Here is a 115,343-nt window from a genome sequence, read left to right as displayed (position 1 = left end):
AAATGCGGTGTTTTTTGATCAAACCCAAGTATTTCATTGGCACCCTGGTATGCTCATCGATGGCACAGACTTACAAGTTTCGTTTCTTGCTGATCTGGTAACATTCGCTAATCCTAGAAGCCAGTATACATATATAAATTACTTGCACACACAAAATCGACTCTATCCCTTTTACTTTTTTCGAAAACTCGATATACCTAGGAAAGAGTATGATGCATATGGGCGATGGGTAGCTGAGCAATTACCGAATTGTTTTTTTCATTCTGAAGTGGTTGATGTAATCGATCATCACACACATTATGTTGTTAAAGTGAAGCATTGGGATGAGGAGCAAGTGAAGTGCTATCAAGCGAAACATGTTGTGTTAGGTACTGGAAGTAAACCACTTGAACTTGACGGCATGGAAAACTTGCCTTCAGAAGATGTATTTCATACGAATCATTATTTAAACCATAAAACAGAAACCCAAAAAGCAAAATCAATTACGATTATCGGTTCAGGTCAAAGCGCTGCAGAAGTTTTTTATGATTTGCTTCATGAACAAAAATTTCATCACTATCATCTCTCGTGGCTCACTCGCTCTACTGGTTTGTTTCAATTAGACGAATCTAAAATAGGACAGGAAGTATTCACCCCTGACTATGTTGATTATTTTCACGCCCTATCTTATAAAGAAAGATTGAAAGTATTAGAAGAACTTAGTCAGCTCCGTAAGGGTATTGACCAAACTACCTTACATAAAATTTATGAGCTACTCTATCACCAATCGGTCGGAGGAGAAAATCCAAACGTTACAATTCAGCCGTCTACGGAAGTAAAAGGTATCAAACCAAAAGAGAAAAACTATCAATTGCAGTGTCACCAATGGCAAGAGGATAAACAATTTCCACATACAAGTGATAAAATTATACTTGCTACAGGTTACAAACCCGATATACCAGACTGGTTCTTCAAACAATACAAAGATAAAATCATTTGGGAAGATGACTTAAATTACCAAGTAACAAGGGATTATCAACTCGTATTTAATGAAGATGAGCACCCTGCTCGCTTCTTTGTCTTAACAAATTTAGAGCATTCACATGGTACCGGCGCGACTAATTTAGGTTTAGCTGTCGATCGAAATATTAGCATTATTAATACGATAGCAGGCTGGGAAGTTTATCCGCTTATACGTAGAAATACATTTATCCAATTTAAAACCGACCAATAAAAATTGTACTGCTTTGGGAAAAACATGTGAAAGAAGAGATCAAATCACTTTTGATTTGGTCTCTTCTGATTAAACTTGGATATTGTTCAATGTTGTGTCAATTATGCAGACTGTTTTTTTGTACGGTTATATTTCCACATCATATAGCGGTAGCGAATCGTACAACCAATGCAGTAACCCATTAAAGCAATCCCTGCGGCTAATACAACCATAACACTAAAGATATAGCCTAAAACATTTAAATTAAGAGCAAAAAATAATAGCGATAACCCTAAACAAATTGTTGCGATCCATTGATTAAACAGTTGTTGATCCTTATCTTCTTTTTGATAACTGTTTATTGGTTTTTTTAAAAACCTTTTACCTAATAGAATGATTGGATTTTTCTTAGTTGATAACGTATATACACCTATTATAAATGGTATAAATAGAATTGGCTTTGCAAAGAGTAATGCGATTACTACGGTAATAACAATGAAAGATTGGTTTAATTGGACTAATGGTTTTGGAATAGTCATCTCTTCATCCCCTTTAAACTTATTATACACACTTGTTTAATCGGAATAAAGCATTATGATTTAAAAACCACACGTCTTATAATAAGACGTGTGGTTTTGAGTTAATTAGCCTTTTTCATTTGCTTACTACGTAATTGTCCACATGCTGCATCAATATCGGAACCTTGTTCAACACGTACACCACAATTGATTCCAGCATTTAATAGTGTTTCATAAAAGGAGACAATCGCATCCTTTTCACTACGGTCATATTGGTTATCCTCAACAGGGTTATACGGAATCAAATTCACATAGGATAGATGACGTTTATTTTTCAAGAGTTTTGCTAATTGGACAGCTTCTTCTTGATGATCATTTACATCTTTCAGTAAAATATATTCAAACGTAATCCGTCGATTCGTTTTCTCCAAATAATAATCAACTGCATCCATTAACTTAGCAAGTGGGAATGCTTTGTTAATTTTCATAATACGTGTACGCAATTCATCATTAGGAGCGTGTAAGGAAACAGCTAAGTTGACTTGGAAATTCTCATTCGCAAAGTCACGAATCTTATGTGCTAAACCACTTGTAGATAAAGTAATGTGTCTCGCACCAATTGATAGACCCTGTTGGTCATTCACAACACGTAAGAAATCCATTGTGTTAGCGTAATTATCAAACGGTTCGCCAATTCCCATAATAACAATATGGCTAACACGATCACCATTATTTAATTCATCTAAATGATGTTGCACTTTCATAATTTGTTCAACTATCTCCCCACCTGAGAGATCACGGTTTTTCGTTAGTAAACCACTTGCGCAAAATGTACAGCCAATATTACAGCCTACTTGTGTTGTTACACAAACAGATAAACCATAGGAAAAGCGCATTAATACCGTTTCAATTAAATTACCATCTCCCAGTTTAAATAAAAATTTGATTGTTCCATCTTTTGATTCAAGTTTTAAATCTTCTGTCAAAGATTCTATATAAAAATTAGCTTTTAATAAAGCAATACATTCTTCATTTAGATTTGTCATAGCTTCAAACGTTGTTACACGCTTTTTATACAACCAATCCCAAACTTGTGTTGCACGAAACTTTTTTTGACCATGGTCCATTAACCAGTCTGTAAGCTTATCTTGTGTCAATCCATAAATGGAATATTTGTCGCTCATAGTTACCCCTCTTTTAATCCTTATTAATAAAAAACTCCTTTATCTATACTACATACAATCATCCCATCTATCAAGTATTATAGCCAATTTAAGATTAATTTCTTTGTATTTTGAAAATTCCCTTTTAATTTTTTTTGGCAAAACGTTGCTTTTTGGAAAATCACTTGTTATAATGAACTTAGCTATTTTGTTCGACAAAACACTTCAAGTAACTAGCAACGTGAAAGTTTTCGTTTTGATGCATGAGCAAGAATAGTAATACATTGTGTGGACGATCCACACTAGGAGGAAAAGTAATATGGCACAAGGAACAGTAAAATGGTTTAACGCAGACAAAGGTTTTGGATTTATTGAAGTAGAAGGACAAGACGATGTATTCGTTCACTTCTCTGCAATTCAAGGCGAAGGCTTTAAGACACTTGAAGAGGGTCAAACTGTAACATTCGACATCGAAGAAGGCAACCGTGGACCACAAGCTGCTAACGTTGAAAAAAACTAATAACAGCTATTAAATAAAAAACGAACCAGATTAATCTGGTTCGTTTTTTTGTGTCTTACTTTAGTCATCGAGAGCCTCCATCGAAATTACAAGTACTTCACCTGTATATGCATCAATTTCGATATCAATCTCTTGGGTGGCGCTGTGCATTTCGATCTCATATACTGTGTAACCATCATCTTCATCTAGTTCTAAATCGACAATTGTACCTTCCGCTTCACTAGTTGCAATTTCTCGAGCTTCTGTTGTAGAAATAATCACATTCGATGTTTGGTTATTTTCTGTTTCTTCATCATCAGCTTCAGCATCATTACTTCTAGTTTCTGTTTGATCTTCGGATGATGATTGGTTGACTTTATCTCCTTCGTTACCAGTTGTTGCATTTGAAACAGTTTTTTCCTTTAACTCTAATACTTCTCCAGTATCAGCATCCAACTCTAAATCATAATATTTTCCTGTTCCTTTAATTTCAATTTCATACTTCTTACTGATTCCATCATCATCTAACTCAATGGAGACTACTTCTCCAGGATACTGTGTAGTTGCTTTATTTTCAGCTTGTTCCATTGATAGCTTCGCATCCGCACTTGTGACATTAACTTGGTAAACAACTAACCCGATTATCACAATTAAGCCAATACTTAAAATGGATAACCACTGTTTTTTTGTTCCCTTAACTTTTTTCATAATTACTTCCTCCTCTTAACTGAATATCTTAAGTATACAAAATTAAGATTAGAGAATCTTTAAAGAAAGATTAGAATTTGATGAGAAAGTTCTATTTAAATGGCAACGTAAAAATAATAGTTGTCCCTTTATCTTGCTCACTTTCTGCATAAATTTCACCATCATGTGCTTGAATAATCATTTTTGCTATAGATAACCCTAGTCCTGTTCCGCCAGTTTCACTGTTTCGCGCTTTATCCAAGCGGTAAAAGCGATCAAATATTTTAATTAGTGATTCTTGTGGAATTGCTTGGCCTTTATTTTTCACAGAAATAACAATTTTATTTTTCTCCTTTTTAAGGATGACAGCTATCGGTCCATTACTATACTTTTGAGCATTATCAAGCAGTATATATAGTACTTGATTGATTTTTTCTTTATCACAGTATACAAGTACGTTCTGTTCATCCATCGTTAGCTTTATCTCCCGATTAAATGAAACACGAAACGTCTTTATTGTTTCTTTACAAAGAGAAATGATATTAGTTGGTTGTAGCGTAAGCTTAATAGCTTGATCTATTGAGGCTAATGACAGCATTTGATTCGTTAATGCTGTCATTCTTTTTATCTCAAATTGTATTGCTTCTATTGCTTCTTCAACTAATTCAGGTCTCTTTTTCCTTTGTCTTTCTAATAGCTGTGTATAGCTCGAAATTACTGCTAGTGGTGTTTTTAATTCATGTGAAGCATTTGATATAAATTGTTCTTGTTGTTCAAAATTTGCTTGTAGTCGATTAATCATTGCATTATATGCTTCCTCTAATTGATACAATTCATCTTTTGATTTCTTTTGATGCGTTATTTTTTCCCACGTACCATCCTGTTGATTCTTTTTCATTGATTCAATCAAAACGCGAATTGGTTTAACGACCAATTTACTAACCCATAAACCACCTAGCCATGCTGGTAAGATCATCAGTAGTGAAGCCACAAGTAAAACAATCCGTAATGTTTGCATTGTTTGCTCAACATATTCAATCGTTTCAATTACTTCTATCGTTACGACTTCACCCGTTTGCCAAATAAATGGTATAGATATAACTGCGTATGTATAATCATTATCGATTTCAATTATTTTTTTCTCTTCATTAGACTTAAAAGATGTTGCTATGTCTGTTAAATTTGTATCTTTCGTTACTGTTTGGATGACATCACCTTCCTGACTTATCACACGGATCATTCCACTTGCTGGAACGTATGCCTTTAATAATTCGGAAGCCTCTACTTGTTCATTCCCCTCTGCTAGAGCTTCTAAGATAACTGCAGCTTCACTATCAATTCGGTCTAGTTCTGCACTTACAACTGTATGTTGGAATAATAAATAAACTGCTGCATGAATGAATAACATGAAAATTAACAGGAGTACCGTCGCAACGAAGGTTATTTTTTTCTGCAAGGTCATGACTGTGGTTCCTTCAACATATATCCGATTCCACGAACAGTATGAATAAAGGATTGATTAAATGCTTTATCAATTTTTATACGTAAATATCTTATGTAAACATCGACAACATTTGTTTCTCCAATATACGCATAACCCCACACATGGTTTAGCAATTGTTCTCTACTTAGTGCTTGGTTATGATTTGTTGCTAAATAATCAAGCAAGTCAAATTCTCTTTTTGTCAATTCTATAGCGTTTGAGTCATAAAATACCTCTCGAGTAGTACGATCTATTACAAGCTTGTCAATTATAAGTTTATTGTCACGGTTTACTTCTATTTTTTTTCGCAACTGCACCCGCATTCTAGCTAACAATTCTTCAATCTGAAATGGTTTTGTAATGTAATCATTTGCCCCTAGATCAAGACCACTAACTTTATCATGGACCGCATCTCTTGCTGTTAACAATATAACTGGTGTGGTTGGATCCTTTTTTCGTAAGTGTCTTACAACCTCTAGACCGCTTAATTCTGGAAGCATAATATCTAATAAGATCAAATCAAACGTTTCGTTCTGTAATTTATCCAATGCAGCTCTTCCATCATATACAATCGTTGGTTGATAGTTTTCATATTCTAATTCTAATTGCAAAACACGTGCTAGCTTTTTTTCATCTTCTACAACCAAAATCTTAGTCAACGTCATCACCAGCTTTTCTGCTTTTTATTTATTTTAGCATACTTATTCTTTCATTTTTTATGTTGCCAATGCGCTCCCTCATCCATATGAGCAAATGGGATATCCGTATCGACCACTCCCTTGATACGATTAGTAGCTAATGCCTCTCCTTTTATCCACTGACCAAAATCAATTTCTGTTGGAGCTTGATCAGCACCAAGTGCGATCCAACCTATTAAATTGTCTGGAAAATATGCAGTTGTATGTATCGTTCCTGCCCAATTACGATACTCATCTGAGAAAATGCCACGCGCACGACCATTTAATAACTGAAATGCTTGCTTTCCACTTAATCCCGAACCAGCTTCTTTTGCCAATATCGTTTCTCTACGTTTTGAGTCAACCAAGTAATGACGATTTTCCTCTTCCATTGTCTTAAAATGATTGGTACATATTGTTGATTCTCTAACAACTACATTACGAGGTGTTGCTTCTACAACATATGTTTTTCGGGTTTTGTCATAGAGAATATAGCTGAATGAATGACGATGTGGCATTTCTTTTAATAATGCGACTGCTTCTAAGGCGGTCGCACACGTTTCTAAAATAAAGCGTCCAATCATACCACAAATAAATCCTTCACCAGGCTTTTTCCGATGCATGAAATTATAACCCATTACTAAACCTTTTTCATTAATACCATCAGAACGACCAGTGATTCGTTGGCTTGCCCCCATCGTCGCATAACCCTCATCTGACGGCTGAAACAAAACAAAACGCCCATCATAAGTTTTCGGGTGATAGTCATAATTACGTACAAGGTAATGGTCGCCTGTCATAATAGAACAACCAGAACGGTCATAATCAAGACGATAACCGCCAAATTCATGCAAAACTTTTTGCATTGGCCAATCTAAGCCATCAGCTATCCCATCTAGTTCTTGCCAAATAGCAGGTGCAAACGATTTAATCGCATCTTCTGCTTCTTTTTCATCAATCGTAAAACGCGGTTTCCTAGTTTTCCACTGTTTTAAACGATTTTTAATATATAAAGAATCTTTTAATTCTTTCGCTTGTTCTAGACCAAATTCATAATGAGAACCTCGAAATTCAATTAAATCGCTATAAATTTGTTTCAAATAGTATCCCATCTTTCTCCAGTTTAATTATCTAAGGAAGCAATTACTTCGTTTATTATATCCAAAAAAGCATCTAACCAAAAAGTTAGACACTCCCATATAAACACTATTTGGACATGCTGATAAAACGTTTATATGTATTGAGTTATGTTAGTGGGAGCCATTTAAGAACGCGTTGAATATGATAATCCCAATAATTCCACTCATGCGAACCACTATCAAAAGTTGAAACGACGTCTAAATCCGTTTGATCGCAAACTTCTTTAAATAGTACATTTTCTTTATATAGAAAATCCTCCGTGCCACAAGCATGATAAATTTTAGGTTTCTCACCACCTGAGGCATCAACCTTTTTGATTAAATCTAAAACATCATGCATCGTTCCCTTTAAATCTTGGTCTCCATAAGCGTTATAAAATGTTGCATCCAGCTGATTAGGCTCTTGTTGATTGACTACTGTATGACTAGCAATATCTAACACACCAGATAGTGTTGCGACAGCAGCAAATTGATCTGGTTTATTTAAAGCCCATTTCATTGCTCCATAACCACCCATGGACAAACCAGCAATAAAATTATCTTCCCGTTTATCAGATAGCGAGAAAAAGGAGCGTGCTATCCGAGGCAATTCTTCAGATATAAATGTCCAATATTTTTTTCCATACTTCATGTCCGTATAAAAACTATGATCAACATTTGGCATCACTACCGCTATTCCTAATTCCACTACATATCGTTCAATAGAAGTACGACGTGTCCAAATTGTATGATCATCACTGAAACCATGTAATAAATAGAGTGTTGAATGCTTTTGTTCCTGTCTTTTATTGTTCTGCATGCCTATTTGATTAGCCGTTTGCTCTGGTAGAATTACTGTCATTGATGTATTTAACATAAGTGTTTCCGAGAAAAAATCGCATGTGATACGCGCCATTGACATCAGTCCTTTGCCTCAAATTTTAAGCTAATTCTAGTATAGAACATTTTGGTAGAGTTGGCACATAATCACCATGTTTATTTCCCAACAACTTCACTAGTCATTTTATTCTTACTATTTAATAATAACCGCAAGGCTTTTTTGCTTTTACGAGAGGTTAACATATATAGAAAATCACCTGCAGCAATCGTTGTGTCACCTGTTGGTGTAACCAATTGCTCCTCTCTAATAATTGCATTAACCAGTGTATCTGTTGGAAACGGAATATCATTTAATGTTTTACCAACAATAGCAGCGTCTTCTTCTATTTCATATTCAATCATTTCAGCATTGGCTTTTCCTAACGATATTAACTCTAGTGTATGAATCGGCGTTGTTTTCTTTGGTCCAAATAGTCCTAACTTTTGAGCCAACGGAGCGATTGTCGTACCTTGAATGAGACAACTCGTTAATACGATAAAAAATACAACATTGAAAATTTGCTGGCTACCTTCAACACCTGCAAGTAACGGAAAAGTTGCTAAAACAATTGGTACTGCACCTTTTAAACCTGCCCAGGATAAGAAGATCAGTTCTTTTCTTGTGAAATGCATATAAATGGTTGAGATTGCTACTGCGATAGGACGTGCAACAAGCATTAAGATAATCGATATCGTTATACCTTGGAGTATAATCTCCCATTCGAATAATTCAGACGGAAAGACAAGTAAGCCTAAAATTACAAACATTACAATCTGCATCATCCATGCGAATCCTTCAGAAAAACGGAATACGGAAAAGCGATACGCAATTTCAGCGTTGCCCATAACAATCGCTAACACATATACAGCGAGTAAGCCGCTTCCATTTACAGCAGATGTTATACCATATGCTAATAGCGCAAAAGAAATTGCAAAGATCGGATATAAGCCACTTGAATCAAGGTTAATTTTATTTATCGCAATAACTGCTACTTTTCCAAATAAAATGCCAAGTAATAGACCAAGTCCAATTTGCAAAAAGAATGTCATAATCAACCAGAATATATTTGTATTCGGATTCGTAATTAGTTCAATTATCGCAACAGTTAAGAAAACAGCCATTGGATCATTGGAACCCGATTCTGCTTCAAGCGTTGTGCCGATTCTTTTCTTTATCGGCTGTTCTTTTAAAACCGCAAAAACCGCTGCTGCATCAGTTGATCCGACGATTGCACCAAATAACATAGCAAGAAGCCAATCAATATCTAATATGTACTTTGCTGCCACAGCGATAATTGCTGAAGTAAGCAATACACCAAAAGTTGCTAGTGATAATGCTGGTTTCATTACTGGCTTTAAGTCACTCCAATTTGTTTGTAAACCACCCTCAAATAAGATAATAATTAAGGCGAATATACCAATTACTTGCGCAGTTTGCGCGTCATCAAAGTAGATGATTCCTAATATATCACTACCTATTATCATCCCAATCATAATAAATAAAACTAAAGCTGGCACCCCAAATCGGGAAGATAATTTAGTTGTAAATACACCTAGGATAAATAAGGTTGCAAATAACAAAATAAGCGAGTCTGTTTGAAAAATCCCATTAACCATGCGTGTTTTCTCCTCTCTATAAATTAATATTCAGTTTTATTATAGCGCTATTTACTGTTGAAATTCCGATATAATGCCTTGTTTCAGTTGTTGTTTGATGTTGTAGACGTTTTTGAATTAGGGAGATTGCAATGCCATTAATATAAGCATGATAACCAAACGTTTTTCGAAGTGTGTGCATACCAATTGGTTCATCTATTCCAGCTTCTTTTGCGGCAAAATGGATGATACGGTATGCTTGTTGACGTGTTATTGGAGCTGACGACTTACGTGATTTGAACAGAAAATCATCTCGATTAAGGTCTGATTCTTCTATTACTTGATTGATTATCGTTCGGAGTGATTCGGTGCAATAAATAGGTGGATCAAAATAACTTGATGTTTGTAAGTAAGAATAAAATTCGCCATATTGATTTCGCAACTGATCGACACGAATATGAATCAAATCATGGATTCGCATACCTGTATTAATACCTAGTAAAAACAGGCAATAGTCACGAGTTGAACGTTTATGTAGTATTCGTTTCATTTCTTCTAACTGATCTATTTGTTTTATAGGTTCTACAGTCCTCATGTTATCACACCCCCTTATGTTACATAATATGATTATAACTTATATTTATGTAACATTAAAATCATACGCATTGATCAAATAAAAAAGTATGGAGAAATGCACTCCATACTTTAAATATAGGTATTTTTATCCTTTTGGTTCTTCTTCAAGTTCATTCTCCAACTCATCTTGTCCTTTATCAGGTTCAGGTTCTGGTTCTGGTTCTGGTTCCTGTTCCTGTTCTTGATCATTATCTTGTTCTTTTTTGTCTACAGTTTCTTTTTCCACTTTTTCCACAACTTCTTTTTCTTCTTCGTTTTTAGCGACTTTTTTCTTTTCATTTTCATCTTCATCATCTATCGTGCTAGTAGTTTCTTTAGGTATCACTGAACTTTTCGATTTTTTTACAGAACTACTGCTATTACCACTACTATAATTACTCTGATCTTGTGATGAAACTGTTGATTCCGCTGCAATTTCTGTAGAATCATCATCGATCGTATCATCTAATTCTAATTCTTCAGATTCCTCTTCCTCTATCTCTTCAATCTCGATTGTATCTTTAAGAACAATTCCTCTATTTATATCTTGTACCAATTTTATTGTCTTTTCACTTTCACTTAATTGCTTGTCTTCTTCAGCGTCATTTTTAGCTTCTTGCTGCCCTGGCTGACCACTTAATACTAATGGCACCATTAAACCAATCATTAAAATTAATAATAGTCCAATAAAAATAATCCGAAACTTATTCATAACCAACCCCCTAAACTGTCTCCGCTCATCACAACTATAATTACTTTAGCATATTTTGTCGCTTGAAAGGGAGCTAACGGTGAAATTTGTCAAAAAATTTATTTTTAGTTACAGCTTTATGTTCATTCTATAAAACAAGTCAATTGTTTAACACTGCCAACTCACTAAGACTATGAATAACAATGACATCCGGATGTGATGTTTTATCTTTTCGATTTATCCATATTCCTTTCATCCCTGCATGCTTGCTACCAATAGCATCCGTTTTCAATCTGTCGCCTATGTAATAACTTTCATGAATCGGTACATCTGCTTTATCACACGCTTTTAAAAAAATAGTAGCATTAGGTTTAGCTACTCCAATTTCACTTGAGGTAACAACACAGTCAAAGTATTTGCTTATATTTATACTTTCTAATTTTTCAATTTGCTGTTTATAATCACCATTGCTTATTACTCCAAGTCGGTTTCCCTGCTTCTTTAAAATTTCTAAACAAGGTATGACATCATCAAACGCTCTCCAATTCGATTTATAAAACTTTAAATACGTATTGAATTTATTATCCGCTTGATCGTTGTTTAAGTGACTGCCAAACAACGCTTTCATTCTCATTCTACGTTGTTCCTGAAAGGACAGTTCTTTTGATAAAAATTTTGTGTAGTATTTATCAGATAGCTCGTACCATCTTTTCACAAATTCAGTTGTGCTAAGTTTTAATTCTTCCTTATTCTCTTTTAAGAACTCAATTGAACCTTTTTCCTCTGCTCTTTCATGGTCCAGTAAGGTGGCATCAATATCAAAAAATAACATCTTTCCATCTCCCAAATTTAAGCAATCAAAAAGTATGCTATAGAAATCGATCACATTTTTAATTCATTTTAACATAAAATAACAACTACTTTTTTTATCCAAATTAGAACAGAAAATAATATTATACGTATTATTCCAAAAATCCAAATCATATAGACTTCCCTACTTTTTAGAAAGACTAAAAAGTGATCTAGCTTTTCTACTAGATCACTTTTCTTTTGCCTATTCTATTGATTGACTACCCCAAATTGTTACACCTTCATCCGACATTGCGGAAAATGCCATCTCTTGCTCAGATGAATTTGAATCCCATTGCGATAGGAACACGCCTTTGTAACTCGTGCCATCGATATCAATTGTTATCTGATTTCCTTCTAATTCCCATTCACCTGTAATAGCTCCACTAATCTTACCATTTGATTCTAACTCTATGGGTTCTGCTAATTTAGCAAACTCCGATATATCTTTTCCATGATTAATAAATTCATAACTGCCCGTTACTTGATCGTCGCTATATGACTCTATTTCTTCGCCACCGTAGCGGTGAGGGGCAATAACCGGCCAACCGTCTTCATTAAAGAACATTTGGTGTACGCGTAGTTCATGTTCTTCGCCGCGATTTGGAAAACGCGTATGGAAGTAAAGAAAGTACGCATCTGTTTCTTCTTCATAATAAGTAGAGTTATGGCCAGGTGATACATAACCATCTCCATCAGAAAATGTAAAATTCCCCATTATCTTAGCGCCATATGGTGCAACTGCTTCATCATCAAAAAAACTACCATCTGCTCCTTTTGCTTCAATCATATCTTTTCCTTCTGCATCCAAAAATGGACCATCTGGATTTTCAGATCGAGCTACACGCATATTATATCCACCAATCGCATCTAAACCACCATACGATAAAAATAAGTAGTAATAACCGGTATAAGCATTATATTGCATAAATGGTGCTTCGATTCTACTATGATTTCCACCTAATAATTTTTTACCGTAACCTTGATCAGGTAAAGGTTCTCCAGTAGTTGTATCCAATTCCATAATAAAGATCCCGCCTGAATACGAACCATAAACCATCCATAGCTTTCCATCCTTATCATAAAAAACATCTGGATCAACAACATTTGGATCTTGTGTTCCGTCATAATTATCGCCGTCTTCACTTGGCTCATCAGTCATACCAGATTTTAGAATAACGCCTTGATCCTCATATGGCCCCTCTATATCATCAGATGTGGCAATACCCATTGCCGATAAGGGTGAATCACCTCTACAAGCATTGTAGTACATATAATATTTACCATCTTCTAATTGAATGACATCTGCGGCCCAAAATGTGTCCGTTTCTGCCCAAGTCAATGCTTCTTCCATTTCCTCAGCAGCGTTAGGAATTAGTACATTATCTTCATGAACACCATTAGAAACTTGCTCCCAGTCTATTAAATCATCTGATTTAGCAGACATTAAGTGTGATCCAAATACATAGAAAGTTTCATCATCTTTAACAACTGATGGGTCATGTACCGTCACATTTTGAAAATCTGGTTCCTCCAGATCTTTTACTTCATTCGTATTGGAATCGCTTTCATTACAACCCGTTAATAAAAGACTACCTGCTATAGCTATTCCTATTATTTCTACTTTCCATTTCTTTCGTTTCACAAATTTTCCTCCCCATAGTTGCACATCTAAATTCTTTTTTAATCATACCTTATTTAGTAATAGATTTCTAGAAATAGATACGTACTATTTGTTAAAAAGGAGGTGATATTAGGACACATATCCTTATAAGATAAAAAGCGCTAGTAGTTAAACTAGCGCTTTTTATACTAAATACCTAAAGCGGCCAATACCGCAACCAATAAAATAATTGGTGTGAAAATAAAGAACCAAAAGAACAATAATACCAAAGCAGCTATAATAGCCATTCTATTCCCTCCTATCTATCATTTATATAACTTGTGGAGGCCTCACAATGTTAATCTATGTTCGATAGAGAAAAATGAATGGACAATTATACATCAATTACTACTTTTTTTTAAAATGGTTGTTTTACTAGGGTTATTTTCCTATATTTTAAAAGTGATTATAGGTATTCACTCTATTTAACCTTTTTACGTGACAATAACACGGTCGAATTATTTCTGTTTGCGTATCTATACACTATAAAAAATAAAGGTAGGTGTAAAATTTGAGAGATAACATACTATATTTCGAACGCACTGCTTCAGGGCGTTTTCGAGAAATAAAAGCCAACAGAACAAAAGAAACAATGACAAATCAACCATCAGAAGGTTTAACTTTTTTAGATCAAATTCGGATAGATTGGAAGCAAAAAAACCTTCAAACAGAAACGATTGATAAATTAGAAAGTCTTCTAACTATCTGTAGACAACCAGAAAATAGAGCACGGTTCAATCAACTTTTCCAGAAAATAAAGGCATTTTTCATGCATGATACAACGAAAGGAGTGGTGAAAAAAATGACTGATACTAACCTAAGTAATTTAATGAAAAAACTATTGGAAAGTGGTGATACACCTGAATTAATGAACAATGTGTTAAAAGATCCTGCTTTATCTAAACAAGCGATGTCTATGATGAAAGATATGCTTCAGGATGAAGATAAATTAAAATCAATGACTGATATGATGTCTTCCTTTTTAGATAAGGAGGTGAAGTCGGATGAAGAATAAAAGAGAAATGGTCGTACAAATACAAAATAAAGTTAAAGCACGTCAAACGTATCTAAGTGAATTTAGAGAAAAAAAAGATCGTTGGGTTAAAAATATACTTGATGTAAAAGAATAGTAAAGAATTGTAGAAGTAGGGCTGCATTCGTTGCATGTGACCTACTTCTTGTGTATTCTTATAATAGAGAGATCGTGGTGTTTACTGACATCCTACATAAAAAAGGGAGTAATTACATGAAACTTATTGCTACAGATTTAGATGGAACTTTATTAAATGAAAACGGAGAAATAAGTAACGAAAACGTAGCAGCATTAAAGAAAGCGATCCAAGCAGGAATAAAAGTTGTTGTTGCAACTGGACGTTCTTATTCAGCTGCAAACAAGCCATTACAAGCAGCGGGGATAACTTGTCCTATTATTTGTTTGAATGGCGCAAATGTTTTTTCAGAAAAAGGAGAAAGATTACGTAATATCCCACTTTCTAAATTGATCAGTAAAAAAATTGTACAACACTGTCAGGAAAAAGAAGCCTATTTTGAATTATATACAAATCAAGGTATTTATTCTCCTGACCGCGCAAAATTTATGGAAGTTCTTCTTAACATCATGCTTTCATCTCATCCTGAAGTTTCACGTGAAGAAGTTGAAGAGCGCGCAGCATTACGCTTCCAAGAGGAAGAATTTAAAACAACGGATGACTTCAACGGGCTTATTGCAGATAAAAACATTGAAGTTTATAAAGCACTTGCCTTTTCTCTAGAAGTAGATACACTTAAAAAAGTAAAAAAACAATTCTCAGACAAAGATAACGTCATTATTACATCATCTGGTTTTGACAATGCAGAATTTAATCATCCAGAAGCACAAAAGGGAATTGCATTGTCGTTATTTGCAGCTGAAAATGGTATAGCTTTAAAAGATACCATGGCAATTGGCGATAATTATAACGATTTGTCTATGTTAAAGATTGTTGGACATAGTGTCGCAATGGGAAATGCTGAAAAAGCTGTTAAAGAAGCATGTGGTTTCACAACATTAAGTAACAATGAACACGGTGTAGCAAAAGCAATTGAAGCACTTTTAAATAAATAAAACAAAATCCACTGTTCCTGATTAGGAATAGTGGATTTTGTTGTTTTCCTTCTGTATTACCTATAAATTTATGATTATCCAGATCAAAAAGAAGCTAAGTAACATCGTAATATTTGATACCGTTCCAACAAACTTTTTATCGTAACCAAATTCAACAGCATAAGGTAATAAAGACATGGAAGTTGGTAATATTAAAGCAATCAAGAGTGTATAACGAAACATCAAATCAACTGGCAACCAGAGAAAGAGCGGAATTCCAATAAGTAATCCAACCCCAAATCGAGCGAAAATAAACTTCCCAACTAAGCGCAAATATTCTTTATGAAAAGTAAAATTTAAATAAATACCTAATAATAAAAGGGATAACGGCATATTCGCACCAGAAATAATAGAAGCTGTATCAATTAATACATTCGGTAATGGCACGTGTACAATATTTAACAGAAACACAATCATATATGTCATTAACGGAATCGATTTTACTAATTTAAGCGTAATTTCTTTTGATGTAATCTTGGTTTCCTCACTAGCATAGAAGCTACCCATCAAATAACTTAACCCAAACACGATAAATGCATTACCTACATCAAACATACCAAAATATTTGATCCCTTCTGCGCCCCAAATACCTTCTACCAGTGGATAAGCAAATAAGCCTACATTATAACCAGGTATCATCATCAGCAACATACCTCTTGTGCTTTTTTGCTCGTTTCTAAAAACAAATAAACCGATGTATACAAACAAGAAACCTGCAAGAATAGCTGCTATCACTAATAAAAATAAAGAAGGTTCAATCACAATATCGTGAAATGTTACAATAATTAAACTTGGTAACGTAAGATTAAATATCACACGTCCCAATCCTTCTCCATCACTTTCCTTTATTATTTTTGTTTCTTTTAATAAATAACCTAAACCAATAATTAGAATGGAATAGATAAATTGCTGATTAAATCCATCCATATCAAAAGCTCCCTCAACTAAAAGTACTCTATCTATTTTTTATAAAATAACTGTAATCAGTCTTTCACCTACCATTATGTTATCTTCTTCAATAGGTAAAACATCTGTATATTCTCCTGTATTTGTTACAAGAATTGGTGTAATGATATCATAACCACATGCCGTAATATTCTCAATTTCTATTGTTGCAATATGTTGCCCTTGCTCAACTAAGTCTCCTTGTTTCACGAACACTTCCATATATTCACCGCCCAATTGAACCGTATGAATCCCTACATGAATTAAAACTTCTACACCCTCTTCCGATGTAAAACCTATCGCATGACTTGTTGGAAAGACACTTGAAACCACACCAGTTACTGGTGCATATAATTTCTTATCAATCGGTACAACCGCTATACCTTTGCCAACCACACCTGAGGCAAAGACTTCATCTGGCACCTCTTCTAACGGCAGAAGTGCACCATTAAATGGACTAGCAATCGTTATGTTTTTTATAGCTCTTTCTGTTTGGTGATTCGTTGCAACTTGCTCGTTCGTTTCATCTTGATACCCGAAAAAATAAGTCAATACAGTAGCACTAATGAAGCTTATCGCTACCGCTAATAAAAACAATGTGAAACCCTGTCCAAAGAATACAGGCAAGGAGGCAAGACCTGGTACAGCAAGTGATGACGAACTTGCACCAGATATACCTGCAATTGCGCCACCAAGTGCTCCAGCAAAACAGCCAATGATAAACGGTTTTTTATATCGTAACGTAATGCCATATATAGCTGGCTCCGTAACCCCAAAGAGGCCCGCTATAGCAGCAGGACCCGCTATTGATTTGACCTGTTTTTTCCTCGATTTAAGAAATACACCAAGTGCCGCCCCTGCTTGGGCGAAAATAGCAGGGGTTAACATCGCAGTAAGTGTGTCCGAACCAAATTGACTTAAATTATTTACTGCAATAGGAACTATACCCCAATGAAGACCGAACATGACAAGTATTTGCCATGAAGAGCCCATTACTATACCCGCTACTACTGTACTATTGCTATAAATCCAGCTATACCCTTCAGCAAGCCAACCACTAACAAAGTTACCAAACGGACCAAACGCTAATAAAGTTAAAGGAACCATTGTCGCAATTAGCACGAGTGGTGTAAAAAATGTCTTTATCGCACTAGGAAAAATTTTGTTCAGTATAGGTTCTATTTTAGACATCACAAAAACAGTCAGAATTATCGGGATGACAGAAGTTGCATAGTTTGTTAAATAAATTGGTAAGCTCAAGAAAGTTAACGCCACACCCGATTCATATGTAGTAATTAAATCTGGATATACTAATGCTCCCGCAACAACAAAAGCGACGTAAGGATCCGCACCAAATTTCCTTGCTGCTGTTATACCCAAAATAAGCGGTAAAAAATAAAATAAACTATCACTAGCCGCATATAACACTTGATAGGTACCGCTATCTTCTTTTAACCCGTTAAATGCGAGTAATAAAATTAAGATACCCTTTAAAATACCGACACCAGCCATTGCACCCAATAACGGAGTGAAAATACCTGAAATAATATCAATCAGATAATTTAGAATAGATGTTTTTTCATACGTTTCAGTTCGAATTCTATCCCCTAACGTACTATTTTTTTCTATTTTTCGATAGACTTCATTGACATCATTCCCAATTACGATTTGTAGTTGTCCTGCACTTTCCATTACCTGAATAACACCTAATAATTTTTGGAGTGCCTGCTGATCAGCTTTTGATTTATCGATTAATTTAAATCGTAACCTAGTGGTACAGTGATGTAGAAGCGAAACATTTTCTTCACCACCGACATAAAGCATAATTTTCTCAGCTAACTGACTATAATTCATAAGAAAAACACCACTTTCTTTCCCTTGATTAAAAAAACCTAAGCTATCAGTTCAATACAAACCAACTACGGATGAGCAGTTTCTGTACGAAATGTAGTCTTAGGTTTCATTAACGAACAAACTATATATCTGATTGACGCTTTTGCGCTTCCCTACTGGTTACACGATGAATGTGAATACTTAGGTAGACTTTTTCATCATCGGTTATATCCCAATTGTATGATTTAGCAACAAATGCTGCAATTTTTTCACTGCAATCATATGCTTTTTTATATTTCGTTTTTATTTGTTCAAATAAAAAGGCATCTATACTTTCATGTTCCTTACCTTCATTTCGTATAAATCGCAAGGCAAAGAATTTTAAATGTGTTAAAAATCGTTCATAGTTAAGCGACGTCTCATCTATTTCAATATTATAATGATATTTCACAATTGTTAAGATACTGTTTACCATTTTAGTTACTTTTACAGTTGCTTCCACATTCTCACCAGAGAGTTGACTATTCACTAAGTGTAGGGCAATAGATCCTGCTTCGTCGTCTGGCAGTTTGATGCCTAATTCTTCGTTAATAATAGTTAGCGCTTCTTTTGCAACTTCATATTCATTTTTATAGAATTTCTTTATTTCCCATAATAAGGCATTCGATAAATTAATCCCTTGTTTATATCGGCTAATTGCAAAACTCAAATGATCTGTTAGGGCAACATAAATATAATCATCTAATTTATAAGATAACCGACTTGTTGCAAAATTTATTATTTTAGCAGCGATTTCAAAATACTGTTCCGGGATTTCACTTAAAAGCTCTGCTAATTTATCGGTAAAGCCTTCACCTTCTAAAACAAATGTTTTCTCAACCTTTTCTAATTCAATTTCTTCACCGATTTTTTTTTGAAAAGCTAGGCCTCTTCCCATCATAACTAATTCTTTTTGCTGTTCATTTTCCGTTACAACAACATTGTTATTTAAGACTTTTTTTATTTGCATCTACATTCGCCCTTTAAATAAGTTTTAAACTACTGTATCCGAACTATGAAAATAAGTTTATTCCATACGTATCAAACTTAAACCTTCCATTACTATAGCATTTTCTTCTTATATGGTAAACTACAGTATTTACATTCTCTATTGTAGAAATTTATGATAAACTTTTCATTAGATCGTTTTTTTAAAAAGGAGCCTACCATGACAAATTATAAAATATTATTTTTAGACATTGACGGAACAATTTTAAAAGCAGATCATACGATTGATCATTCGACAAAAAATGCAATAAAGCAAGTAAAAGAACAAGGAATAGAAATATTCTTAGCGACAGGACGGCCACTACACGAAGTTACTGACATAGCTGATGAACTAGATGTCCATTCTTTCATTGGCTACAACGGGGCCTATGCTATATATCAAGACAAAGAAATATTGAATAAACCAATGAAACGGGATACAGTCAAACATTTCCTTCATGTTTGCCAAGCAAATCCTCATGAAATGGTTTTATATACACATAACAAAAGCCTGATGACATCATTAGATTCGGGAGTCATCAAAGACTTCACTAGCTACTTTGATTTAAAAGACACTTCTCTATTTACATCGGCAGAAATGGACAACGTTTTAGGGATTACACTGATGAATCTAGAAGAAGATGATCCTAAATTATATGAAACAGATGAGCCGATCTTTTTCTCTCAGGTTAATGTGGAAGGTCTCATGCATAGTTACGATATCATTCGAGAAAGTGTAAATAAAGGTCGTGCCATCAAACATGTTATCGAACTTCTTGGTTTTGAAAAAGATAGCACAATTGCATTTGGTGACGGGATGAATGATAAACAAATGCTTGAATTCGTAGGAGAAGGTTTTGCAATGGGAAATGCGCATCCTGATTTGTTCGCTTTTGCAAAACATCGTACAACTAGTGTCGATGACAATGGTATTTTCAACGGACTAAAACAATTAGGGTTGGTTAAGTAAAAGGCTTTGTTAAAGCTTAATGCTGCTATTTGATATATTAAAATGGAACTTCTATAGATGAGGGAGTTCCATAATATCGGTTTATTATACTAACGCGGCATTTGCTTTAAACAGAATGTCTCACAAGTTATCATAATTACTTTTCATATTTTTTCCACTTAAAATAGTTATAAAAAAACTGCATTAAAAAAATTACTAATAAAAAAATGGAGACAATTATAATTTCATTAAAATTCTCATCTATATATAAGCATATTGTAGTTAGTGACATAACTATCATCGGAAGCATCCATAGGGTTCGAATCATTTTTCTTCTATAACTCAATTTATAATATGAAATGACAAAACCAGTATCTTTCTTTTCTTTCTTCTTAAAAATTAGCGGTAAAATTAGAGACATAATGAGAACTATCAAATAATCCCTTGATAAGTTCATATGGCATTGATCAAACCCCCAACAACAAATTTAACAGCGCCAAATAAAAAAGAACATAAAAAAACCAAAACACAGGGGGTATTTTGGCTTTTTTATTGCTAGTTTTACATAGCAGACACTTTAAAATAAACGGAGAGCAATGAATTTGAATATTGCAAGTATTGTTGGGATACTTACAATTTCTATGTATTAAATGTAACACAGGATTCTAGATGTTTCGCTTCTTTTGTAAGGTTTTCTTACGCAGTATTTTCACAAAAATGTTTTTGTTAAAGTTAGATGTTATTAGTTGATCAAATAGACTAGACAGTCACATCAAAAGTTAGAAGGATTTATCGAAAAAGATTGGGAATTTGTTAAAATGGGTAACAAGAAAAAATATTAATCAAATGAAGGAGCAACCTATTCAAATGACTATAAAAATAACGAAGTGTAACCTCGAACATTCAAGCGAACTTCAAGAAATCAGTGTTGAAACATTTAACGAGACATTTAAGGATAACAATTCCCACGAACAGATAAATGCCTATTTAGAAAAGGCATTTAATTTGAAGCAATTGGAAGAGGAATTAACCAATCGCTCTTCACAATTCTTTTTTGTTTATTTTAATCATGAAGTTGCTGGATACCTTAAGATCAATACCGCCGATGCCCAGTCTGAAGCAATGGGAGATGACTCACTTGAAATAGAGAGGATTTATATAAAAAAGAAATTTCAAAAACATGGGCTTGGGAAGCTCCTGCTGAATAAGGCGATAGATATTACAATGAAACAAAAGAAAAAGAAAATCTGGCTAGGCGTCTGGGAAGAAAATGAAAATGCCATTGCATTTTATCATAGAAAAGGGTTTATCCAAACTAACGCCCACTCCTTTTATATGGGCGATGAAGAACAAGTCGACTTAATCATGACAAAAACACTCCACTAACTTGATTTAATGATTAAAAAGCCCAATTCATATTAATTTGGTCATTTGCCCTCAACACTTTTTGATTATGACATAGTCTATAAGTAGTCAAGACAGTAAGGTGGTGATAGAACATGGGTTATCATGGAGGATATGGTGCTGGTTGTGCTACTCCTGCAACAGGTGCTGGTAGCGGATTTGCGCTTATAGTTGTATTGTTTATTCTTTTAATTATTGTAGGTGCGTCTTTTTATTAAACAAATGTAAAAATATCTAACCGGCAAAGTAAGCAAAGTACTTGCTTTGCCTACTTACATATATACTAATTACTAATTACTACTTCCTAAGACCTAAAGGCATCCGCTTTTAGACTGATTTTTAAAAGCCTACTTCCCTTACTTATCAGAGTCTGTTACAATTTTAATGTAGGTGAGAGTTGTTACAATTGATGACTTCCCCAAGTTTCTATATTGCACAATTTTCTCACCTACTCTTTGGAACTCCTACGTTATCTATTAACGTATTTTATATATTATCTTTCTACTTAAAACACTACATATAACGACCGCTGTACTGGCTGCCTTTTGCTTCATGCCAAATAAAAAAGCAGTACTTCCATATTTTCAGGAAGTACTGCTTTTTAGTATACCTAAACTTATTTACTCACGTACGCAGATAACATCCACAATGTTTGATCTACACTTGTTTTGTAACCAATTAGCATATCTTCTGTGATATCGTCCCCTGCTTCTCCAGCAAGTTCAATACCCTTTGCTAAATCGTTTTGGATAATCTTATAATCACTGATTACTGAATTAACCATAGCTTCAGCAGGAACATGTTCACTATACGGCTTTTCCTCAATAGTTGCATTCGCTAAAAATTCACTTAACGTAGAATATGGTTTCCCCCCAATTGTTAGGAGACGCTCCGCAAATTCATCAAACTTCATATTCACTTCATTATATAGTTCCTCGAATTTTTCATGTAGGACAAAAAAGTTATGGCCCTTAACGTACCAATGATGTTGATGAAGTTTCGTGAAAAATACACCATGTGTTGCTACTAATTGGTTCAATTGATCTTGTAATGTTTGATTTTTTGTAGTCATTTAAATTCCTCCGTTTATTGTAATTGTTATCACTTTATAATAATTATAATCTAATGAGTGATTTATGTCTAGTCTTATAACAAATTCTTCGATAATAGATACTATAAACTATTTGGCATTGAAATATGCGATCTCTTTTCTTGGTTTGCATTAAGCCTGTTAATTATATCAAATAGTGTAGAACAAGAAAAATATTTGGTTCTTTTTTTACTTTTTATGTAGTATCACTACATTATTCTATCGCGTCTAGGGTTTGCACCATTTGTTGATAACTTAAGGCCCCGAGTGATTTATGTTGAATAATTCCATTAGAATCAATCATATACGTTATTGGAATCGGTCTAACTTCATATTTTGTCGCCACTTCAAGCTGTTCATCCAAAAGAATAGGAAAAGTTAATTTATTCGCTGTAACGAAATCCGTCACATCCTCTATTTTCGCCTCTGATTGTGTCAAGTTAACCGCTAGAACCTGAACATTCTTCTCCGAATATAATTTTTCCATATCAGGCATTTCAACTCGGCAAGGAGGACACCATGTTGCCCAAAAATTCAAGACTACTCGTTGTCCGCGATATGCTGTTAGTTCTATATTCCCCCCAGTTGAGGTTTTTAAACGAAAGTTTGGTGCCGCATCTCCAATTTCTAGTCCTTCACTTGTTTGTTGAACCTGGTCTTCCTGTTTTTCTGTTAGTTGTATGATTTCAACCTCTGCTTCATTATTGTCTATAAAATCATAAACTGCCCAACCAAACATACCCACTAAGATAAGGCTCATCATTCTCATTTTCAATATAAACACCTCCCAGTCTAAATTAGACAACCATCCGTTCTTATATTTGGTATCTTATTATCTGGTCAATTAGTTACACTTTAGTTTTTTCTGATTGTCTATTTTAAATTATGTTTGTCCACAATTTTTCATTCCTATTAAGCATGCACAAAACATTTCGCATACAAAAAAGCCAGACAATTTGAATGTCTGACTTTTTCACAAAAGTTTTATTTGTTTAAAATACATAGTTGATAGAAACTGCGACGTAACTTCCTTACCCGCTATGTCAGCAAATGGGCTCCCTTTCTGTGCAGCTAACTTGGTAAAGAAAAACACTTTACCAAGTGGATCTTCGGCTTGTGCTGTTCCCACTAGAGTGTCACCCATTTGCTTCCTTCGCTGGATAGCGTATCTTTGTGACAAATATCATTATTATTATATAACGAAGTAATTTATCTCTATTATTATCACGGTATAAGAAACTAGCGTGTCAAGTGAAATTGACGACACTCCTGCAGGAACAGCACCGGCTGAAGATCCACTCGGAAAGCGTCCTTTGCTTATCCGAGTTAGCTGAAGCCGTGCCTGCGGAAAGGGAGTCAATTTCACTTGATAAGCGGGGCGGAAAATTCAGTTACATCGTAGTTGATGAAAATTCCGATGTAAGGGATTTTATGATGCAGTTTATAATTCAATAATCTTTTAAAAGACAGTCTTTATTTTTCACAGACAACAATTCCTAGTGGATGTTTATCTAACGTTGCATGATCTCTTGGTTCAATTAATGCACCTTTTTGAACATAATGGGTTACCGTTGAATAATTTGCAAATAATTGTTCAAACTCTTCAGGTGTCAATTGATGAACATGAAACGGTGAACCACAGGGTTTATCTCTTCCCTCACCAAATGGGGTCGATAGGATTAATTTACCACCAGGCTTAAGTAACTTATACACATTAGATAAAAAATTTTCTTCTGCTTCTATATGTTCAAGTGTTTCAAAACTAACAATCGTATCAAATTCACCATAACGCTCAATTAAACTTGAATCGGTCACATCTGCCTGAAAAAAAGATGATTTCGGGTGATAATAATGATGTTTTGCATACTCCAAAGCATCTGTACTAATATCAAGACCAATTACTTCGGTTATTTCATTTTTAAGTTTTTTCGCAATAATATGGGTTCCAAAACCCGTTCCACAAGCAAAGTCTAAAACGCGTCCTTTAATAAAAAAGAGTGCAAAGTGATACCGTGCGACGTGTTCAATTAATAAATCATTTGTTATTTTCATCTTTTCAAGAATAACACGCTCTCCTGTATCTTCTAGCATTCTAGTCACCGCTTTAATAAAATTTGTTTAGCAACATCAAAATGCATGTCTATTATAGTATAATAGACCAATTAGAGAAAGCAACCAAGTTAATGGAATTTAATTAAAGAAAAAGATGCTGCATATATTCTATGCAACATCTTTTTTAAGACTCTTTCGTTTACTTATGCTGTTTTTTTAATATTAAAATCCTTATAACAGTATTGAACTATATGAAATATCTCAGAAAAAGTCTAGTATCGTTTGTCCAAAAATAAAATTAATTATATACTCTTGTCAATCGCACGAATTAACTTATCTTCAATTTCTTTTGCTAATGAAACTAATGCTTCCTCTTCGACTAAATCAATTAATGCCGTTGGTTTTGGCATACCAATTTTTGTCTTACCAGCGTCTTCATATAATACGATTTTACATGGTAAGAAGTAACCAACCAGTTGATTTTTCGTTAAAAGAGTAGCGGCTTCTTTTGGATTACATACCTCTAAAACAAGATAGGGTTGTTCAAAATCAATTCCTTTATTGTTTAACGTTTCTTTAATATCAAATTGCCAAAGGATACCGAACTTCTCTTCTTTTAAATTTACCTCTAAGGCTTGTACCGTTTCTTGAATTGATTTATTTGATTCTACCGTATAATGAAACAATCTAATCTAGCCCCTTTCTCTTGCGTAACGTTACTCGCCTTTTTTAATCCAAAATTTAAGAACGTCGCCTTCATCTGTATCTTTTACTAACTCATGTCCACCTGATTTAGCCCATGCAGTTAAATCACTTTTTGAACCTTGATCTGTTGCATGTACTTCTAAAATCTCTCCAGTTTGCAAATCTGCCATTGCCTTCTTCGTTTTTACTATTGGCATTGGACAAGCCAATCCTTTTGCGTCTAATACTTTTGTACTTTCCATTTCTAATTCCTCCTAATTTTTTACACTATTTTAGTTTTTACTTTACTTCTCCAGGCCATGCAAGCATGCCGCCAGTCATATTCGTTACATCGTATCCCTTTTCAGCTAAAAATTGTGCTGCATTACCACTTCTCGCACCTGAACGACATATCATGTAGTAATGCTTATTTTTATCTAATTCCTCGATACGCTCTTCTACTTCACCTAGCGCGATATGTTTTGCTTGTGGGATTTTTCCTTCTTCCACTTCAAAATCCTCACGAACGTCAATCAAGTTTAGTTCCTCATTGTCTGCTATTTTATTTGCTAGTTCTTCTGCAGTAATTTCTTTCATTATTAACATCCTCCATTATTTAAATTATATGAATAAGTTGACATTACCATCTTCAGCATCACCAATATATGCACTAACCCCACCATATTCTAAGTCCACTAATAACTCTTCTTTCTGTAAGCCTAATAAATCCATCGTCATCGTGCAAGCAATTAGCTTGACGTCTTGCTCTTTCGCCATATCAATTAGGTCTGGTAATGGCATCGAATTATGCTTTTTCATTACTTTCTTGATCATTTTCGGTCCCATTCCCATGTAGTTCATTTTTGATATACCCATTTTATCGGCACCTTTAGGCATCATTTTACCAAACATTTTTTCTAGTATACCTTTTTTAACAGGAACGTGATTCTCTTTCCTTAGTGCATTTAGACCCCAAAACGTGTGGAAAATTGTTACTTCATGATCGTAAGCCGCTGCACCATTTGCAATAATGTAAGCTGCCATTGTTTTATCATAATCTCCACTAAATAAGACAATCGTTGTTTTTTTTGTTGCTCCCATATAGTTATCCTCCTATTTTTATTTATTATCAATACATATACATGTACAGGTATTTAATTTATTTTTTAAAAAATAGCTTAATTAGCTAAAATATCGAGCCAAATTTTTATTGCGGTTCCTGCAATTAATACTGCTAAAATAATTTGTAACAGTTTTGCATTTATTTTTTTACCAGCGTGAGCACCAAGTGGTGATGCTATTAAACTGGCGACAATCATAATAGCCGCTGGCATATATTCCACTTGCCCTGTTGTGACTTTCCCTATTGTCGAACCAATGGATGAGATAAATGTAATTGCTAATGATGAAGCAATTGTCATCCGTGTTGGTATTTTTAGAACACCAAGCATAATTGGTACAAGTAAAAATGCGCCTGCTGCACCAACAATACCAGCTCCAATCCCGACAATCAGTGCCAGAATTGCTGCTAACGGTTTGTTAAATGTAACTTGATCAAAAGGAATGTCATCTGTTCCCTTTTTCGGTATCAACATCATGACTGCAGCAATTAAAGCTAGAATACCGTAAACAAAATTTATTGCTTCGCCCGGCATTAGTTTGGAGCCATATCCACCAAGCAAGCTACCTATTAAGATACTTACGCCCATATAGATAATTAAATCCTTATTAAGAAAGCCACCTTTGCGATATGCCCATACGCCACCAATCGTTGCAAAAAGAACTTGTACTGCACTTATACCAGATACTTCATGAGCAGAAAAAGCTGCTACTCCAAACAGTGAAGGTATATACAGTAACATTGGATATTTTATAATTGATCCACCAATTCCTAGCATGCCAGAAAGATAAGATCCAATAAACCCAATAAGAAAAATGACAAGCACAAATTCTATATTAATATCACTAAAATCCATTTTCACATCCCCCTAGTCCCGTTTATCGAATAGCACAGCGATTAGGACCAATTTCCATTTCACGTTGTTTTTCACTATCTGGTGTGACTTTCCCCATATTAGTTTCTCGAATTTCATGATATGCATTTGGCTGTGGTGGTAGATTTTCAGTTACCATTTTTCTAAACGTATCTTCATTGTCAATGTTTAGTCCGTGATTTGAAGCAAAAAGATTACCCAGTCTAGCAGCTATTGTACCATCATCGTTTAATTCATCAATAATCATAAAGTGTGCCGGCAATACAATTAAGTCATCAGACAAAGATGTATAGCGCTCATAGAGACTTACACGCAAGTCCTGAACCCAATCTTCAGCTTTACCCGCTAAGTCAGGACGGCCTATTGAATCGATAAAGAGGATATCCCCTGTTAACAAATAATGCGAATCAATAATAAACGAAGTAGAACCAATCGTATGGCCTGGCGTATAGAGTGCCTGAATATCAATTTTTGTTGCACCAATAGTAATAGCTGCACCATCTACTAAACCTTGATAATCAAACATTACGTCTGTTGCATCTTTTGGAGGTAACCAATACGTTGCACCTGTTTGTTCAGCGATCGTGCGTCCTCCTGAAATATGATCTGCGTGTAAGTGTGTATCTAGTACATGCTTAATTTCAACATCTTTTTCGATTGCAAAGTTTGTGAATACATCTGTCATCCGCACGGGATCAATTACTGCTGCTTCTCCACTTGATAGGACCATATAGGATAAACAACCTTTTCCAATCCGAACGAATTGATACAATTCTCCACCGTCTTTTAAATCTGAAACTTTAATGGGTTCAAGATGTTCGCTCCAGGCTTTCATACCGCCTTTAAGGTACGAAACATGTATTCCAGCCTCCGCAAGCATCTCTGCAACCATTACAGACGAACCTTCTTTTGCACAAACAACTAGAATATCTTTATCTTTTGGAAGCTGGTCTATCATACCCTCTACCCCATCAATTAAATCAAAATATGGGATATTTAAATACGTGAAATTTTCTCCTTCGATCTTCCAATCCTCAAATGCATCCTCTGTTCGTACATCTAAGATGAATAATTCTTCTTTGTTTATCACTTTATGGGTTATTTCTTTTGCTGTTGTTTCAGTTAATTTCATTTATAAAACCTCCTATTGCCAAGCATTCATGCCACCTTTGACATTTGTCACTTGGTTATATCCTAATTTTTTTAATTGTTTACATGCTTGCTGACTTCTCATGCCACTTTGACATATAACAACTAATTCTTTATCTTTACTAAGTTCAGTCACAGCTTTTTGTTTCAATTCATGTAGCGGGATGTTTTTAAATCCCTTAATCTTATTACCATTAAATTCGTTAACCGTACGAACATCTATGAATTGTTTCTTTTTGTCCTTTAATTCACTTTTCAAATCTTTAGTCGTAATCATTCGAATCCCTTTCGTAGGAAACATTCGTTTTATTACTAGATAAGCAAGTAAGATAACGACACTAACAAAGACAATTTCCACATTTTTCACTCCTTTCAAAATTAGCTTCTTATACCTACAAGGGTATAAAATCAGTGAAATAAAAAAGTTCGTCAACATGACAACGACTTACTTTTCATATCATATACCCTGCAAGGTATAATTTCAAGTGTTAAATTCATTTTTTTCTTTCCAACATGAGAAAGATGCTGGAAACATGCCTTTTATAGCTTTTTTTATTTTATCTGTGATCAATTCTATTGCTTTTATCTTTATTTTCCCTTTATTCCGAACATTAACACATTTAAACAATAAACAAAGACCTGCTATAGAATTGATCTTCCTTTTAGCAGGTCTTTCATTTATTTATTTTTTTGTTTCAGGGCATCCTTTAAATCGTCTCTCGTATTATGTTTCCAAATCGGTACATCCATATGATAAGCGGAACGGGCCATCATAAAACCAGAAATTGGTGCTGTTAGAAACACAAAGATAATTGTTAATAAGATCTTTCCACTTACAATATTATCTTCAAATACAAAGAATAAGAATAAACCTATCATAATACCAACAACACCTAGTGTTGAGGCTTTAGTTGCTGCATTAATACGCGTGTATACATCAGGTAACCGAACAATCGCAATCGCACCTAACAACATAAACAACGCACCAAGTAGCACAAAAAAACTAATGATTATCTCTGTCAATGACAACGCCCCCTTCCATATACTTCGATAAGGCAATTGTTCCTACAAAAGATAAGATACCCAAAACTAATATAACATCCACGTATACCAACGTGTGCTGAATAATCATTAACATACCAACAAATCCTATCATTGTTATACCTAATAAATCTAAAGCAACAATACGATCAAAAATGGACGGTCCAATAATCATTCGAATAAAACACAATACGATGGCAACAGATAACATCATTAATACGATCCAAGCAACCGTTTCTAGCATTAATCTGTCACCTCCAATATCCCTTTTTCAAATGTATCTTTTATACCAGCAATTACAGCTTCTTTACTGTCAATATTTAATGTATGGATATAAAGCGTCTTCTGATCATCCGAGAAAGCCATCACAAGTGTCCCAGGTGTCAACGTGATCAGACTTGCTAATAGCGTTACTTCTAATCCTGATTTTAGTTCTGTTGGATAAGCAATGATCCCAGGATTTGTTTTTAATTTTGGCGTTATAATAATTCTTGCAACATCTATATTTGCTATTACCATTTCTTTTAGAAAAAGAAGTGCTAATTTAGCAAAAGCAATAATTTTAGAGAAATATATATCAAATTGAAGAAAGCGTCGGAATAAGTATAATAATAATACCCCTATCACATACCCAATAAGAAAGGATGAAAAAGTAAATTGACTTGTTAATAACATCCATATTAACGCTATGCTAAGGTTTAATAAGATTTGTAAAGCCATTGCACTACCCCTTTAATTAGTGATCTATTTTGAACCTAGGACCGCTTGTATATAATTGGCTGGATCTAGGATTTGATCAGCAACTCCTAGTGAATATTGAAATACTGGTTCCGCGAAAAATCCTAAGCAAATCGTCAAAGCTACTAATGGAATAATAGGACGTAATAACGAGAACATTTCTTTCCTATTTATTTTATCAGCTGGAATTGTTGCTTCTCCCCAAAATGCATACATGAAGATTTTCATCATGGAGAACAAGGTTAAAATTCCAACAACTAATGCTACTGTCACAATAATATAGCTTTGTTCTTGTATTGCTGACAATATCAATGCAAATTTACTAAAGAATCCACTAAGTGGCGGAATACCAGCAAGTGACATTGCAGAGATAAAGAAAAGCCAGCCTACCCATGGATGTGTTTTTAATAAACCACCCATTTTCTTTAGATCGGTCGTTCCAGTAATTTTTTCGGTCGCACCGGCAAATAAAAACAGTGCAGATTTCACAATAATATGGTGTGCAATATAATAAATAGCGCCTGCTAATGCTAACTGCGTATAGATACCTAATCCCATTACCATGTAACCTACTTGACTAATAATATGGTAAGACAAGATTCGTTTGAAATCGAATTGTGATACGGCACCAAGCACACCGAAAAACATTGTAGCGCCAGCAAGTGCCAAAATAATAGTATGTGTAAACCCTGTATTATGGATAAATATTAATGTGAATATTCGAATGATCGCGTAAATACCGACCTTCGTTAGTAAACCACCAAATAACGCTGAGATTGCTGCTGGAGGTCCGTAATAAGATTTAGGTAACCAAAAGTAAAGTGGAAACAAGGCACCTTTTGCCCCAAAAACAAACAAAAAGATTATCGCAATAACATTTAGAATGCCTTCTTGACCCATTACTTGAACGCGTTCAGCTAAGTCAGCCATATTTAATGTTCCAGTTGTTGCATATAACAATGCAAGTCCCACAAGGAAGAACGCAGAAGCAACCATATTCATTACAACATATTTAAAAGATTCACGTAATTGATAACCAGTTCCACCGTGAACAATTAATACATACGAAGCAATTAGCATTACTTCAAAGAAAACAAATAAGTTGAATAAATCACCTGTTAGAAAAGCACCATTTACACCTGTAAGTAAGAAAAAGTAAAATGGATAGAAATAAAATTTCTCGCGATCGCTATGGATTGTTTTAAATGCAAAGAATAAACAAACGGCACCAACAATACTTGATAAGAGTACCATCATCGTTGCTAACATATCTGCTACTAGCACAATACCAAATGGTGCATCCCAATCCCCAACATTTAACGTGATGATTTGGGTCGCATCGACATATACCATATAACCTAAGTATACCGCTACACCTAATTGTGCTATAACTGCAATTCCAGCGATCACACGTTGTAATTTATGTTTTTTTGCAAAAAAGATTAATAGCGTACCAATAAACATTGGCAGCAATATTGGCAGCATTAAAAAATTACTCATCTGATCTTCCCCTTAATTTATCTAAATCATCGGTTTGATGTACTTTATAGGTACGATACGTCATTACTAGTAATAATGCTGTCATACCAAAGCTAATAACAATTGCTGTTAGAATTAATGCTTGTGGTAATGGATCCGTGTAACTTGAAGCATCTTCACCTAATAGTGGAGCTGATTCGCCACCTAGGCCACCCATCGTTAAAATTAGAAGATGTGCACCATGTGAAATCAATACCGTTCCTAGAACAACACGGAATAAACTTTTTGTTAAAATTAAATAAGTTGCTACTGAAAAAAGTACGCCAATTAAAACTACAATTAAAATTTCCATTAGGCCTCATCCTCCGCAATCGTTGTAATTATTAATAGTGCTACACCAATCACGACGAGATATACACCAATATCAAACACTAATGCGGTCGTTAACTCTGTTTCACCAAGAATAGGTAGTTTTACGTAATCAAAGAATTGTGTTAGGAAGGGATAACCAAACAACGTACTACTTACCCCAGTCCCCATTGCAATAAGTAATCCTGTACCGATAAAGTACGGATAATAAAATGGTAAAACTTTTTTGATTGTTTTTAAATCAAAACTAATGTACAACAGAACAATTGCGGATGCAGCCATCAATGCACCAATAAAACCACCGCCAGGATTACTGTGTCCTGCAAATAATAAGTAAAATGAAAAGGAGAGTACAATGAAAACTGCAATTTGCGTAATCGTATGCAAGGATAAATTATTTTTCATCTTAAACATCTTCCTTTCCACTCATACGTAATTTAATTAACGTAACAACACCTAATGCCGCAATACCCAATACTAGAATTTCAAGCATCGTATCAAGCCCACGAAAATCAACTAAAATTACGTTAACAATATTATCTCCGCCACCAAGATCATGTGCATTATCTATATAATATTGGGAGATAGATTCAAATGGTTTTTTGTTCCCAAATGATAAGGCACTTAAAGCCATTACTGTAACCAATGCACCAACACCAACTGAGATAATAACATTCACCCATTTAAACGATGGCTTAAAGTTCTCTTTTCTTAACTCAGGTAAATGATAGAAACAAAGCAAGAACAATGCAGTCGTTACTGTCTCGACCAACAATTGTGTTAACGCTAAGTCAGGAGCACGGAATAAAACATAAAATAGAGATACTAAAAACCCAACAAAACCAACAGATATAATTGCGACCACCCGGTTATTTATGAATGGCACAGCAATGACAGCCGCTGCGACAACAGCAACAACGAACCATACATAAAGCGGGATCGGCGCAACATTTGTCGTATCAATTGCAAAAGCATCAAAGCGATACATCGTATAAAAGGTTAAACCAAGTAAGAATACATACATGTATACAAAATAATCACGTAGCAAACCTGTTATTTGGATATTCGTTATTTTTGCTGCAACAACTACTAATTTCTCTAATAAAAAGTCATAAACATAGTTGACTGGATCTTTTTGATGCAATCGTAAATACTGATACACCTTTTGCCATTTTGACAGTGTCAGATACATAAGCGTACCAATAATAATAATACCAATTGTCATATGCAATGGTGAATAATCAATACCATGCCAAGCTGAGATATGGATATCAAAATTTTCCACTCCAGTTAACGAAGCTGGATAAATTGCTTGAACTGCTGGTTCAATAATACTGTCTGACAAAATGTTTGGAAAGAAACCAAACAAGACAACAAGACTAGCCAAGATAATTGGTGGGATTAACATACCAATTGGTGCTTCGTGTGGCTTTTTATCTAATTTTTCAGGCTGATATTTGCCTGTGAATGGTTTAAATACAAGAATCATACAGTAGATAAAAGTGAATACACTTGCTACCCATGCAACTACTGGGAACAATATGCCAAATGTTTGCATATTAAAATCAGCAATTTCGGTAGCGTTTAACATAGTATCTAAAAACATCTCTTTACTTAAGAAACCGTTAAACGGATAAATACCAGCCATCGAAAAGGCACCAATGATCGAAATGGTAAAGGTAATCGGCATGAAGGTCATCAAACCACCCAATTTTCGAATATCCCTTGTGCCTGTTTCGTGATCAATAATACCCGCAACCATAAACAAACTACCTTTAAAGGTTGAATGGTTAATTAAGTGGAAAATCGCAGCAACAGTTGCAGCGGTATAGCCAGCTTCATAACCATAGTAAGCTGCAGCAGATCCTACGCCTAACATACTCATAAGCATACCTAACTGACTGATTGTTGAGTAAGCAAGAATCGACTTTAAATCTGTTTGTCGAACTGCGTTAAATGAACCCCACAGTAAGGTGAATAAACCGACACCTGAAACGATCCAGAACCATTCTGGAGCACCAGAGAAGACGGGACTTAATCGAGCTACTAAATAAATCCCCATTTTAACCATTGTTGCAGAGTGCAAATAAGCACTAACTGGTGTTGGTGCTTCCATCGCGTCAGGTAACCAAATATGAAATGGAAACTGTGCCGACTTGGTAAATGCACCCATAAGGATAAGTAACATAGCAGGGATAAACAAATTACTAGCTGCTACAACATCTGCTTGTGTAATAATTTCGGTTATTGTAAATGTACCTGTCATAACGTACAGCAAGGCGAAACCAGCGAGCATTGCAAAACCACCGGTTACGGTTATTAGCATCGACTTCTGTGCACCATAACGTGATTTCTCGCGGTGGTGCCAATAGCCAATTAATAAGGATGATGACAAGCTTGTTAATTCCCAAAATACATACATAACCATTAGATTTCCTGATAATACAACTCCGAGCATTGCACCCATAAACATTAGTAAATAGAAATAAAAGTTATGAAGTGCCTCCCCTTTTTTGGTTAAATAGAATATCGAGTATAAAACAACAAGTGCCCCTATTCCCGTAATCAGTAAACCAAATAATAAGGAAAGACCATCTAAATGGATATCAAAATTAATACCAAGTGAAGGGACCCAAGCTAATTTCCTAACAACAACTTCACCTGCTGAAAGTGTTGGAATAAAGCTTATCAAATAAGCAAACAAAATAGTTGGTAATATTAATACAAACCAACCCGTGTGAACTTTTGGTATTTTGTTGTATAACAACGGAACAATTAATGCCAATAAAAATGGTACTATAATTGCAATATGTAATGCAGACAAGAGCCTAGACCTCCTCAAATTAAAAAACTAATATTTTTCATAAAGTAGTAATCGATTATTTTATGACTCCTCTTTATATCAGACAATATAAAAAAGTATACATGATTTATTTTTTACTCGCAATTAACGAAACTGCTTAAGCATTGTATTTTTGACGTTATTATTAAATATGAAGAAACACAGCATAAAAAAATATTATTTTTTTTATTTTTCCACAATGTAAGCGCCATACATTACATAAATAAATCCGATCAGCAAGCTGATCGGATTTTAAAAACCTACAATTTAAAACGAGCAGTAACTTTATTTAAACTATCCGCTAGTTTTGCTAATTTACCTGAACTAGTTGCAACTTCTTCCATCGATGTACTTGTTTGTTCGATCGATGCTGCTGTTTCTTGAATTCCTGCAGCAGATTCTTCCGAAACGGAAGCAATCTCTTCAATTGCATTGTTCATTGTATCACTATTTTGGTTGATTAATTCTAAATTATTCGAGATATCACGAATACTTGTAGCCATATCATCTAATTCTACTTTCATTTTTTCAAATGTTTCTCCAGTTGACATAACTTGATTCATACCTTTCTCAACTTCTTTATGCCCACCTTCAAGCGAAGTAGTTACCAGTTTGGTTTCTTTTTGAATATTACCGACAATGCCTGTAATGTCCGTTACTGAAACACCCACTTGCTCTGCTAGCTTACGAACTTCATCCGCTACAACTGCAAACCCTTTACCATGTTCACCTGCACGCGCTGCTTCAATCGCTGCATTCAACGCCAATAAATTTGTTTGCTCTGCAATATCTTTTATAACACTTACTAGTTTTGAAATTTCTTTTGATTGTGCATCTAAACCTTTAACTTGGCTAACTGCATCTGTTACGACTTGGAATATTTGTCCCATTTGCATAATAGAGCTGTCCATCGATTGACTACCCTCTTTAGTTAAATCAATCACTTCCTGAGAAGATTGGTAAACTCGCTCTCCTTTTGAATTAGCCTCTGTTATTTTTTGTGAAAAATCTGCCATTGAACTCGCAAGATCAGTTGTTGTATCAGCTTGTGACTCAGCACCAGATGACAATTCTTCCATTGTCGTCGCAACTTGATCACTTGCTTCTCTCACCTCATTAGAAGATTGTGTCAACTCTTCACTTTGACTTGCAACAGATCCAGATACTTCTTGAATTTCCGCAACAATTTCTGTTAAATTCACCTGCATGCTGTTCATAGACTCAATTAACTGTCCAACTTCATCTCGTGATTTAACTTCTAGTGGTTCTATCGATAGATTACCATTAGAGATTTCATTCATTTGCTCACTTACAAGCTTAATCGGTTTCGTAATAATACTCGCTATAAGTAACGCAATCACCACTGCGATTACTAAAATCACTAAACCAACAACAAATCCTACTGTACTGTTTACTTCATTTTGAGCCAAAAGTTCATTACCAGCTTCTGTAATAATATTTTCTCTTGTTTCTACTAAGGAAGTGAAACCCTTTCTTATTTCTTGTGCGAATGGTTCTGCTGTATTTTGTAAGTACGTCTCTGCTTCAGCAACGTTTCCTTGATCATATGCATCAAAAATATTCTTTTCAACTGATTTCTGCCATTCCTGACTGTCCGTAATGAGTTGTTTTAGTTCCTCTGAATCGGAATAACTTAATACCTCTTCTTCTAATGCTATGCTAGTTTCTGTATATCCATTAAATAATTCTTTATATCTCTCATCACCAAACAATATATATGCACGCGCCAATCCTATACGCTCTACAATACTATATTTTAATTCTTCATCTGCAATTAATAGAGGCAATTGATAATCAGTAATATCCTCTGTATCTGTCTGAATAATAGTCGAAGAAACAATATTATACGTACTATAACCAAGAATCAATATTATAATTACTGAAAAACCAAGTAAAATTTTTGTCCGAATGGACTTGAACTGCGTTAATCTCTTCATGTTGACAATCCCCCATATTTTTATAATTATATCTTTTTTATTATCGGTTTTAATTCGGAAAGATGTATAGCTTTCCGAATATTTTCCGTTTTATTTCGACAAATTATTGACAAATAACTATTTACTTGCATTATTATAGAAAACGATGATAAACTACACCAATCTATTTTGGAGCGAAATATTTTATAAGGAAGGAATGGATCATGTCTATATTTCAGATGATTAAAACTACCGATAAACTAGACCAATTTATAACTCAAAATGAAATTGCCTTTCTCTATATTTCAAGACCAAATTGCAGTGTTTGTCATAGTTTATTACCTCAAGTAGAAAGAATTATGAGAGGATATCCAGAAATCACACTTGGACATATAGAAGTCGATCAATTACCTGAAGTAGCTGGTAGATTTTCAATTTTCACTGTACCTGTTCTACTATTATTTGTAGAAGGAAAGGAATATTTACGAGAAGCAAGAATCGTCCATCTTGAAGTGTTTGAAGAACGTTTAAATAAAATCTATCAAGGGGTAATCAACAAGAGTTAATATATTAAACGCATATATTTCCCTATTTTTATATTAACTAGATATCTATACCTATCCTTTCCATTTCTATTACGTATAGTAAAGTATATTCAATAGAAGGGAGGAATTATCTTGAATAGTATTATGAATACGGAACTTGATCAATGTGTATGTGACATTGTACAACAAATTGTTGATGCGCAAGATGAAGTAGCAAATAATAATAACCACTGTGTCACGAGTTGTGAAAAATCGATCCAACAATTACTTTCACCACAAACGGTAAATGGTACTAATACAACGATACCTTTCATTCTTTATTGTCAGGATTGTAAACCTTTTATTGGTAATGGCGTCTTTCAAGATGAGTTAGGGATGTCTGGAAACACCTACTTTGGTTGTGTAGAAACTCCTATTTTCCGCGCGAAGAAATTCATTGAAGGTAGTGATTGCTGTGTCAAACTAGAACTATTACTTCCAGTAACAGCTGGAGGATCTACTCCAGGTCCAGGCGGTCGCGATGTATGTGATTATTTCCCTGGCAATAGTATTAGGAATTTCCAATCAACTGGAATCTGTATAACTGTAGATTTAGATTGTTTCTGTAGTATCACTTGTCTTGCTCCAATTACACCTCTCCCCGTTTCTTCATTTACAATGAACGAAGAAGACTAAGTTTATCTTTAATAGGGTGCTCTACTTGAGCACCCTATTTTTTGTTTTGTATATTTTTTAAGGTATTTCAATTAAATCTTTCGTTGTAATCATGCCTAACAACTTTTCTTCGGGCTTACCATTTTTTGTGATTAACAATGCGTCAAGTCGCTTCGTTTGTTTAATTTGCTTTAGGAAAAAATGTTCAGCTTGATACATACTCATTGATTGATTAATAAATTTATAATTGTGTGCTCTATCATCATCTCTGATAATATCACTTACAGCTGTATGAAATAATTGATCAGCATTTTTTGTTACATGTTTAGACAACCAATGTGTAATCCCCTTATCCGTTAAGAGCCCTATTAATTCTTTGTTCAGATAAACTGGAAACTGTGAATAGTCGGTTTCATGAATAACGCGAAGAACATCACTTAAAGTATCGTTTGCTTGAATTTGACGCATTCTCTTAGAAAATCGTGGTATTACTAATTCTGGTGCAGTCAATTTCTTTTCAATGTTCTCCATTCTTACCACCACATCGTCATGCGGCTCAGCAATCGCATATTTCGTATTCGTCCGTTCATGAATAATAGCATTACGTAATTCTGCATATTCTATTAAATCATCTTGATAACGATCCACAATCGCATTCGATCGTTTTAACAATTGGACTGAGCGATAAAATGAAAGATGTCTTTTTTCATTAATTTCTTTATCAAAAAATGCTTCGATTTTATTAAAAGCAATGATAAACCGTTCTGAATTTTTCATTAGCATGTACTCCTCCCGCTTGAACTCTATTTGCTTATACTTTACACGTCATATTCATAGAAAACAAATAATGAATAGGTAAAATTATACTTTTAAGTTGTACATCGTTATGAATAATTGTATGATAATATTTATTGGCCTTATCAAGAGACTAAAACAGAAATAAAAATTCTATAGATTTTCAGGTGATAAAATGGAAATGGACGCATTAAAACAAGTTGAACAATTAGCATTAAAAAAACAAGAAACGTTTAAGAACAGTCGTCTTATCTATCTCACTCGCGCTATTCTCGCGAGCATGTTTATCGGATTTGGTGTTATTGTTGCCTTTAAAACAGGAAATTATTTTTATTTAGAAGGCTCACCTTTTGCATATCCAATGGCCGCAATTACCTTTGGTGCTGCGATTATCTTGATCGTCTATGGTGGTGGAGATCTTTTCACAGGTAACACCTTTTATTTTACAATAGCAGCATTGAATAAAAAAATGCGTTGGATAAATGTTTTTCGTATGTGGGGAATGACCTATTTAGGTAATATTATTGGTGCAATTGGCTTTGCCATCTTTATCTATTTAACTGGCCTTTTTGCAGATGGCAATGTAAGTACATTTTTAATGAGTGCAGCAGCCAAGAAAATGGACATTTCTTTTTGGGAACTGTTTTTCCGGGCAATATTGTGTAATTGGCTTATTTGTCTTGCCTTTTTCATTCCAATGAAGATGAAAGGTGATGGCGCAAAATTATTTGTGATGATGCTATTCGTATTTGGATTTTTCATTTCTGGGTATGAACATAGCATAGCAAATATGGTAACATTTTCTATCGCTTTAATATTAGAGCATCCAGATACCATTTCAATTAGCGGCGCAATTTATAACTTAATACCTGTCACAATTGGGAATATTATTGGCGGACACTTGTTAATGGGTTGGGTATATAATTATATTAACAAGCCCTATATGGACGTGAAATAGCAGTAAAAAATCTCGTTAAGTTCATTATCAAAATTGTATGCAACTGATAAATAGTAAAGAGATCACACAAATTGTGTGACCTCTTTTTTTAGCTCCTTTTTATCATATTGCTTAGATTTAATTTAATTAACTCAACTTTCTCACTTAAAAAAAAGCGCTAATCGTTTGATGTTATGAGTTTGGATTGTGTTCATTATAAAGCATGACACTATTTAAAAAAGTTGTTGATTACTGAATAACCATAGACTCTGTCGTAACTGTCTTGTTGATTTCCACTTCAGGCAGTCGCTTTCCGCGGGCAAGTCTTCAGCTAACTCCGAAAAGCAAAATGCACTTTCCGAAGTGGATCTTCAGATCTTGCTTTTCCCGCAGGAGTCGACTGTCTTACGCTACAATCAAATAGCATAATGCGGGAATCTGTTGTCAAAAGCACAATAAAACTTTATCAATAGCAGATAATATTTTAAATTTAATCTCTATCCAGCGTAGGAAGTAAATGGGTGAGACTCCTGTGGGAACAGCACAAGTCGAAGATCCACTTGGTGAAGCGTTTTTCTTTACCAAGTTAGCTGAGACTGTGCCCACGGAAAGCGAATCCATTTACTGACGTAGCGGGTAAGAGTCCACTCTTACGACTGAGTTTCTCTCAAGTGCGTCAGATAAAATGCAGATTTTGAAAGACCGTAAAGTTATGCCAAAGAAAAGTATAGTATATTTCCGGAACTGTATGTTAAATCATATTTTACTTTTTTAACGATACTTTCCAAAATTAAAAACATAAACAATCACTACTATGCATTGCATGTTAGTAAGAAGCATGCTAGGCTATTATGTATAACAAGATACTAATAAAGGTAGATGATTTGTTTGGCAATTCGAAGTCAGTTATATAAAGGGATTTTAGAAGGATGTATTTTAGCAATTATTTCACGACAAACAGTCTATGGTTACGAACTATCGATTAAATTGGCAGAACAAGGATTAGAGGTGAGTGAAGGATCAATCTATCCAATTTTATTACGTTTACAAAAAGAGAAATTAATTACCGGTGAAATGCGCAAATCAGTTAGTGGTCCGAATCGGAAATATTATACCTTAACAGAATCCGGTAAAGATGCACTTCAACTATTTAAACAAAATTGGGAGATGATTAAATCACCAGTTGATCAACTATTAAAGAAAGACGGTGAATAATGATGAAAGCAACAGAATTAATTGAAGAAAACAATCAAAAACGCAAACAATTAAATGAAGAGAATTTGTTTTATTATGAGGAAATGCTCGTATATCTTCGTCTCTCCTATCAAAAATCGGAACAAGCAACTGAAGAAATATTAACCGAGCTATTAGATCACTTACTAACAGCACAGGATCAGGGGCGGACAGCTGAGGATGTCTTCGGTGGTAATCCGAAACAATATGCAGATGAGATCGTTGGCGAATTACCAAAAATGCTTACGAAAGAACGGTTTACTTTTATTAACATTGGAATTTTATCGTTCTTATCTGCTGGTATTTTTGCCACTAGTACTATTAATCTTGTTTTATTTTATTTTTTTGAAATTGGTGAGTTATACAGAGTTACCCATCTTCCATCCATTCTTATAGAAGGTATTCTTTCCATCTTGTTTGCTTTTCTTTTTGTCTGGGTAATTGTTCATTATCTTCGTTGGACTACTTTTAAAAAGATTCATAAGGTAAAAGAATTTTTTATTCTTTGGCTACTTAGCATAATTACATTAGGTATGGTAGTTGTTATTTATTTATTTTTTCCTGATTTCGGTATTGCAATCGACATACCTTATTGGGTTCTTCTTTTCGCAAGTCTAGGTTTATTTCTAATTAATTGGCGTTTACTAAAAAAATAAAAGTTACCAATTAATGAAACGATTTACCTTTTTCTATCGTATGTATAGTAGACTACTTTTCTAGAGAGGAAGATATTTTTGAGACAATCACCAAAGGAACGGATTGCAGCAGATGCAATCAAGGCTTGGCAATTAAATGCCACACTAATGGCACTCATTCCACTTATCGTTACGATTGCCCTATTTATTTTGGCAAACATTTTTACGTTTTCTTATTGGTATGCGATTGGCTTATTAGCACTAACATTAGTAGAGAGTATTGTTACTATTTTAATTATTCCAAAGATTCGTTGGAACCGATGGCGTTATCAAATCTATGATCAAGAGATTTATATTCAAAACGGCATTCTGATTGTCACGCGTACACTTGTACCGATGATTCGTGTCCAACATGTCGATACCAAGCAAGGGCCGATTCTAAAAAGATATGGCTTAGCAAGCTTAACAATTTCAACAGCAGCTACAACACATGAAATACCAGCACTACTGGAAGATGAAGCATATGCCTTACGTGATCAAATAGCTGAGTTAGCGAGGGTGGAGCAAGATGATGTCTGAAGCAAAAAGACTGCATCCAGCGGCAATAATTTTTCGTGCAATAAACGCGATAAGACAATCTATCTTTGGCTTACTTCCGATTATTTTATTAGCATCTAATGATGGACTCTTTAAATATGTCATTCTAGGTGTTGTCGTTCTAACCGTTGTTTTCATCATTTTTAGTGTTATAGGTTGGATGAAATTCACGTATCAACTTGACGAAGATCAATTACGGATTGAACAAGGTATTTTTATACGTAAAAAACGGACGATTTCTAAAAATAGAATTCAATCGATAGACTTATCTCAAAATGTTATCCATCGTATTTTCGGATTAACAAAGGTACAAATTGAAACAGCCGGTAGTGATCAAGATGTTGATGCAGCACTTACTGCGGTAACATTTACGGAGGGGCAATGGTTACATGATCAATTAAAAGCAAAGCGACCTACCGTAACTAACAGTGACGAGCACCTCGTTGCAGACGAAAGTAAGCCTGAGATCGATTATCCATCTCGCACGATTTCGTTTCAAAAATTATTTATTGCAGGATCAACATCTGGTAGTTTTGGGATCATTCTAGCTTTACTAGCCTTCCTTTCATCTCAGGTTGAAACGCTTATTCCAGATAAAATCTATCAAGATACAACCACTTGGCTCGTATCACAAGCGATTGAAACAATTGTGATACTATCGATCCTTTTCTTTATTGGTATTTGGCTTGTTGGTATTGTAGGTACGATAATTAAATACGGCAATTTCACAATTACGAGATATGAAGAGGAGTTATATATTACACGTGGTTTGTTAGAAAAGAAACAGACAACAATTCCGTTGAAACGAATCCAAGCTGTAGGTATTACACAATCCATTATTCGCCAACCGTTAGGGTTAGCAACAATTTTTGTTGAGATTGCTGGTGGGGAAACAGATAAACAAGAAGGCACAAACACGATTCTGTTTCCTTTATTACGCAAAAATAAGATACACGACTTTTTAAATGAAATAATTCCAGAGTATAGTGACCTACCGGAGAACTATACGGCCTTACCAAAACGGGCGTTACCTTATTATCTTATTCGTTCGATTTGGATTCCCTTACTTGCAACAATTGCTGTAGGTATCTTCTTTATCGATTGGATATGGATTCCTATTATCGTACTAGCATTATCTATTTTGTTAGGTGTCCTGACTCACCGGACAAATAGTTTCAATCTGACAGAATCAATGTTAACGTTGCAGATGCGTCAGCTCTCAAAAGAAATTATTATGCTGAAACAAAAGCGTATTCAAGCTTTTGAAAAGAAACAACATATCCTTCATCGTAAACAAAATCTTGCCTCGTTGAAAGGTTCTATTCTTAATAATTTTTTCGGAAGGGACTATAGACTATCTGAGCTTGAAGAAGAAGATGTCGATCGAATCGCAGATTGGTATTCTTATACAGAAAAACAGGGTTCCGACTAACTTGTCGTTGCCCTGTTTTTTATTTGGTTTGGCCATTTTGTGTTAAAAAGATTGCTACACACTGTGCGTCCCACTGGGTACCTGCCCCACTTCTAATAATGTCATATGCGCGCTCTTTTGGCATCGCATTTCGGTACGGCCTTGTTTGATGTCATCGCATCAAATGCGTCAGCAACTGCAATAATTCGACCAAATAAAGGTATATGTTCCCCTTCTAATTGATCGGGATACCCTTTACCATCAAACCGTTCATAGTGTGATCGAACACCAGGCAGCATTTTCTCCATTGCGTCTTTCTCTTTTAGAGAGAGTACCATATGATTAAACCCATCTATTAGTTTTGAAAAATCATTTGAATAATTATCTTCTGCACCCACAGCAAAATTTCCTGCTTGTACTTTTTTCATCGAGACTTGCAATTCTGTAATTGGATCTTGAATTGATTTAGCAAATAACCATGCACTCAAAGAGGCGAACAATATACTCATGACAATAATTGCTCCAGCCCAGTTCCAATAATCAGCAGCTATATCAGGTGCCACCTCTTCTAAACGAATTTGAGCAGATACCGTAAATAATAATATTGGCGAAACACCAATCACTAAAGCGCTAGCTATTAACGTTTTTCTAATCGTAACAAATATATAACCATGAGTGGATAATTCAATTTGGTGAATCGTCCTTGCTTTTTTTCTTATTTCAGCTAAAACTGGTTTAATTGCTTCAATCGTCAAATAATATTCAACAAGTCCATGCATAAGGGCAACTAAGGCAGAACCAATATACGCATATACGACATATTGATAGGAAACATGTAAGATTCCCATTTGAATAAATAGAATAGAGATAGCTCCAGCTGGTATCGAAAATCCAAGGAAATGTGGTAACAAAATTCTGCGCACAGTTAAAAATGGAAAGCGGTGTGTTTGTTTATAGGCTGCAGTAATTTCATCCATTGAAAGTTCCTGATCGGACGTCGCAAACTTGATCATATGTAGGTCTTTGTGGAGAACATATAATTCTGCTCCCATCATGACAACAAGCGAAACGAGAATAGTCGCGATCATAACAGATAGCTCAATTTCTGGAATCTCTAATGTTGTAAAAATAAACGTTCCCCCGACTAGTAGGACAGCAATGAAGGAACCAATTAAATAATTTATAATAATACGCCGAACAAACTGGTGATAAACGTGCATTGATACACCTACTTCTCATGTTTGTAAATAGAGAAAGTTCCGCATATCTTAGCGGAACCCTCTTTATGTTGTTTGTGATCATTTGATTGCGTTTGTGATCAATCTATTGGATTTGTGAGCATTTAATCGTGTTTGTGATCAACTAGATCAAATACCTATCAAATTAATAAACATTCATTCTCATAAATAAATGTATATTGTATATCTATAAATAAATAGTATGAGCTGGATAATGGATAGCTAAATGTTCGGATTAATTCTCTTGTCTCAATATCTGAGTAAATGTCAGACAATATGCCTTTTTTCCATATTTTCATTTGCATCATATTTTCTAGGAAATAGGGACGGAATGCCCAGTTTGAACCTTTTCGATCAGTCTCAATTTGCCAACTTGTTGTTTGTTTTCTAAAGTTAGCGGACACTTGTTGACCATTACTATCACAAACATACATCCGAAAGCTTTCTTGATTAAAATTACTTGTTACCACCTCGATAAATCCATCAACATTTTCCGGGTCTTTCCACTGTGGTAGTAACTGTTTAAGTTTTTCTTCCCAAGATAAAATATAACCTAAACGCTCTTCAATCAACGATTTCTCCCGTTGGATATATTCCGATACTTTTTCACTAATATTCACGTTTACTGTCTCGGTCGAACCAAGTTCAAAAGCAGGTTTGGCAAGATAGAAACCCTGATAATAACGGCCGCCATTCTTCCAAGCAAAGTATTCTAAGAAATCATCTTCAATGTTCTCAAACAATAAGGCAGCACCGATTCGATGTGCTAACATTGCAAGTGAATACATGATGTCTTGAAATCCTTCCTCCTTATAGCTGCCAATTATCCGTGTATCAATTTTTAACATATGTGGTTCTAGTTGACGAATCCGATCTATATTAGCACTTTTGGCACCAACATGATCAATCGCAATTTGAATCCCATATGTTTTATAATAAAGTAATAAATGATTTATATTCTCAAAATCTTCGTCTATGTCTTCTTCTGTCACTTCAATCACAATTCGATTCATAGCAAAGCCTTCTTTTTCAAACAATAGCAATGCTTGTAATAAATCTTCGCCGTCATTGACAAGTAATTGTTTGGCATTACGATTTATACATAAAAAAGACGTTTGATCAGTTGCCAACATTTCTCTGATTGCAATATGTAAGAGATGTTGATCAACTTCAACTTTAAATTCAGCTGGCACTTCTAGGTCATGAAAAAAATCACCTAAACTTATCCATTCCTCACCATTATAAAAACGACCTAATACTTCATAACCCGCAATCGTATGGGTTATGGCGCTAAAAATAGGCTGATACGCTGGTTTTACACGATCTAAATCTCCGACAATATCTAACGGATCCATGTACTTTCCCTCCTTCACAACACTACTATTGTATCATAAAAAGCAGTGATAATTTGCTGAAAAAACTGTCATTTTAATAATTATCAGAAAATTTAAATAATAAACAAACAAGTAAAAGGAGCAATGACTGCTACCATCATCGCTCCTTTCATAGTTACTTACTCAACTTTCTCACCAAGACTGTTTTAAGTTTGGCTTATATCTGTTATATTACATGACAATGTTTATGACTAAATTTCCATAAACTGCGACATTACGTAACAGCTTAATTCGCTCTGGAAATACACTTCGCTTTCCGCAGGCACGTCTTCAGCTAACTTCGTAAAGCAAAAAGCGCTTTACGAAGTGGATCTTCAGATCGCGCTGTTCCTGCAGGAGTCGTAGTGTATTTCCGTCGCTTACTATTTCAACCATAACAGGCCTTTTGAATATTTTCATATAGTTCACTGATTGCCAAAATCACAATATAACTTTTGATAAAATAGATAAGGCATTTCCTTGTTGTATTAGTAATGCTAACCAGCGGAGGAAAAATGCGAGACTCCTATGGGAAAGGAACAGTCTGAAGACCCCGCAGTGAGCGCTTTTTGCTCGCGAGGAGGCTGAAGCGTTCCCCATGGAAAGCGAGTGTTTTTACGCAGCGGCATATTAACACGGAACTTATAAAGAATAGAACGAAATCTCGATGAAGTGACGTCGCATTTCCTCTTAAGTTCGTAAGTTGAAACGTAATGATGCTTACGTAAGGAGTACGAAGTCAACTTCAACTTTGGAATAGACTTCCTTGTTAGACCTAGACTTAAATGCCTATTTCACTCTGTTAAAATTAAGTTACTTATCTATATTGGTATATATTTTTTTAAAATAGCGGTAAAACACATAATTTAATAGGATACCAATAACCAATAGAACCTCTATAACAATTAAAAGTAAATTATCTTGGAACCTTGAAACTAATAAATAACCAAATCCGATACATACGAGTAACTGAAATCCACCCATCACTAAAAAAACCTTATATTTGAAAAAATCTTTCAATTTTAAAAGCCCCCAACTAAAATAGTATCTTCCTTCTGCTATTTTAGCATAATTATTTCTACTGGCTACACTTTTATAACGAGGTTCGTGTTACTCTCTCTTTTTTTTGAAAACAGCTAACTCATACGCATCAATAGTTACACAAGAATCTAGTAAACAGCTTATCTCTGTCACTGTTTCCCTTTTGTTGCTTAGTGATTTTTCCCATCTTCCAAGCGCTGGCATCTCTACTTTGATCGTTTCATTCGTTGGATTTATAAAAACAACCAAATCTTCATCCGCTCCTGCTAATAGAAAGCCTAATGCCGGATTTTGAGCACGAATAATATGCAAGCGATGTTCAATTTCTTTTGCATTTCCAAGTCGTAGTAAACGGTGTGCTTTTCTGAATTGGATTAATTGCCTGACCCACTGCACATTTTGGTCTTCTATCTCGCGCTGTGACCAATCCAATTGATTAATCTGATCACCTGATAGATAACTATTTTCATCGCCCTTCTTTGTCCGAAAAAATTCCTGTCCTGCATGGATAAATGGGATACCTTGGGATAGTAATGTTAATCCTGTTGCTAATTGATGCATCTGTTTTTTATTTTCATTTGAAGTTGTCGGATTTGAAAGGTCTAATCGATCCCACAAGGTGTGATTATCGTGACACTCGACATAATTTACAGATTGTAACGGGTCAGAAAACAGTGAATTTCCAAATCGTTGATCAGAGGAACCTGCAACGAGTTGTGGCATTTTTTCATTATACATACCATTGCCATTGACGTACCCTGTGTCTAATTGATCAAATAATTTTCCTTTGACAACATCTCGAAAGGAATCATTAAAAAAGCTAATACCCATTAAATGATCACTTTGATTCGTGGAGGATTTTTGTTTAGGTAAAAGCGGTGTGTCTAATTCCCATCCTTCACCTAGCAACAGAATCGGACGATCTTCTTGGTTACATCGCTCACGAATTGCCTGCATCGTTTCCACATCGATTATCCCCATTAAATCAAAGCGGAAACCATCGACAAGATATTCGCTTAACCAATAGTCGACACAGTCCAGAATAAATTTACGAACCATTACTCTTTCTGTCGCAAGGTCGTTGCCTGTACCTGTTGCATCGCTAACTTTACCATCCGGTTGATATCGAAAAAAGTAGCCAGGTAGTACTTTTTCAAAATCAGAATTTTCATGATCATAAACATGGTTAAATACGACATCTAAAATGACGGACAATCCTTCTTTATGAAAGGCATGAATCATTTCTTTACATTCCTTGACACGCAAAACTGGGTCGCATGCATCTGTCGCAAAACTTCCTTCTGGCACAAAATAATGCAGTGGATCGTACCCCCAATTATAGCCTTCACTAGGATTCAATTCGTCTACTCGTGCAAAATCCTGAAGCGGTAGGAGTTGAACGTGGGTACAACCTAATTCCCTTATATAAGACAAACCTGTCGAATAACCAGCAGGATTCGTCGTGTTTAATTCAGTTAGTCCAAGAAATTTGCCGCGATTGCGTTCAGTGACACCACTTTCTTCCGCACTTGTCGCATCCCGGACATGAAGTTCATAAATAATCGCATCCGCTTTTGACACAGGCGCATACGTTTCATTTCTAAAATCTACCGGGTCTGTCCGGCGACTATCTAAAACGACACTCTCTATACCATTTGGTGTCAGCCCTTTTGCATAGGGATCGTTGATTTTGTTTTTTTCTCCATTAACTGTAATTAAAAAATAATAACGTGCTAAATGATAGTCTCCACGTACGGCAACTGTCCAAACGCCATTTGGCTTTTTTTGCATGAGATATTCTTTCTGATTTAAGCTAAGTACCATATTTGTCGCTGTTGGTGCCCAAATCGAGAAGGACGTTTTTCTACGTGAATAGTTCACGCCAAGTAAGGCCTCACGTGCATCGTATTTTTCCTCAAAAATGTCCGTACGAACAATTCCTCTTGGATAGATCGGCAATTCCATGTCTATCCAATATAGAGTCATTTCCTCATCACTATTTGCACTTTGCTCGAGTATAATGATCACTTCTTTTTCGTTCCAATCCATTGATTCGATAGCATAGATCTGCTGCTTATCTTTTATAACTGGCTTTATTGTTGTATGTTGTAGTACCTCTGTGAATACAACACGTATTTTATTTGGTTCGTCCAACCATGCGCAGTTTTTTTTCATTTGTTTGTCCTCATTTCTACATACTAGATAATCTTAAATTAGGTTATAAAGTATCGATCAAACACGTATATCTAACTATAAGAGAACTGTTCCACTGCAAATGATTATGCCAGCATAAACTAAAATATTTCTCTTTTTACAGTTTGTTTAAAATTTAAATACATCTTTTCCCAGGGGGGTTCCATGTCAACTTTCATATCTGATCCAGATGTGTTTTTATTTCATCAAGGCACTAACTATTATAGTCATCAGTTACTCGGTTGCCACCAAGAAATACAAAATAATAAAAAAGGGCTACGTTTCATTGTCTGGGCACCCCATGCGGTTTCACTTGCGGTTGTTGGTGATTTTAATAACTGGACTGGTAACGATTATCCGTTAGAGCGCTTGAATCAATCTGGACTTTGGGTTGGGTTCTTCACAACGATCATGCCTAATGTTTGCTACAAATACCAGATCACAACATCAGATGGTGCCGTTTTATTAAAAGCAGATCCGTATGCACAACAAGCCGAAGTTCGACCACGGACCGCTTCAATAACGCCTACTCCTGATCTGTATAGGTGGCAAGATGCACAGTGGGAACGGAAAAAACAAACGTATCACTCTTATCGTGAACCGATTCTCATTTATGAAATGCATCTCGGCTCTTGGCGAACAAAGGAAGATGGTAGTCTTTATTCATATAAAGAACTAGCCGAACAATTAATTCCGTATGTAAAAGAACTTGGTTATACACATATTGAATTACTACCACTTGCAGAGCACCCATTTGACTTATCATGGGGCTATCAAATTACTGGCTACTATGCCGTGACAAGTCGTTTCGGTAGTCCGAATGATTTCAAATATTTCGTTGATCAATGCCATCAACATGATATTGGTGTGATCATGGACTGGGTACCTGGTCATTTTTGTAAAGATGCCCATGGTCTACGGCAATTTGATGGGGAAGCTTTATACGAATACGCAGATCCAAGAAAGGCTGAAAAAAAGTCATGGGGTACCCTTACCTTTGATTTTGGTCGACCAGAAGTACAAAGCTTTCTTATCTCAAATGCAATCTTTTGGTTAGATAATTATCACATCGACGGGCTCAGAATTGACGCAGTCGCCAGTATGGTGTTCCTCAATTTCGACCGGCAAGATGAGACAGAACAACTGACAAATAGTTTTGGTGGTAATGAGAATTTAGAGGCACTTGCTTTTCTGAAAAAATTAAATGAAGTTGTCTTTAAATTCTTCCCAAATGTATTAATGATGGCGGAAGATAGCTCAGATCTTCCTGGCATCAGTAAACCAACCTATCTCGGTGGCCTTGGTTTTAATTTCAAATGGGATATGGGCTGGATGAACGATATGTTGCAGTATATGGAATATGATCCTGTTTATCGGAAATGGCACCATAATCTACTAACCTTTTCATTTATGTATATGTACAGTGAAAACTTTGTCCTACCGCTTTCTCATGACGAAGTTGTACATGGAAAGCGTTCCTTGTTAAACAAAATGCCTGGTGATCAGTGGCAACAATTTGCTAATCTACGGCTACTTTTTGGCTTTATGATGGTACACCCTGGCAAAAAGTTAATCTTTATGGGGGGCGAATTTGGTCAGTATATCGAATGGCGAGACCAACATGAACTCGACTGGTTGCTATTAGAATACCCGCTTCATACCCAATTACTTGACTATGTTAAAGCACTTAATCATTTCTATCGTAATACACCATCTCTTTTCACACTAGACCACGATCCAAATGGGTTTGAATGGATTGATGCAGATAACGTCGATCAAAGTATTATCGCTTTCAAGCGTAAAAGTAACGAGGCTTCCGAAGCTGTTTATATCGTATGCAATTTCACACCAAACGTGCATTACGATTACAAAATCGGTGTAACAGAACCAGGTAAATACTACGAAATATTTAATTCTGATTCTTCAATTTACGGTGGATCAAATCAATGCAATACAGACTTACATGACAGTTTCCCAACAGAATGGCATGGTAAATCAGACCATATTAAAGTGAAAGTACCACCTTTAGCCATCTGTGTTTTTAAACACGATAAGGTCTTATCTTTGGAGGTGGATTGACCATGAAAAAAGAATGCGTGACGATGCTATTAGCAGGTGGGGTCGGAAAACGATTAGGATTATTAACGAAGAATCTAGCTAAACCTGCCGTCCCTTTTGGTGGAAGATATCGGATTATTGACTTTGCATTAAGTAATTGCTTAAACTCTCATATGCATACAGTTGGTGTACTCACCCAATATTCTCCACTGGAGCTCCATAAACATATTGGTGTTGGAAAACCGTGGGACCTAGACCGGATGCATGATGGATTAACGACCCTTTCCCCTTTTATTGAGAACAACGGCGGGAACTGGTATCTTGGCACAGCCGATGCGATCACCAAGAACATTAACTATATTGAAGGCTACGATCCAGAGTATTTACTCGTCATTTCTGGTGACCATATTTACCATATGGACTATGATAAATTGTTGCAACATCATAAAGAGAACGAGGCAGACGTAACCATTTCCGTTCTTGAAGTACCATGGAATGAAACATATCGGTTTGGCATACTCAATACAACCGATGATCTCCGAATCTATCAATTTGACGAAAAACCAGTTGATGCAACTAGTAACCTAGCATCAATGGGTATCTATATTTTCAACTGGAAAGTCTTAAAACAGTATCTTCTGCAGGATGCACAACTAGCCGATTCTGAACACGATTTTGGCAAGAATATCTTACCGACAATGCTCGCTGATAATCGCTATCTCTGCGCCTACCAGTTTGAAGGGTACTGGAAGGATGTTGGCACGATTCAAAGTTATTGGGAAGCACATATGGATTTGTTTGATAAGGATTTAGCACAGTTATTAAGTAATAAAGACTGGTCGATCTATTCACACGATTCGCAATTCCCACCACAACTGATTGACGAGAACGCACTAGTCCGTCGTTCCCTCGTAAATAATGGGTGCATGGTTTCTGGAACCGTTGAAGAATCTGTTTTGTTTGAAAATGTTGTGATTGATGCGGGTGCAGTTATTCGGCAGGCAATCCTTCTTCCAGGTGTCCGGATTGGAGAAAATGTGCAACTAGAACGTGTGATTGTCCAAGAGAATGTCTCGATCCCTCCTGGCACGAAAATTATCGCAAGTCCAGATGAAGAGCCAATTGTTTTATCAAATGAAAAAGTAAAAGCCATGTGAGGAGGTGCATATAATGGACACAATGATGGGTTTAATTAATTTAGAGCATGAACAAGATTTCTTAGATGAATTAACCTATTTTCGTAGCGGTGCTTCTGTACCATTCGCTGGGCGCTATCGCTTAATTGATTTCACTTTATCTAATATGGTTCGCTCGAACATTCAAGAAGTAGCCATTTTTGCTCGAAGTAAATATCGCTCCCTTATGGATCATCTTGGGTCTGGTGCAGATTGGGACTTAGATCGACGACATGGTGGGCTATTTATTCTCCCACCAGATTGGAATGATCCGACTGATATTTCTAAAGGCGATTTAAAACATTTCCACAACAATATTGATTATTTTAAACGTGGCAAGTCAGATTATGTCTTAATAAGTGGCAGCCAATTCATTTCAAATACGGTTTACGATGATCTGTTCCAGTTTCACCTTGAAAGAAAAGCAGATGTGACACTTTTAACAACATCATACGAAAAGTCACTGCCAGAACATAGCGCTTGTATGAAGGTAGATCAAGATAATAAGCAATGGGTGACGGGTCTTTCAAATGATATCAAGAACCCTTGTATTTTTACCGGGGTTTATGTGCTACACAAAGATCTTTTACTCCAACTCATTGATGATTGTATTGCCCATTACAAAGGCCATTTCTTTTTGGATGGCATCAAGGCGAATCTTGAACGGTTACACATACAGGCCTATCAGTATGATGGATACAGTGCGATTGTTAACTCTGTCTCGAGTTATTATCGTAATAATATGGCCTTACTCGAAAAAGAAGCTTATAAAGATTTGTTTTTCACAGGGGAACATGTATTGACCAAGGTTGGTAATCAGGCACCAACCACCTATCATGATCAGGCAGACGTCACAAACTCCTTAATTGCAAGCGGTTGTGAGATTACTGGAGAAGTGACGAATAGTATCTTATTTCGGGGTGTCAAAGTTAATGAGGGAGCGATTATTAAAGATTCGATCATTATGCAGCGTTGCATCATTGAAGGTGGTGCCCATCTAGAAAATGTCATCCTAGATAAGGATGTAACGATAACAAGGAATCAAGAACTTCACGGTGCAAAAGAGCAACCTTTCGTAATTGCAAAACGACGAAAAGTATAACGAAAGAAAGGAGCACGAACAATTGGTTGATAACATCTTATTTATCGCATCGGAGTGTACACCTTTTGTAAAAACTGGTGGATTAGCGGATGTGGTTGGCTCCTTACCACAGGCGCTCAATCAAAATGAAAATATAAAAGTATCTGTCATCCTACCACTTTATCAAGAAGTTATCGAACAGTGGCAGGACGAATTAGAACAGGTTGGTTCTATTTTCGTACCTGTTGGCTGGCGTGACCAGGAGGCAAGTCTCTATAAATTAACCCAACAGAACATCGTCTATTATTTTATTGGAAACGACTACTACTTTACCCGTAAAGGTGTCTATGGGTATTATGACGATGGCGAGCGCTTTGTTTTTTTCTGTCAGGCCGTAATCGATGCAATTCCCAAACTGGATTTCCAACCGAACATTCTACATGCACATGACTGGCAAGCGGGTTTAGCACTAGCATTCGCAAAAATTCACCAACCAATTAAGCCATTAAAAACAGTATTCACGATCCACAACATCAAGTACCAAGGCATTATGCAAATCGATGCTTACCAGGATTTATTCAACTTACCATCTAGTCACATTAGTGGCATAGAATGGAATGGTCTAATAAATTGCATGAAAGCTGGTCTATTTCATGCCGATAAAATTACTACCGTAAGTCCGAGCTACGCCGACGAAATTAAAACACCTTACTACGGGGAAGGTCTGTATCCTCTATTGAATGAACGCCAAAACGATTTAGTGGGCATTATTAATGGGATTGACTTAGATGAATATGACCCAATGACAGATCCGCATCTCCCCTACAATTATGCGTATTCACGATTAAAGAAAAAAAAGAATAAAAAATATATCCAGGAAAAACTGGGCCTTCCGATCGATGATCAGGTCCCAATGTACGTCATGGTCACCAGACTAGTCGAACAAAAAGGGCTTCATTTACTCGAGGCAATTATTGATACATTTTTACAAGAGGATGTGCAATTTGTCTTATTAGGCACTGGCGATTACGCGTTTGAAAACTATTTCTACCATGCAGCAGAAAGAAATAAAGATAAATTAGTAACCTATCTAGGTTTTGATGAAGGATTAGCACGACAACTTTATGCCGCAAGTGATTTCTTTGTGATGCCTTCCTTGTTCGAACCATGCGGCTTGTCGCAACTGATCGCCCTTCAATATAAATCTGTACCAATTGTCAGAGAAACAGGCGGCTTAAAAGACACTGTAACACCCTACAATGAAATAACACAAACTGGAAATGGATTTAGCTTTTCGAATTATAATGCCCACGAATTGTTAGACATAATGCGTTATTCCTTACAGATCTATCATGATCCGGATCAATGGGCTTCCTTGCTAAAAAACACGAACAAAAGTCAGTTTGGCTGGGCAGATTCCAGTCATGCATATGCCGAACTATATCAAACGCTGATTGATGATTTGTAACTTTAGGAGGTGTTTAACCATTGGGGAAACCTACCGTCGATCAATTTATCTTATTGATCAAAAATAAACTGAAACAGCTTTACGAGAAAAAAATCAATGAGGCATCACCAGCTGAAATATATGAGACGATTTGTGCGATTGTTAACGAAGAAGTAAAGAAAGATTGGCTTCATACCGAAGCTGCTTATTCACATAGAAAACCGAAACAAGTCTATTATTTATCAATGGAATTTCTAATTGGACGCTTGCTAAAAAGCAATTTATTAAATACAGGTATGTTACATATTTGTAACGACGCCTTAACTGCTCTTGATTTGTCACCTGAAACCATTTATAAAGAAGAACAAGACCCTGGATTAGGAAATGGTGGATTAGGACGCTTAGCTGCTTGCTTTTTGGATTCCTTAGCAACCCTCCACTATCCAGGTCACGGATTTGGTATTCGCTATCGATATGGCATGTTTGAGCAACGATTTATCAATGGCTACCAAACTGAACTTCCAGATTATTGGTTAAAAGATCCCTATCCATGGGAAACACGAAAAGCCGATGAAGCGTTTGAAATACAGTTTGGTGGGACGGTCCATATGCTTGAACAAGCTGATGGAACGCTTGAATTCAAGTATGAAAACACCGATAAAGTGTTAGCTGTTCCTTATGATGTCCCAGTAGTTGGTTATCAAAATAAGGTCGTCAACACACTACGTTTATGGAATGCCGAGCTACCCGCTTCAGCGAACCAATCGCTTATCGATAAGGATCAGTCTAGCTATTACAAAGAATTAAAACATAATCATGCAATTGAGCAATTATCCGGGATGTTATATCCAGATGATTCGAACGACTATGGCAAAAGACTGCGAATTAAGCAACAATATTTTTTAGTAGCCTCAAGTCTACGAAAAATCATAACCGACTATAAAACACACAACCGACTACCACTCATCCACCTACCAAAGAAAGTAGTCATACAAATAAATGATACCCACCCTAGTCTAGCGATACCAGAATTAATGCGGATATTGATGGATGAAGAAGGATTAAGTTGGGAAAAGGCTTGGGATATTACCACACACGTTTTTGCCTATACGAACCACACGATCATGCATGAAGCATTAGAAAAATGGCCAATCCAGATGATGGAAAGCTTGCTCCCTCGCCTTTACATGATTATTGACGAAATCAATGAACGCTTCTGCCAAGGCATTTGGTTTGACCATCCAGCATTACGCGACGAGATACCTGGTATGGCTGTGATCGCAAATGATCAGATCCATATGGCACATCTCGCCATAATCGGCAGCTTTAGTGTGAATGGTGTTGCCAAATTGCATACCGATATATTAAAAACAAAAGAAATGAAAAACTTTTATAGCCTTTTTCCAGAACGTTTTAATAACAAAACAAATGGTATTACGCATCGTCGCTGGTTACTAATGTCAAATCCACGATTAACTGATCTGATTACCGAAACAATTGGACATCGCTGGTTACGCCGGCCTCGTGAATTGACCCAACTACTTCGTTATATAAAAGACAAAGCCTTACTCGAAAAACTAGAACAAGTAAAGAAGAAGAATAAACAAGATTTAGCATCCTATATCCACCAAACAACTGGCATCTTAGTGGATGATCAATCGATTTTTGATGTCCAAATTAAACGACTACATGAATACAAACGGCAGTTACTCAACATTTTTCATGTCATGTATTTGTATAATGAACTAAAAGCAAATCCTAGCCTAGACATCACACCACGCACATTTATTTTCGGTGCCAAAGCAGCACCAAGTTATTATTTTGCAAAAGAGGTAATTAAACTAATCAACACTGTTGCCTCCGTTGTTAACAATGACCCTGTAATAAAAGATAGGATTAAAGTCGTTTTCCTTGAAAATTACAACACTAGTTTAGCAGAAAAAATCATTCCCGCAGCTGACTTAAGTGAACAAATTTCAACTGCTGGAAAAGAAGCATCAGGAACTGGCAACATGAAAATGATGATGAATGGTGCCCTCACAATCGGGACATTAGATGGAGCAAACATTGAGATTAAGAACCACGTCGGTAATTCAAATATTTTTATTTTCGGCTTACAGGCTGAGGAAGTTTTCAACTATTATCAAGACGGCACGTACAATCCCAATGAAATTTATCAAAATGACGAACGCATTACGCAAATAATGGATCAGCTAAGAAGTGGCGCATTCGGCCGTGACGTCGAATTCACTGATATCTATTACCACCTCCTCTCCACTAATGATCCATACTTTATTTTAAAGGATTTTGACAGTTATGTAGAAACCCAGCAAATGGTTGACCGCAATTATCGCGATCCAGATAAATGGTTCTCAAAAACACTGATCAACATCGCGCATTCCGGCAAATTTTCAAGCGACCGGACAATCCAAGAATATGCGACAGGTATTTGGAAACTTCAAAAACAATAGGAAGCAAGGGGCGCTGTGAATTTACGATGGCGCCTCTTTTTATTGTGTTGTGCGGATGATTTTTGTGATTAAATTGTGTTTGTGATTAAATTTCGGGTGTTTGTGATCATTTGATCGGCGATGTGATCAACTGTTTGCGCTTGTGATCATTTCGTGACGTTTGTGATCAAACAATCGCCATTTGTGATCAAATCATTAAATTTTTAAATCTTTCCTTTTGACACTGCATTGAAAATAAGGTATATTACCAAATGGGCGAACAATTATTGTTAACCTTATATTTAATATTCGTATTTAGAGGTGTTTATAATGGAAAATGTATTCGATTACGAAGATATTCAATTAGTTCCAGCAAAATGTGTGGTAAATAGCAGATCTGAATGTGATACATCTGTTACATTAGGTGGCTATAGCTTTAAATTACCAGTAGTTCCTGCAAACATGCAAACAATTATTGATGAAAAGATTGCTTTATATTTAGCCGAAAATGGTTATTTCTATATTATGCATCGTTTTGAAACAGACAAGCGCATCGCTTTTATAAAAGATATGCAAGCACGTAAATTAATCGCTTCGATTAGTGTCGGCGTAAAAGAAGAAGAGTATCACTTTGTCGAGCAATTAGCGAAAGCGGAACTTGTCCCTGAATTTATTACAATTGATATTGCACACGGTCATTCTAATGCAGTAATTGAAATGATTCAGCACATTAAGAAACACTTACCAACAACTTTTCTTATTGCCGGCAATGTCGGAACTCCTGAAGCGGTAAGAGAATTAGAGCACGCAGGTGCTGATGCAACAAAAGTTGGTATCGGACCAGGAAAAGTTTGTATTACAAAAATTAAAACAGGCTTCGGTACTGGTGGTTGGCAGTTAGCCGCACTACGTTGGTGTTCGAAAGCCGCAAGTAAACCAATTATTGCAGACGGTGGAATCAGAACCCATGGTGACATAGCAAAATCCGTTCGATTCGGCGCATCTATGGTCATGATTGGCTCTTTATTCGCTGGCCATGAAGAATCACCAGGAGAAACAATCGAACAAGATGGCAAACTGTTTAAAGAATACTTTGGCTCCGCTTCAGAATTTCAAAAAGGCGAAAAGAAAAATGTTGAAGGCAAAAAAATGCACGTCGAATATAAAGGGCCTCTCCAAGACACATTAGATGAAATGGAGCAAGACCTACAATCATCTATCTCCTACTCAGGTGGTAGTAAACTAGAAGCTATTCGCAATGTCGACTACGTTGTTGTGAAGAACTCCATCTTTAATGGAGATAAAGTATATTAAATCGAAACGGGAAAGAACTAGTTTGTTAGTTCTTCCCGTTTTTTAGCTATCAATAAACCTTCTTATCGCTGGATTACCTCTCAGATGCAACGTTTAGAATCGTGCTTTTCTTTACTGCGACAGGAAAATTTTTATCAAAAGAGTGCCATAAAAATCAAATTAAGTTATACTTTTTTAATCGATTATTGTAGAGAAATGATATATAATAAAGGGGAAATGAGGAGGTGAAAAAGAAATGGAAGAACGGTTTGATCCTATGGAGAACATGCTTGGTCAGCTAATTGGCATGGTTGGAGCGATGAGTAAAGAACAAAAGGAAATGAAAGCGGATATTACTGCTATCAAAACAGAACAAACTTCTATGAAAACAGATATTACCGCTATTAAAGAAGAACAAACTTCTAGGAAAGCGTAAAACGAAAATAGACACCTAGAAATTTTAAAAAGGTTTTCAACGATGGAAGCTGATCACAATTTAATCTGGGGAAAAGCTGTCAACAACGAGTGCGATATTGCCAAAATGAAAACCCACGTTTTCCCTCACAACAAATTTTAGTTTTAACTCCCAAAACAAAACGTACCAGATTAGGTACGCCTAATCTGGTAAATATCATGCTACTTATTTATTTCATATTCTAGACAAAAGCTTATTTAGGCCTTTCAATAGTAAAAATCTCTCCGATTTTCGCGTAATCATTTCCTGCTAAACGACTAACAGCCGCCAAACCGTGCGGGTCAATTCTACCATCTTGATAAATCGCTTCATCTATGTGAAATTGGACTACTCTTCCAATCACTAAATCACATGTGGATTCTTTATCGCCCAATTCAATTACTTGTTCAAGCACACATTCCATCCGGATTTTTGCTTCCTTTACACCTGGCACTGAAATCTTCATACTTTCGACCTTAGTTAAATTCGCTAGCTCAATCTCACTTTGATCAGGCGGCAGACTTGCAGCTGTTTGATTGATTTGATCGACATTTTCCTGATCAACGATATGTACAACAAACTCACCTAACTCGTTGATATTTCGTGCAGTATCCTTCCGCAACCCTTTTGCTCGTTGAAGCGATATAGATATTAATGGTGGATTAGCTGTCACCACATTAAAATAGCTAAATGGCGCGCCATTTAACGTACCATCCTCTGCTTTCGTCGTTACAAAAGCAATTGGTCGTGGAATAACACTCCCAATTAAAAACTTGTAATTATCTCTTTCACTATTTTCTGATGGATCAATGGAAAGCATAAAAACACCCCTTTTTAAACTTAATTTAACTCGTGACTTGTTTCGTAATATATGTTGATAATACTTGCTTCTACATATTTCTCTATGATCTCACTATACCGTCATTTTCGCCAACTATATGGCTTAATCTCTCATTTTTCTAGATGATTTTATTATCGCCACAACGATGCTAATGATTCATTAAAATTTCAGCCACTTATGTGATGCCAATAGAAATTATAGTGAGACTGTTGAACAAAGCCTATAGATTTATAAAAAGGCGACTCAGAAATAACATACGCTTTTTTTGCACCCTTTTCATAACATTTTTTTAAAGATTCCAATACCACCGCTTTACCAATCTCCATACCACGGTATTGCGGTATGGTACAAACTGGTTCAAAATAAGCATAATCAGTAGTAGGATTATACCAGCATCCACAATAGGCAATATATTCGCCTTTTTCATTTTCAGCAATTGTGTGTAAATCGGGATTTAAATGAGGTGCCGACAGCATTCTTTTTTGTTGATTAATTGTTTTTTCATCATAAGGTACACTTCCATCGTTTTCAAATCCCTCCCATAATACTTTGTGATGCTTATATAAATCCTCCTTTATATGAAGACTTTTCATTCTGATACCTTTTGACAAAAAATAACTAAAGGTAATGTTCGCCATATTTATCTCAAGTATGTTTTCAGAATTGTTATCCTCTCTGAACCCATTATGTAGTAAAAAATTTATCCTTTGCGTATCAGATTCACAAACTGCAATACCAAGACCATCTTCATTACTAAAATTAGCAATAGCATATTCTAATATTTCTTTTTCAAGTTCCTCATATCCTATCTTAACTGCATAAAATGCCTCACCAAAATAATGATCATAAGTCGTTATACCCACCAACACATTATTACTACTACAAAACCATAAACCTATCTTATCCGTTAAACTATTATTAAACTCAGGATGAAATACCATCCATTCCCACCGCGCCCAATTCCAATTAATATGTCTACGTTCATCCTTTGATACTTCAATCAAAAAATCACAAACTGTCTCATAATAGGAGCTATTAAATGTTTTAAATAATGTTTTCATTAAATATCCTTCCTTAAGCAGCATTTTTTTCATCATAGTTACTATTGTTTCGGTAATTTTAATTACATTATTTCACAATTTATATTTTTATTTTAACATAAAAAGCTCATCTATTTACTTATTTAAAATATAATCTCAACTCAATTTTAGATCACAAAAAAAGACTAAGTTCTGAATGTCTCAGCGCTTAGTCTCATCTTCTATTTCATATTTCCCTTTGCCATTTTGACCATTTCTTTAACCATATTCCCACCGATGGAACCGCCAACTTTGCCAGCATCCTTTGCTTTCATTTCACCATTATAACCTCTCGTTAATTCAATCCCTTGTTCTTTGGCAATTTCGTATTTTGCATCTTGTTCCTTGTTGACATTAGATAGTTTTGCTTTTAACTCGTCTAAACCTACTCGTGCTTCTGGGACAAGTATCTTATTTCTTCTGGACACGTGCCTTCATCTCCTCTAATCTTTATGAACATAGTATCCCTAAAGATCAGCTAATTATAAATGCGAGTTTTATAAAGTCTAATTCGCCATAAAATCAAAGCGCTTTTTTTACTCATTATACAAATCAAATGACTCTTCAAAACCGTCCCATTTAACTGTTACTTGTATCACTTCATCTTCTTGATTTTTTGCTACACCCCTCGAACTGCCTGTATTAGTTGCTACCTTTTTAGGACTGCCTATTTCATTACTATTCATAGTTCCCCCTCCACCACCACTGGAAGCTTCATATGAATAATTCAGCTGTTTGATGGATGCATATATACTTTTATCTCCAATAAAACTTAAGACTCTCACGATCTTCTTTAATCAAATGATTAGCTGTATAAACACCGATACCAACAAAAGCAATAAGTAAGATACACACTTTTAATAGCTTCATTTCTACCTCCCGAGAATATCCTTATCTCATTCTAATCTAGACGCGATGGTGAAAATGTCATATGTCCTTTTTCTTGTTGGTAATAGGCTAACCTATCTTTTAGCGTACCGGTATGAAACTCAAATTTATGACCATCTGGGTCAGTAAAATAGAGTGACTTTTTATCTCTCTTATCCCTCGGTCGTCCAGGTAAAATGTTTACATTATACGCTTTTAGTTTTTCATACATTTAATCATATTCCTCTTCTTCAATTGTGAAAGCTATATGTGTATAGGAGTCATTTATTTCATTACGTGGAATATCCTCTTCGACATTGAGAGCAAGCCAAATACCCGCCAATTCAAAATAAGCTGTGCTCCTACCCTTCACTAACAATTTAGCATCAAATATTTTTTCATAGAACTGAATAGATTTATCTAAATCGGAAACTGAAAACAAAAAATGATTAAGACCTTTAATGGCCAACTAAATCACCACTTTCAGGAAAGTATTATCTTCATTATAATGAATAAATATGAAATATGAAATATGATTAAAGATTAATACAAAACAGCTCATATTAATTTGAAATTATATTCTTATTGATTCAATTTTAACTTAATGCTACTTACCTATGTATATACTAACGTACTATTTACAGAAACGCTCCAAATCTGAGCATCTTATAAAGGATTATTTCTTAACGGCGCATATATTTTCCTGAAGGACCATATTTTTTCTGGAAGGGTGCATATAAATTCGTAACAGCTCATATATCTAGCGGAAGGGCGCATATATTTCCGTAACGGCTCATATTTACTCAAATCCCTCCTATATGAGCCGTTATTTAACTCCATTCCGACTCTTTTATACCTAACAATCTATCGTTACGTCAATAACAGAGGCACTTATTAAACCACCTACTAATCCAAACAAAAAAAGCTTCTCCATTAACTGATGAAGCCTCTATCATTTTAATTATCGGTCAATTGCATCGTTGTAATACATGTATCATCATTTTTATATGTAGCTATCTCTGATTCTACATTCTTACCATCTTGTTCAATCGTAACGTGATACGTTTTATCGCGTGGAAGCCAAAAATCGATAAATCCATTAGCTTGGGACGTCATGACTTCATCTAGATAAACATTACCATCTGTATCTTCGATGTAAATATTAAAATCTTGATCCGCCAATTCGCCACGGCAACCTGTTAAACTATGCGTTGCACAAGGGTGTGTTTCGTCAATATATGGAGCAATAGAAACAAAGAAATCATCTTCTGGTAACGCATAAGTTGAATCTCCATCACTGTCCGTTACAACAAGTTGCTCTGAAGTAATTGAGGCAGCTTCAGCCTTTTTGGCACCAATACTGTATTCATTTACTAACTTTCTTATATTCAGTGTTTCCTTTTCTTCGGAATTATTAAAAATCACTATAAATAAAACTGCTACAAACGCGATCGCAACAAGTCCAATCATAGTAAAAGTATTTTTCTTCATCTTAATCACCTCCTAATTCTTTATTCCGCATTTTAAGTTCATTTATTCACAATAGTTATTTTAACACAAGAAAACAACTCGTGTGCGACTATCCTGTTAATTTTATTCGAGATATTTATGTTCCGTACTTAACAATATACGCAGCTTAATAGACAAATCAAACAGGAAGACAATCAAATTCGACTGTCTTCCCTTTTCCATTTATTCAAAGAGCGCCATTTGTTCATTCTCGCCGAGTCGATCTATCGTTGTTGGATCATGATCTTGGAAGTAAGCATGATGGAGCCACTTTTCCTTGGTCATTACTTTCTTACTTGAATCGGTTGATTGTCTTAACCGATAGCTATAGATAACTGGGAAGTAATCTTGAAGGAATTTCCCTTCTGCATGAGAAACTTACATTCTACTAGATTTCGCTAAAAAAAGCAGTTACTTAGTTATTCCCGTGCACTGTAATCATACTCATTTGGCTTTGATTGAGAAAACGGATCGGCAGGATACTTGTTCCTAATCCACTATCAATATAAAGATATTTTCCATCTCCTCGCTCAAATATCCCTTTATCAAATGCTGGAAAGAAACCTTGATCTGGTGCGACTACACCACCAATGAATGGTAAGCGTACTTGTCCACCGTGCGTGTGTCCACTCAGTGTCAAATCTACTGGACTTTCGATGAAACTGTTTGATGTGTCGGGTGTGTGTGACAGTAACACCGTGTAGTTGTCTGGGTTAAGTCCATCTAATGCTGCTGCAAGGTTGTCATGTTCTGTTGAGCTATCACCAATGCCAACAAGATTGATCGTCGCATTATCTAGGGTAATTGTCGTGTGCGCATTATCTAACATACTGACATTTAGCTCTTCCAATCCCGCAAAAAATACTTCTGTATCTGGATTATCCCATTCATGATTTCCCGATATAAAATAAACGTTTTCATTTAATATCATAAGTTCCTCAACTAATGCAAACATGTCCGTAAAATCACTCGTTTTTCGATCGATAAGGTCACCCGTAATGACAATGATATCTGCATTTAAATCCTCGACTTTTTTTATTAACTTTTTGTTTTGATCACCAAAAACTTTATTATGTAGATCACTTAATTGTAGAATAGTAATAGATGAACGATTTGGCATCTTTTCCGTTTCAAACGCAACCTGATTTACTTTAAAAAGGTTAGTATCGTAATATGCTTTAATTCCCACCAGTAAAACAAATAATAGACTCATATAAATAATAATCTGTTTCTTTTTCATCGAACAACCCCACCTCAATAGCAATATTTTACCATGTTGTCACCTTATTGTCTCTAATTTAAAGAAAAACTAAAAAGTAGCTACCGCCAGAGAAGCAGAGTAGCTACACCATTTTACTTATAAAACGGAATGGATAAATGCTTTAATCCATTACTGTATATTGGATGATCAAATTCTTAATTCGTATGTTGTGGTATCCCGACTTCTACATCTTCAATTAACCACGTTACACTATAGTTATCGGTTTGATAGGTTATCCGATATGGACCATTTCCAGATGCAGTGAAATATAGCGGTCCATGTATTGTATTACCTGGCTCAACTTTTCTTTCATGTACAAGATCGTCCAATCCATATATATCTAGTTCTTGTCTTGAAAAATCCTCAACGATAAACGCTCTAGCAGAAGCATATTTACTTAAAGTTGAAACATTCTCAAAGGAAAGTCCCATTCGCACGACATATTTTGGCGAATAGATTTCATCCTCTAATCTTCTGGCAACGGTCGTCCCACCAGTAAAAGTGATATTAGCTCCACCAATCTCCACCTCTTCACGCATGGCGAATGTCCCTAAATCCTCACGACTTGCTACAATTTCTTCTTTTTTTTCCTTTTCACGTTGTTCAAACGACTTATTAAATGCAACAATCTCTTCTCCTTCAGAATCAACAAAACGAATCGTTGGTTCGGTTTGATTTTGGTAATAGGTAGAAGCCTTATATGCTTGGCGAAGGTTTTGATCCAAGAAATCTGTTTGAGCTTCACTAATATCCTCTTCTGAACCAATTTCTTGTAAAACTTTGGCTTCGATTGTTTCATTATCTAGTAGTTCAAGCGTTAAAACACCAGCATTTTCTTTCGTTTGAAACATTTCTAAATAGTCTAAATACTGCTTAAATTCATCTTTACTTAGACGGATTTCCTCTTCGCTCCAGTCTTCTAAACCAATCTGTGACCAGTCCCGTTCTGATTCAACTGTCTGCTTTGTGTCATTCGAACATGCTGTCATAAAACCAATTAATAAACATATAATAACTACCTTTTTCAAGATGAATTCTCCTTACTAATAATATTTCAAGTCAATTAACTAGAATCTTATCATCTAATCACATTGATGTCTTGACCAAAAGGGAATACCTCACTTTTAATAGTACTTTTTTATATTACAAACTTCTATTAATTAAGTCTTCCACACACTTCAAAAATATAGTTAAATGCTTGTTAATTAACTTCAAAATCATGCTATACTTGACTTAACACATGAATTTATTAAGTGATCGATTGTTATATCGAGGAAGGTGATAGATTTTGTTTGATGGTTCAAGCGTGTTGACTTTCATACTGTTCATTGGTGTCAGTTTTATGTAGAGTTAAAAAAAGAGAATGATAAACTAAAAGAAGCGCTAGAATATTTTCAAAATAAATATAATAATTAGAAAAAGACCTCAAGATAATTTGGCCCTTTTCTTATTTAGACCCTATATTTTAAACTGTTAAGTGAATGAATTTTTAGACAACCTAAAAAACTATAAAGAAGAAGCTATACGTTTAGATATTTACATTTTACTCAAAAAATGAATTAAACAGGTATTAACCCAAACTTAATTCATAATGATAAAATTGGGTATCCTTTATGTAACCACTTTTTTCATATAACCTTTGAGCGGAATCATTATCTGGTGCTGTACTTAGGCTTATACTTTTGGCATTTGTTTCAATAGCAAATTCTTTCGCTTTTTGTAAAAGTATTTCTCCTATTCCTTGTTTTCTAGCTTCTTTAACTACGTATAAGTCATTTAAAATCCATGCTCTATTCATCGCTATAGAAGAAAAATTCGGATATAGTTGTGTAAACCCTACATATTTTTGTTTGTCTTTAACAACAAATATAACAGCATCCTTGTTTTCTAAACGTTTTTTAATGTAAGCTTTAGCACCATCTATATCTGATGTTTGTTGATAAAATACACGATACTGATTAAATAAATTTGAAATGCCTTCTAAATCTTCAATCGTAGCTTGATAAGACTCCATTGAAATTTCCTCCCCATTGATTAAGTACTTCACACACATTATATTAACATATATATCCAAAAAAATAACGCAAAAATAATGCGTCATTGATTTTCCAATGCAGCATTCATGTTACTATATAGAAAAAGAATATAGGGGGAGATTTTATGATATTAGAGACAGTTGCTATTCAGGTTAAGCAAGAAAAAATGTCCGAATATGAAGTAGCTTTTCGTGATGCCTCAAAGATTATTTCTTCGATGAAAGGATACATATCACATGAATTACAGTCTTGTTTGGAGGTAAAGGGTAAATATTTATTATTGGTTAGATGGGAAACGCTAGACGATCATACGATTGGATTTAGACAATCAAGCGCATATCAAGACTGGAAAAAACAATTACACCATTTCTACGATCCATTTCCAGTAGTGGAACATTTTGAAAATGTTGATCTTAGTTAAGTAATGTAAAAAAACATGAAGGTCGTGGCTATATTGCAAAATGAAAAAGATATCATCAATCTAATTCAAAATGACAGAGAAATGATGACTATTTTACGGACAGCAAAGACATTAAATTTGCCTGATTGGTGGATATGTGCTGGCTTTGTACGATCTAAAATTTGGGATACCCTTCACGCATTTACTGCTAAGACTAATCCAACTGATATCGATGTGATCTATTTTGATAAAGATAATACAGATGAAGTAACTGAAAAAAATTACGAGGCTGTGTTAAAAGAACTTCTTCCTAATGTACCTTGGTCCGTTAAGAATGAAGCAAGAATGCACCTTGTAAACGACATTCCACCGTATATGTCATCTGAAGATGCGATCTCAAAATTCCCTGAAACAGCAACTGCACTTGGCGTGAAATTAGATACAAAGGATAATGTAATTCTGACTGCGCCATGTGGCATTGTTGATGTGCTCAATTTAGAAGTAAAACCGACAGCTTATTTTAAAGAAACAGCAAAACGTGCGCAATTTTATGAAAAGAGAATAAAACAGAAAAATTGGCAATCTATTTGGCCAAAACTAAAAATTCACCACATTTAACTTGGAATATAACTTACTCTTATGTGCCTTACTACTCACCAACTATTTTTATCAAGCTCATTTGGCTTTGATTAAGGAAACGTATTGGAAACCATGTTGTCCCAACGCCACTATCAACATATACATATTTGCCATTTTTCATAGGATAGAGCCCCTTATCCAATGATGGAAAATACCCCTGTCCGGGCGCAACAATTGCACCAATAAAGGGTAATCGTATTTGTCCACCATGTGTGTGGCCACTAAGCGTTACGTCTATTGGTGTTTTTGCTAGCATCCATGAAATATCTGGAGCATGTGATAATAATATGGTGTAATCCGTTTGTTCCATATTTTGCATCGCTACGTCTAGGTCTGCATGCTGTGTAGTAAAATCCGCCACACCTAGTATCGTAAGTCTTGTATTTGCAACGGTAATTGTTTGACTTTTATTATCAAGTAGTTTGACGCCTCGAGCATGCAATCCATCAAATAATTTCTCTCGTATTGAATTATCCCATTCATGATTTCCAGATACAAAATAGACACGTGGATTGATTTCAACTAACTTTTCAATCAAATGAAACACATGAGATAGTTCTCTTGTTTTCCTATCAATAAGATCACCTGTAAGCACAATCACATCTGCATCTAGTTGATTTACCTTATTAAGTAGCATTTCATTATTATTTAAAAAAACTTTATTATGTATATCACTTAACTGTAAAATTGAAAAGGAAGATCCTTTTGATAATTTTTTTGTTTGGATCTTAAAAGGTTGCACTTTAAAGAAATTTGTATCGTGATATATTTTAACTAACACAGAAATTGCCGCTAAAATGCTTGATATAACAATGAATTTTGTTCCCTTTTTCATCTCTACATCTCCATCTCTATCTTTGATCAACTCACGCAGTGTCATTATTTTACCATTTGCATGCTTAATTGTCTTTAATCACTAGCAATTTTTTCTAAATAATCAACTAGTCAACTACTTTTATGCAACTAGTTGCGTGTCATACTCTTTTGAATTATCGTGCTCGTTTCCGCCGGATTACTGCCTTGCTCCCCCCAATTACTGCATCGTTCCGCCCAATTACTGCCTCGCTCCGCCCAATTACTATCTATCATTCCAACAGAAATACTAGAAAATCTAGTATTCATTCATAGTAGGATTCCCTACACATATACATGTACAAACGACATTTTGTATGGAGAGGGTTTTGTGAGTGAGTTATTTATGGGGAGTAGATTCTGCAACGAATGTGACAAAGGATTTATATAATTGTGTTTTAAAAAACTATGGAAAACCAGAATACTGGGGGAGAAATATTACACAGATGGATGGTGTTGCTGAAGGATTAACCCAAAATGAGATAGAACTTTTACACAATAGTGGGACAAAGATTATCCCTATTTATAGTAAATTAACAGCTGCGATTGGTAGTAGAGAAGGACGCACAACTGCGCAAAATGCAGTTTACCATGCTAGACGACTAGGTATTCCAGAGGGAACGATTATATTTGCGAATGTAGAGAACTCTTTTGAAGTGGATACGGATTGGATTTTAGGTTATGTAGAAGCAATGTATCCTACTGGTTTTAAACCCGGATTTTATAATGATTTAATTGAGGGTAATTTCACGTCTGCATACTGCCAAGCCGTCTCACAAAACGATCAAGTAGCAGTACAAGCTGTGCTTTGGAGTGCAGAACCAAAAACAGGTATTTCAAAACAAAGAAATGCACCAAAGTTTGATCCATCGAAACCAAATTGCAAAGCCAACGTTTGGGCATGGCAATATGGGCGCGATGCATCCACATGCCCAATTAATACGAACTTGATCAATCAGCGGTTATATAATCTTTTATGGTAAATAATTAAACAAAAAAAGTCGATACCATTGCTGGCATCGACTTTTTTTATACACGCGATTAAAATCACGTGTCATGTACGTTTTGAGGCGAAAAACCGTTGACCACATTCAACGTTTAGCCCTAGGGCAAATCCTTCGACTTACACAAAATAGCTCATCGCTACAATACTATATCACGCTTGATAAAAAAGAACAATGTAAATTAATTCATATTAATTTCAAAACCCAAACTTTTTCTCAAGCATTTCTGCTAGATCATCGTCACTTAGTGGCTCGCGATGGGTATTCTCTAAATAGATATTCTTTTCTGACTCTGGCATCAAATATGCTTTATACCACAAGAAAAAGTCAGGCGAATCACCGTACATTCGAATATATTTTCTTAGTGTATCGAGATTGTAGATTGTTATATCCATGTTTGTTAACCAATCAGCCGAAAAGAAGTTCTTCCATTTTCCATGTTCTGACCTTTTACAGACATCTATCCCTGCTTGATAATGCCGCATTGCAATCGACGCCTGAACAAACGCCTGTGGATATTTAGCCGATTGATACGAATAGTATGATTCACATAGGGATACAAGTCCTTTACATCCCGATTCATGTAACTCTATTTGCATGATTAGTAGATCTTGAAACCTTGTCTGCTCAATAGGATTCAATTTCCTCTTGATCACGTAACACCTGACTTTTAGATCTTGCCACTTATTTATCCGTTCCCTACATTTCGTATCAAACCATTCTATTTGTTTTTCAAAAGGTAAATCTCCCGTTGCCCAATGTAATTTTTCCAATGATTGATCTGTTTTACCAGTTAACCAGTGTCCGATCAATTTTCTCGCAGTATGGTGATAGAATTCATCACCAGCTCGATCGTCCTTATTTTCTCCATATTGAATGGTGATTTTTACGTAGTCTTTATAGACTGCAAAAATTTCATCATGATAAGTAGAGAAAAGTCGACTGATAAACTCACTCAAATGGACATTTATATTAACGTTTCCTTTTTTCCATAAATTACTTACAAGGTCTAGCTGATACAAATGGGGACGGACGTTACCTGAATTCAGTAACAGATAGCTATTAGCTTGAGCTGAAAATGCGCTAACAAGTTCATCACGGATAAGTTCTGATGAGGAAGGAAACATTGTCAAATGATTGGATGCTTGTAAATCATGAAAGGTAATATGATAATAAATACCATGACTTTCACCATCACTTGGACTAGGTAACGTCGAAACTCTCTGATTCGTATTTCCATTCCTTCTTGATACCATTTTTCCGTAACCATTATCTGCCCATATTTTTATCACACCATCAGGTACAGTTACTTCTCCCTGTCGGTATAATTCTGCTATTTCCCCGTAAAGAGCCATACAACAAACTGGATTTTGCACATGTGCTTTCACCATCTCAAATTGACGATTAATAACACTGCTAATTAGTCCGCCTCGTTTTTTTGCTGTATTATAATCAGGATCATGATCCCAGAAAGGTCTATCACCTTGCCCTCGAAAAGAAAGTACCCATAATACTTTTTTGTGCTTTTGTTTGATAATCGCCTCTTCCCACAACTGTTCAAATAAAGCTGGATGTTGTTTATAACTCGGTTTTTTGTTTGGATACGCGCGTGAGAACATTTCTGCTCCAAGCGGCTCAGCATGATGATGGGTTATCCACAAACCCATCTCTGAAGCTAGTTCAAAATGGATGCCATCTCTAGGTAAGTCTGTCCCTGGGATGACCATATTACCGCCACATCTTAACAGTGCTTCAAAAACAGGTAACCAAACTTCTTCCGTTGGCGGATACCCTTCTTTCCAACCAATCAAACAGTCTTCATCATTAACAAACCAACCCCTATAACGGACAGCTGGCATTTCTGAATCATATGTCTGAATTGGAATTATTACACTGCTTTTTTTCGGTATTTCGATATCGCTCCAAAACCAAAATGGATCAACCCCAAAATACTTTTTACTTATGTATAACAATCCAAAAACGATCCCCAAATCATCGCTTCCAATGAGATGCATAACAGACGTGTTATGCATCTTTGTGAAACGAATTAAAAAGGATTCCTCCTGATTCACTATATCTTCATCCATTTCTGGATAACGAATTATTAAATTTGCTAAAGTTTTATTACTAACTATAGCAGGCTGGTGTCCGATAACTTTTTTAAAATCTCGGATAAAGATATCTAATCCATGTTGAAATGCTGATTCAGTAACTTTTGGAATGTTTATAACGGTATCCTTATCGATAATAAATGAATCGTTAGTCATATCTGACACCCTCCTAACACTATTATTTTATCAAAAACTTCGCTTGTTTCTCGGTTATTTTATCGAACGCCCGAATTGAAGGCATCATAAGTGTCAAACTTAACAAACTTACACTTAGTACTGGTACTAAGGCTTGGAAGGTAAGGGATACAAAAATGATTCCTATTGTTCCAAGTAACATAATTATTGTCGGAAATGGATTTAAAATCATTACTAGAAAAGCGTTTTTAATTACTTGCACTAGCTTCATTTCATAATGAACAAAGGTTGGGAATATATAAAATAATGTCAATAAATAGACCATCGTAACAATAACAAGAGGAATGCTTAACAAATTAATAAGCGTATTGGATGATGCATTAAATATCAAAATATCAACATACAAAATCACTCCAAAAATCGTAAGTACGTAACCTAGGATATTGCTGCGAATAAATTCTTTTTTATATGTCTGCCAAAATGTTTTAAAAACAGGAATATCTACCTCGCCAACCAACCATTTACGTACAATCGTAAATGTCGCAACAAGAGCGGGAAAGAAGCCAATAACAACAAGCCCAAGTGCTGAAAAAATAAGCCATAACATATTTAGAAATGCCATCCTTACAAACCATTCTAATGCGTTATTTAAAGCATTCATAATTGGATCGCCTCCTAAATAACTTTATTTTTAGGTAAGCTAGAGGCAATCACTTACGTTTTTTCATTTGTAAATTACTTGCCTCGTTGCAATCCTATTAGCCAAACGTTTAACCTTTTATCCCACTTGTGCTTATCCCCTCTACCACATAACGTTGGAAAATAAAGAAGATAATAAATACTGGAACTAATGTGAGAATAGACATCGCAAACATCGCTCCCCAGCTAGATACTGTTTCATTACTCAAAAACATATTGAGGGCCATTGAAACCGTATATTTACTAGGACTATTTAAATAAAGAACTGGTCCAAGCAAGTTATCCCAAGTCCAATAGAAGGTGAAAATAGCTGTAGTAGCTAAAGCTGGTGTTATCAATGGTAAAATAATTCTGTAATATATACTAAAGGTATTACATCCATCAATTCGTGCGGCTTCATCTAAGTCTCTTGGAATGGTTCGAATAAATTGAACCAGTAGGAAGATGAAAAATGGATGACCAAAAAATGCTGGAACTACTAATGGTTTTAACGAGTTTAACCAACCTAATTGAGAGAAAATGATATACTGTGGAATCATTACAACCTCATAAGGTAACATTAAAGTGAACATCATAACAGCAAACCAAATTCCTTTTCCAGCAAACTTCAAGCGAGCAAATCCGAATGCAATTAAGGAACAAGAAACCAAGTGGCCTACTAGCATAAAGGCAACAAACACTAATGTATTTTTAATAAATACACCAAAAGAGAAACCTGCAAACCCTTCCCAGCCTTGCGCATAGTTTGATATGATAAACGGATCAGGGAGCAATGCATCTGCTGTGATAAAAATTTGTTCACTTACTTTAAAAGAACTCATTAAAAGCCAAATAACTGGATAGAGTAACAAAATGGCAAATCCGCCAACTAGAATGTGATACAACCAATACTTTGGTCTAGAAACACGCATCTTTATCTACCCCCTTCTGACTCGTAGTGAACCCAAAATCTTGATGTTGCAAAGATAATAGATGTCAATACAGCGATTATTATTAGCATTACCCAAGCCATTGCTGACGCATAGCCCATGTTAAAGTACTCAAACCCTTGTTTAAATAGATAGAGAGAATAAAGGAGCGTTCCATCTAATGGTCCACCAGTACCTTTTGAAATAATGAATGCAGGAACAAAAGTCATAAATGCCGCGATTGTTTGCATGATCATATTAAACAAAATAACTGGACTTAACATCGGGATCGTTATAGAAAAGAACTTTTGCATGAAATTTGCACCATCCACACTTGCTGCTTCATAGTAGCTTTGCGGAATCGATTTTAGACCTGCTAAGAAAATTAACATCGATGAACCAAACTGCCAAACCGATAAAGCAATAAGCATCCAAAGTGCTGCTGTCGGATCACCAAACCAACGAATAGCATCTAATCCTAAGCCTTGTAAAGCCAAATTGACAATACCATCATCACCGAAAATATTACGCCACATAATTGCGACTGCAACACTACCACCAATTAGAGATGGCATATAGTACATGGTTCGGTAAATCCCGACTGCTCTTGAAGCTGTATTTAACAACATTGCAACTATTAGTGCGAAGACTAATCGTGCTGGTACACCACCAAAAACATAGATAATCGTTATTTTTAATGATTGGAAATATCTCGGATCCTCGGTAAACATTTTTTTAAAGTTGTCCAAGCCTATCCAGGTTGGAGAAGAAAATAAATCATATGAAGTAAACGAAAAATATAGCGACGATAATATCGGAATAAATGTAAAAGCTAGGAAACCAATAATAAATGGTCCAATAAAAAAGTATCCCCATAAATTATCTTTCATACGCGTGTTCATTTACTCATCTCCTTTCTATAGGAACTTCTATGGCTTTTAAAGTAGATAGCTGATCTATAAGAGCAAAGATCAGCTATCTATCGTTGCTATACACGCTTAATTAATTTCCAAGCATACTTTCAGCTTGACTTCTAAAGCTAGTTGCAGCTTCTTCAGGCGTAATTTGACCGTAACTAATTTGCTCTGTGATCATATCTAATAATTCAATTACTTCACCAGCACCAGATGGATCTGCTGCGCCCATTGGTGAACTATTTTGTTCCGCCCACTCGACATACTCAAACACTTGCTGTTGTGATTCTGATATTTCTGCTTTTAGTGCCTCTTTCACTTCAGAAGATCCAGGTACACCACGGTCACCTAAGATTAATTTGTTTGCTTCGACATCATTAACAAAGAAACTGATAAATGATGCTGCAGCCTCTTTATGCGCTGAATTTTCAGAAACCGAGAAGAACATACTTGGTTTTAAAAATAAACCTTCAACAGCATTTGGACCTGGCATTGGAGCAATTTCCATTGGTCTATCAGCAACCTGTTGTACACCAACGAATTGATTTGACCATTGCCAAATACCGACACCTTCTTGTTTAACCACTGGATCATCCTCAATACCAGTTAGTTGAGCTAAATAGTCTGGTGTTGGTGTTGCTTTATTTTCAACTTGATCTGCAATCTTAGAGAAGAAGTCAACAAATAATTGATCATCATCATAGCCTAAGCCACTACCATCTTCTGCATAAAGTCGTTTCCCTTGTGTACGTAAATAATAATTAAAAAATACGTCACCTTTATAACCAGTATCGAAGAACAATCCAGCATCTACTGCCTTAGCAGACATATCTTGAAAGTCATCAAATGTCCAATCTTCTGGAATTGCATCTACACCAATTTCAGCTAAAACTGCAGGATCATAATGGAAACCAAGAGCATTTACACCTAAGTTGAACCCGTATATCCCATCATTAACCGAACCACCTGAGACGACGGTATCCGCTATGTTTGAAACATCAATTTGGTTATCTAGAAATGGTGTTAAATCGGCCAATTGATTATTTTGAGCATACTGTGTTAAATAAGAAAGATCCATTTGAATGATGTCTGGTAATTCATTTGCTGCTGCTTGCGGTGCTAATCTCTGCCAATAATCATCCCAACTTGCGAATTCAACTTCAATTTTCACATTAGGATTTTGATCCATATACATTTGAGCAACTTCACTTGTATAATCATGTCTTGGTTGGTCACCCCACCAAGCTAACCTTAATGTAACTTCCTCACCTTCGTCTTTAGCATCATCACTTGCACCGTCATCCTCTGTTTCTGTAGCAGCTTCATCTCCAGTTTCATTTGTGTCCCCTGAAGAATCATCACTGCATGCGGATAACCATAAAACCATCATAAGACCGAGCAATAAAAATAGCGTTTTTTTCATTTTTACCCTCCTTCATATTGTAAGCGATTACATTACAATCTAATCTTAACAGCTTTTCATAAAATCAATGATAGAAAAAACAGTTATAGTTGTTCAAAAACAAGTGAAGTGTTTACATCGCTAACCTGACTTGATAATGTCAGAAGGTGTTACACCTGTTATCCTTTTGAAAATTTGGCTAAAATATTGCGGATTGTTGCCAAAACCCAGTTTATCAGCCAACTCAAAGACTTTGATATCTTTCTCCCGCTCGATGATCTCAACAGCCCTTTCAATTCTTTTATTCGTCACATAGGTAGAAAACTTATAACCAACTTCTTTCTTAAATAATTTACCTAAATAATCTACATTCATAAATAGTTGTTCTTTAGCAATCCAATGTAATGATAAATAAGAATTCTCTAAATTATTTTGAATAATATCAATCATTTTTATCACAATTGATGAATAACTGTCCGTCTTTGAAGTATTGTGCATCATACGCCAACAAATATCTTCTAGAGTAGCAAAGCATTGTTCAAGCGTCTCTAAATCTTCTATTCCTGCTATTTGTTCCATATAATCTGTACGATCTCCTTTAACGTTTCCTAAACTTTTGTTCATAATATATAAGAACATCTGGATTAGATAGGATTTTGTCAGACTTGATTTTAATTTCAGATCATATATCATGGTAAAAATTTTGCTTAGCTCCAATTTCACTTCCTCATAACTACCTGATTTGAGTAAATGAAGTAATCGTTCACTATCATAACGATATAGTTCCGCATTATTATTTTGCTGTTTTACGTCATCGGACAGCGTTAGGATGCTTCCAGTTCCCCGATAAAATTGTTGATCCAAATACCGATGTGACTCATGATAAGTCTGATAAACACGTGATAACGCACAGGCATGACTAACCACAATTGTCATCTCAACATTTACAGCTTTTGCATAGCTTGTTTGAATTTTTTTAATCATATATAGAAGATGTTGCTGCTCTTCATGCTCCTTAATCAACACAATTAAGTCATTCCCTACTATTGTATATGTCTCGTAATTTGCATTTCCTAATATATCATCGATGATTTTTTTTAGTACGCGGTATTGATCCGTATCGAAATATTCTTTACAGTAGAATACTAATACCTGAACATTTTCGTTAATCGATAATGTATCTTTCAGGTAATCTTCTTTTTTGATTTTTTTAATTGTTAGTAATTCCTTCAAACATTGTTCTTTTTCGTTGTAATCAATTCCTTCCAACTTGCCTTCGATATTTTCTACATATAAAACTTTTTCCTTATCGTAATTGAGATCTTTTACAAGATCCCTCAGCGCATGTGCTATCGTCTTTTCATTACATGGTTTTAGCAAATAATGTTTCACACCAGACTGCATCGCATTTTGGGCATAATCAAATTCACTAAATCCCGATAATAAGATCCATTTTATGTTCGGAAAATGTTTCTTACTTTTCTCTATCAGTTGGATTCCATCTAATCCAGGCATCATGATATCGCTAATCACAATATCTGGTTGACGAATTGAAATGAATTCTAGTGCCTCCACACCATTACAAGCTGTACCGATTAATTCAGTACCTTCCGATTCCCAATCTATAATGGAAGATATACCCTCTAAAATAGTTCTTTCATCATCCACTAATAATACCTTGTACATTGCGCACCACTCCTTCAAAAGGTAAGATTACCTGTACCGTTGTACCTTTATTCTCATCACTTTCGACTTCAATACCATAGTCTTCACCAAACAGAATTTTAATTCGTTCATTAATATTTTTTAAGCCTATTCCAGTTCCCTTTGGCACATAATCACCATTTTTTAACTGATTTAAAAACTGTCGATCAATTCCTGGACCGTCATCCTTAACACTGATGATCAAGTACGCATTTTCAACTTTTGCACTGAGCTCGATCGAACACGTTCCGATCATCTTCTGTAAGCCATACCGAATAGCGTTTTCAACCAATGGTTGCAAAACAAATCTAGGAACGATGCAATGCAGATATGCATCTGGTATTGACGAATGAAACTTTAACCTTTCTTCAAATCGATAAGACTGAATGGTTATATAGTGTGTTACAACTATCAGTTCTTTTTCAAGTGTAATAACGGATTCCTTCGTGTTAATTGATGCACGTAAAATATAGCCTAGAGATTCTGCCATATTAGATATTTTATGCTCTCCGCCCATTTTTGCTGCCCAATTAATTGATTCTAATGTATTATATAAAAAGTGTGGATTTATCTGTGCTTGTAATGTTCTAAATTCAGAGTCCTTAATCACTAATTGTTTCTTATAATTTTCCTCTATCAGAAAATTTATTTGGCTCATCATCTTTTGGAAATTATCATGCATTTGTCCTGATTCATCTCGTGATAGTTTGCTATCAGCTTCTTCGTCAAAATAAGTAAAGTTACCAGTTTGTACGCGCTTCATTTTTCTGTTTAGACTTTCAATTGGCCCAGTAATACCTCCTATAAAACGCCCACCAAAATATGTCATAATAACAAATAAAACGAAATAGGTAATAAAGACAGCCTTTCTTACCGAAGATATTGCTTTAAAAAGATTACTGTACGGTGTAATAATCATATACGTCCATTTTGTATATGCTGTTGGCGTATACGTAATAAAAAAACGTTCTTTCGTATCACTATCTTTAATTATCTTATATCCTTCAGAATCTTCATTCTTATTAAGAATATATTCTTTTGCTAAGATAGATGGATAAAGTTGGTTATCTTCACCGTCATGTATAACCAACTGAGCTCCCTTTTCATTTAAGGCTTTTGAAAAATCCGTGATAATTTCTTCTAGATCAACTCGAACAGTCACGATTCCGATTCTTTCCAATGAAAATGAGTTTAGATAATACTTAACTTCTCGACCAACAATTATCGCTTCATCAGTTTGATCTGGAAAAATCCATTGTGCTCCTCCCTTTTCAGGATATGTTTTGTTTTTTATATTACGCAGTCGACTTTCAGCTAATGTCAACATATAATTACCCGTTGCATATTCCTTATCATCAAGATCGTATACTTGTAATGATTCGACGTATTTATTAAGACCTCCTAAGTCTAATAATCGTTTTCTAAGTTCTACACCGATAATAAACTGCTCATATTGATTGTCAGCTTCTTTTAACTTCAATAAATAAGATTGTACATATGGATCTGTAGCTAATTGAAAAGATAGTCGCTCCATTTTTTTTAATTCATTTTCAATCGAGCTAGAAGATACACTTAAAGACTGAGCAGACTGACGATAAATTTCTTTGTTATAGATATTAAATGCGTATTGTAAAATAAAAAGACTACCTAAACTAAATGTAAACAGTACGACTAAAGTTAAAATAAACATTTTATTTTTAATTTTGAGGTCCGAATAAAAAGTTTTGATCCTGTTAAACATCAGACCACTCCTTTATTTTGTGGTGATGTTACAATTGCTGCGTTCATTTTCTTTGTGATTTGTTGCCTATAGAAGTTTTGTTTTGAGTGGAATCTAAGGTAGTTAGTCAATAGGAGATTTTAAATTCAATAATGTTAGAACATAGTAAAAGATTGGAACTATAAACTCCGATATAATGAGAGTTTATGCCTCGTGGAGTAAGTGAATTGGGCTCCCTTTCCACAGGCACGGCTTCAGCTAACTCGGAAGCAAAGAACACTTCCGAGTGGATCTTCAGCCCGTGCTGTTCCTGCTGGAGTGTCACCCATTTAACTTGATCCACTAGTTTTTTGTACTAATAAATTCACCGTGCAAAAAATAGAGATAGAGAGCTTGTTTTCTCTCTTACTTGTTATTTTTAACTCATGAAATATACCACTATGCTAGTGATGGAAATATACGGAGACTCCTCGATAATATAAATCCATTTTCTTCGTGCGATGTGATTCACTTTATTTCCATGTTATAAGTTCGTCAACATGGACTGGTTGACCTGTTTTTAGAGATATATTTCCTGCTATTCCTGTTAGAATAGACATCGCGCCATCAACATGTGTTGCCGCACGGTGAAACGTATCATCTATTGGCGTGCCAAAAATATCCTGCAACAATAAGGGATCACCACCGCCATGGCCACCTAAACCTTCATCTAACTCCACATCATACGGCTCATCGAACATCGGTAATACTCGAATTGACTTTTCCTCTACACTTCCTTCATCCGCCTTATCACCACCAGAATTGATATAAGACTGCTCACATATTTTAACTTCAATCCTGCCTTTACTTCCATTAAATGAAACCATATATCCTTCCCATGGTAAATAAGCATTTAAAGAATACGTGAGGATCGCTTTGTTTTTATAAGTAACGAGCACACCTAATGTGTCTTCAATACTAATGCCATCACCAAAAACACTTTGATCACGTTGATAGCCATCCTCTTGTTCTGCATCTAAGTACATCGCTTTTAAGTGCTCATTTTCTTCCAAGTGAACGGCAAATGGATCGTCTTTTGCTACTTCACTTCCGTGTGCACGTTGATAAAAATGAGTTACTCCTCTTTTTTCCGCATTTTCTCTTCCATAAAAACGTAAGCCACCTGTTGCATAAACAACTTCTGGTGTTGTCCCTAACCAAAAGTTAACGAGATCGAAATGATGGGTCGATTTATGGACTAGTAATCCGCCACTATTACGCTTATCCCGATGCCATCTGCGGAAATAATCGGCACCATGTTGCGTATTTAACGCCCACTCAAAATTGACAGAAAATACTTCACCTATAACATCATTTTTAATTAATTCTCTTATTTTTGTATTATGCGGTGCATAGCGATAATTAAAAGATACACGAACCTCTTTTCCTGTTCTATTAACGGTGTCGATGATCTCTTGACACTTGTCTGCATCAACTGTCATTGGTTTTTCTGTAATCACGTCACAGCCTAATTCTAATGCTCGAATGATAAAGCTATGATGTGTTCGATCAATTGAGGTTACAATGACCGTGTCTGGTTTTTGTTCTCTGATCATTTGGTCAAATGCATTGGAGCGATAAGATGCAATTTGTTTATGTTTATATTTTTCCTCCAATAATCGATTCGCATAATCCATTCGCGTTTGATTGATATCACAAAATGCTACTAGTTCACTTGTATCTTCAAAATCACGCACAACTGCTCCATAAAAGAATTCGGCTCTTCCACCTACACCCACTAAGACATATTTTTTTTTCACCTAAAACAACTCCTTGTTTTAATTTAAATTATATTTTATGTGATAGCGCTTTCTTTAAATTGTAGACAATACATCCTTTCTATAAAATTTTCCTATCCTCTTTCCATAATACAACAATAACAAATATAATAACAACGTTGTTTTCTATTTGTTTTCCTGTCACCTACAAAAACCTTTTTAAGGTGAAAATTCGACATAGAACTAACTAATAAACAGTGATTACCACAATTTATAAAGATATTGACGAATGATCAACTGTTTTCTTAACAGAAGCAACTGTTTTTTCATCTAAATTTAAGGACAAGTTATGCTAGTCTTTTATTGTAAGCGCTCTAAAGACTTATGTGGAGGTGATTAGTTAACTGTACGGTATCAGGTAATAAAAAAAGGAGGATGGAATATGTTACGGATAATGAGGTCAAAAACGCGTTGGTTTGCACTATTTCTATCTGTGTTATTAGTAGCTACGAGTATGCCACTAACTACTATTGTTGTACAAGCTGAAGATGAGATATTTGTAAAACAATTTGATTTTGGAACAGATGATAGCGAACTTGCTGATGGGTTTGAAAAAATATCTGATCAAACCGCATATAGCGAAGAAAATGGCTACGGATTTGTTGATCCAAGCAAAGTCACTGCAATAAATCGGGCTGGTGCAGATACGTTACAAACCGATTTTGTTACGTACACTGAAACATCATTTCAAGTTGATCTTCCGAATGGAGATTATGCGGTCACTGTCCTATTAGGTGATGAAGATGACGCAACTGAGGTTGGGGTTGTAGCTGATTCCATTCAAAAAGTACAGGACGCTTCATTAAATGCTGGAGAAATAACGGAGCGTACATTTGATATCGCTCTGATTGATGGTCAATTAACAATTGAGTTGACCGGATCAAATCCCAAAATAAGTGCACTCATGATTTCAGAATTACAAACACGTACAAAAGCAGAAAATCCAACCATTTATGTGGCAAGTGATTCAACGGCACAAACGTACGATCCATACTGGAAACCGCAGGCAGGTTGGGGACAAATGTTAGATCGTTTTCTAAGTACCGATGTAACAGTTGATAACCAAGCAATTGGTGGTCGTAGTTCAAAAACGTTTGTTACAGAAGGTAGATTAGATACTATTTTAAGAGATATACAGCCTGAAGATTATCTATTGATTCAATTTGGACATAACGATTCTACAAGTAGTCGACCGGAACGCTATGTAACAGTTGAGCAATACAAAGACTATTTAGAGACATATGTTACAGGTGTTCGTCAACGCGGTGGTATTCCTGTATTAGTTACACCAGTTGGACGCAGAGACTTCAACGCATCTAATGGCCAATTCAATGTTAGTTTTCCCGAATATATTAAGGGCATGGAAGAAGTAGCGGAAGACTTAGACGTTTTATTAGTTGATTTAAGTGCATTAAGCCGGGCATATTACAATGAAATTGGTCCAGAAGGCACGCGCTCCGTGTTTTTACACGCTGATGCTGGTGTGTATAGCGCTTTTCCAGACGGTGTGCAAGATGATACGCACTTCCAGGAATACGGTGCGATACAAATCGCAAAATTATTATCAAGCGGCATAAAGGAACTAGATACAAAACTGGCTTCTTTAGTGGCTGATGTAACTTTACCTGAAGCGGTACCAGCACAACCTACGAATCTACAAGTTTCTGGGGTAAGTAACGCTGGTGCCATATTAAGCTGGGACGACGTTGATGAAACGGATATCTACCGTGTTTATCAAAAAAAGCTGGAAGATACTGATTTTGAACTTGTATCTACCTCAACCGTTTCAAAAGTTAATTTAAATGGGATGGAAGAAGGAAACCTATACCAGGTTTTTGTTACTGCAGTTAATGCCAAAGGTGAATCAGAACACTCTGAAACACGTGATATCCTAACAAAAGAAGCTACATTCAAATTTGATTTTGGTCCTGAAGGGCAAACCGTAGCGGAAGGATACACAGGTGTAGATCCTACGACGGTATACAACAAAGATAGTGGTTATGGATTAGTAAGCAATGATGGTGTCATCGTTCGTGACCGTGGAGGAGATGATTTATTACGAGATTGGATCGGTTACTTTAGTGTTGGTTGGGATTTTAACGTTGACGTTCCCAATGGCTTATATGCCGTTAAGGTTCATGTTGGTGATTTTTTAGGCAGCGCACGCACAGAGTTAACAATTGAAAACCAAGGCTACGGTGGAATATCTGCTCCTAGACAAGGATCTACGGAAAAAGTTATTCCAGAAGTCGCGATTACAGATGGCCAAATGAATCTAAATTTTGCAGGCTCAACTGGGATTGCTAATGGCTTAGAATTAACACCAATATTGGTAGCACCAAGCGGTTTAGCATTGGATGATCAATCGTTTGAATCAGATAACGCTTATGCTACGATCTCTTGGGATGCAGCAGGTGGTGCAACATCTTATAATGTTTATCGTAAAGTTGCCGGAACTAGCACAACTGAATTACTTGATGCGACAACGGAACCAACTTTTACAGACAATAGTGTAGTACTTGGGATTGAATATGAGTATACAGTAACAACAATTGATAACGTTGGGACAGAAACCGTTCCTTCACTACCTTTAACTGTATCTATGATTGACTCCAATCAAGAAGTACCAGTTGCACCAGAGAATTTAAAACTAGATTCTGTAAATAAAAATGACCTAACGATTAGTTGGGATACTGTTGAAAATGTTAGTTCATACAACATTTATCGTGCAGATGCAGAAGATGGCGAGGATGTTTTAGTTGGACAAGCAACCACTAACAGTTTTACCGATGAAACAGTATTAACAACTATTCCGTATTACTATCGCGTAGCTGCTGTTAATGCCGGTGGTGTTTCCGAAAAATCAGATCGATTAAAAACACCTGCAGACACAGTTCTCTTAAAACAAATGGAAGATATCGACCGGGCACCAATAGCTCTTAAAACAGATGAAGGTGTCCTTCTTAGCTGGAGATTACTAGGAACTGATCCTGAAGCTATTGGTTTTAACATTTACCGAGACGGCGAATTGTTAACCGAAGATCCAATTCAATCAACTACCAATTTTGTTGATGAAAATGGGACAGCTGACTCTAGTTATCAAATCCATCCGATCGTTAATGGTGAAATATTCGGAGAACGCGTCGAAACAACTGTATTAGAAAATAATCACTTTGATATACCATTAAACAAACCAGATGATGGCGTGACACCACTTGGAGATCCTTACACATATCGTGCCAATGATACAAGTGTCGGTGATTTGGACGGTGATGGAGAATATGAATTGATCGTAAAATGGGATCCAAGTAATGCACAAGATAACTCCAAAGCTGGTTACACAGGTAATGTTTATATCGATGCATATGAATTCGATGGCACGCAATTATGGCGTGTTGACCTAGGTGTAAACATCCGTGCAGGGGCCCATTATACCCAATTCATGGTATATGACTTCGATGGGAACGGAAAAGCTGAGGTAGCATTTAAAACGTCAGATGGGACAATTGATGGTGAAGGAAATGTCATCGGAAAAGCTGACGCTGATTACCGATATACCAATGGTTATATACTACAAGGAGCAGAATATTTATCAATTTTTAATGGTGAAACAGGTGCTGCAATGGATACGATTGACTACGAACCAGCACGTGGAGATGTTTCCGCATGGGGCGATAGTTATGGTAATCGAGTCGACCGGTTCTTAGCTGGAATTGCATATTTAGATGGCGAAACACCAAGTCTCGTTATGGCACGTGGCTACTATACAAGATCTGTTTTGGTTGCTTATAATTTTTCTGATGGAAAGTTAGAAAAGCAATGGACATTTGATACGAAAGATGAAGGTTATAGTGATTATGCTGGACAAGGATACCATTCCTTAAGTGTAGCGGATGTCGATAATGATCAAAAAGATGAGATCATCTATGGCCAAGTAACGATCGACGATGATGGAACTGGCTTATATAATTCAGATCTTGGACATGGTGATGCACTACATGTAGGCGAATTTGATCCAAGTAACGATGGTCTAGAGATCTTCTCAACACAAGAAGATACTAGCAAACCATATGGCTATGATATGCGTGATGCGGAAACTGGCGAAATTTTATGGGGAATAGAAACTGGTCAAGACACAGGACGTGGACTGACAGCTGATATTGATCCCCGATATGAAGGTTCAGAAGCATGGGCCGTTGATGGTGCGTGGAATAGCACAGTAGGTGGCTTGCATAAAGCAAATGGCGAGAAAATTTCCGATTCGATCCCTGCATCCAATTTTGCGATTTGGTGGGATGGCGATGTACTTCGTGAAATACTAGACCATAAGTGGAATGAAGACGCTGGCGTTGGTGTCGGTACAATCGATAAGTGGGATTATCAGAATAGCGAATCAGTTAATTTACTCACTGCAGATGGAACATTTTCAAATAATCATACAAAAGGTACACCGGCATTACAAGCAGACTTATTTGGTGACTGGCGGGAAGAAGTCATTTGGAGAACCGAAGATAGTAGTGTTTTACGTGTCTACTTTACACCAGAAGAAACAGATACAAGAATCCATACACTGATGCATGATGCACAATATCGTGTTGCAGTCGCATGGCAAAATGTTGGCTACAATCAGCCGCCACACCCTAGCTTTTTTATTGGCGAAGGAATGGCAGAACCGACTAGACCTAATATTGCCGTAGTTGACGTTGCGCACTCTGATACGGTTGCACCAGTAACAAGCTATCAAATTGATCAAGAACAAACGAACGATTGGTACAATAAACCAGTAACGATTGATTTTAATGCTGAAGATCAAGAATCTGGAACTAACAAAACATTTTATACGGTGAATACTGGAGAACCACAAGAAGGCACATCAGTAACATTAGAAGAAGATGGTGCACATACAATCGCTTACTGGAGTGAAGATAACGCTGGGAATGTCGAAGAACAAAAATCGTTTAGCATTGCGATTGATAGAACTGCACCGACAATTGAATTCTCTGAATCTACTGATACTATCTTTACAGTAGACCAGGAAATAACAATCGCAGTAGTTGTTGAGGATGCATTGTCTGGTGGAGCAACATCCGATTTCGAAAAAATAATCATACCAGCATATCAATTAGGTTTAGGCACCCATGATTTTGAGGCAACTGCGCACGACTTGGCTGAGAATAGTGCTACTCAATCTCTTAGCATCAAAGTCGAAGTTGACTTTGATAGTCTAGCCAATTTAACCAAGCAATTTGTTGATGAAAATGGTGGCGAACAACAACTAGTGGAGTACTTACAAACAACATTAGCCAATGCAAAAAATGCGAATGAAAGCGATGACCAGGATGAGCTTGACCTACAACTCACTGCTTATATTAACGCAGTAAAAGCTACTAGTACGGATGCTTTAACTGACGAGCAAGCAAATGTGCTTATTTCATTAGCCAAAACCTTAACTGACAGTGACATCACGCTTGATAGTGGTAGTGGTGGATCAGATGATGAGGATAATGAGGATGAGCAAGATTCTGTTGTTGAAAAAGAAGAAGAAGAAAAAGATTCAGCTAAAGAGGACGATAAAGGAACAGATACTAACTCTAAGGATTCAGACAATCTAGCGGATTCAAAAGATACTAGTTCTAAGGGTCAAGGTAATCTACCAGATACAGCGACGACTATGTTTAACTTCTTACTTATAGGTCTGGTCCTACTATTGGCTGCTAGTGGTGTTTGGCTATACACGCGCAAAAGAGCAGTGAAAAAGTAAGTTTCATTTAATCAATACAAAAAGGTAGCCAATTGGCTACCTTTTTGTATTGATTAATTCTAGCTCCGCTCAATTATGGCATCCTTCCGCCTAATTAAGACGTGCTCCGCCCAATTATGGCGTCCTTCCGCCTAATTAAGACGTGCTCCGCCCAATTATGGCGTCCTTCCGCCTAATTAAGACACCTTCCGCCCAATTATGGCGTCCTTCCGCCTAATTAAGACGCGCTCCGCCGAATTATGGCGTCCTTCCGCCTAATTAAGACGCGCTCCGCCGAATTAGCACCCTCTTCCGTCGGATTAAAACGCTCATCAAATAAAAAAAGAGTCAGGAGCTGCATTACGGTAATTTACCGCTTTACAGGTTCTGTCTCTTTTTTTAATAATTTATCTAACGCCTATTGTGAGCTTGCATTATAACTACTGATTTAACTCAGAAGTATGATTCATTCCACTTAATTATACGTTTTCCAAAAATCAAAAATAGTAGCTGTTAATACTTTTGCACCATTCTCTAATGCTTTTTCATCGATATCAAATTTAGGATGATGATACGGATAAATAAATCCTTTCTCCTCATTCGCTGATCCTGTAAAGAAATAGGTACCTTGCTTTTGTTCAAGGAAGTAAGAGAAATCCTCTGCACCCATTGTTGGTGGATCTGCTTTGATATTTTCTGCAGGTAATACATCTTTTGCTGCATTAACAAGCAGTTGATTCATCGTCTTGTCGTTCTTCGTTGCTGGGTAACCAAATTGATAATCAATATGGTAATCCGCACCGAATGCTTTACATGTATGTTCGGTAATCTGCTTTATCCAGTCATACATTTCTTGACGAACGTCTTTATCAAATGTCCTTACTGTTCCTTCCATTATACAAGCACCAGAAATAACATTTGCTTTACTTCCAGCTTGAAACGAACCAATCGTCAAGACAGCTGACTTTAATGGGTCTACTTTCCGACTCACTACTTGTTGTAAGTTACTTACAAGTTGACTCCCAATCGAAATAACATCCGTTGTATCATGTGGAAAGGCTGCATGTCCACCAACACCCTTTATTTCGATCACAAAGTCATCTGATGAACCGAGTATATAGTTATCATTATGTGAAATATGATTTACCGGAATATAGTTTTCCATATGTGTGGCAAAAACAGCATCGACACCTTCTAATGCACCCGCTTCGATCATCGATTTTGCCCCACCTGGATCTTCTTCTTCCGCATGTTGATGAATAAAGACTACTGTACCTTCTAATTCATCCCTCACACTTACTAACGCTTTCGCTATTCCAAGCGCAATCGCTGTATGAGCGTCATGACCACAAGCATGCATCACACCAGAATTTTGAGATTTATATGGCACATCATTTTCTTCTTCTATTGGTAAAGCATCAAAATCCGCCCGAATCGCTACAGTTTTACCAGGTTTCCCACCTTTTAATGTGGCAACAACACCTAATCCACCAACATTAGTCTGTACATCTAATCCTAACTTTGTTTGATAATCGGCAATAAATTTGGCTGTCTCATGTTCTTGAAAAGACAACTCTGGATTCATGTGTAAGTGTCGTCGTATATCAACCATTTCGTCATATAATTCGTCTAGTTTCAAAAACATTTGCTCTTTCAAGTGAATATTCACTCCTATCTTACGTTGTTCGTTCTTTAGTCTTATTCTCTACCTTACCCAAAATGAAGTCTGCAATAACTGCTAATAATACAGCAGGAATAGCACCAGCATAGATTTTTAGATCTGATTGAAGACTAATACCAGAGATGATTTCTTTCCCTAGTCCACCTGCTCCGATATATGGCCCAATACAAGCTACGGAAACAGCTATAACTGAAGCTACACGCAATCCTGCCATTAAAAATGGAATAGATAATGGAAGCTGTATTTTTGCTAATAATTGTAAGGACGTCATACCAACACCAATACCTGCTTCGGTGATACCTTCTTCTACTTCCCTAATCCCTACATACGTATTTCTTACGATTGGAAGTAAAGAATAGAAAAACAAACCAATAACCATTGTTTCAAATCCTAATCCAAAATAAATCATTAAGATTGCTAACATAGCTAAACTAGGTACTAATTGCAAAATATTTGTTAGAGAAAGAATAAATGGTGCTGCTTTTTCAAATTTCGCAGCTAGAATACCTAATGGCACACCTACGACAAGTGCAAGCACAATCCCGTAGACAACCATTAATATATGTTCCACTGTTAACGCTAATAATTCCGCATAATTTTCTAGCATATATTGACCAAGTTCAGTGATAAAGTTCATGTCAAATCACCTTTTTAAAAAGATTTTATTATAAAACATTGTTTCGCTTATTCAAGCATACCTTTTTCTTCTAAGAATTCAGCTGCAACTTCTTCAGGAGTACGTTGATTAATATCTACTTCATGAATTAATTGTGTCATTTCTTCTGTACTAATCAAACCTACGATTGAATCAAGAATGTCGCTAACTTCTGGATATTCTTCAATTATTTCATTTCTTGCTACTAATGATGCATCATATGGAGGGAAGAAACTTGCATCGTCCTCTAATAATTTTAAATCATACTCTAAGATTTGTGGATCAACAGTATAAGCTGTTACAACGTCTAACTCATCACTATTAATACCCTCATACATGAGTGAAACTTCCATACCACGAACATCATCAAAGCTGTATCCATATGCTTCTTGATAACCTGCATAACCGTCATTTTCTCTTTCAATCCATGAACTATCTGTACCAACGATTAGTTGATCAGCGAATTCACCAAGATCAGACATAGTTGTTATGTTATTTTCTTCAGCAAAATCACCTTGAATTGCAATACCATATTGGTTACTAAATCCAATTGAGTCATACCATTTCATATCATACTCTGCACCAAATAATTCTTGTGCTTGTTCAATTGTTTGTTGCGGATCTGTTGAATATTCTACTTCATCTTCATCAAAGTGGTTATTATATACTTCACCAGAATAAAGTGTTGCAATATCAAACTCTTCGCGATCTAAAGCAGCCATGATTTGTGGGCTTGCTTGAATATCTTCTGTAATATTTACTGCATGATCTGTTTGGTCTTCCACTAATAATTTAACAATTTGGCTCATGACTTTCGGATCAGTATACGATTGTGCACCGTATTCAAGTGTTGTTCCACCATCAGCTGATTCATTATCGCCACATCCTGCTAGTGCTAACATTAATACTGCGAATAAACTTGCAAATAAAAACTTTCTCATAATGTAATGTCCCCTTTTTTCTTTTTATATTTAGGCTTTTGAAAGGCCTTTTTCAATTTTTGCAAAAACAAAATCTAATAACAACGCGATACCAATAGCTAATATCGTTCCGGTGAAAATCATTTCTTTATCATTAAACCCAATACCAGCAAGTACTAGTCCACCTAAGCCGCCAGCACCAATAACAGCTGCTAAAGTCGTCCAACTAATTACATAAACGGTTGTGACTCGAATTCCTGACATAATATAAGGCAATGCAACAGGTAACTCGACCTTAAATAAACGTTGAAACGTATTAAAACCCATCCCCCTAGCTGCTTCAACAATACCGGGATCGATCGATTGCACACCAGCATATGTGTTCCGTAATAATGGAAGAAGCGCATATAAGAAGAGCGCTACCACAGCTGGTTTAAAACCAATCCCTAAAATAGGTATCATGATTGCTAGTAAAGCAATTGTAGGTATTGTTTGAAAAATATTAGCTATGTTAAATATAAGATTTTTCAGTTTTTCGTTTTTCATTTTCGTCATATAAATTGCTAATGGAACAGATATAACAATAGCAAGTAGTATAGCCGTAAAGGAAATTAGAATATGTTCATAGGTATAACCTAGTATAGAATCATATTTTCTTTGCCAAAAATCAATGTAATCTAAAATCATTTCCATTTAAGCCACACCACTCTTACTCTCATATATTTGATGAAGAGCTACAAACAATGTACTATTCTCGATTATCCCAACTAGTTTCTTATCTTCTGACAGAACTGGTATAATCGATTTCGTTTTACTTAAGTCACCCATCGCTAAATTAAGATCCGTTGTTTCATTAACAGTAATGACTGAATAATCAACTATTTCAGAAAGCCGTGCCGCTTTATTTGCTAAAGCCTTATACAGGCTTAGCACACCTAAATACTTTCCTGTTTCATCGACAACTGGCAGTTCTGCAACATTATTTGTAACCATATCCTCTATTGCCAAATCCACTGTTGTTTCAGTTGAAAGCACCATATAGTCTTTTACAGAAAGCTCTTGTACGGATGGTAATTTTTTGGCTTGATCAAGTCTATCTGATCCAATGAATTCTTTCACGAAATCATTTGCTGGATTAGCTAGAATCTCCTCTGGGGATCCTTTTTGAACAATTTCGCCACCCTTCATCAGAATGATTTGATCAGCAATCTTGATTGCTTCATCCATATCATGGGTAACAAATACAATTGTTTTTTTGATTTCTTTTTGAAGTCGAACGAGTTCATCCTGTAGTTGTTCTCTACTGATTGGATCTAGTGCACTAAAGGGCTCGTCCATAAGAATTGTAGAAGGTTCTGCAGCAAGCGCACGAATAACACCTATTCGTTGTTGCTGTCCTCCACTTAATTCGGAAGGATAACGTTTCATGTATGTTTCTGGTGCCAAATTCACCATATTTAGTAACTCTTCTACACGTTTTCTAGTTCGTGCTTTTTCCCACTTTAGTAGCTTTGGAACCGTCGCTACATTATCATAGATCGTCATATGTGGAAATAAACCAATACTTTGAATCACGTAACCCATTTGACGACGAAGCTGAATCGGATTAATATCCTTAATATCTTTATCATCAATCAAAATTTGGCCATCCGTGTGTTCTGTTAATCTGTTAAGTAATTTCATTGTTGTTGTTTTACCACAACCACTCGGACCGATTAACACATTAATTTTTCCTTCTTCAAATGTAAGATCAATATTTTTTAATGCTTGAAAACCATCATCGTAAACTTTATTTATCTGTTTTAATTGAATCAAGAGTTCTCCCCCTCATCTTTCAAAAAGTAATTTTTCACGTGCTTTCACTCATACAATTATATAGTTGATCTGTAAAAGAATAAAACGCCGTATAAACTTATAATTGCACAAACTTTATAAAATATTAAGTTTACAAAGTGCACGCCATTTAGATTTATACATTTACTCCATAATTCTCTGTTTTTCGTCACGATTAGCCACTTTCTATTTTGTACCAACTATGCTAATCTGTTACTAAATAAATTTAAAAGAGTTGGTATTCATGGAAAATAATCACTATATAGAAACAGTACATAATCGCACGATAGAACAGATAGCTGAAAACATGAAATCTTATGGTTTTCCAGCTACAATCGGTCGGGTTTATGCCTTCATTTATTATGCAGGCGAGCCACTTGACTTAGGTACACTTGCTGATAAAACAGGCATGAGTAAAACAAGAATGAGTCAAGTTCTAAGAGAAATGGTCGAACTAAATCTTGCCGAAAAAGTTTTCATCAAAGGTTCTCGCAAAGACTTTTATACAATCGACGCAGACTATTATCAAAATTTCGTTTCCCTTTTTACATCTAACTGGAAAAAGGTTGTTCAACGCAATAAACATTTGGAACAAAAAAATCAATTAGACTTAAAGAAAGCACTTCAAGATCAAACGCTAGATGATGAAGCAAAACAACAAGCAAAAATGATGTTCGAAGAATCCGAAAAGTCGAAAGAATACTTTGAGTGGATTGAACGTTTAGTTGATTTCTTTGAATCAAATGAAATCTTTAATCATGTCCCTAGAAAAATTGAAAAGTAAGATTGGTTAGTAAGCATCGCTCGGGATGCTTACTATTTTTTTATTTCCTCGGAAATCTTTTAAACAAAATCCCTTGGGTATTTTACTAAACAAAATCCCTTGGTATTTCTGTTTTCCATTCTTTGTGGAATACTTCTTCATCATTTTCATAAGCTGTCAAAATATTAGTTAGGAAGAAAGTCGTTTCGTCACTGGTCATTTCACTACTACTTACTAGTTTCGTTTGCCAGTCTTCTCTACCTAATTTTAATTCCCAATCACATTGGACACGTGCTGATAGTGGATTGTTTTCTTCTATAGTAAAAGTATTTGCATTCGTACTACCATACTCCATGCCATTGTGTGGAAGTCTTCTTTCCCCTTCATCAGAGAAATCTTCTAATTTCCAGATCCCATTAATTAGATCGTGTCTAACTTCACGTGTCCGCTTTTCTGCGCGCAGTATTTCTTTTTCCATTATTTCTGCCGTTTCTGGTGCTTCAAAGTTACCTGCGTGAACATCTTCAGGCTGTGGCGTTCGTACTGGTATCGTCAACCTCGTCTCTTTTCCACTATAAAGCGTGAGCGTAACGGGTTTAGCTGACGGCCAAGCTTGTGGCCAAGATGTTGGTGAAATGGCTAGTTCTAGTTGATGTCCTTTAGGTAATTGCTGCCCTAGTGCATCTAATTTAATTTCCACCTTATATTTCTTACCTGGTTTCAGTTTTTCTGGATGTTCATGCGATGCAAGATGTGTCAGATTTAACATACCCCAGCTAATTAACGTCGATTCCCCGGTTGGCGCTTTATCACATAGTCGGACATTTAGCAGTGCATTTTCTTGATCTGATGCAATTTCCGCATGAAATATAGGATGGCCTAAAAGTTCTGTTGTTTCTTCAAATGGATCCGAAGTATAGACAACTGATTTTCCGTTTTCAAGACGTTGATCACCAGGTAAATCACCAGGTTGGCCGAATGGACAGAATACACCTGTATAAAAACCATGTTCCTGTACACTTGGTATCAGAACTTGCTCGCCTTCCTTACTTTGATTCGTAAGTTTTCCATTTGCTAACAACAACGATTTGTCTGTTACATTAGCAGACGGCCATGACGTATCACCAACCCATTTACCTGGGCGTTCTGTATACGTTACTTGTGGTAATGCGCTATCTTGAATCCAAGAAGTTAATTTGGGTTCATCCATTATTCCTGTATCAATTCCTTTTAACCATTGATCCCACCAACGTAAACACTCTTGTAAAAAACCAATTGCTGGATCAGGTGTCGCCACTTCAGGGTATTCATGTGCCCATGGTCCAATCAGCCCTTTACTTTCTTTTGGTAGATTTTCAAGCAGACGGAAAACCGTATTCGTATACGCATCTTGCCATCCACTAACCGTAAATACAGGGATTTGAATAGCTGAATAATCTTCACATATCGATCCATGCTTCCAATAAGCATCTCTGCGTTGGTGTCTCATCCATTCTTCAACTAATGGTGGAGTGTTTTCTAGACGATCTAACCAATTCTCTTTCCAACTTTTACCCACTACTTGCGGATCTTGTGGTCTTGCATTATAAACAAACATAGTCGATGACCACCAAAGCATGTCAGAAGCTAACACGTTTCCACCGCGATAATGTACATCATCTGCATACCTGTCATCTGTCGAATCTAGTGTGATGATTGTTTTTAATGCAGGGTGTTGTCTTGCAGCAACTTGCAAACCATTAAATCCTCCCCACGATTTACCGATCATTCCAATTGAACCTGTTGACCAATTCTGTTTGACAATCCAATCGAAGATCTCCAAGGCATCATCTTGTTCTTGCTTGATATACTCATCTAGTAAAATACCATCAGAATCTCCTGAACCACGAATATCAACACGGATACTTGCATAACCGTGACCTGCAAAATATGGATGTCGCGCCGAATCTCGAATAGCAGTAAAATCATTTTTGCGATATGGAATATATTCCAAAATAGCTGGTACCGGATTTTCCACTGCATCTGTCGGAAGCCAGATTGTCGCAGCTAACTTAGCACCATCAGACATTGGAATCCATACATGCTCTATCTGTTTAATTTCTCTTGGGTAATCAGTTTTTACTGTACGTTTATCTGAATCTTTAATATTAAAAACCACTACACTCAACCTCTCGTCTTATCTTATGGTGAAATTAATTTCTTTTTGCTTGTCTGTCACAACAACACGTCGGACAAATTCATAAACGAAAGAAAGGGTCTGTCTGACAGCTTCTTCCTTGGTATAACTTCTACGTCGATTTAATACGGTATTCATCATACCCTTCCAAATCATCAATGTTGTATCAGCTAATAAATCGACATCTTCCTGCCTGATAAATCCTTCATCCACAGCATCTTTTAGATAGAGTACACTTCTTTTCGAAAAATTCAATTCCAATACAATTGGTTTGATTTCATCAGGTAATCCGATTAAATCTTCTTTATAGATCTTGTAATAATCATCTAATAAATCATCCACAGAACCACCTAGGTCTTCCATAAAAATGAGTTCATAGATCTCTGGTCTTTCAAAAGAATGCATACAAAAACATTCCCATGAATATAGCCAGCTCTCTATCGTATTTCCACCTTTATTTAGATAATTTGGTAAATCATTAATATAGTCTGTTGTAAAACGCATTGATGCAAAAAACTTTAAATGCGAAAGATCCTTAAAATAATTGTAAGCAGTGGAACTTGTATAACCAGCACGATCTGCAATTTTTCGAATCGTAACGTGATCGATCCCATCCTCCTCAATCATTTCCGTGGCAGCATCCAGAAAATAGCGCCACATCCTTGTTCGTTGTATTTCCTTCCTTTCATTTTTCATCAACTTTTCCCTTTCTACTAGCTCTTATCTTGTCTATTTATAACGCATTTTTTTATGAACGTGTTTTTTTCGTGAACACGTTCATTATAACAAACTCAGTTTTTTTGTCAAAGGCAGTTTGGTAAAAAAACTAATCAAGCTCCTCACGATTAATGTATCCTTCCATTGGTATTACTGCTCAATTCCGCCGGATTATCGCTCGCTTATCAAACAAAAAAAGAGCCAGAAACTGCATTACGACAATTTGTCGCTTAACAGATCCTGACTCTTTTTTACAAATAAAAAAGGACTCTACAGAATAGAGTCCTTTCATTATAAAGCTATTACGCTTTGTTTACATTAGTAGCTTGAAGTCCGCGTTGGCCTTCTTCAGTTTCAAATGTAACTTTTTGACCTTCGTCAAGTGATTTAAATCCTTCGCCTTGGATAGCTGAGAAATGAACGAATACGTCTTCTCCTCCGTCAATTTCGATGAAACCAAAACCTTTGTCTGCGTTAAACCATTTTACTGTACCTTCTTGCATGTTTGTTTCCTCCTAGGTGGATAAATTCCACATTTTATTACTATTAATGCTCAATTAGATATCAAAGGCGAAAAGTTTAAATACTTACTCCTTGCATACCAAACACGAATAACTTCTTTACTATAGCATGTGTTTTTAAATAATGCAAGTTATTAAATATTTTTTTCACCACATATCAATTGATAATATAAAATATCTCAGAAAAATTGACCGCCTTTTCATCAAAATCACGCACGTTAAGGCAGTCTCAATAGTTTTATATGTCACCTATCGCTAGCTCATTTTGGTATCACTGGCAACAAAACATGGGATGGATATTCTGTTTGATGGTACACCGTTTGCTTTGCTTTTACCACTTTTACTGTATCTAATGTTGTATCTCCTGTATTGGGATTCACATCGTATCTTGGGAAATCACTCGAAGCTATATCGATTCTTATTGCGTGACCTGGTAAGAATACATTACTAGTAGCCCATAAATCAATCTCCAGCTGAATAATTTCACCATTCATGCTCGCTTTTTTCTCCTTACCGTGTCGATACTTCGCTCTAACAATCCCATCCGTCAGATTATACGCTCTACCATCAGGAAAAACGTCTACTAACTTAGCAGAGAAATCCGTGTCAGGAGCATCCGTGGATACCCATAAAATAACTTTAACCCAGCCTGTTACCTCTAGAGCCTCATGTAATGGTGCTGATGTATACACCAATACATCCTCTCGCTCCTCCGTAACCCTCTGATTTCGTGGGCCCGCTCCTTTACCGTTATAAAATAAGATGCCCCCACCGTTTGTTCTTACAGGAATTTCAGGATCATGGGTATAGTGATCGCACTTCTCTTTAACAGGAGGATGGATCGTTAGACTTCCAGAACTCATTGTTGTATTCGCTTGCCCATCACTATGAAAATAGTAGGGTGTGTATTGCGTCCGTTTAAGTGGCCATTCTTTTTCTGTGCGCCATTCATTTGTACCCATCACAAATATTTTAATTGGATCTTGATCATCCAGTGGAAAATCTTTATTTTTTAACCATTGATCAAACCATCTGTTGTGAAGGGAAGTAATATCATTTTTACCATCAATGGAAGCCCCAGAAGCATTTACTCCAAACGATTGTTCACCGAGTTCTGAGTAAAACATTCCATGCCCCCATGGACCAATCATTAATTTTTGATTGTCGTTCGATTCACTCATTTCTTGATAATTTGTTAATGTTTGCCCTAAAAAGTTATCATACCAACCTGCAAGATGGTAAGCTGGGATATCAATTTGCTTTGGATCTATATGACTAACATTTGCGATAGCCTTTTTACTATATACTTGACTCATATAGTTACTATAAATTTCATGTAATTCTGTATGTTTCATGACTGGTGGCCAATCTTTAATTGGTGTAAATCCATGCCATTCTTCAATCTGGTTTAAATCGTTGGTGATTTCTTTTATCGTTTCATTATATTGATTTCTTTCTTGTTTTCTTTTTAAATAATCCGATGCTATTGAGTCCAACATCCATGTTTCTGCAGACGCTAATTCTAATACACCACCTTTACCAAAGGCTTCTTTAAAGATATTACCTACCATTGCTGGAAATATAGCTTTTAGTGCGGGTGGACGCTCAACCATAGCGTACAGCTGCGTATATGCATAGTAAGATAAACCAAACATTCCGACCTTCCCATTAGAATATGGTAAGGTAGCGGCCCATTCTACAGCATCATAGCCATCTTTTCCCTCTTGAGCAAAAGGTTCAAACTCTCCTTCAGAAGCAAATCTACCCCTGACATCTTGAATAATAACCACATATCCGTCCATCGCTAAACGAATCGGATCAATATATCTATGAGAAAAATCGGGAAGGTTTTTGTTATAAGGTAATCTTGTTAACAATGTAGGGTATGCACCAGCCTCTTGTGGACGATAAATATTCGCATACAGCCTAATCCCATCCCTTAACGTACAAGAAACTTCTCTATCAACTATTACGTGCTCTTTTTTAGTCACCATGGATCATCCTTTCTGTTTAAAAAGCCTGTGCTGACTCATGTCAACACAGACTTTTAAAAACTATTATTTACCCAACATTTCGTCTACTTTATCTTGATTATTATCAATCCACTCTTGGGCCACTACTTTTGGTTCGATTTCGTCCTCTTCAATCTTAACTATCATTTCTTCAACATCATCAATCGGAATACTCCAATTGCTTAAAAATTCATACGCGTCTGGAGCTGTTTCTTGTAATTCGTTGTTTGTAATGACATGAACTGATGCTGATTCAAAGAATCCTTTTTCCTCTTCAAGTACTTTCAGATCAAATTTGTTAAACATCGAGTGTGGGCGCCATCCATAAAAAATAACCGGCTCTTCATTTTCCATTTTACGCATTGCTTGTGCAATCATGCCACCTTCAGAAGAATTAACTTGCTCTATATCTAAATCGTAACCTTCAATTAACTCATCAATAACACCTGTTACACTCGCACCATCTTCAATTCCATACATCTCATTATCAAACTCATCTTCTATTCCTTTAATATCAGCTATAGAATTAATATCTTCCATATACGTTGGAACTACCCAACCTGAAGCTGCATTATCATAACTCATAGCGGTTTCCTCAATCGAATCCGAATATTTCTCTAAATATACATCATGAACCGGAAGCCAAGAATCCATAAACACGTCAATATCGCCACCTGATAACCCAACGTAAACACTACCTGCATCAGCTTGTGTTTGCTCTATTTCATATCCCATGTCCTGTAAAATCAGACTAGCAATTTCTGTTGGCGGAACAGTACTCGTCCATGGTGTTACACCTAATGTAATCGTTTGACTATTACTTGTTTCTTCTTGCGTTTCTCCGTCTGTTGCATCCTCATCTTGTCCACAAGCTACAATTAATCCTACTAATAATACACCTATTATACCTAATACTACTTTTTTCATTTTAACTCTCCTCTTTTATTTTTATAATTTACTACCTAAACCTTGCGTTATCCGGTCAAGAATAATTGCAATTACAACAATTGCTAATCCTGCAGTCAAACCGAGACCTACATTAACTGTTGAAATACCTTTTAATACGGCTGATCCTAAACCTGGTGCACCAATCATCGATGCAACTACAGCCATAGATAGTGCTAACATAATCGTTTGATTCACACCTGCCATAATCGTAGGTAAAGCTAAAGGTAGTTGTGCTTTAAGCAACAATTGCCATGGTGTTGTTCCAAAAGCTAATGATGCTTCAACTACTTCTTCAGGAACTTGAATGATTCCTAATCTTGTCATCCTTACAGCTGGTGGGGTCGCAAATACAAATGTTGCAATAACTGCTGGCACGCCACCAAGACCAAATAATAAGATCGCTGGTATTAGATAAACAAAGATAGGTAACGTCTGCATAAAGTCTAAGATTGGTCGGACAATTCGGTCGACAACTTGGTTTTTAGCACTTAGAATCCCAATTGGAACACCCAATATTACCGAAATGATTGTAGAAACAATAACAATCGAAAGTGTTTGCATGGTTTCGGTCCAAAGGTCAACAGAACCAATATAGATACAACCAACTAAGCTAAAAACCGCAATACTTCTACCAGCAAACTTCCACGATAGAAGTATGAGTACAATAGCAATGATTTCTGGAGGTATAACAATTAATAAATTCGTTACGCCTTCAACAAATGAACTAAGGACATTACTGATTTTATCAAAAAAACCACTCATTTCAGGAAGCAACCAGTCATTAACAAACATATTTGTCCATTTTTCTAAAGGTAATTGAAAATAATTCATGACGGTATCACCTCCGTTTTTTCCTTACCAAGTACTAGCCCAGCCAAGATTGAAACACGAGATATTATCCCTAATAACTTTCCATCCTCTATGACAACAATGGGGTATTTTGTATCTACCGCAATCCCAATTAACTCATTTAATGCTGTATCTTTACTAGTTGAATGAATACCTTCAACAATTAGTACTTCTTCCATCGATATCGTTTCTTCATAAGCTCTTATCGCATCATCAATTGTTAGTAAACCTTTAAAGTTCTTTTCTTTATCTACAACAAAGATGCTTGACGCTCCTGCTTCTTCCATTTTTCGAACCGCTACGCGTGGGCCATCTTTATAGGTCATTAACACTTCTGGTTTTTTCATGACATGCGATGCTTCTAACACTTTTGAACGATCTACATCCTTAACAAAATTAGAAACATAATCATTTGCAGGATTTTCTAAAATTTGTTCCGATGTACCAACTTGAACAATTCTTCCGTCCTTCATGATGGCAATACGATCTCCCAGTTTTAATGCCTCGTCTAGGTCATGCGTAATAAATAAGACTGTTTTTCCTAATTTGTCCTGTAGCTTTAACAACTCATCCTGCATCTCTTTACGAATGATCGGATCTAAGGCACTGAAAGCCTCATCCATTAGTAAAATATCAGTATCATTAGTTAGAGCGCGCGCAAGCCCTACACGCTGTTGCATACCGCCACTTAACTGACTCGGATAGCTTGTTTCATATCCCTTTAATCCAACATCAACGATTGTTTGCAATGCCTTCTTTTCACGTTCTTCTTTTTTTACACCTTGAATTTCTAATCCATAAGCAACATTATCTACTATATTTTTATGGGGCAACAAGCCAAACTTTTGAAAGACCATACCTAATTTTTTACGTCTCGTTTCAATTAATGTTGCCTTATTCATCTTTGTTATGTCTTCTCCATCAATTAAAACTTCCCCATCCGTTGGCTCGATTAATCGATTCACTAACCGAATTAATGTCGATTTCCCGCTTCCAGATAAACCCATTATGACAAAGATCTCACCCGTTTTAATAGAAAACGATGCTTGACTTACTCCGACAGTCATTCCTGTCTTCTCAAGAATTTCATCTTTTTGTTCGCCATTTTTCAACCGCTTAAGCCCCTGTTGGGGATGAGCTCCAAATATTTTCGTTAAATTATTCACTTCAATCTTATTCATCAACATCCCTCTCTCCTAATCAATTTTGAAAATTAGTCCGCCAAATCCAGTTGACTTGAGACTAATGAATTCTAACGTTTGATGCCAATTTGTCTTCCTACTTGCTTCGGATTTTCTAATTGTTTATCTTCGTTCCAAATTTTTTCAATAATCGTTGTTACAAGTGTCGGGAATGCTGCAGGTTTTCCCTGTTCTACATCGATGCCCATTAACATTTGCTCACTTGTTGCGATGACTTCACTGCTCCCATTTCTCATTGTAAAAAACACGTGCAGCCGTTTTGAGTCAATATTAATTAACTGTGCCATAACTTGCAGCGCTTCCTTCTCACTAGCTTCTTGTAAATAGCATAGATGCGTTTCCAATGTAAAAATAGTATACGAATATTCTGTACGAGCATCCGAATCTAGTCCAATATAATCAATAAATGCATCTACTGCCAGACTAAATAACATTGCATAAGCTGCGTCGTTCATATGACCGTTATAGTCAACCCACTCCTTATGAACAACTTCTTGATATAGAAATGCCTGATCCATCATAAACTTATTCTCCTTGTGAATTATTGATTTTTCACTACGTGCTTAGATTCTGGCCAGTAGTCTTCTACTAAATCCAATAACTTCACTAAGAACTCATTACGTTTACTTTCTAACTCCGCAATACTTGTATCGCCAGCATGATTTTCACAGCCTTCAATCACTTTTTCTTTCAACTCATCTGTTAATTCCGGCGCTTCTAATTTCGTCCATGGAAGCTTCAAAGTTGGACCGAACTGTTCTAACATGTGACGCATGCCTTGATCCCCACCCGCTAAGTGGAACGTTAAAAATGGTCCCATTTGCGCCCAACGAAGCCCAGCACCATAAATGATAGCAGCATCAATTTCCTCTGTAGTCGCTACCCCATCATTAACAAGATGTAACGCTTCACGCCATAATGCTTCCATTAATCGGTCGGCTACGTGTCCTTCTATTTCTTTCTTAATAACTAAAGGTTTCATTTGAATCGATTGATAAAATTCTTTTGCTTTTTCAAGCACCGTAGCATCAGTTGCTTCTCCACCGACAAGCTCAACTAACGGTAATATATAAACAGGATTAAATGGGTGTGCTACAATCACACGTCCTGGATATTTCAATCCCTGTTGTAATGTAGTAGCCATAATGCCTGATGTACTAGAACCAATAATTGCATCAGGTTTTGCATACTGGTCAATACTAGTCAAAACACTTTTCTTCACATCTTCACGTTCAGGCACATTTTCTTGAATAAAAAAGGCATCTCGTACCGCTTCCTCTATTGTAGGAACAAAAGTTAAACGATCTTGTGAAGCACTTTTTGCAAGACCAAGTTTTTCTAAAGAAGACCAGACTTGTTTAACAACTTGGCGTGTTCTTTCCTCTGCTCCTTTAGCAGGATCAAAAGCAATAACATCATATCCTTGTCCCAAAAATCGAGCAATCCAACCATTTCCTATGACACCTGTACCAATTACTGCTACTTTTTTCATTTCAGCCATTATTTATCTCCTCCTTTGAAATTACCTAATCCATACTGTTCTCTAGCTTCTTGAGGCGACATTATTTCTACACCATTTCCATTCAACATCTTAATAGCTTTATCTACCAATTGATCATTACGAGCAAGAACGCCTTTAGATAAATAAAGGTTATCTTCTAAACCTACTCGAACGTTACCACCTAATAGTGCAGCTTGGGTAACAATAGGCATTTGCATTCGACCGATACCAAAAGCGGACCAGTGTGCGTGCTCAGGAATGCGATCTTTCAGGTAGATCATTGTTTCTACATCTGCTTCTGCTCCCCAAGGGATTCCAAGGCAGAATTGAAACATTGGATCACCAGTGATCAATCCCTCTTTAACTAGCTGTTTCGCAAAACGAAGATGTCCTGTATCGAAGCATTCTAATTCAGGCTTTACACCACTTTGTTGAATAAGTTTTGCTTGTTCTCTTAACCAATTAGTGGGACTCATATAAATCATGTCTCCAAAATTAACTGATCCACAATCAAGTGTACACATTTCTGGAAGCAAGTCCCCAATAGGCTTGTGTCGTTCTTTTGGTGTTTGAATAGCCGTTCCATCTCCGCCAGCTGCTGGTGTATCTAAACTTGGAATGAAATCACCACCACCTCCAGCTGTAATATTTATAATCACATCGGTTTCTGAGTCACGAATGCGATCTACTATCTCACGGTAATGGTTGATGTCTTGACTCACGCCTCCTGTTTTAGGGTCACGTGCATGAACATGAGCTACTGTTGCGCCAGCTTTTGCTGATTCAATTGCAGCCTCTGCAATTTCTTTTGGTGTTACTGGAACATGAGAACTTTTCGATGTAGTATCTCCTGCACCTGTTACAGCTGCTGTTAATAAAATTTTACTCATCTTTTCTGTCTCCTCTCCACATATGTACTCATTCTTATCTCGTTATTCAATTTCACTGTACCGTCTGGACGGTTTTAACTTGTTTAAAACTATATCATTCAGTCCGTTTTAATACAAGGAAACGCAAAATAGGTAAGCGGTTTCTTCGGTGGAATCCCATTTAAAATAAATAGCTGTAAGCCACTATTAACGACATTTTCAACATTTTATTAAAAAAACTCAAAAAATAAAAATACTATCTGATTTTCAGATAGTATTTTTCACAATTTTGTCATTATTCATTTGCCCATTCTTTTAACTTCTTATATACCGCGTCTTTTTTTTCATCACCAATATGATAAATATCGAATAGCTCTGTAAGCCAAATTCCATCTGTTGCTAAGCGAATAATGGTTGACTTTATTGGATCAAGTCCTTCATTTTCAATATCGTATTGCCACTGTGTGTATAATTCACGAATAGGATCCAATAATTTTTCGTTAACCGCTTTTGCAGCTAATAAACCCGAGTGCATATCTGTATTCTTATACATCTGATTAAACGTTACTTCCACATAAGCCCGAATCCATTTTCCTTTCTCCACCGGATCTGCCTTAGCGTTTGTTTCTATTTTCTCTTGATAATTATGAGCTAAATGTTCTACCATTCCTTCAACAAGTGCTTCTTTTGATGGGAAGTGATAGAGTAAACCACCTTTACTTATCCCTGCTTCTTTTGCTACAGCCTCTAATGTTAAATTAAAAATTCCTCTTTCGCTAACGATCTTCGATGCAGCATGAAGAATATCAACCTTTCTAGAATTTTTACCCATCCATTCTAATCTCCTCATTATTAAAGTAATGCATTTACTATACTATCTGGACGGTTTTTTTTCAATTTTTTTAAAATAATCTTATTAGGAGGTTTGTCGAATCATCTATCCTCTACAATAATATACGTAGCTTTAATCGGTCCATGCACACCAACAACGAGATTCATCTCAATATCCGCACTATTACTTGGACCACTAATAAAATTTATACAGGATGGTACTTGCTTGCCATCTTCAACAAGCTGGTGAATTTCTCGCGTCGCTTGGGACATTCGTGGAACAAGTGTGCTTTTAGGTACAATCGCAATGTATGTGGCAGGAAGTAAGCTGACCGACCGTCCCTTTCCTTTATCACTAAACAAGACAACAGTACCTGACTCCGCAAGCGTAATATCGCTAAATGTAATGCCTACATCGGCTTTTTCTGCTAGGCGAAGGCTCTCATCACCATCTGCGGCATCCCACTGTTTTACATGTACATTTGCAGAAGCCCATGATGAAAATTGATCCTGTAAACCAAAACTGCTGAACCGCGGATCATCCCACGTCATTATTGATTCTCCACCATATCCCTTAATAACTTCTAACATTGCGTCACCTAAATTACTTTCAGTTGTTTTGACCAAGTCGGTGTGAATAAAATCGCATTGTCTTTCCAATATAGTTACTAATTGCTCCTGGGTCTGTTCAGCAAGCACACGCCATTGTACTTGCTGCTTCCATCTAGGACGTTTAACTTCATGCGTTATCCTTTCCCTATCTAAATTTTTAGCAATCTTGTCTAAAAATGCTTCTCGATTTTTAATCTCTCCTTTGGCCATCGTTACTTCCTCCCTTCGCTCTATTCTTAAACCAATCTCTAAATCGCTCCTTTTCCGGTACAGGAAATTCGCGCGCATCTGTCCACGCTTTAACTGGACCAGGACCTTTTGAGATTGTGCCATCTTTAACAAACGGTGTCACTAAAAACGGCGCCATTTTTGTTGCGACACTAAAAAGTTTGGCTGACCCTGCGACTGTTTCGAATCCTTTCATTGCGAACCTTTCTCCTCTGGAAGATTTCTTTTCTTTCTCGACAATATTGCGCCGATGCATGATCAACTGTTCATGCAATGGAATTTTGACCGGACAAACATCGGTACATGCCCCACACAAAGTGGATGCATATGGAAGCTCTTTATAATCGTCATAACCACCCAACAACGGAGTAAGTACAGCGCCAATTGGCCCTGGATAAATTGATCCGTAAGCATGACCACCGACATGACGGTAGACTGGGCATACGTTAATACATGCCGCACAGCGAATACAGTGAAGTGCTTCTTGAAATTCTGTTCCAAGTATTTTTGAACGTCCATTATCGACGATTACTAAATGAAATTCTTCTGGACCATCTACCTCGTCTTCCAATTTTGGGCCAGTTAATGCCGTTACGTAACTCGTCAACTTTTGACCGACAGCAGCTCGCGTTAACAGACTCACTAATACATCAAGTTCCTCCCATGTTGGCACAATACGTTCCATGCCCATGACCGTAATCTGTGTTTTCGGAAGGCTCGTTACCATACGCGCATTTCCCTCATTCGTAACGAGTGCAAATGAACCAGACTCCGCCACTGCAAAGTTACAGCCAGTAATTCCAACATCAGCTTCAAGAAACGCTTTGCGCAGTTGCTCTCGAGCAAACAAAGTTAATTCCTCTGGTTTTTCCGTGTTCAGATAGCCTAATTTTTCCTTGAAGACATCGCGAATCTGTTCTTTATTTTTGTGCAATGCTGGTGCTACTATATGTGATGGTGGATCATGGTCATCCACTTGAAGAATGTATTCCCCTAAGTCTGTCTCGACCACCTCACAACCGTTTTCTTCTAAAATATCGTTTAATGCAATTTCTTCCGTTACCATCGACTTTGATTTCACAATTTTATTTGCGTTTTTATCTGCAATGACTTGACTAATATAGTTATTTGCATCATCTGCTGTCTCAGCAAAAAAAACATGACCACCAAGCGCGGCAACCTTTTCGCTTAATTGGTTTAAATAGTAATCTAGATTTTCCATTGTGTGGGTGCGAATCTCTTGACCTAACTCGCGCCAGTCTTCCCAGTCACCTAGCTCATCTGCGGCAGTAGCCCGGTTCGTCTGTAACCTTCCTTGGGCAGATCGTACAGCTCCACGCATGAAGGTATCATCTAATCCCTTATCAACACGTTTCGTAAAGTCCTTTTCTCCAACATGCATCGGCATCACATTTCACCTCGACTGTTCAAAATTTCTGCGATATGCATTACTTTTATCGGTTTACTTTTGCGACTTATTCGACCACCAATGTTCATTAAACAACCGCCATCAGCGCCAATTAGAACTTCTGCTTCGGTTTCTTCGACATGCATGACTTTCTCATCGACCATCTGCTCAGAAATCTTTGGCATCTTTATCGAAAATGTTCCGCCAAACCCGCAACAGTCATGGCGATTCGGTAGATCAATCATTTCTAAACCTTTGACATTACCTAATAATTTTAATGGTGCTTCTCTTACCTTTAATAATCGCGTCATATGACAAGACGTATGATACGTTGCCTTCGCATGAAACTCTGATCCTGTATCTTCTATTAATAAAACTTCTGTTAGAAACTGTGTTAATTCATATGTTTTATCCTTTAATCGTTTTGCTTTCTCTTGCCATTCTGGTTCATCATTAAATAGCGCTACATATTCATGTAACATGAAAGCACAAGATCCTGATGGACAAACCACATAAGTAGATTGTTCAAAAGCGTTGATCATATTTTTCGCTGCTGCTTTGGTGTTTTCATGATAGCCACTATTGTAAGCAGGCTGTCCACAACAGGTTTGCGTTTTCGGAAAATCAACTTCACAACCAAACCGCTCTAATAATTCTACTGATGCCTTACCAGCGTTTACATAAAACATATCCCCCAAGCACGTAATAAATAAGGATACTTGCATTATTTTCCCTCCTACCAAGTTAGACAGAAAAGGGAAAGTGAGTTAGCACTTTCCCAATAGAACTATTTATATTGAATATAAACGGCATGCGTTTGCAAAAATTCCTCCAATCCATGTTTTCCATCAGCGCCACCTATGCCAGATTTTTTCCAACCAGCATGGAAGCCTTGGACAGCTTCAAAACTCTCACGATTCACATATGTTTCGCCGAATTCTAATTCATTACTTGCTTGCATCATGTTATTGACGTCTTGTGTGAAAATTGCAGATGTTAAGCCATATTGACAATCGTTAGATAATGCAATTGCTTCATCTAATGTAGAGAAAGATGCAATAGGCAATACCGGCCCAAAAACTTCTTCGCGCATGATTTCCATCGTATTATCCACATCTACTAGAACAGTAGGTTGATAGAAATAACCTTTTTCACTATCCGCTCGTTTTCCACCGGTCAAAACCGTGGCACCATTTTCAACTGCACGATTTACCATGTCCTCGACATTCTGTAGCCCACTTTCACTTGAGAGTGGCCCCATACCAATACCTTTATCCACTAATGGATTACCATACGTTACTTCAGACATTGCTTTGGTGATTTTTTCGATAAACAGATCAGCTACAGCATCATGCACATAGACGCGTTCCGTACAGTTACATACTTGACCAGTGTTAATCACGCGTGAATCCAAGATAGATTGGACAGCTATATCAATATCCGCATCATCCATCACAATTGCTGGTGCTTTTCCACCTAATTCTAGTGATACTTTTGTGATATTTTCGGCAGCATTTTTCATTACTTTCTGTCCAGCATTCGTACTACCTGTTAGCGTGATCATGCCAATTTTCGGATTTTTAGAAAGTTCATCTCCAACAACACTTCCCGCACCCGTAATAATGTTGATAACCCCTTTAGGCAAACCAACTTTTTCGAGAATTTTTGCGAATGCTAGAGCATTGTTAGGTGACGTGCTGCTAGGCTTTAAGACAATCGTATTACCTGTTATTAGTGCTGGTGCAGCTTTTCTAGCAATTAAGAAAAACGGGAAATTCCATGGCAAGATCCCTGCAACAACACCGATTGGCTGCTTATAAATTAAGATACTCTCTTTTGGTCGATCACTCGGAACAATTTCACCTTCATACTTGCGTGCCCACCCAGCAATGTATTCAAAATAATCTGCAGTTACACTCACCTCAACGATTGCTTGATCTAGAGGCTTACCCATTTCTTCAGCGATTATTTCAGCAAGGTGATGAACATTGTTACGAATTTCATGACAGATCGCAAATAAGTACTTGGCTCTTTCCGATGAAGGAAGTTTGGCCCACTCTTTTTGTGCAACTTCTGCTGAATCAATCGCTTTTCGCGTATCTTCTAGGGAAGCCTTTGGTACGGTAGAAATGATCTCTTCTGTAGCAGGATTGATTACATCCAATGTTTCATTTGTACTCGCCTTTACAAACTGTCCATCAATAAACATCTCAAAGTTTTTTGTAACCGTTTTCAAATTACCCATTTTTTTCATCCTCTCCTTATTTATCTATATTTTCATATATCTAGACGACTTTGTCAACATAAACAAACTATTTATATGTTTTGTTTATTAAGTTTTATTATTGTTTTCGTTATTTTATTCTGTTTTTTTGTTGGAATGGTCTAATAATGACCAATTCGAATAGCTAAATATCTGACAAATGTAATAACAACATTTGACAGACGTAACTTCTTTCATTTATTCGTTTCCTATATGATTAAATTACAACCTAAACACATACTAACAATAGTTTGATGTTTTCTTATCCCGCACACGAGTTTTCTAAAAAAGACTTTTAAAAAATTATGAAATGAGGCAATATGTCATGGATCACACACTACAAATTGGACAGATAAAACCACAATTCCCTATCTTACAAGGTGGAATGGGTGTAGGTATCTCGTTAAGTAAACTTGCTGCAGCAGTTGCAAATGCTGGTGGTATTGGTACTATTTCTGGAACCGGCATTTCAGTTGATGAATTGAGAAGCCACATTAAAAAAGCAAGAGAATTAACGAACAATGTAGGATATATTGGTGTTAATGTTTTATTTGCGATGACTGATTTTGCTGAGAAAATGAAAGCTGCAATGGAAGAGAAAGTTGATTTTATAATTTCAGGTGCAGGTGTATCTAGAGATATGTATGCATGGGGTCGCGAATATGGCATACCAGTTATTTCAATAGTTTCAACAGCCAGATTAGCAAAAATTTCAGAGCGATTAGGTGCCGCTGCTATTGTTGTTGAGGGCCATGAAGCAGGTGGTCACCTAGGAACAGAACGCCCTTTATTCGATATTCTACCTGAGGTTGTCGAAGCCGTTAACATTCCAGTAATAGCCGCTGGTGGTATTCTGACTGGTGAAGATATTGCGAAAGCATTAAGATTTGGTGCCGTTGGTGTTCAAATGGGTTCTCGTTTTGTTGCAAGCGAAGAGTGTGACGCCCCACTGGCGTTTAAACAGAAGTACATAGACGCAAAGGAAAATGATACTGTATTGGTAAAAACAACGGTTGGCTTAGAAGGCAGAGCGATAAGGAATCGTTTTACAGATCGAATCAGTGATGGCGGCAAAGTAAAAATTGATAGATGCTACCGCTGCTTAAAAAAATGTTCTTTTCAGTTTTGCACGCTAGATTCACTATTTAGATCGATGAATGGTGACGTTGAGGACGGTTTGGTTTTTTCTGGAGCAAGGGTACATGAAATCACGAAGATAGAATCCGTACAACATATTATGGATCATCTTATGGAAGAGGTTTGATTGCATGCAGTAAAAATAGACTCTAAAATAAGAGTCTATTTTTTATTTAAAACTATTTTCAGAGGAATGAACTAAGTGTTATCGTTATTTCTTAAGCACCTGGCAATGTAATCTTGAATTCTGTACCCGATCCTATTGTACTGTCCACTTTAATCGTGCCATTCATTGCGTGAATTGCATTATAACTAACCGTCATGCCTAAGCCTGTACCAGTTTTTTTTGTTGTAAAGTAAGCGGTACCAAGTTTTGCTAGTTGCTGTTTTGTCATTCCATAACCGCTATCTTTGATACAAATAATAGCATTATTTTTATTAGCTATTGTCTCAATTGATAATATGCCACCGTCGGGCATTGCTTCTATGCAATTTTTTGCTATGTTAATAAAACTTTGTTGCAGTTTGTTTTGTTTATATTTTACTAGCAATTGATTATTACATTTTGTAATGATATCAACATTATGTATCGCTGCATATGGCGATAATACGCTAACTACATATTCAATATCTGACTCCATCGTAGAAATAATACAACTATTAGGCCTTGCTTTAGTTATTGATAAATAATCGTTTATTATATTTTCTGCTCGTTCCAATTCTTTTAATGACAATGCAGCATAACTTTGCCTACTATGATCAGAGATCTCTGGTGTCATTAATAATTGTAAGAAGCCTTTCGTTACGGTTATCGGATTACGAACTTCATGGGAAACACTAGCAGCCAATTCACTAATTACTTTTAATTTTTCCGTTTCCAATAATTCTTCTCTGATTCTTATATTTTCTATTGAGTTTTTTATGATATAGGTAATTACGAGCATACTTAAACCTTGTATTATGACAAAATTTAATGATGTAAGATTCTGTTCTGTGGATGAGGTTTGAATCGTTGCATGAGATAGTAGAACAATGGCTAAAGATGCAAAAAAAGCGGTTAATGTGAGAGATATCATTTTGCCTTTGAGACCTAAGTTATCAAATTTAGTTTTACATAGTGATATAAAAATCAGCATGAAAGTAGTAACGATTAAACTTATAAATACGCCTTCCCCACCAATTAAAAATTGATTTACAACGATTGTAAGGTACAATACTAGCCCTACACGCCAACCAAAATAAACTAATCCTAAAATGAATGGGATTTGTCTTAAATCAAATATAATCCCACCTGAGAACCTTATCGGATAAGCCATACAAGAAGTAATCGACAAAATGATTAAAACAACAATTATAACGTTCGTATTTTTATGATTTGCTTTTCCTTTATCAAGCCACAATGTTTGAAATAGAAAATAAGGTATAAATATAAACAAAAAATTTATTAATAACTCCTCATAATGCAGAATCATCCAGTCACCCCTCTTTATATACGTATTTTGCCACATTGTGGTTTTTTTTACAATAAGAATACCAAAATATTGCACTTAAAATTAAATTTTCACATGAATGTAACACTACTTTTACAATAAATGAAAAAGTGAAGCTAGTTGCGTAATAATTCATCCGAATTTACCTCTTTCTATTTGTTTAGCTTTTTCTCCTGATCTTTAATCCAGTTATCAATTGATTTCTTTGAAAATAAAATCTTACTGCGCATTTTAAAATGTGGTATCTCTTTCTGGCTTGTCATATCGTAAATCGTATCTGGATGCACACCGAGATACAGTGAGACTTCTTTAACGGTTATAATTTCTCGTTCCATGTCATGACCTCCTCTATACGTTTGATTACTCATATAATCGTTATCTTCCAGTAAAAGGTGTCTGCTTTGGATAAAAAAGGGTACTATTCATAAAATACAATATATCCATGACAAATGTCATCTTAAATATGGGCGTTTGTGACTTATTATATGTCGTTTTTTCTTTTATGATAGAAATAGAATTACTAACAAGAGAAGGAGTTTAATACTATGCCTATGCGAACACTAGTATTTCAAGGTTATATGTGGGGGTATATTTTAAGTAAAGCAAATAAATCATTTGCTATTAATAGATTAAATAAAGCTGGTAAAAACAGAGAAAAACTAGCACTAATGGATAAAATAATTTTAAAATGTACAAATAAATTAATTAAAATTTCAGGTGCAGACTTATCTGTAACAGGTACCGAGAACATTCCATTAAATGAACCTGTCTTATATGTTGCAAACCATCAAGGACATATGGATATTCCAATTTTGTATTCAACTGCACCACAAACAATGGCCTTTGTCGCAAAAAAAGAAATGGAGAAAATTCCGTTATTAGGTTTTTGGATGAAAGAACGTGGTTGCGTATTTATCGACAGAGGGAATGCACGTAACTCTTTAAAGGCGATCAATCAAGCGATCTCAAGTTTAAAAGCAGGTCATCCAATCGCAATTTTTCCAGAAGGAACGAGAAGTAAAGGACCAGAGATTGGTGATTTTAAATCCGGCAGCTTACGAATTGCACTAAAAGCCGGTGTGAAGGTAATTCCTGTTTCATTTAAAGACTCGTATAAATTGATCGGTAAAAAAGGTTGGAACAAGCCAGCAAAAGTTTCTGTTCACTACTCTGACCCAATTGATTCAAGCGATTTCAAAGATACAGGCGAACTAGCGGAAGAAGTACTAACACAAATAAAAAAACATCTATAAGTATTCAAACAAAAAAAACGCAGTCACTGACCAAATGACATTATGTCCATTTGCAATGACTGCGTTTTTTATTATACTCTATTCATCTATTTTAACATGTACTGCTAAATACTGATATATTCTACCGCGTAAAAATATAGGAACAAAATGCCCAGTAATTCCATATATATATCGTATTATTCTATATCGGAAGGAGATGTACGAAATGAACAGTAAAACCTCAATTAGTACTGCTGCCAACTTTGATAAGTCACGTCTATTTTTTAACAAATGGGAAATGTATAAATTATTAGCCCCGTATGACTTACCTTTAAAAATACCTTATACTTCTGTCTTCTCCATCCAGTCGTTTGAGCAATTCACCTCAAGCTCTATGCCATTTTATGTAAAGCCCGTTCATACATGGGCTGGATTGCATATAGCACGCATCACACCCGTTTATAACGGCTATCACGTAAAGTTTCAAAGTGGTACAGAAGAAACCCTTCCTAACCAGCAAGTTTTGTGGAGAAAATTAGAACACTATTATCAACATACACTTGTAATCTTGCAACAACAAACACCTACTATCCCATTTAATTCGCGAGCGTTTGACATTCGTGTCCATCTGCAACGAGATGAGCGAGGCCGGTGGCTTTACGCAGGAGATTTAACGCGAATTGGCGGTGACAAATCCATTGTTTCAAATCTTTTTACAAATGGTGGTGGCGTAGTGGAAACGGAATTTGTACTACACCATTCATTTCCTTATGCAAAAGGAAAAAAAGTGATAGATAATCTAGCAAAAGCTGCATTCGCAATTTCCGAAGTACTAGATAGCCAGTATCCATTTATCGATATCGGCGCCGACTTTGGTGTTGACCAAAATGGGGATCTCTGGTTATTTGAAGTCAATACAAATGACGCTAAAGGACGCCCAGCATATGATCTCTTTAAAAAACTACCCGATAAAAATGTCTATAAACAAATGATTGCAATGGATAAGAGGCGACATAAAGTTTGGAAGAAAAACAACATGCATTTTTAATAAACTCTATCCTTATCAAGACGTGGGTAAGAGTATCTACCAGGAATTAATATAAAGAAGATAATTATAAAGAGGATTAGTATCACACGACACCCTTTTTAATTTCAGCGATCAGCCGGTTGCTTACATTTGATAGTGATCCTAGAGCTTTTTCTCAGTTAGTAGAACAAATGGGCAACACATTTTTCAAAAACAAGCACTTTTACAAGCGTTTCACCCTCTCGTATTCATTACTTCTCTCATAGAATAAAGAAGTAAGATGAAAGGGGGTTGAAATAAATTGAATGAACAAAATAGGTACTCAAAATTATTGCGTAAAAATTACAGCTACCTAAACAAAGGATGTAAAGCTTGCGGGCATAGAATTTGCAGATGTAAAAGAAAAGAATGTCCAGAATTTGTGCATAAAGCGTATAGATGCAAAGTGAAGCATACTGTAATTAATATTATAAGCGGACCTCAAGGACCTACTGGACCCACTGGGCCAACCGGACCTCTAGGAGGACCTACTGGACCTACTGGCGACACTGGCGCTACCGGACCGATCGGACCTACTGGTGACACTGGCGCTACTGGACCGATTGGACCTACTGGCGACACTGGCGCTACTGGACCGATTGGACCTACTGGCGACACTGGCGTTACTGGACCAATCGGACCTACTGGCGACACTGGCGCTACTGGACCGATTGGACCTACTGGCGACACTGGCGCTACTGGACCAATCGGACCTACTGGCGACACTGGCGCTACCGGACCGATCGGACCTACTGGTGACACTGGCGCTACTGGACCGATTGGACCTACTGGCGACACTGGCGCTACTGGACCAATCGGACCTACTGGCGACACTGGCGCTACCGGACCAATCGGACCTACTGGCGACACTGGCGC

Annotated in this window: 109 protein-coding genes and 1 pseudogene (1 of these 110 running past the window's edge); 31 read left to right on the top strand and 79 right to left on the bottom strand. The window is 36.1% G+C overall.

What is annotated here, in order from left to right; translation table 11 throughout:
- Positions 1-1,213 carry the 3' portion of a lysine N(6)-hydroxylase/L-ornithine N(5)-oxygenase family protein gene (locus tag D2K60_RS13245; protein WP_117169952.1) on the top strand. The gene continues 89 nt to the left of window position 1, outside the view, so only the last 1,213 of its 1,302 coding nucleotides appear in the window; its start codon lies off the left edge, out of view; its stop codon occupies positions 1,211-1,213.
- A gap of 101 nt (positions 1,214-1,314) precedes the next feature.
- On the opposite strand, the gene D2K60_RS13240 is transcribed toward D2K60_RS13245, so the two are convergent.
- Together D2K60_RS13240 and rlmN are read right to left on the bottom strand one after the other, a co-directional pair.
- Positions 1,315-1,731: a DUF4395 domain-containing protein gene (locus D2K60_RS13240; RefSeq protein ID WP_117169953.1), complete on the bottom strand. Its 417-nt coding sequence runs from the start codon at positions 1,729-1,731 to the stop codon at positions 1,315-1,317.
- Between the two features lie 101 nt (positions 1,732-1,832).
- Positions 1,833-2,894, bottom strand: a complete 1,062-nt coding sequence (rlmN, locus tag D2K60_RS13235; RefSeq protein WP_117169954.1) for a dual-specificity RNA methyltransferase RlmN — start codon at positions 2,892-2,894, stop codon at positions 1,833-1,835.
- 298 nt (positions 2,895-3,192) lie between these two features.
- Here rlmN and D2K60_RS13230 point away from each other — a divergent pair, with 298 nt between their 5' ends.
- Entirely contained in the window at positions 3,193-3,393 is a 201-nt protein-coding gene (locus D2K60_RS13230) for a cold-shock protein (protein WP_112180617.1), read from the top strand.
- Between the two features lie 60 nt (positions 3,394-3,453).
- Here the strand turns inward: D2K60_RS13230 and D2K60_RS13225 are convergent, their stop codons facing one another.
- The 10 genes from D2K60_RS13225 to D2K60_RS13180 form a co-directional block, all read right to left on the bottom strand.
- Positions 3,454-4,080, bottom strand: coding sequence for a PepSY domain-containing protein (locus tag D2K60_RS13225; RefSeq protein ID WP_117169955.1), 627 nt, complete (start codon positions 4,078-4,080; stop codon positions 3,454-3,456).
- 91 nt (positions 4,081-4,171) lie between these two features.
- Positions 4,172-5,521: a sensor histidine kinase gene (locus tag D2K60_RS13220; RefSeq protein WP_117169956.1), complete on the bottom strand. Its 1,350-nt coding sequence runs from the start codon at positions 5,519-5,521 to the stop codon at positions 4,172-4,174.
- Positions 5,518-6,207, bottom strand: a complete 690-nt coding sequence (locus D2K60_RS13215) for a response regulator transcription factor (RefSeq protein WP_117169957.1) — start codon at positions 6,205-6,207, stop codon at positions 5,518-5,520. The genes D2K60_RS13220 and D2K60_RS13215 overlap by 4 nt, the downstream gene beginning before the upstream one ends.
- 44 nt (positions 6,208-6,251) lie before the next feature.
- Positions 6,252-7,319, bottom strand: a complete 1,068-nt coding sequence (locus D2K60_RS13210; protein WP_117170384.1) for a C45 family autoproteolytic acyltransferase/hydrolase — start codon at positions 7,317-7,319, stop codon at positions 6,252-6,254.
- A gap of 145 nt (positions 7,320-7,464) precedes the next feature.
- Positions 7,465-8,253: an alpha/beta hydrolase gene (locus D2K60_RS13205; protein ID WP_117170385.1), complete on the bottom strand. Its 789-nt coding sequence runs from the start codon at positions 8,251-8,253 to the stop codon at positions 7,465-7,467.
- A gap of 80 nt (positions 8,254-8,333) precedes the next feature.
- Positions 8,334-9,833, bottom strand: a complete 1,500-nt coding sequence (locus D2K60_RS13200) for a potassium/proton antiporter (protein ID WP_117169958.1) — start codon at positions 9,831-9,833, stop codon at positions 8,334-8,336.
- A gap of 16 nt (positions 9,834-9,849) precedes the next feature.
- Positions 9,850-10,407, bottom strand: coding sequence for a tyrosine-type recombinase/integrase (locus D2K60_RS13195; protein ID WP_117169959.1), 558 nt, complete (start codon positions 10,405-10,407; stop codon positions 9,850-9,852).
- Positions 10,408-10,533: 126 nt separating this feature from the next.
- Positions 10,534-11,139: a hypothetical protein gene (locus D2K60_RS13190; protein ID WP_117169960.1), complete on the bottom strand. Its 606-nt coding sequence runs from the start codon at positions 11,137-11,139 to the stop codon at positions 10,534-10,536.
- A gap of 139 nt (positions 11,140-11,278) precedes the next feature.
- Complete coding sequence (locus D2K60_RS13185; protein WP_117169961.1) at positions 11,279-11,950, bottom strand: HAD family hydrolase; 672 nt, start codon at positions 11,948-11,950, stop codon at positions 11,279-11,281.
- A gap of 222 nt (positions 11,951-12,172) precedes the next feature.
- Entirely contained in the window at positions 12,173-13,612 is a 1,440-nt protein-coding gene (locus D2K60_RS13180) for an arabinan endo-1,5-alpha-L-arabinosidase AbnB (RefSeq protein ID WP_420818816.1), read from the bottom strand.
- A 529-nt stretch (positions 13,613-14,141) separates the two neighbouring features.
- Here D2K60_RS13180 and D2K60_RS13175 point away from each other — a divergent pair.
- The 3 genes from D2K60_RS13175 (at position 14,142) to D2K60_RS13170 (ending at position 15,734) form a co-directional block, all read left to right on the top strand.
- On the top strand, positions 14,142-14,645 hold the full coding sequence (locus D2K60_RS13175; protein ID WP_117169962.1) for a hypothetical protein: 504 nt from the start codon (positions 14,142-14,144) through the stop codon (positions 14,643-14,645).
- A complete protein-coding gene (locus D2K60_RS21160; protein ID WP_275896249.1) occupies positions 14,635-14,760 on the top strand; it encodes a hypothetical protein in 126 nt (41 codons plus the stop codon). Before D2K60_RS13175 ends, D2K60_RS21160 begins: the two co-directional genes overlap by 11 nt.
- Before the next feature lie 116 nt (positions 14,761-14,876).
- Positions 14,877-15,734 carry a Cof-type HAD-IIB family hydrolase gene (locus tag D2K60_RS13170; protein ID WP_117169963.1) on the top strand — a complete coding sequence of 286 codons (858 nt, stop codon included), beginning with the start codon at positions 14,877-14,879 and terminating at the stop codon, positions 15,732-15,734.
- Between the two features lie 60 nt (positions 15,735-15,794).
- On the opposite strand, the gene D2K60_RS13165 is transcribed toward D2K60_RS13170, so the two are convergent.
- From D2K60_RS13165 to licT, 3 genes are all read right to left on the bottom strand, one after another.
- The gene (locus D2K60_RS13165) at positions 15,795-16,700 is read right to left on the bottom strand and encodes an AEC family transporter (protein WP_117169964.1); all 906 of its coding nucleotides are present in this window, start codon (positions 16,698-16,700) and stop codon (positions 15,795-15,797) included.
- Between the two features lie 39 nt (positions 16,701-16,739).
- On the bottom strand, positions 16,740-18,572 hold the full coding sequence (locus D2K60_RS13160; protein WP_117169965.1) for a beta-glucoside-specific PTS transporter subunit IIABC: 1,833 nt from the start codon (positions 18,570-18,572) through the stop codon (positions 16,740-16,742).
- Between the two features lie 121 nt (positions 18,573-18,693).
- Positions 18,694-19,560, bottom strand: coding sequence for a BglG family transcription antiterminator LicT (licT, locus tag D2K60_RS13155; protein ID WP_117169966.1), 867 nt, complete (start codon positions 19,558-19,560; stop codon positions 18,694-18,696).
- Positions 19,561-19,758: 198 nt separating this feature from the next.
- Here licT and D2K60_RS13150 point away from each other — a divergent pair, with 198 nt between their 5' ends.
- The 3 genes from D2K60_RS13150 (at position 19,759) to D2K60_RS13135 (ending at position 22,148) form a co-directional block, all read left to right on the top strand.
- Positions 19,759-20,547, top strand: coding sequence for an HAD family hydrolase (locus tag D2K60_RS13150; RefSeq protein ID WP_117169967.1), 789 nt, complete (start codon positions 19,759-19,761; stop codon positions 20,545-20,547).
- Between the two features lie 846 nt (positions 20,548-21,393).
- A complete protein-coding gene (gene paiA, locus D2K60_RS13140; RefSeq protein WP_117170386.1) occupies positions 21,394-21,912 on the top strand; it encodes a spermidine/spermine N(1)-acetyltransferase in 519 nt (172 codons plus the stop codon).
- Between the two features lie 113 nt (positions 21,913-22,025).
- Positions 22,026-22,148 (top strand): YjcZ family sporulation protein, encoded by a 123-nt coding sequence (locus tag D2K60_RS13135; protein ID WP_117169969.1) that lies wholly within the window; start codon positions 22,026-22,028, stop codon positions 22,146-22,148.
- A gap of 398 nt (positions 22,149-22,546) precedes the next feature.
- Here the strand turns inward: D2K60_RS13135 and D2K60_RS13130 are convergent, their stop codons facing one another.
- The 19 genes from D2K60_RS13130 to D2K60_RS13045 all read right to left on the bottom strand — a co-directional run bounded on the left by D2K60_RS13130 (position 22,547) and on the right by D2K60_RS13045 (position 37,326).
- Positions 22,547-23,002 (bottom strand): Dps family protein, encoded by a 456-nt coding sequence (locus D2K60_RS13130; protein WP_117169970.1) that lies wholly within the window; start codon positions 23,000-23,002, stop codon positions 22,547-22,549.
- A 232-nt stretch (positions 23,003-23,234) separates the two neighbouring features.
- Positions 23,235-23,789, bottom strand: a complete 555-nt coding sequence (locus D2K60_RS13125) for a peroxiredoxin family protein (protein WP_240335333.1) — start codon at positions 23,787-23,789, stop codon at positions 23,235-23,237.
- 204 nt (positions 23,790-23,993) lie between these two features.
- Positions 23,994-24,164, bottom strand: a complete 171-nt coding sequence (locus D2K60_RS20725) for a hypothetical protein (RefSeq protein WP_162880751.1) — start codon at positions 24,162-24,164, stop codon at positions 23,994-23,996.
- A 329-nt stretch (positions 24,165-24,493) separates the two neighbouring features.
- Positions 24,494-25,111 (bottom strand): class I SAM-dependent methyltransferase, encoded by a 618-nt coding sequence (locus D2K60_RS13120; protein WP_117169972.1) that lies wholly within the window; start codon positions 25,109-25,111, stop codon positions 24,494-24,496.
- Between the two features lie 263 nt (positions 25,112-25,374).
- Positions 25,375-25,758, bottom strand: a complete 384-nt coding sequence (locus D2K60_RS13115) for a DUF302 domain-containing protein (protein ID WP_117169973.1) — start codon at positions 25,756-25,758, stop codon at positions 25,375-25,377.
- A gap of 30 nt (positions 25,759-25,788) precedes the next feature.
- Positions 25,789-26,019 (bottom strand): sulfurtransferase TusA family protein, encoded by a 231-nt coding sequence (locus D2K60_RS13110; protein ID WP_117169974.1) that lies wholly within the window; start codon positions 26,017-26,019, stop codon positions 25,789-25,791.
- Positions 26,020-26,056: 37 nt separating this feature from the next.
- A complete protein-coding gene (locus D2K60_RS13105) occupies positions 26,057-26,353 on the bottom strand; it encodes a rhodanese-like domain-containing protein (RefSeq protein WP_117169975.1) in 297 nt (98 codons plus the stop codon).
- Between the two features lie 24 nt (positions 26,354-26,377).
- Positions 26,378-26,857: a DsrE/DsrF/DrsH-like family protein gene (locus tag D2K60_RS13100; protein ID WP_117169976.1), complete on the bottom strand. Its 480-nt coding sequence runs from the start codon at positions 26,855-26,857 to the stop codon at positions 26,378-26,380.
- Between the two features lie 77 nt (positions 26,858-26,934).
- Positions 26,935-27,732, bottom strand: a complete 798-nt coding sequence (locus D2K60_RS13095) for a sulfite exporter TauE/SafE family protein (protein ID WP_117169977.1) — start codon at positions 27,730-27,732, stop codon at positions 26,935-26,937.
- 22 nt (positions 27,733-27,754) lie between these two features.
- Positions 27,755-28,882 (bottom strand): MBL fold metallo-hydrolase, encoded by a 1,128-nt coding sequence (locus D2K60_RS13090; RefSeq protein WP_117169978.1) that lies wholly within the window; start codon positions 28,880-28,882, stop codon positions 27,755-27,757.
- 12 nt (positions 28,883-28,894) lie between these two features.
- Entirely contained in the window at positions 28,895-29,200 is a 306-nt protein-coding gene (locus tag D2K60_RS13085; protein ID WP_420818824.1) for a rhodanese-like domain-containing protein, read from the bottom strand.
- 377 nt (positions 29,201-29,577) lie between these two features.
- On the bottom strand, positions 29,578-29,922 hold the full coding sequence (gene mnhG, locus D2K60_RS13080; RefSeq protein WP_338048365.1) for a monovalent cation/H(+) antiporter subunit G: 345 nt from the start codon (positions 29,920-29,922) through the stop codon (positions 29,578-29,580).
- Positions 29,903-30,184 carry a Na(+)/H(+) antiporter subunit F1 gene (locus D2K60_RS13075; RefSeq protein WP_117169981.1) on the bottom strand — a complete coding sequence of 94 codons (282 nt, stop codon included), beginning with the start codon at positions 30,182-30,184 and terminating at the stop codon, positions 29,903-29,905. Before D2K60_RS13075 ends, mnhG begins: the two co-directional genes overlap by 20 nt.
- Positions 30,184-30,660, bottom strand: a complete 477-nt coding sequence (locus D2K60_RS13070) for a Na+/H+ antiporter subunit E (protein WP_117169982.1) — start codon at positions 30,658-30,660, stop codon at positions 30,184-30,186. The genes D2K60_RS13075 and D2K60_RS13070 overlap by 1 nt, the downstream gene beginning before the upstream one ends.
- 24 nt (positions 30,661-30,684) lie before the next feature.
- Positions 30,685-32,178 carry a Na+/H+ antiporter subunit D gene (locus D2K60_RS13065; protein WP_117169983.1) on the bottom strand — a complete coding sequence of 498 codons (1,494 nt, stop codon included), beginning with the start codon at positions 32,176-32,178 and terminating at the stop codon, positions 30,685-30,687.
- Entirely contained in the window at positions 32,171-32,509 is a 339-nt protein-coding gene (locus tag D2K60_RS13060; protein ID WP_117169984.1) for a Na(+)/H(+) antiporter subunit C, read from the bottom strand. The genes D2K60_RS13065 and D2K60_RS13060 overlap by 8 nt, the downstream gene beginning before the upstream one ends.
- Positions 32,509-32,931: a Na(+)/H(+) antiporter subunit B gene (locus D2K60_RS13055; RefSeq protein ID WP_117169985.1), complete on the bottom strand. Its 423-nt coding sequence runs from the start codon at positions 32,929-32,931 to the stop codon at positions 32,509-32,511. The genes D2K60_RS13060 and D2K60_RS13055 overlap by 1 nt, the downstream gene beginning before the upstream one ends.
- A 1-nt stretch (position 32,932) precedes the next feature.
- Positions 32,933-35,350: a Na+/H+ antiporter subunit A gene (locus tag D2K60_RS13050; protein WP_117169986.1), complete on the bottom strand. Its 2,418-nt coding sequence runs from the start codon at positions 35,348-35,350 to the stop codon at positions 32,933-32,935.
- A gap of 278 nt (positions 35,351-35,628) precedes the next feature.
- Positions 35,629-37,326: a methyl-accepting chemotaxis protein gene (locus D2K60_RS13045; RefSeq protein WP_117169987.1), complete on the bottom strand. Its 1,698-nt coding sequence runs from the start codon at positions 37,324-37,326 to the stop codon at positions 35,629-35,631.
- A 203-nt stretch (positions 37,327-37,529) separates the two neighbouring features.
- Between D2K60_RS13045 and D2K60_RS13040 the strand changes: the two genes are divergently transcribed.
- On the top strand, positions 37,530-37,871 hold the full coding sequence (locus D2K60_RS13040; RefSeq protein WP_117169988.1) for a thioredoxin family protein: 342 nt from the start codon (positions 37,530-37,532) through the stop codon (positions 37,869-37,871).
- Positions 37,872-37,982: 111 nt separating this feature from the next.
- Positions 37,983-38,525 (top strand): CotY/CotZ family spore coat protein, encoded by a 543-nt coding sequence (locus D2K60_RS13035; protein WP_240335295.1) that lies wholly within the window; start codon positions 37,983-37,985, stop codon positions 38,523-38,525.
- A gap of 57 nt (positions 38,526-38,582) precedes the next feature.
- On the opposite strand, the gene D2K60_RS13030 is transcribed toward D2K60_RS13035, so the two are convergent.
- Entirely contained in the window at positions 38,583-39,281 is a 699-nt protein-coding gene (locus tag D2K60_RS13030) for a CBS domain-containing protein (RefSeq protein ID WP_162880752.1), read from the bottom strand.
- A 193-nt stretch (positions 39,282-39,474) separates the two neighbouring features.
- Here D2K60_RS13030 and D2K60_RS13025 point away from each other — a divergent pair, with 193 nt between their 5' ends.
- The 5 genes from D2K60_RS13025 to D2K60_RS13005 all read left to right on the top strand — a co-directional run bounded on the left by D2K60_RS13025 (position 39,475) and on the right by D2K60_RS13005 (position 44,133).
- Positions 39,475-40,257 (top strand): formate/nitrite transporter family protein, encoded by a 783-nt coding sequence (locus tag D2K60_RS13025; protein WP_117169990.1) that lies wholly within the window; start codon positions 39,475-39,477, stop codon positions 40,255-40,257.
- An 867-nt stretch (positions 40,258-41,124) separates the two neighbouring features.
- Positions 41,125-41,451 carry a PadR family transcriptional regulator gene (locus tag D2K60_RS13020; RefSeq protein ID WP_117169991.1) on the top strand — a complete coding sequence of 109 codons (327 nt, stop codon included), beginning with the start codon at positions 41,125-41,127 and terminating at the stop codon, positions 41,449-41,451.
- Positions 41,451-42,125 carry a DUF1129 family protein gene (locus D2K60_RS13015; RefSeq protein WP_240335296.1) on the top strand — a complete coding sequence of 225 codons (675 nt, stop codon included), beginning with the start codon at positions 41,451-41,453 and terminating at the stop codon, positions 42,123-42,125. The genes D2K60_RS13020 and D2K60_RS13015 overlap by 1 nt, the downstream gene beginning before the upstream one ends.
- Positions 42,126-42,203: 78 nt before the next feature.
- The gene (locus tag D2K60_RS13010) at positions 42,204-42,683 is read left to right on the top strand and encodes a PH domain-containing protein (RefSeq protein ID WP_117169993.1); all 480 of its coding nucleotides are present in this window, start codon (positions 42,204-42,206) and stop codon (positions 42,681-42,683) included.
- Positions 42,676-44,133, top strand: coding sequence for a PH domain-containing protein (locus D2K60_RS13005; protein WP_240335297.1), 1,458 nt, complete (start codon positions 42,676-42,678; stop codon positions 44,131-44,133). Before D2K60_RS13010 ends, D2K60_RS13005 begins: the two co-directional genes overlap by 8 nt.
- A gap of 101 nt (positions 44,134-44,234) precedes the next feature.
- Here D2K60_RS13005 and D2K60_RS13000 read toward each other — a convergent pair whose 3' ends face one another.
- The 3 genes from D2K60_RS13000 to pulA form a co-directional block, all read right to left on the bottom strand.
- Positions 44,235-45,332, bottom strand: a complete 1,098-nt coding sequence (locus D2K60_RS13000; protein ID WP_117169995.1) for a methyl-accepting chemotaxis protein — start codon at positions 45,330-45,332, stop codon at positions 44,235-44,237.
- 158 nt (positions 45,333-45,490) lie between these two features.
- Entirely contained in the window at positions 45,491-46,705 is a 1,215-nt protein-coding gene (locus tag D2K60_RS12995) for an EAL domain-containing protein (protein WP_117169996.1), read from the bottom strand.
- Positions 46,706-47,833: 1,128 nt separating this feature from the next.
- On the bottom strand, positions 47,834-49,939 hold the full coding sequence (gene pulA, locus D2K60_RS12985; protein WP_117169998.1) for a type I pullulanase: 2,106 nt from the start codon (positions 49,937-49,939) through the stop codon (positions 47,834-47,836).
- Positions 49,940-50,122: 183 nt separating this feature from the next.
- Between pulA and glgB the strand changes: the two genes are divergently transcribed.
- The 7 genes from glgB (at position 50,123) to D2K60_RS12950 (ending at position 59,897) form a co-directional block, all read left to right on the top strand.
- A complete protein-coding gene (glgB, locus tag D2K60_RS12980) occupies positions 50,123-52,036 on the top strand; it encodes a 1,4-alpha-glucan branching protein GlgB (protein WP_117169999.1) in 1,914 nt (637 codons plus the stop codon).
- A gap of 2 nt (positions 52,037-52,038) precedes the next feature.
- Positions 52,039-53,172 carry a glucose-1-phosphate adenylyltransferase gene (locus D2K60_RS12975; protein WP_117170000.1) on the top strand — a complete coding sequence of 378 codons (1,134 nt, stop codon included), beginning with the start codon at positions 52,039-52,041 and terminating at the stop codon, positions 53,170-53,172.
- Between the two features lie 13 nt (positions 53,173-53,185).
- Positions 53,186-54,292: a glucose-1-phosphate adenylyltransferase subunit GlgD gene (glgD, locus tag D2K60_RS12970; protein ID WP_117170001.1), complete on the top strand. Its 1,107-nt coding sequence runs from the start codon at positions 53,186-53,188 to the stop codon at positions 54,290-54,292.
- Positions 54,293-54,314: 22 nt separating this feature from the next.
- On the top strand, positions 54,315-55,739 hold the full coding sequence (locus tag D2K60_RS12965; RefSeq protein WP_117170388.1) for a glycogen synthase: 1,425 nt from the start codon (positions 54,315-54,317) through the stop codon (positions 55,737-55,739).
- 20 nt (positions 55,740-55,759) lie between these two features.
- Positions 55,760-58,189 carry a glycogen/starch/alpha-glucan phosphorylase gene (locus tag D2K60_RS12960; RefSeq protein ID WP_117170002.1) on the top strand — a complete coding sequence of 810 codons (2,430 nt, stop codon included), beginning with the start codon at positions 55,760-55,762 and terminating at the stop codon, positions 58,187-58,189.
- 309 nt (positions 58,190-58,498) lie between these two features.
- Positions 58,499-59,482, top strand: a complete 984-nt coding sequence (gene guaC, locus D2K60_RS12955) for a GMP reductase (protein WP_117170003.1) — start codon at positions 58,499-58,501, stop codon at positions 59,480-59,482.
- 235 nt (positions 59,483-59,717) lie between these two features.
- Complete coding sequence (locus tag D2K60_RS12950; RefSeq protein WP_117170004.1) at positions 59,718-59,897, top strand: hypothetical protein; 180 nt, start codon at positions 59,718-59,720, stop codon at positions 59,895-59,897.
- A gap of 232 nt (positions 59,898-60,129) precedes the next feature.
- On the opposite strand, the gene D2K60_RS12945 is transcribed toward D2K60_RS12950, so the two are convergent.
- The 9 genes and pseudogenes from D2K60_RS12945 to D2K60_RS12910 all read right to left on the bottom strand — a co-directional run bounded on the left by D2K60_RS12945 (position 60,130) and on the right by D2K60_RS12910 (position 67,486).
- Complete coding sequence (locus D2K60_RS12945) at positions 60,130-60,735, bottom strand: flavin reductase family protein (RefSeq protein ID WP_117170005.1); 606 nt, start codon at positions 60,733-60,735, stop codon at positions 60,130-60,132.
- Between the two features lie 188 nt (positions 60,736-60,923).
- Positions 60,924-61,817: a GNAT family N-acetyltransferase gene (locus tag D2K60_RS12940; protein WP_117170006.1), complete on the bottom strand. Its 894-nt coding sequence runs from the start codon at positions 61,815-61,817 to the stop codon at positions 60,924-60,926.
- 200 nt (positions 61,818-62,017) lie between these two features.
- Entirely contained in the window at positions 62,018-62,263 is a 246-nt protein-coding gene (locus D2K60_RS12935) for an alpha/beta-type small acid-soluble spore protein (RefSeq protein ID WP_117170007.1), read from the bottom strand.
- Positions 62,264-62,371: 108 nt separating this feature from the next.
- Entirely contained in the window at positions 62,372-62,521 is a 150-nt protein-coding gene (locus D2K60_RS20720) for a hypothetical protein (protein ID WP_162880753.1), read from the bottom strand.
- A 215-nt stretch (positions 62,522-62,736) separates the two neighbouring features.
- Positions 62,737-63,171: pseudogene (fosM, locus tag D2K60_RS12930) on the bottom strand (FosM family fosfomycin resistance protein).
- Between the two features lie 488 nt (positions 63,172-63,659).
- Complete coding sequence (locus tag D2K60_RS12925) at positions 63,660-64,193, bottom strand: CueP family metal-binding protein (RefSeq protein ID WP_117170008.1); 534 nt, start codon at positions 64,191-64,193, stop codon at positions 63,660-63,662.
- Positions 64,194-64,626: 433 nt separating this feature from the next.
- Positions 64,627-65,451: a metallophosphoesterase gene (locus D2K60_RS12920; RefSeq protein WP_117170009.1), complete on the bottom strand. Its 825-nt coding sequence runs from the start codon at positions 65,449-65,451 to the stop codon at positions 64,627-64,629.
- A 176-nt stretch (positions 65,452-65,627) separates the two neighbouring features.
- The gene (locus D2K60_RS12915) at positions 65,628-66,500 is read right to left on the bottom strand and encodes a hypothetical protein (protein WP_117170010.1); all 873 of its coding nucleotides are present in this window, start codon (positions 66,498-66,500) and stop codon (positions 65,628-65,630) included.
- A 542-nt stretch (positions 66,501-67,042) separates the two neighbouring features.
- On the bottom strand, positions 67,043-67,486 hold the full coding sequence (locus tag D2K60_RS12910; RefSeq protein ID WP_117170011.1) for a GNAT family N-acetyltransferase: 444 nt from the start codon (positions 67,484-67,486) through the stop codon (positions 67,043-67,045).
- 146 nt (positions 67,487-67,632) lie between these two features.
- On the opposite strand from D2K60_RS12910, the gene D2K60_RS12905 reads away from it, so the two are divergent.
- Together D2K60_RS12905 and D2K60_RS12900 are read left to right on the top strand one after the other, a co-directional pair.
- The gene (locus D2K60_RS12905; protein WP_117170012.1) at positions 67,633-67,929 is read left to right on the top strand and encodes an antibiotic biosynthesis monooxygenase family protein; all 297 of its coding nucleotides are present in this window, start codon (positions 67,633-67,635) and stop codon (positions 67,927-67,929) included.
- 15 nt (positions 67,930-67,944) lie between these two features.
- Positions 67,945-68,526 (top strand): nucleotidyltransferase family protein, encoded by a 582-nt coding sequence (locus D2K60_RS12900; protein WP_117170013.1) that lies wholly within the window; start codon positions 67,945-67,947, stop codon positions 68,524-68,526.
- Positions 68,527-68,557: 31 nt separating this feature from the next.
- Here D2K60_RS12900 and D2K60_RS12895 read toward each other — a convergent pair whose 3' ends face one another.
- Both D2K60_RS12895 and D2K60_RS20715 read right to left on the bottom strand, forming a co-directional pair.
- Positions 68,558-69,382 carry a metallophosphoesterase gene (locus D2K60_RS12895; RefSeq protein ID WP_117170389.1) on the bottom strand — a complete coding sequence of 275 codons (825 nt, stop codon included), beginning with the start codon at positions 69,380-69,382 and terminating at the stop codon, positions 68,558-68,560.
- Positions 69,383-69,510: 128 nt separating this feature from the next.
- Positions 69,511-69,669 carry a hypothetical protein gene (locus D2K60_RS20715; protein WP_162880754.1) on the bottom strand — a complete coding sequence of 53 codons (159 nt, stop codon included), beginning with the start codon at positions 69,667-69,669 and terminating at the stop codon, positions 69,511-69,513.
- A 65-nt stretch (positions 69,670-69,734) separates the two neighbouring features.
- Between D2K60_RS20715 and D2K60_RS12890 the strand changes: the two genes are divergently transcribed.
- Entirely contained in the window at positions 69,735-70,382 is a 648-nt protein-coding gene (locus D2K60_RS12890; protein ID WP_117170014.1) for a glycoside hydrolase domain-containing protein, read from the top strand.
- 218 nt (positions 70,383-70,600) lie between these two features.
- Here D2K60_RS12890 and D2K60_RS12885 read toward each other — a convergent pair whose 3' ends face one another.
- The 8 genes from D2K60_RS12885 to D2K60_RS12850 all read right to left on the bottom strand — a co-directional run bounded on the left by D2K60_RS12885 (position 70,601) and on the right by D2K60_RS12850 (position 81,795).
- A complete protein-coding gene (locus tag D2K60_RS12885) occupies positions 70,601-72,670 on the bottom strand; it encodes a glycosyl hydrolase 115 family protein (protein ID WP_117170015.1) in 2,070 nt (689 codons plus the stop codon).
- Positions 72,671-72,692: 22 nt separating this feature from the next.
- A complete protein-coding gene (locus tag D2K60_RS12880; RefSeq protein ID WP_117170016.1) occupies positions 72,693-73,310 on the bottom strand; it encodes a YesL family protein in 618 nt (205 codons plus the stop codon).
- Between the two features lie 109 nt (positions 73,311-73,419).
- A complete protein-coding gene (locus D2K60_RS12875) occupies positions 73,420-74,259 on the bottom strand; it encodes a carbohydrate ABC transporter permease (RefSeq protein WP_117170017.1) in 840 nt (279 codons plus the stop codon).
- A 2-nt stretch (positions 74,260-74,261) separates the two neighbouring features.
- The gene (locus D2K60_RS12870) at positions 74,262-75,158 is read right to left on the bottom strand and encodes a carbohydrate ABC transporter permease (protein WP_117170018.1); all 897 of its coding nucleotides are present in this window, start codon (positions 75,156-75,158) and stop codon (positions 74,262-74,264) included.
- 100 nt (positions 75,159-75,258) lie between these two features.
- Positions 75,259-76,593 (bottom strand): ABC transporter substrate-binding protein, encoded by a 1,335-nt coding sequence (locus D2K60_RS12865; protein WP_117170019.1) that lies wholly within the window; start codon positions 76,591-76,593, stop codon positions 75,259-75,261.
- Between the two features lie 120 nt (positions 76,594-76,713).
- Positions 76,714-78,258 (bottom strand): response regulator transcription factor, encoded by a 1,545-nt coding sequence (locus D2K60_RS12860; protein WP_117170020.1) that lies wholly within the window; start codon positions 78,256-78,258, stop codon positions 76,714-76,716.
- Positions 78,233-80,017 (bottom strand): cache domain-containing sensor histidine kinase, encoded by a 1,785-nt coding sequence (locus tag D2K60_RS12855; RefSeq protein WP_117170021.1) that lies wholly within the window; start codon positions 80,015-80,017, stop codon positions 78,233-78,235. Before D2K60_RS12855 ends, D2K60_RS12860 begins: the two co-directional genes overlap by 26 nt.
- 491 nt (positions 80,018-80,508) lie before the next feature.
- The gene (locus D2K60_RS12850; RefSeq protein ID WP_117170022.1) at positions 80,509-81,795 is read right to left on the bottom strand and encodes a Gfo/Idh/MocA family protein; all 1,287 of its coding nucleotides are present in this window, start codon (positions 81,793-81,795) and stop codon (positions 80,509-80,511) included.
- 400 nt (positions 81,796-82,195) lie between these two features.
- On the opposite strand from D2K60_RS12850, the gene D2K60_RS21155 reads away from it, so the two are divergent.
- Positions 82,196-87,574: a rhamnogalacturonan lyase family protein gene (locus D2K60_RS21155; RefSeq protein ID WP_117170023.1), complete on the top strand. Its 5,379-nt coding sequence runs from the start codon at positions 82,196-82,198 to the stop codon at positions 87,572-87,574.
- 454 nt (positions 87,575-88,028) lie between these two features.
- On the opposite strand, the gene D2K60_RS12840 is transcribed toward D2K60_RS21155, so the two are convergent.
- From D2K60_RS12840 to D2K60_RS12820, 5 genes are read right to left on the bottom strand one after another with little or no spacing between them, the layout of a single operon-like run.
- Positions 88,029-89,210, bottom strand: coding sequence for a M20 family metallopeptidase (locus D2K60_RS12840; RefSeq protein ID WP_117170024.1), 1,182 nt, complete (start codon positions 89,208-89,210; stop codon positions 88,029-88,031).
- 19 nt (positions 89,211-89,229) lie between these two features.
- Positions 89,230-89,871, bottom strand: coding sequence for an ABC transporter permease (locus tag D2K60_RS12835; RefSeq protein WP_117170025.1), 642 nt, complete (start codon positions 89,869-89,871; stop codon positions 89,230-89,232).
- Positions 89,872-89,918: 47 nt separating this feature from the next.
- Positions 89,919-90,830 carry an ABC transporter substrate-binding protein gene (locus D2K60_RS12830; RefSeq protein ID WP_117170026.1) on the bottom strand — a complete coding sequence of 304 codons (912 nt, stop codon included), beginning with the start codon at positions 90,828-90,830 and terminating at the stop codon, positions 89,919-89,921.
- Between the two features lie 30 nt (positions 90,831-90,860).
- On the bottom strand, positions 90,861-91,502 hold the full coding sequence (locus tag D2K60_RS12825) for an ABC transporter permease (protein WP_117170027.1): 642 nt from the start codon (positions 91,500-91,502) through the stop codon (positions 90,861-90,863).
- A complete protein-coding gene (locus D2K60_RS12820) occupies positions 91,503-92,624 on the bottom strand; it encodes a betaine/proline/choline family ABC transporter ATP-binding protein (protein ID WP_117170028.1) in 1,122 nt (373 codons plus the stop codon). It lies immediately after the preceding gene.
- 262 nt (positions 92,625-92,886) lie between these two features.
- Between D2K60_RS12820 and D2K60_RS12815 the strand changes: the two genes are divergently transcribed.
- Positions 92,887-93,426 (top strand): GbsR/MarR family transcriptional regulator, encoded by a 540-nt coding sequence (locus D2K60_RS12815; protein WP_117170029.1) that lies wholly within the window; start codon positions 92,887-92,889, stop codon positions 93,424-93,426.
- 85 nt (positions 93,427-93,511) lie between these two features.
- On the opposite strand, the gene D2K60_RS12810 is transcribed toward D2K60_RS12815, so the two are convergent.
- The 15 genes from D2K60_RS12810 to aldA all read right to left on the bottom strand — a co-directional run bounded on the left by D2K60_RS12810 (position 93,512) and on the right by aldA (position 109,524).
- Positions 93,512-95,563 carry a CocE/NonD family hydrolase gene (locus D2K60_RS12810; RefSeq protein ID WP_117170030.1) on the bottom strand — a complete coding sequence of 684 codons (2,052 nt, stop codon included), beginning with the start codon at positions 95,561-95,563 and terminating at the stop codon, positions 93,512-93,514.
- Between the two features lie 18 nt (positions 95,564-95,581).
- Positions 95,582-96,277, bottom strand: a complete 696-nt coding sequence (locus tag D2K60_RS12805) for a TetR/AcrR family transcriptional regulator (protein WP_117170031.1) — start codon at positions 96,275-96,277, stop codon at positions 95,582-95,584.
- A 323-nt stretch (positions 96,278-96,600) separates the two neighbouring features.
- A complete protein-coding gene (locus D2K60_RS12800; RefSeq protein ID WP_112180538.1) occupies positions 96,601-96,801 on the bottom strand; it encodes a cold-shock protein in 201 nt (66 codons plus the stop codon).
- Positions 96,802-97,079: 278 nt separating this feature from the next.
- On the bottom strand, positions 97,080-98,813 hold the full coding sequence (locus D2K60_RS12795; RefSeq protein WP_240335344.1) for a CocE/NonD family hydrolase: 1,734 nt from the start codon (positions 98,811-98,813) through the stop codon (positions 97,080-97,082).
- A gap of 63 nt (positions 98,814-98,876) precedes the next feature.
- Positions 98,877-99,758, bottom strand: a complete 882-nt coding sequence (locus D2K60_RS12790) for a glycine betaine ABC transporter substrate-binding protein (RefSeq protein WP_117170033.1) — start codon at positions 99,756-99,758, stop codon at positions 98,877-98,879.
- 21 nt (positions 99,759-99,779) lie between these two features.
- Positions 99,780-100,610 carry an ABC transporter permease gene (locus D2K60_RS12785; RefSeq protein WP_117170034.1) on the bottom strand — a complete coding sequence of 277 codons (831 nt, stop codon included), beginning with the start codon at positions 100,608-100,610 and terminating at the stop codon, positions 99,780-99,782.
- Positions 100,607-101,809, bottom strand: coding sequence for a quaternary amine ABC transporter ATP-binding protein (locus D2K60_RS12780; protein ID WP_117170390.1), 1,203 nt, complete (start codon positions 101,807-101,809; stop codon positions 100,607-100,609). Before D2K60_RS12780 ends, D2K60_RS12785 begins: the two co-directional genes overlap by 4 nt.
- 71 nt (positions 101,810-101,880) lie before the next feature.
- Positions 101,881-102,351, bottom strand: coding sequence for a thioesterase family protein (locus D2K60_RS12775; protein WP_117170035.1), 471 nt, complete (start codon positions 102,349-102,351; stop codon positions 101,881-101,883).
- A gap of 20 nt (positions 102,352-102,371) precedes the next feature.
- Complete coding sequence (locus D2K60_RS12770; protein WP_117170391.1) at positions 102,372-103,322, bottom strand: L-carnitine dehydrogenase; 951 nt, start codon at positions 103,320-103,322, stop codon at positions 102,372-102,374.
- 8 nt (positions 103,323-103,330) lie between these two features.
- Positions 103,331-104,221, bottom strand: a complete 891-nt coding sequence (locus tag D2K60_RS12765; protein ID WP_117170036.1) for a beta-keto acid cleavage family enzyme — start codon at positions 104,219-104,221, stop codon at positions 103,331-103,333.
- A 274-nt stretch (positions 104,222-104,495) separates the two neighbouring features.
- A complete protein-coding gene (locus D2K60_RS12760) occupies positions 104,496-105,032 on the bottom strand; it encodes a TetR/AcrR family transcriptional regulator (protein ID WP_117170037.1) in 537 nt (178 codons plus the stop codon).
- A 101-nt stretch (positions 105,033-105,133) separates the two neighbouring features.
- Positions 105,134-105,853: a LutC/YkgG family protein gene (locus D2K60_RS12755; protein WP_117170038.1), complete on the bottom strand. Its 720-nt coding sequence runs from the start codon at positions 105,851-105,853 to the stop codon at positions 105,134-105,136.
- Positions 105,834-107,279, bottom strand: a complete 1,446-nt coding sequence (locus D2K60_RS12750; protein ID WP_117170039.1) for a LutB/LldF family L-lactate oxidation iron-sulfur protein — start codon at positions 107,277-107,279, stop codon at positions 105,834-105,836. The genes D2K60_RS12755 and D2K60_RS12750 overlap by 20 nt, the downstream gene beginning before the upstream one ends.
- Entirely contained in the window at positions 107,279-108,004 is a 726-nt protein-coding gene (locus D2K60_RS12745; RefSeq protein ID WP_117170040.1) for a (Fe-S)-binding protein, read from the bottom strand. Before D2K60_RS12745 ends, D2K60_RS12750 begins: the two co-directional genes overlap by 1 nt.
- 62 nt (positions 108,005-108,066) lie before the next feature.
- Positions 108,067-109,524 (bottom strand): aldehyde dehydrogenase, encoded by a 1,458-nt coding sequence (aldA, locus tag D2K60_RS12740; RefSeq protein ID WP_117170041.1) that lies wholly within the window; start codon positions 109,522-109,524, stop codon positions 108,067-108,069.
- A gap of 343 nt (positions 109,525-109,867) precedes the next feature.
- Here aldA and D2K60_RS12735 point away from each other — a divergent pair, with 343 nt between their 5' ends.
- Positions 109,868-110,806 (top strand): NAD(P)H-dependent flavin oxidoreductase, encoded by a 939-nt coding sequence (locus D2K60_RS12735; protein ID WP_117170042.1) that lies wholly within the window; start codon positions 109,868-109,870, stop codon positions 110,804-110,806.
- A gap of 91 nt (positions 110,807-110,897) precedes the next feature.
- Here the strand turns inward: D2K60_RS12735 and D2K60_RS12730 are convergent, their stop codons facing one another.
- Together D2K60_RS12730 and D2K60_RS12725 are read right to left on the bottom strand one after the other, a co-directional pair.
- Entirely contained in the window at positions 110,898-112,151 is a 1,254-nt protein-coding gene (locus D2K60_RS12730) for an ATP-binding protein (RefSeq protein WP_162880756.1), read from the bottom strand.
- A 170-nt stretch (positions 112,152-112,321) separates the two neighbouring features.
- Complete coding sequence (locus tag D2K60_RS12725) at positions 112,322-112,504, bottom strand: helix-turn-helix domain-containing protein (RefSeq protein ID WP_117170044.1); 183 nt, start codon at positions 112,502-112,504, stop codon at positions 112,322-112,324.
- A 210-nt stretch (positions 112,505-112,714) separates the two neighbouring features.
- Between D2K60_RS12725 and D2K60_RS12720 the strand changes: the two genes are divergently transcribed.
- The 3 genes from D2K60_RS12720 to D2K60_RS12710 all read left to right on the top strand — a co-directional run.
- Positions 112,715-113,422 carry a lysophospholipid acyltransferase family protein gene (locus D2K60_RS12720; RefSeq protein WP_117170045.1) on the top strand — a complete coding sequence of 236 codons (708 nt, stop codon included), beginning with the start codon at positions 112,715-112,717 and terminating at the stop codon, positions 113,420-113,422.
- Positions 113,423-113,627: 205 nt separating this feature from the next.
- Positions 113,628-114,449 carry a YheC/YheD family protein gene (locus D2K60_RS12715; protein WP_162880757.1) on the top strand — a complete coding sequence of 274 codons (822 nt, stop codon included), beginning with the start codon at positions 113,628-113,630 and terminating at the stop codon, positions 114,447-114,449.
- A 424-nt stretch (positions 114,450-114,873) separates the two neighbouring features.
- On the top strand, positions 114,874-115,343 hold a 470-nt coding region (locus tag D2K60_RS12710; RefSeq protein WP_205418620.1), incomplete at its 3' end, for a collagen-like domain-containing protein.

The sequence above is a fragment of the Paraliobacillus sediminis genome, assembly GCF_003426055.1.
Note: the sequence above shows the minus strand (reverse complement) of the source record. Positions and strands in the feature narration are given on the sequence as shown.

Bases quoted from the DNA above. Each gene is read 5' to 3' on its own strand.
- D2K60_RS13075 (WP_117169981.1), bottom strand. From the start codon at position 30,184: ATGCTAGAAACGGTTGCTTGGATCGTATTAATGATGTTATCTGTTGCC.
- D2K60_RS12870 (WP_117170018.1), bottom strand. From the start codon at position 75,158: ATGAACACGCGTATGAAAGATAATTTATGGGGATACTTTTTTATTGGA.
- D2K60_RS12800 (WP_112180538.1), bottom strand. From the start codon at position 96,801: ATGCAAGAAGGTACAGTAAAATGGTTTAACGCAGACAAAGGTTTTGGT.
- D2K60_RS12805 (WP_117170031.1), bottom strand. From the start codon at position 96,277: ATGAAAAATGAAAGGAAGGAAATACAACGAACAAGGATGTGGCGCTAT.
- D2K60_RS12735 (WP_117170042.1), top strand. From the start codon at position 109,868: ATGGATCACACACTACAAATTGGACAGATAAAACCACAATTCCCTATC.
- licT (WP_117169966.1), bottom strand. From the start codon at position 19,560: ATGCAAATAAAAAAAGTCTTAAATAACAATGTTGTTGTAACGGAAAAT.
- D2K60_RS12860 (WP_117170020.1), bottom strand. From the start codon at position 78,258: ATGTACAAGGTATTATTAGTGGATGATGAAAGAACTATTTTAGAGGGT.
- D2K60_RS13215 (WP_117169957.1), bottom strand. From the start codon at position 6,207: ATGACGTTGACTAAGATTTTGGTTGTAGAAGATGAAAAAAAGCTAGCA.
- D2K60_RS13105 (WP_117169975.1), bottom strand. From the start codon at position 26,353: ATGAAAGAAATTACTGCAGAAGAACTAGCAAATAAAATAGCAGACAAT.
- D2K60_RS12905 (WP_117170012.1), top strand. From the start codon at position 67,633: ATGATATTAGAGACAGTTGCTATTCAGGTTAAGCAAGAAAAAATGTCC.
- D2K60_RS13060 (WP_117169984.1), bottom strand. From the start codon at position 32,509: ATGGAAATTTTAATTGTAGTTTTAATTGGCGTACTTTTTTCAGTAGCA.
- D2K60_RS12885 (WP_117170015.1), bottom strand. From the start codon at position 72,670: ATGACTAACGATTCATTTATTATCGATAAGGATACCGTTATAAACATT.
- D2K60_RS13025 (WP_117169990.1), top strand. From the start codon at position 39,475: ATGGAAATGGACGCATTAAAACAAGTTGAACAATTAGCATTAAAAAAA.
- D2K60_RS12750 (WP_117170039.1), bottom strand. From the start codon at position 107,279: ATGCCGATGCATGTTGGAGAAAAGGACTTTACGAAACGTGTTGATAAG.
- D2K60_RS13120 (WP_117169972.1), bottom strand. From the start codon at position 25,111: ATGCTAGAAGATACAGGAGAGCGTGTTATTCTTGAAAAGATGAAAATA.
- D2K60_RS13130 (WP_117169970.1), bottom strand. From the start codon at position 23,002: ATGACTACAAAAAATCAAACATTACAAGATCAATTGAACCAATTAGTA.
- D2K60_RS12945 (WP_117170005.1), bottom strand. From the start codon at position 60,735: ATGCTTTCCATTGATCCATCAGAAAATAGTGAAAGAGATAATTACAAG.
- D2K60_RS13185 (WP_117169961.1), bottom strand. From the start codon at position 11,950: ATGTTATTTTTTGATATTGATGCCACCTTACTGGACCATGAAAGAGCA.
- D2K60_RS12875 (WP_117170017.1), bottom strand. From the start codon at position 74,259: ATGCGTGTTTCTAGACCAAAGTATTGGTTGTATCACATTCTAGTTGGC.
- D2K60_RS13190 (WP_117169960.1), bottom strand. From the start codon at position 11,139: ATGAATAAGTTTCGGATTATTTTTATTGGACTATTATTAATTTTAATG.
- D2K60_RS12830 (WP_117170026.1), bottom strand. From the start codon at position 90,830: ATGAGAAAGTTTTTATTTGCAAGTTTATTCGCAGTATTAATGTTAGCA.
- D2K60_RS13045 (WP_117169987.1), bottom strand. From the start codon at position 37,326: ATGAAGAGATTAACGCAGTTCAAGTCCATTCGGACAAAAATTTTACTT.
- glgD (WP_117170001.1), top strand. From the start codon at position 53,186: ATGGACACAATGATGGGTTTAATTAATTTAGAGCATGAACAAGATTTC.
- D2K60_RS12900 (WP_117170013.1), top strand. From the start codon at position 67,945: ATGAAGGTCGTGGCTATATTGCAAAATGAAAAAGATATCATCAATCTA.
- D2K60_RS12920 (WP_117170009.1), bottom strand. From the start codon at position 65,451: ATGAAAAAGAAACAGATTATTATTTATATGAGTCTATTATTTGTTTTA.
- D2K60_RS12925 (WP_117170008.1), bottom strand. From the start codon at position 64,193: ATGAAGAAAAATACTTTTACTATGATTGGACTTGTTGCGATCGCGTTT.
- D2K60_RS12755 (WP_117170038.1), bottom strand. From the start codon at position 105,853: ATGGCCAAAGGAGAGATTAAAAATCGAGAAGCATTTTTAGACAAGATT.
- D2K60_RS12950 (WP_117170004.1), top strand. From the start codon at position 59,718: ATGGAAGAACGGTTTGATCCTATGGAGAACATGCTTGGTCAGCTAATT.
- D2K60_RS13200 (WP_117169958.1), bottom strand. From the start codon at position 9,833: ATGGTTAATGGGATTTTTCAAACAGACTCGCTTATTTTGTTATTTGCA.
- D2K60_RS20715 (WP_162880754.1), bottom strand. From the start codon at position 69,669: ATGAATACTAGATTTTCTAGTATTTCTGTTGGAATGATAGATAGTAAT.
- D2K60_RS12730 (WP_162880756.1), bottom strand. From the start codon at position 112,151: ATGATTCTGCATTATGAGGAGTTATTAATAAATTTTTTGTTTATATTT.
- rlmN (WP_117169954.1), bottom strand. From the start codon at position 2,894: ATGAGCGACAAATATTCCATTTATGGATTGACACAAGATAAGCTTACA.
- D2K60_RS20725 (WP_162880751.1), bottom strand. From the start codon at position 24,164: ATGGGTGACACTCTAGTGGGAACAGCACAAGCCGAAGATCCACTTGGT.
- D2K60_RS12825 (WP_117170027.1), bottom strand. From the start codon at position 91,502: ATGGAAATGATTTTAGATTACATTGATTTTTGGCAAAGAAAATATGAT.
- D2K60_RS12795 (WP_240335344.1), bottom strand. From the start codon at position 98,813: ATGGTGACTAAAAAAGAGCACGTAATAGTTGATAGAGAAGTTTCTTGT.
- D2K60_RS13085 (WP_420818824.1), bottom strand. From the start codon at position 29,200: ATGTTTCCTACGAAAGGGATTCGAATGATTACGACTAAAGATTTGAAA.
- paiA (WP_117170386.1), top strand. From the start codon at position 21,394: ATGACTATAAAAATAACGAAGTGTAACCTCGAACATTCAAGCGAACTT.
- D2K60_RS13195 (WP_117169959.1), bottom strand. From the start codon at position 10,407: ATGAGGACTGTAGAACCTATAAAACAAATAGATCAGTTAGAAGAAATG.
- D2K60_RS12765 (WP_117170036.1), bottom strand. From the start codon at position 104,221: ATGAGTAAAATTTTATTAACAGCAGCTGTAACAGGTGCAGGAGATACT.
- guaC (WP_117170003.1), top strand. From the start codon at position 58,499: ATGGAAAATGTATTCGATTACGAAGATATTCAATTAGTTCCAGCAAAA.
- D2K60_RS13220 (WP_117169956.1), bottom strand. From the start codon at position 5,521: ATGACCTTGCAGAAAAAAATAACCTTCGTTGCGACGGTACTCCTGTTA.
- D2K60_RS13005 (WP_240335297.1), top strand. From the start codon at position 42,676: ATGTCTGAAGCAAAAAGACTGCATCCAGCGGCAATAATTTTTCGTGCA.
- D2K60_RS12865 (WP_117170019.1), bottom strand. From the start codon at position 76,593: ATGAAAAAAACGCTATTTTTATTGCTCGGTCTTATGATGGTTTTATGG.
- D2K60_RS12995 (WP_117169996.1), bottom strand. From the start codon at position 46,705: ATGGATCCGTTAGATATTGTCGGAGATTTAGATCGTGTAAAACCAGCG.
- D2K60_RS12895 (WP_117170389.1), bottom strand. From the start codon at position 69,382: ATGAAAAAGGGAACAAAATTCATTGTTATATCAAGCATTTTAGCGGCA.
- pulA (WP_117169998.1), bottom strand. From the start codon at position 49,939: ATGAAAAAAAACTGCGCATGGTTGGACGAACCAAATAAAATACGTGTT.
- D2K60_RS12790 (WP_117170033.1), bottom strand. From the start codon at position 99,758: ATGAAAAAAGTAGTATTAGGTATAATAGGTGTATTATTAGTAGGATTA.
- D2K60_RS13225 (WP_117169955.1), bottom strand. From the start codon at position 4,080: ATGAAAAAAGTTAAGGGAACAAAAAAACAGTGGTTATCCATTTTAAGT.
- D2K60_RS12775 (WP_117170035.1), bottom strand. From the start codon at position 102,351: ATGATGGATCAGGCATTTCTATATCAAGAAGTTGTTCATAAGGAGTGG.
- D2K60_RS12725 (WP_117170044.1), bottom strand. From the start codon at position 112,504: ATGGAACGAGAAATTATAACCGTTAAAGAAGTCTCACTGTATCTCGGT.
- D2K60_RS13100 (WP_117169976.1), bottom strand. From the start codon at position 26,857: ATGGGAGCAACAAAAAAAACAACGATTGTCTTATTTAGTGGAGATTAT.
- D2K60_RS21155 (WP_117170023.1), top strand. From the start codon at position 82,196: ATGTTACGGATAATGAGGTCAAAAACGCGTTGGTTTGCACTATTTCTA.
- D2K60_RS12720 (WP_117170045.1), top strand. From the start codon at position 112,715: ATGCCTATGCGAACACTAGTATTTCAAGGTTATATGTGGGGGTATATT.
- D2K60_RS12940 (WP_117170006.1), bottom strand. From the start codon at position 61,817: ATGAAAACATTATTTAAAACATTTAATAGCTCCTATTATGAGACAGTT.
- D2K60_RS13230 (WP_112180617.1), top strand. From the start codon at position 3,193: ATGGCACAAGGAACAGTAAAATGGTTTAACGCAGACAAAGGTTTTGGA.
- D2K60_RS13135 (WP_117169969.1), top strand. From the start codon at position 22,026: ATGGGTTATCATGGAGGATATGGTGCTGGTTGTGCTACTCCTGCAACA.
- D2K60_RS21160 (WP_275896249.1), top strand. From the start codon at position 14,635: ATGAAGAATAAAAGAGAAATGGTCGTACAAATACAAAATAAAGTTAAA.
- D2K60_RS13160 (WP_117169965.1), bottom strand. From the start codon at position 18,572: ATGAATTATAGTCAGTTAGCTGAGAAAATTATGCTTTATGTCGGTGGT.
- D2K60_RS13030 (WP_162880752.1), bottom strand. From the start codon at position 39,281: ATGAAAAATTCAGAACGGTTTATCATTGCTTTTAATAAAATCGAAGCA.
- glgB (WP_117169999.1), top strand. From the start codon at position 50,123: ATGTCAACTTTCATATCTGATCCAGATGTGTTTTTATTTCATCAAGGC.
- D2K60_RS12770 (WP_117170391.1), bottom strand. From the start codon at position 103,322: ATGAAAAAAGTAGCAGTAATTGGTACAGGTGTCATAGGAAATGGTTGG.
- D2K60_RS13165 (WP_117169964.1), bottom strand. From the start codon at position 16,700: ATGGATGGATTTAATCAGCAATTTATCTATTCCATTCTAATTATTGGT.
- D2K60_RS13205 (WP_117170385.1), bottom strand. From the start codon at position 8,253: ATGGCGCGTATCACATGCGATTTTTTCTCGGAAACACTTATGTTAAAT.
- D2K60_RS12815 (WP_117170029.1), top strand. From the start codon at position 92,887: ATGGAAAATAATCACTATATAGAAACAGTACATAATCGCACGATAGAA.
- D2K60_RS13000 (WP_117169995.1), bottom strand. From the start codon at position 45,332: ATGCACGTTTATCACCAGTTTGTTCGGCGTATTATTATAAATTATTTA.
- D2K60_RS12975 (WP_117170000.1), top strand. From the start codon at position 52,039: ATGAAAAAAGAATGCGTGACGATGCTATTAGCAGGTGGGGTCGGAAAA.
- D2K60_RS12780 (WP_117170390.1), bottom strand. From the start codon at position 101,809: ATGAATAAGATTGAAGTGAATAATTTAACGAAAATATTTGGAGCTCAT.
- D2K60_RS12745 (WP_117170040.1), bottom strand. From the start codon at position 108,004: ATGCAAGTATCCTTATTTATTACGTGCTTGGGGGATATGTTTTATGTA.
- D2K60_RS12760 (WP_117170037.1), bottom strand. From the start codon at position 105,032: ATGGGTAAAAATTCTAGAAAGGTTGATATTCTTCATGCTGCATCGAAG.
- D2K60_RS12715 (WP_162880757.1), top strand. From the start codon at position 113,628: ATGAACAGTAAAACCTCAATTAGTACTGCTGCCAACTTTGATAAGTCA.
- D2K60_RS12785 (WP_117170034.1), bottom strand. From the start codon at position 100,610: ATGAATTATTTTCAATTACCTTTAGAAAAATGGACAAATATGTTTGTT.
- D2K60_RS13170 (WP_117169963.1), top strand. From the start codon at position 14,877: ATGAAACTTATTGCTACAGATTTAGATGGAACTTTATTAAATGAAAAC.
- D2K60_RS12880 (WP_117170016.1), bottom strand. From the start codon at position 73,310: ATGAATGCTTTAAATAACGCATTAGAATGGTTTGTAAGGATGGCATTT.
- D2K60_RS13055 (WP_117169985.1), bottom strand. From the start codon at position 32,931: ATGAAAAATAATTTATCCTTGCATACGATTACGCAAATTGCAGTTTTC.
- D2K60_RS13110 (WP_117169974.1), bottom strand. From the start codon at position 26,019: ATGGAAAGTACAAAAGTATTAGACGCAAAAGGATTGGCTTGTCCAATG.
- D2K60_RS13015 (WP_240335296.1), top strand. From the start codon at position 41,451: ATGATGAAAGCAACAGAATTAATTGAAGAAAACAATCAAAAACGCAAA.
- D2K60_RS13240 (WP_117169953.1), bottom strand. From the start codon at position 1,731: ATGACTATTCCAAAACCATTAGTCCAATTAAACCAATCTTTCATTGTT.
- D2K60_RS12910 (WP_117170011.1), bottom strand. From the start codon at position 67,486: ATGGAGTCTTATCAAGCTACGATTGAAGATTTAGAAGGCATTTCAAAT.
- D2K60_RS13125 (WP_240335333.1), bottom strand. From the start codon at position 23,789: ATGAGAATGATGAGCCTTATCTTAGTGGGTATGTTTGGTTGGGCAGTT.
- D2K60_RS20720 (WP_162880753.1), bottom strand. From the start codon at position 62,521: ATGAATAGTAATGAAATAGGCAGTCCTAAAAAGGTAGCAACTAATACA.
- D2K60_RS13150 (WP_117169967.1), top strand. From the start codon at position 19,759: ATGACAAATTATAAAATATTATTTTTAGACATTGACGGAACAATTTTA.
- D2K60_RS12835 (WP_117170025.1), bottom strand. From the start codon at position 89,871: ATGAACTTTATCACTGAACTTGGTCAATATATGCTAGAAAATTATGCG.
- aldA (WP_117170041.1), bottom strand. From the start codon at position 109,524: ATGGGTAATTTGAAAACGGTTACAAAAAACTTTGAGATGTTTATTGAT.
- D2K60_RS13065 (WP_117169983.1), bottom strand. From the start codon at position 32,178: ATGAGTAATTTTTTAATGCTGCCAATATTGCTGCCAATGTTTATTGGT.
- D2K60_RS13070 (WP_117169982.1), bottom strand. From the start codon at position 30,660: ATGGCTTTACAAATCTTATTAAACCTTAGCATAGCGTTAATATGGATG.
- D2K60_RS13095 (WP_117169977.1), bottom strand. From the start codon at position 27,732: ATGGATTTTAGTGATATTAATATAGAATTTGTGCTTGTCATTTTTCTT.
- D2K60_RS13040 (WP_117169988.1), top strand. From the start codon at position 37,530: ATGTCTATATTTCAGATGATTAAAACTACCGATAAACTAGACCAATTT.
- D2K60_RS12855 (WP_117170021.1), bottom strand. From the start codon at position 80,017: ATGTTTAACAGGATCAAAACTTTTTATTCGGACCTCAAAATTAAAAAT.
- D2K60_RS13090 (WP_117169978.1), bottom strand. From the start codon at position 28,882: ATGAAATTAACTGAAACAACAGCAAAAGAAATAACCCATAAAGTGATA.